Origin of the sequence: Corynebacterium sp. UMB6689 (assembly GCF_030215295.1) — a bacterium.
GTDB classification, from domain to species: domain Bacteria; phylum Actinomycetota; class Actinomycetes; order Mycobacteriales; family Mycobacteriaceae; genus Corynebacterium; species Corynebacterium aurimucosum.
Genome location: NZ_JASOLS010000001.1, coordinates 1 through 113,748, shown reverse-complemented (window position 1 = coordinate 113,748; position 113,748 = coordinate 1). Strand labels below are relative to the sequence as shown.

At 61.0% G+C, this 113,748-nt stretch carries 107 protein-coding genes and 1 riboswitch (1 of these 108 only partly in view); of the genes, 77 read left to right on the top strand and 30 right to left on the bottom strand.

Going from position 1 to position 113,748, the window contains the following annotated elements; all coding sequences use genetic code 11:
* From hisD to pyk, 14 genes are all read left to right on the top strand, one after another.
* Nucleotides 1–1,223, top strand: the 3' portion of a protein-coding gene (gene hisD, locus QP363_RS00535) for a histidinol dehydrogenase (RefSeq protein WP_284761943.1). 127 nt of this gene lie to the left of the window's left edge; the window shows 1,223 of its 1,350 coding nt (coding positions 128–1,350); its start codon lies beyond the left edge, outside the window; the stop codon is at nt 1,221–1,223.
* A gap of 3 nt (nt 1,224–1,226) precedes the next feature.
* On the top strand, nt 1,227–2,330 hold the full coding sequence (locus tag QP363_RS00530; RefSeq protein WP_284761942.1) for a histidinol-phosphate transaminase: 1,104 nt from the start codon (nt 1,227–1,229) through the stop codon (nt 2,328–2,330).
* Between the two features lie 60 nt (nt 2,331–2,390).
* Nucleotides 2,391–3,023: an imidazoleglycerol-phosphate dehydratase HisB gene (gene hisB, locus QP363_RS00525; protein ID WP_284761941.1), complete on the top strand. Its 633-nt coding sequence runs from the start codon at nt 2,391–2,393 to the stop codon at nt 3,021–3,023.
* Between the two features lie 5 nt (nt 3,024–3,028).
* Nucleotides 3,029–3,211, top strand: coding sequence for a hypothetical protein (locus QP363_RS00520; RefSeq protein ID WP_070445412.1), 183 nt, complete (start codon nt 3,029–3,031; stop codon nt 3,209–3,211).
* Between the two features lie 50 nt (nt 3,212–3,261).
* Nucleotides 3,262–4,482, top strand: a complete 1,221-nt coding sequence (locus QP363_RS00515; RefSeq protein WP_070445416.1) for an MFS transporter — start codon at nt 3,262–3,264, stop codon at nt 4,480–4,482.
* The gene (gene hisH / locus QP363_RS00510; RefSeq protein WP_070711442.1) at nt 4,479–5,114 is read left to right on the top strand and encodes an imidazole glycerol phosphate synthase subunit HisH; all 636 of its coding nucleotides are present in this window, start codon (nt 4,479–4,481) and stop codon (nt 5,112–5,114) included. The genes QP363_RS00515 and hisH overlap by 4 nt, the downstream gene beginning before the upstream one ends.
* 30 nt (nt 5,115–5,144) lie before the next feature.
* On the top strand, nt 5,145–5,927 hold the full coding sequence (priA, locus tag QP363_RS00505; RefSeq protein ID WP_070445422.1) for a bifunctional 1-(5-phosphoribosyl)-5-((5-phosphoribosylamino)methylideneamino)imidazole-4-carboxamide isomerase/phosphoribosylanthranilate isomerase PriA: 783 nt from the start codon (nt 5,145–5,147) through the stop codon (nt 5,925–5,927).
* A gap of 4 nt (nt 5,928–5,931) precedes the next feature.
* Nucleotides 5,932–6,735: an inositol monophosphatase gene (locus QP363_RS00500; protein ID WP_284761940.1), complete on the top strand. Its 804-nt coding sequence runs from the start codon at nt 5,932–5,934 to the stop codon at nt 6,733–6,735.
* Nucleotides 6,736–6,856: 121 nt separating this feature from the next.
* Nucleotides 6,857–7,621 (top strand): imidazole glycerol phosphate synthase subunit HisF, encoded by a 765-nt coding sequence (gene hisF, locus QP363_RS00495; protein ID WP_284761939.1) that lies wholly within the window; start codon nt 6,857–6,859, stop codon nt 7,619–7,621.
* 62 nt (nt 7,622–7,683) lie between these two features.
* On the top strand, nt 7,684–8,028 hold the full coding sequence (hisI, locus tag QP363_RS00490; RefSeq protein ID WP_201829543.1) for a phosphoribosyl-AMP cyclohydrolase: 345 nt from the start codon (nt 7,684–7,686) through the stop codon (nt 8,026–8,028).
* A complete protein-coding gene (locus QP363_RS00485) occupies nt 8,021–8,680 on the top strand; it encodes a TIGR02234 family membrane protein (protein WP_284761938.1) in 660 nt (219 codons plus the stop codon). The genes hisI and QP363_RS00485 overlap by 8 nt, the downstream gene beginning before the upstream one ends.
* Nucleotides 8,681–8,850: 170 nt before the next feature.
* Nucleotides 8,851–9,678: an indole-3-glycerol-phosphate synthase gene (locus QP363_RS00480; RefSeq protein WP_070445431.1), complete on the top strand. Its 828-nt coding sequence runs from the start codon at nt 8,851–8,853 to the stop codon at nt 9,676–9,678.
* Between the two features lie 41 nt (nt 9,679–9,719).
* Nucleotides 9,720–10,628 (top strand): prolipoprotein diacylglyceryl transferase, encoded by a 909-nt coding sequence (lgt, locus tag QP363_RS00475; RefSeq protein WP_144656963.1) that lies wholly within the window; start codon nt 9,720–9,722, stop codon nt 10,626–10,628.
* Nucleotides 10,629–10,928: 300 nt separating this feature from the next.
* A complete protein-coding gene (pyk, locus tag QP363_RS00470; protein ID WP_070445728.1) occupies nt 10,929–12,350 on the top strand; it encodes a pyruvate kinase in 1,422 nt (473 codons plus the stop codon).
* A gap of 151 nt (nt 12,351–12,501) precedes the next feature.
* On the opposite strand, the gene QP363_RS00465 is transcribed toward pyk, so the two are convergent.
* Nucleotides 12,502–14,892, bottom strand: coding sequence for a glycogen/starch/alpha-glucan phosphorylase (locus QP363_RS00465; protein WP_284761937.1), 2,391 nt, complete (start codon nt 14,890–14,892; stop codon nt 12,502–12,504).
* 144 nt (nt 14,893–15,036) lie between these two features.
* The gene (locus QP363_RS00460; protein WP_284761936.1) at nt 15,037–16,245 is read right to left on the bottom strand and encodes an amidohydrolase; all 1,209 of its coding nucleotides are present in this window, start codon (nt 16,243–16,245) and stop codon (nt 15,037–15,039) included.
* Between the two features lie 36 nt (nt 16,246–16,281).
* Between QP363_RS00460 and QP363_RS00455 the strand changes: the two genes are divergently transcribed.
* A complete protein-coding gene (locus QP363_RS00455; protein ID WP_070445443.1) occupies nt 16,282–16,680 on the top strand; it encodes a hypothetical protein in 399 nt (132 codons plus the stop codon).
* Nucleotides 16,681–16,726: 46 nt separating this feature from the next.
* Here the strand turns inward: QP363_RS00455 and QP363_RS00450 are convergent, their stop codons facing one another.
* On the bottom strand, nt 16,727–17,845 hold the full coding sequence (locus QP363_RS00450) for a glycerate kinase (RefSeq protein WP_284761935.1): 1,119 nt from the start codon (nt 17,843–17,845) through the stop codon (nt 16,727–16,729).
* Between the two features lie 171 nt (nt 17,846–18,016).
* Here QP363_RS00450 and gdhA point away from each other — a divergent pair, with 171 nt between their 5' ends.
* The 18 genes from gdhA (at nt 18,017) to ffh (ending at nt 40,483) form a co-directional block, all read left to right on the top strand.
* A complete protein-coding gene (gene gdhA / locus QP363_RS00445; RefSeq protein ID WP_070562742.1) occupies nt 18,017–19,363 on the top strand; it encodes an NADP-specific glutamate dehydrogenase in 1,347 nt (448 codons plus the stop codon).
* A gap of 124 nt (nt 19,364–19,487) precedes the next feature.
* A complete protein-coding gene (locus QP363_RS00440; protein WP_284761934.1) occupies nt 19,488–20,234 on the top strand; it encodes a DivIVA domain-containing protein in 747 nt (248 codons plus the stop codon).
* Nucleotides 20,235–20,408: 174 nt separating this feature from the next.
* Nucleotides 20,409–20,948 carry a DUF177 domain-containing protein gene (locus QP363_RS00435; protein ID WP_070445452.1) on the top strand — a complete coding sequence of 180 codons (540 nt, stop codon included), beginning with the start codon at nt 20,409–20,411 and terminating at the stop codon, nt 20,946–20,948.
* Entirely contained in the window at nt 20,945–21,715 is a 771-nt protein-coding gene (gene rnc / locus QP363_RS00430; RefSeq protein ID WP_070445456.1) for a ribonuclease III, read from the top strand. Before QP363_RS00435 ends, rnc begins: the two co-directional genes overlap by 4 nt.
* Before the next feature lie 14 nt (nt 21,716–21,729).
* Nucleotides 21,730–22,578: a bifunctional DNA-formamidopyrimidine glycosylase/DNA-(apurinic or apyrimidinic site) lyase gene (mutM, locus tag QP363_RS00425; protein WP_284761933.1), complete on the top strand. Its 849-nt coding sequence runs from the start codon at nt 21,730–21,732 to the stop codon at nt 22,576–22,578.
* Nucleotides 22,579–22,612: 34 nt separating this feature from the next.
* Nucleotides 22,613–24,139 (top strand): sodium:alanine symporter family protein, encoded by a 1,527-nt coding sequence (locus QP363_RS00420; protein ID WP_284761932.1) that lies wholly within the window; start codon nt 22,613–22,615, stop codon nt 24,137–24,139.
* Nucleotides 24,140–24,448, top strand: a complete 309-nt coding sequence (locus tag QP363_RS00415; protein ID WP_070445466.1) for an acylphosphatase — start codon at nt 24,140–24,142, stop codon at nt 24,446–24,448.
* Nucleotides 24,449–24,458: 10 nt separating this feature from the next.
* Nucleotides 24,459–27,962, top strand: a complete 3,504-nt coding sequence (gene smc, locus QP363_RS00410) for a chromosome segregation protein SMC (RefSeq protein ID WP_284761931.1) — start codon at nt 24,459–24,461, stop codon at nt 27,960–27,962.
* A 74-nt stretch (nt 27,963–28,036) separates the two neighbouring features.
* Nucleotides 28,037–29,899, top strand: coding sequence for a signal recognition particle-docking protein FtsY (ftsY, locus tag QP363_RS00405; RefSeq protein ID WP_284761930.1), 1,863 nt, complete (start codon nt 28,037–28,039; stop codon nt 29,897–29,899).
* Between the two features lie 188 nt (nt 29,900–30,087).
* The gene (locus QP363_RS00400) at nt 30,088–33,069 is read left to right on the top strand and encodes a DUF4040 family protein (RefSeq protein ID WP_216379767.1); all 2,982 of its coding nucleotides are present in this window, start codon (nt 30,088–30,090) and stop codon (nt 33,067–33,069) included.
* Nucleotides 33,066–33,503, top strand: a complete 438-nt coding sequence (locus QP363_RS00395; protein ID WP_010190439.1) for a cation:proton antiporter subunit C — start codon at nt 33,066–33,068, stop codon at nt 33,501–33,503. Before QP363_RS00400 ends, QP363_RS00395 begins: the two co-directional genes overlap by 4 nt.
* The gene (locus QP363_RS00390; protein WP_070711433.1) at nt 33,504–35,045 is read left to right on the top strand and encodes a monovalent cation/H+ antiporter subunit D family protein; all 1,542 of its coding nucleotides are present in this window, start codon (nt 33,504–33,506) and stop codon (nt 35,043–35,045) included.
* Nucleotides 35,046–35,600 (top strand): monovalent cation/H+ antiporter subunit E, encoded by a 555-nt coding sequence (locus QP363_RS00385; protein WP_284761929.1) that lies wholly within the window; start codon nt 35,046–35,048, stop codon nt 35,598–35,600.
* Nucleotides 35,597–35,887: a cation:proton antiporter gene (locus QP363_RS00380; protein ID WP_070445483.1), complete on the top strand. Its 291-nt coding sequence runs from the start codon at nt 35,597–35,599 to the stop codon at nt 35,885–35,887. Before QP363_RS00385 ends, QP363_RS00380 begins: the two co-directional genes overlap by 4 nt.
* A gap of 4 nt (nt 35,888–35,891) precedes the next feature.
* Nucleotides 35,892–36,260 (top strand): Na+/H+ antiporter subunit G, encoded by a 369-nt coding sequence (locus QP363_RS00375; RefSeq protein WP_070445486.1) that lies wholly within the window; start codon nt 35,892–35,894, stop codon nt 36,258–36,260.
* A 127-nt stretch (nt 36,261–36,387) separates the two neighbouring features.
* Entirely contained in the window at nt 36,388–36,726 is a 339-nt protein-coding gene (locus QP363_RS00370; protein WP_284761928.1) for a P-II family nitrogen regulator, read from the top strand.
* A 2-nt stretch (nt 36,727–36,728) separates the two neighbouring features.
* The gene (locus QP363_RS00365) at nt 36,729–38,828 is read left to right on the top strand and encodes a [protein-PII] uridylyltransferase (RefSeq protein WP_284761927.1); all 2,100 of its coding nucleotides are present in this window, start codon (nt 36,729–36,731) and stop codon (nt 38,826–38,828) included.
* Nucleotides 38,829–38,878: 50 nt separating this feature from the next.
* Nucleotides 38,879–40,483: a signal recognition particle protein gene (ffh, locus tag QP363_RS00360; protein ID WP_070445495.1), complete on the top strand. Its 1,605-nt coding sequence runs from the start codon at nt 38,879–38,881 to the stop codon at nt 40,481–40,483.
* Nucleotides 40,484–40,546: 63 nt separating this feature from the next.
* Here ffh and QP363_RS00355 read toward each other — a convergent pair whose 3' ends face one another.
* Nucleotides 40,547–42,799, bottom strand: coding sequence for an acyltransferase family protein (locus tag QP363_RS00355; protein ID WP_284761926.1), 2,253 nt, complete (start codon nt 42,797–42,799; stop codon nt 40,547–40,549).
* Nucleotides 42,800–43,093: 294 nt separating this feature from the next.
* Between QP363_RS00355 and rpsP the strand changes: the two genes are divergently transcribed.
* Nucleotides 43,094–43,618, top strand: a complete 525-nt coding sequence (gene rpsP, locus QP363_RS00350; protein ID WP_070445501.1) for a 30S ribosomal protein S16 — start codon at nt 43,094–43,096, stop codon at nt 43,616–43,618.
* A 59-nt stretch (nt 43,619–43,677) separates the two neighbouring features.
* Here rpsP and QP363_RS00345 read toward each other — a convergent pair whose 3' ends face one another.
* Both QP363_RS00345 and QP363_RS00340 read right to left on the bottom strand, forming a co-directional pair.
* A complete protein-coding gene (locus QP363_RS00345; protein WP_070719432.1) occupies nt 43,678–44,343 on the bottom strand; it encodes a TetR/AcrR family transcriptional regulator in 666 nt (221 codons plus the stop codon).
* A 23-nt stretch (nt 44,344–44,366) separates the two neighbouring features.
* Nucleotides 44,367–44,765 carry a cupin domain-containing protein gene (locus QP363_RS00340; RefSeq protein WP_216379754.1) on the bottom strand — a complete coding sequence of 133 codons (399 nt, stop codon included), beginning with the start codon at nt 44,763–44,765 and terminating at the stop codon, nt 44,367–44,369.
* A gap of 33 nt (nt 44,766–44,798) precedes the next feature.
* Between QP363_RS00340 and rimM the strand changes: the two genes are divergently transcribed.
* Genes rimM through QP363_RS00320 form a run of 4 tightly spaced genes read left to right on the top strand, consistent with a single transcriptional unit; the run spans nt 44,799 to nt 48,840 of the window.
* Nucleotides 44,799–45,299, top strand: coding sequence for a ribosome maturation factor RimM (rimM, locus tag QP363_RS00335; RefSeq protein WP_284761925.1), 501 nt, complete (start codon nt 44,799–44,801; stop codon nt 45,297–45,299).
* Nucleotides 45,296–46,138: a tRNA (guanosine(37)-N1)-methyltransferase TrmD gene (trmD, locus tag QP363_RS00330; protein ID WP_284761924.1), complete on the top strand. Its 843-nt coding sequence runs from the start codon at nt 45,296–45,298 to the stop codon at nt 46,136–46,138. The genes rimM and trmD overlap by 4 nt, the downstream gene beginning before the upstream one ends.
* A gap of 1 nt (nt 46,139) precedes the next feature.
* Nucleotides 46,140–46,508, top strand: coding sequence for a hypothetical protein (locus tag QP363_RS00325; protein ID WP_070445512.1), 369 nt, complete (start codon nt 46,140–46,142; stop codon nt 46,506–46,508).
* A gap of 40 nt (nt 46,509–46,548) precedes the next feature.
* Nucleotides 46,549–48,840, top strand: coding sequence for a Tex family protein (locus QP363_RS00320; protein ID WP_070719428.1), 2,292 nt, complete (start codon nt 46,549–46,551; stop codon nt 48,838–48,840).
* A gap of 258 nt (nt 48,841–49,098) precedes the next feature.
* Here the strand turns inward: QP363_RS00320 and QP363_RS00315 are convergent, their stop codons facing one another.
* Entirely contained in the window at nt 49,099–50,238 is a 1,140-nt protein-coding gene (locus QP363_RS00315) for an HNH endonuclease signature motif containing protein (RefSeq protein ID WP_284761923.1), read from the bottom strand.
* Between the two features lie 327 nt (nt 50,239–50,565).
* On the opposite strand from QP363_RS00315, the gene QP363_RS00310 reads away from it, so the two are divergent.
* Nucleotides 50,566–52,731, top strand: a complete 2,166-nt coding sequence (locus QP363_RS00310; RefSeq protein ID WP_284761922.1) for a YhgE/Pip domain-containing protein — start codon at nt 50,566–50,568, stop codon at nt 52,729–52,731.
* Here QP363_RS00310 and QP363_RS00305 read toward each other — a convergent pair.
* The 6 genes from QP363_RS00305 to thiC form a co-directional block, all read right to left on the bottom strand.
* The gene (locus tag QP363_RS00305; RefSeq protein ID WP_284761921.1) at nt 52,728–53,786 is read right to left on the bottom strand and encodes a ThiF family adenylyltransferase; all 1,059 of its coding nucleotides are present in this window, start codon (nt 53,784–53,786) and stop codon (nt 52,728–52,730) included. The two genes, QP363_RS00310 and QP363_RS00305, sit on opposite strands and share 4 nt — an antisense overlap.
* Nucleotides 53,787–53,821: 35 nt before the next feature.
* Complete coding sequence (locus QP363_RS00300; protein WP_284761920.1) at nt 53,822–54,601, bottom strand: thiazole synthase; 780 nt, start codon at nt 54,599–54,601, stop codon at nt 53,822–53,824.
* Entirely contained in the window at nt 54,602–54,799 is a 198-nt protein-coding gene (gene thiS, locus QP363_RS00295) for a sulfur carrier protein ThiS (RefSeq protein ID WP_070711422.1), read from the bottom strand.
* Complete coding sequence (gene thiO / locus QP363_RS00290) at nt 54,796–55,941, bottom strand: glycine oxidase ThiO (RefSeq protein WP_070643820.1); 1,146 nt, start codon at nt 55,939–55,941, stop codon at nt 54,796–54,798. The genes thiS and thiO overlap by 4 nt, the downstream gene beginning before the upstream one ends.
* Complete coding sequence (locus QP363_RS00285) at nt 55,938–56,588, bottom strand: thiamine phosphate synthase (protein WP_070445538.1); 651 nt, start codon at nt 56,586–56,588, stop codon at nt 55,938–55,940. The genes thiO and QP363_RS00285 overlap by 4 nt, the downstream gene beginning before the upstream one ends.
* Nucleotides 56,581–58,383 (bottom strand): phosphomethylpyrimidine synthase ThiC, encoded by a 1,803-nt coding sequence (thiC, locus tag QP363_RS00280; protein ID WP_070445541.1) that lies wholly within the window; start codon nt 58,381–58,383, stop codon nt 56,581–56,583. The genes QP363_RS00285 and thiC overlap by 8 nt, the downstream gene beginning before the upstream one ends.
* Nucleotides 58,379–58,493: riboswitch (TPP riboswitch) on the bottom strand. (Overlaps the previous gene by 5 nt.)
* A 173-nt stretch (nt 58,494–58,666) precedes the next feature.
* On the opposite strand from thiC, the gene rplS reads away from it, so the two are divergent.
* The 9 genes from rplS to QP363_RS00235 all read left to right on the top strand — a co-directional run bounded on the left by rplS (nt 58,667) and on the right by QP363_RS00235 (nt 65,919).
* On the top strand, nt 58,667–59,011 hold the full coding sequence (gene rplS, locus QP363_RS00275) for a 50S ribosomal protein L19 (RefSeq protein WP_010190405.1): 345 nt from the start codon (nt 58,667–58,669) through the stop codon (nt 59,009–59,011).
* 234 nt (nt 59,012–59,245) lie between these two features.
* Nucleotides 59,246–59,941 carry a signal peptidase I gene (gene lepB, locus QP363_RS00270; RefSeq protein ID WP_236659254.1) on the top strand — a complete coding sequence of 232 codons (696 nt, stop codon included), beginning with the start codon at nt 59,246–59,248 and terminating at the stop codon, nt 59,939–59,941.
* Nucleotides 59,919–60,620, top strand: coding sequence for a signal peptidase I (gene lepB / locus QP363_RS00265; RefSeq protein WP_070520044.1), 702 nt, complete (start codon nt 59,919–59,921; stop codon nt 60,618–60,620). The genes lepB (QP363_RS00270) and lepB (QP363_RS00265) overlap by 23 nt, the downstream gene beginning before the upstream one ends.
* Before the next feature lie 5 nt (nt 60,621–60,625).
* Nucleotides 60,626–61,267, top strand: coding sequence for a ribonuclease HII (locus tag QP363_RS00260; protein WP_070643822.1), 642 nt, complete (start codon nt 60,626–60,628; stop codon nt 61,265–61,267).
* An 87-nt stretch (nt 61,268–61,354) separates the two neighbouring features.
* Nucleotides 61,355–61,660 (top strand): DUF2469 domain-containing protein, encoded by a 306-nt coding sequence (locus QP363_RS00255; RefSeq protein WP_005528899.1) that lies wholly within the window; start codon nt 61,355–61,357, stop codon nt 61,658–61,660.
* Between the two features lie 209 nt (nt 61,661–61,869).
* Nucleotides 61,870–62,307, top strand: coding sequence for a YraN family protein (locus QP363_RS00250; protein WP_284761919.1), 438 nt, complete (start codon nt 61,870–61,872; stop codon nt 62,305–62,307).
* Entirely contained in the window at nt 62,294–63,817 is a 1,524-nt protein-coding gene (locus tag QP363_RS00245) for a YifB family Mg chelatase-like AAA ATPase (protein ID WP_284761918.1), read from the top strand. Before QP363_RS00250 ends, QP363_RS00245 begins: the two co-directional genes overlap by 14 nt.
* Nucleotides 63,814–64,992 carry a DNA-processing protein DprA gene (dprA, locus tag QP363_RS00240; protein WP_284761917.1) on the top strand — a complete coding sequence of 393 codons (1,179 nt, stop codon included), beginning with the start codon at nt 63,814–63,816 and terminating at the stop codon, nt 64,990–64,992. Before QP363_RS00245 ends, dprA begins: the two co-directional genes overlap by 4 nt.
* Before the next feature lie 15 nt (nt 64,993–65,007).
* Entirely contained in the window at nt 65,008–65,919 is a 912-nt protein-coding gene (locus tag QP363_RS00235) for a tyrosine recombinase XerC (RefSeq protein ID WP_070445561.1), read from the top strand.
* On the opposite strand, the gene QP363_RS00230 is transcribed toward QP363_RS00235, so the two are convergent.
* Nucleotides 65,882–66,388 carry a M23 family metallopeptidase gene (locus tag QP363_RS00230; protein WP_070520053.1) on the bottom strand — a complete coding sequence of 169 codons (507 nt, stop codon included), beginning with the start codon at nt 66,386–66,388 and terminating at the stop codon, nt 65,882–65,884. The genes QP363_RS00235 and QP363_RS00230 overlap by 38 nt on opposite strands.
* A gap of 394 nt (nt 66,389–66,782) precedes the next feature.
* Here QP363_RS00230 and rpsB point away from each other — a divergent pair, with 394 nt between their 5' ends.
* The 5 genes from rpsB to QP363_RS00205 all read left to right on the top strand — a co-directional run bounded on the left by rpsB (nt 66,783) and on the right by QP363_RS00205 (nt 71,267).
* On the top strand, nt 66,783–67,610 hold the full coding sequence (gene rpsB / locus QP363_RS00225) for a 30S ribosomal protein S2 (RefSeq protein ID WP_010190382.1): 828 nt from the start codon (nt 66,783–66,785) through the stop codon (nt 67,608–67,610).
* A 248-nt stretch (nt 67,611–67,858) separates the two neighbouring features.
* Complete coding sequence (gene tsf, locus QP363_RS00220) at nt 67,859–68,671, top strand: translation elongation factor Ts (RefSeq protein ID WP_070445567.1); 813 nt, start codon at nt 67,859–67,861, stop codon at nt 68,669–68,671.
* A 245-nt stretch (nt 68,672–68,916) separates the two neighbouring features.
* Nucleotides 68,917–69,654, top strand: a complete 738-nt coding sequence (gene pyrH / locus QP363_RS00215) for a UMP kinase (RefSeq protein WP_010190380.1) — start codon at nt 68,917–68,919, stop codon at nt 69,652–69,654.
* 70 nt (nt 69,655–69,724) lie between these two features.
* Entirely contained in the window at nt 69,725–70,282 is a 558-nt protein-coding gene (gene frr, locus QP363_RS00210) for a ribosome recycling factor (RefSeq protein WP_010190379.1), read from the top strand.
* A 130-nt stretch (nt 70,283–70,412) separates the two neighbouring features.
* Nucleotides 70,413–71,267 carry a phosphatidate cytidylyltransferase gene (locus QP363_RS00205; protein WP_174878629.1) on the top strand — a complete coding sequence of 285 codons (855 nt, stop codon included), beginning with the start codon at nt 70,413–70,415 and terminating at the stop codon, nt 71,265–71,267.
* Nucleotides 71,268–71,269: 2 nt separating this feature from the next.
* Here QP363_RS00205 and QP363_RS00200 read toward each other — a convergent pair whose 3' ends face one another.
* Complete coding sequence (locus tag QP363_RS00200) at nt 71,270–71,674, bottom strand: lipopolysaccharide assembly LapA domain-containing protein (RefSeq protein ID WP_070643833.1); 405 nt, start codon at nt 71,672–71,674, stop codon at nt 71,270–71,272.
* A gap of 93 nt (nt 71,675–71,767) precedes the next feature.
* Here QP363_RS00200 and rlmN point away from each other — a divergent pair, with 93 nt between their 5' ends.
* The 3 genes from rlmN to QP363_RS00185 all read left to right on the top strand — a co-directional run bounded on the left by rlmN (nt 71,768) and on the right by QP363_RS00185 (nt 75,353).
* Nucleotides 71,768–72,874 carry a 23S rRNA (adenine(2503)-C(2))-methyltransferase RlmN gene (rlmN, locus tag QP363_RS00195; RefSeq protein WP_253286934.1) on the top strand — a complete coding sequence of 369 codons (1,107 nt, stop codon included), beginning with the start codon at nt 71,768–71,770 and terminating at the stop codon, nt 72,872–72,874.
* A 71-nt stretch (nt 72,875–72,945) separates the two neighbouring features.
* Complete coding sequence (locus QP363_RS00190) at nt 72,946–73,767, top strand: ABC transporter ATP-binding protein (protein ID WP_284761916.1); 822 nt, start codon at nt 72,946–72,948, stop codon at nt 73,765–73,767.
* Nucleotides 73,764–75,353: an ABC transporter permease gene (locus QP363_RS00185; protein ID WP_284761915.1), complete on the top strand. Its 1,590-nt coding sequence runs from the start codon at nt 73,764–73,766 to the stop codon at nt 75,351–75,353. The genes QP363_RS00190 and QP363_RS00185 overlap by 4 nt, the downstream gene beginning before the upstream one ends.
* Before the next feature lie 89 nt (nt 75,354–75,442).
* Here QP363_RS00185 and QP363_RS00180 read toward each other — a convergent pair whose 3' ends face one another.
* Nucleotides 75,443–75,892, bottom strand: a complete 450-nt coding sequence (locus QP363_RS00180) for a DUF2631 domain-containing protein (RefSeq protein ID WP_070520063.1) — start codon at nt 75,890–75,892, stop codon at nt 75,443–75,445.
* A gap of 192 nt (nt 75,893–76,084) precedes the next feature.
* Between QP363_RS00180 and dxr the strand changes: the two genes are divergently transcribed.
* The 5 genes from dxr (at nt 76,085) to map (ending at nt 82,563) form a co-directional block, all read left to right on the top strand.
* Nucleotides 76,085–77,251, top strand: a complete 1,167-nt coding sequence (dxr, locus tag QP363_RS00175; RefSeq protein ID WP_284761914.1) for a 1-deoxy-D-xylulose-5-phosphate reductoisomerase — start codon at nt 76,085–76,087, stop codon at nt 77,249–77,251.
* 15 nt (nt 77,252–77,266) lie between these two features.
* Entirely contained in the window at nt 77,267–78,475 is a 1,209-nt protein-coding gene (locus tag QP363_RS00170) for an RIP metalloprotease (protein ID WP_284761913.1), read from the top strand.
* A 77-nt stretch (nt 78,476–78,552) separates the two neighbouring features.
* Complete coding sequence (gene ispG / locus QP363_RS00165; protein WP_070445607.1) at nt 78,553–79,716, top strand: flavodoxin-dependent (E)-4-hydroxy-3-methylbut-2-enyl-diphosphate synthase; 1,164 nt, start codon at nt 78,553–78,555, stop codon at nt 79,714–79,716.
* Nucleotides 79,717–79,773: 57 nt separating this feature from the next.
* Complete coding sequence (locus tag QP363_RS00160) at nt 79,774–81,624, top strand: penicillin-binding transpeptidase domain-containing protein (RefSeq protein WP_284761912.1); 1,851 nt, start codon at nt 79,774–79,776, stop codon at nt 81,622–81,624.
* A gap of 69 nt (nt 81,625–81,693) precedes the next feature.
* Nucleotides 81,694–82,563 carry a type I methionyl aminopeptidase gene (gene map / locus QP363_RS00155; RefSeq protein ID WP_070527034.1) on the top strand — a complete coding sequence of 290 codons (870 nt, stop codon included), beginning with the start codon at nt 81,694–81,696 and terminating at the stop codon, nt 82,561–82,563.
* 109 nt (nt 82,564–82,672) lie between these two features.
* Here the strand turns inward: map and QP363_RS00150 are convergent, their stop codons facing one another.
* From QP363_RS00150 to QP363_RS00125, 6 genes are all read right to left on the bottom strand, one after another.
* Nucleotides 82,673–83,107, bottom strand: coding sequence for a hypothetical protein (locus QP363_RS00150; protein ID WP_284761911.1), 435 nt, complete (start codon nt 83,105–83,107; stop codon nt 82,673–82,675).
* A gap of 51 nt (nt 83,108–83,158) precedes the next feature.
* Complete coding sequence (locus tag QP363_RS00145) at nt 83,159–83,512, bottom strand: hypothetical protein (protein WP_284761910.1); 354 nt, start codon at nt 83,510–83,512, stop codon at nt 83,159–83,161.
* Nucleotides 83,513–83,816: 304 nt separating this feature from the next.
* Nucleotides 83,817–84,215, bottom strand: coding sequence for a hypothetical protein (locus QP363_RS00140; protein ID WP_070445619.1), 399 nt, complete (start codon nt 84,213–84,215; stop codon nt 83,817–83,819).
* A 41-nt stretch (nt 84,216–84,256) separates the two neighbouring features.
* On the bottom strand, nt 84,257–84,694 hold the full coding sequence (locus QP363_RS00135) for a hypothetical protein (protein ID WP_070445621.1): 438 nt from the start codon (nt 84,692–84,694) through the stop codon (nt 84,257–84,259).
* 341 nt (nt 84,695–85,035) lie between these two features.
* A complete protein-coding gene (gene mtr / locus QP363_RS00130; protein ID WP_284761909.1) occupies nt 85,036–86,421 on the bottom strand; it encodes a mycothione reductase in 1,386 nt (461 codons plus the stop codon).
* Nucleotides 86,422–86,477: 56 nt separating this feature from the next.
* Entirely contained in the window at nt 86,478–87,479 is a 1,002-nt protein-coding gene (locus QP363_RS00125; protein WP_070718057.1) for an alpha/beta hydrolase, read from the bottom strand.
* A 299-nt stretch (nt 87,480–87,778) separates the two neighbouring features.
* On the opposite strand from QP363_RS00125, the gene mqo reads away from it, so the two are divergent.
* Entirely contained in the window at nt 87,779–89,281 is a 1,503-nt protein-coding gene (mqo, locus tag QP363_RS00120; RefSeq protein WP_070718059.1) for a malate dehydrogenase (quinone), read from the top strand.
* Nucleotides 89,282–89,580: 299 nt separating this feature from the next.
* On the opposite strand, the gene QP363_RS00115 is transcribed toward mqo, so the two are convergent.
* Both QP363_RS00115 and QP363_RS00110 read right to left on the bottom strand, forming a co-directional pair.
* Nucleotides 89,581–90,969, bottom strand: coding sequence for a protein adenylyltransferase SelO family protein (locus tag QP363_RS00115; protein WP_284761908.1), 1,389 nt, complete (start codon nt 90,967–90,969; stop codon nt 89,581–89,583).
* Nucleotides 90,962–91,777, bottom strand: a complete 816-nt coding sequence (locus QP363_RS00110) for a PhzF family phenazine biosynthesis protein (protein ID WP_284761907.1) — start codon at nt 91,775–91,777, stop codon at nt 90,962–90,964. The genes QP363_RS00115 and QP363_RS00110 overlap by 8 nt, the downstream gene beginning before the upstream one ends.
* Nucleotides 91,778–91,828: 51 nt before the next feature.
* Here QP363_RS00110 and QP363_RS00105 point away from each other — a divergent pair, with 51 nt between their 5' ends.
* Entirely contained in the window at nt 91,829–93,142 is a 1,314-nt protein-coding gene (locus QP363_RS00105; protein ID WP_210399732.1) for a DUF4921 family protein, read from the top strand.
* Nucleotides 93,143–93,221: 79 nt separating this feature from the next.
* Here the strand turns inward: QP363_RS00105 and yaaA are convergent, their stop codons facing one another.
* Nucleotides 93,222–93,944, bottom strand: a complete 723-nt coding sequence (gene yaaA, locus QP363_RS00100) for a peroxide stress protein YaaA (protein WP_284761906.1) — start codon at nt 93,942–93,944, stop codon at nt 93,222–93,224.
* Nucleotides 93,945–93,976: 32 nt separating this feature from the next.
* Between yaaA and QP363_RS00095 the strand changes: the two genes are divergently transcribed.
* The gene (locus QP363_RS00095) at nt 93,977–95,746 is read left to right on the top strand and encodes a proline--tRNA ligase (RefSeq protein ID WP_070711405.1); all 1,770 of its coding nucleotides are present in this window, start codon (nt 93,977–93,979) and stop codon (nt 95,744–95,746) included.
* Here the strand turns inward: QP363_RS00095 and QP363_RS00090 are convergent.
* Complete coding sequence (locus QP363_RS00090; RefSeq protein ID WP_070643869.1) at nt 95,743–96,582, bottom strand: hypothetical protein; 840 nt, start codon at nt 96,580–96,582, stop codon at nt 95,743–95,745. The two genes, QP363_RS00095 and QP363_RS00090, sit on opposite strands and share 4 nt — an antisense overlap.
* A gap of 37 nt (nt 96,583–96,619) precedes the next feature.
* Here QP363_RS00090 and rimP point away from each other — a divergent pair, with 37 nt between their 5' ends.
* The 9 genes from rimP (at nt 96,620) to QP363_RS00045 (ending at nt 105,858) form a co-directional block, all read left to right on the top strand.
* Nucleotides 96,620–97,186 (top strand): ribosome maturation factor RimP, encoded by a 567-nt coding sequence (gene rimP, locus QP363_RS00085; RefSeq protein ID WP_284761905.1) that lies wholly within the window; start codon nt 96,620–96,622, stop codon nt 97,184–97,186.
* A 3-nt stretch (nt 97,187–97,189) separates the two neighbouring features.
* Nucleotides 97,190–98,206 carry a transcription termination factor NusA gene (gene nusA, locus QP363_RS00080; RefSeq protein WP_070445649.1) on the top strand — a complete coding sequence of 339 codons (1,017 nt, stop codon included), beginning with the start codon at nt 97,190–97,192 and terminating at the stop codon, nt 98,204–98,206.
* A gap of 120 nt (nt 98,207–98,326) precedes the next feature.
* Nucleotides 98,327–98,662 carry a YlxR family protein gene (locus tag QP363_RS00075; RefSeq protein ID WP_083276446.1) on the top strand — a complete coding sequence of 112 codons (336 nt, stop codon included), beginning with the start codon at nt 98,327–98,329 and terminating at the stop codon, nt 98,660–98,662.
* Between the two features lie 109 nt (nt 98,663–98,771).
* Nucleotides 98,772–101,489, top strand: coding sequence for a translation initiation factor IF-2 (gene infB / locus QP363_RS00070; protein WP_284761904.1), 2,718 nt, complete (start codon nt 98,772–98,774; stop codon nt 101,487–101,489).
* Between the two features lie 130 nt (nt 101,490–101,619).
* Entirely contained in the window at nt 101,620–102,063 is a 444-nt protein-coding gene (gene rbfA, locus QP363_RS00065) for a 30S ribosome-binding factor RbfA (protein ID WP_070527081.1), read from the top strand.
* Nucleotides 102,064–103,026 carry a bifunctional oligoribonuclease/PAP phosphatase NrnA gene (locus QP363_RS00060; protein WP_284761903.1) on the top strand — a complete coding sequence of 321 codons (963 nt, stop codon included), beginning with the start codon at nt 102,064–102,066 and terminating at the stop codon, nt 103,024–103,026. It abuts the gene before it with no gap.
* A complete protein-coding gene (locus QP363_RS00055; RefSeq protein WP_284761902.1) occupies nt 103,027–104,325 on the top strand; it encodes an MATE family efflux transporter in 1,299 nt (432 codons plus the stop codon). It begins immediately after the preceding gene.
* 44 nt (nt 104,326–104,369) lie between these two features.
* Nucleotides 104,370–105,191 carry a metallophosphoesterase gene (locus tag QP363_RS00050; RefSeq protein ID WP_284761901.1) on the top strand — a complete coding sequence of 274 codons (822 nt, stop codon included), beginning with the start codon at nt 104,370–104,372 and terminating at the stop codon, nt 105,189–105,191.
* Nucleotides 105,184–105,858, top strand: coding sequence for a 4'-phosphopantetheinyl transferase (locus tag QP363_RS00045; RefSeq protein WP_070718082.1), 675 nt, complete (start codon nt 105,184–105,186; stop codon nt 105,856–105,858). The genes QP363_RS00050 and QP363_RS00045 overlap by 8 nt, the downstream gene beginning before the upstream one ends.
* Nucleotides 105,859–105,867: 9 nt before the next feature.
* Here QP363_RS00045 and truB read toward each other — a convergent pair whose 3' ends face one another.
* Nucleotides 105,868–106,761 (bottom strand): tRNA pseudouridine(55) synthase TruB, encoded by an 894-nt coding sequence (gene truB / locus QP363_RS00040; RefSeq protein WP_284761900.1) that lies wholly within the window; start codon nt 106,759–106,761, stop codon nt 105,868–105,870.
* A gap of 37 nt (nt 106,762–106,798) precedes the next feature.
* Here truB and QP363_RS00035 point away from each other — a divergent pair, with 37 nt between their 5' ends.
* From QP363_RS00035 to QP363_RS00020, 4 genes are all read left to right on the top strand, one after another.
* Nucleotides 106,799–107,779, top strand: a complete 981-nt coding sequence (locus tag QP363_RS00035) for a bifunctional riboflavin kinase/FAD synthetase (protein ID WP_070711396.1) — start codon at nt 106,799–106,801, stop codon at nt 107,777–107,779.
* Complete coding sequence (locus tag QP363_RS00030; RefSeq protein ID WP_284761899.1) at nt 107,780–108,697, top strand: nucleoside hydrolase; 918 nt, start codon at nt 107,780–107,782, stop codon at nt 108,695–108,697.
* A 79-nt stretch (nt 108,698–108,776) separates the two neighbouring features.
* Complete coding sequence (rpsO, locus tag QP363_RS00025; protein ID WP_010190317.1) at nt 108,777–109,046, top strand: 30S ribosomal protein S15; 270 nt, start codon at nt 108,777–108,779, stop codon at nt 109,044–109,046.
* A 140-nt stretch (nt 109,047–109,186) separates the two neighbouring features.
* The gene (locus QP363_RS00020; RefSeq protein WP_284761898.1) at nt 109,187–111,457 is read left to right on the top strand and encodes a polyribonucleotide nucleotidyltransferase; all 2,271 of its coding nucleotides are present in this window, start codon (nt 109,187–109,189) and stop codon (nt 111,455–111,457) included.
* Between the two features lie 96 nt (nt 111,458–111,553).
* On the opposite strand, the gene QP363_RS00015 is transcribed toward QP363_RS00020, so the two are convergent.
* The 3 genes from QP363_RS00015 to QP363_RS00005 all read right to left on the bottom strand — a co-directional run.
* Nucleotides 111,554–112,156, bottom strand: a complete 603-nt coding sequence (locus QP363_RS00015) for a hypothetical protein (protein ID WP_284761897.1) — start codon at nt 112,154–112,156, stop codon at nt 111,554–111,556.
* Between the two features lie 102 nt (nt 112,157–112,258).
* A complete protein-coding gene (locus tag QP363_RS00010) occupies nt 112,259–112,615 on the bottom strand; it encodes a VOC family protein (RefSeq protein WP_284761896.1) in 357 nt (118 codons plus the stop codon).
* A gap of 179 nt (nt 112,616–112,794) precedes the next feature.
* The coding region (locus tag QP363_RS00005) for an HNH endonuclease signature motif containing protein (RefSeq protein WP_284761895.1) at nt 112,795–113,748 on the bottom strand (954 nt) is incomplete at its 5' end.

The following is a 113,748-nucleotide window of genomic DNA, read 5'->3' as shown; positions in this document are numbered from 1 at the left end:
GCGAGGGTGGTGCGGCGGCGGCCCTCGATTTCGGCGAAAAATTCGACGGAGTCCGCCCCGCCGCAGTGCGAGTATCTAAGGAGGAGATGAAGAAGGCTGCCGAGGAACTGGACCCGAGTGTGCGAGCAGCCATCGAAGAATCTATCGCGCGCGTGCGCGCCGTTCACGCTGATCAGAAGCCGGCTTCGCACACGACGACACTGGCGCCAGGCGCGACGGTCACCGAGGTCTTCCAGCCCATCGAGCGGGTAGGGCTCTACGTCCCGGGCGGCAAGGCAGTGTATCCGTCTTCAGTCATTATGAATGCCGTCCCCGCCCAAGAAGCGGGCGCTGCGGCGATGGTCGTGGCTTCTCCGCCGCAGAAGGAATTCGGTGGGCTGCCACACCCGACGGTGCTCGCCACGTGCCACATGCTGGGCGTGGATGATGTCTGGGCCGTCGGCGGCGGGCAAGCCATCGCGCTTCTGGCCTACGGCGATGATGAACCCGCCACGGGTGAAGAAGCTCTGGAGCCTGTCGATATCATCACCGGCCCCGGCAACGTCTTTGTTGCTGCCGCTAAGCGCGCGGTGCAGGGAGTGGTGGGCATTGATGCAGAAGCTGGTCCTACCGAGATCGCCATCCTGGCCGATGAGACCGCTAACCCCGTCTACGTGGCCTATGACCTCATTTCCCAGGCGGAGCACGATCCCATGGCTGCCTCCGTGCTCATCACCGATTCTGAGGACTTTGCCGCTGCGGTGAATGCGGAGGTAGCTCAGCGCTATACCGCCACAGCCAACGCCGAGCGCGCAGCTGAGGCATTGCGCGGAGAACAGTCCGGCATCGTCCTGGTCGACGACCTCGAGACAGGTATCGCTGTCGCGGACGCCTATGCCGCTGAGCACTTGGAGGTACACACAAAGAATGCCCGGGCAGTTGCGGAGCGTATCCGCCACGCCGGCGCGATCTTCGTTGGTGAATACTCGCCCGTACCGCTCGGTGATTACTCCGCCGGCTCCAACCACGTTTTGCCTACCTCGGGAACCGCGCGGTTTAGCGCCGGGCTGTCGACGCACACCTTCCTACGGCCGGTCAACCTCATCGAGTACGACCGCGCGGCACTCGGCGAGGTAGCTCAGAATGTCATTGCCTTCGCCACTGCAGAAGACTTGCCCGCCCATGGTGAAGCAATTGCGGCACGATTCGCTGATGACACCGATACCCAGAAAGAAGAGGCTTAAGCAATGGCTGAGTTGAAGGATCTTCCCCTTCGCGAAGAATTGCGCGGCTCCAGCGCCTATGGAGCCCCGCAGCTGACGGTGACCAACCAGCTCAACACCAACGAGAACCCCTATCCGCCCTCGGAGGCGCTGGTGAAGGACATGGTGGCGGCCGTCGAGAAGCACGCGCGTCAGCTCAACCGTTACCCAGAGCGCGATGCCGTGGAGCTGCGCACGGCACTGGCGGAGTACGTCAGTGAGCAGACCGGGGTGGCTGTCAGCGTGGAGAACGTCTGGGCAGCTAACGGCTCCAATGAGGTTCTGCAGCAGCTGCTGCAGGCCTTTGGCGGGCCGGGGCGAAGCGCGCTAGGATTTACACCGAGCTATTCGATGCACCCCATCCTATGCGCGGGCACCCAAACCGAATTCATCTCCTGCCCACGCGATGCGGATTTCTGTATTGATGAGGAGGAGGCGTTGGAGGCCGTTGCCAAGCACCGCCCCGACGTCGTTTTCATCACCACCCCGAACAATCCCACCGGTGATGTCACCCCGATCGATGTAGTGGAGAAAATCGTGCAGGCCGCGCCGGGCATCGTCATCGTGGACGAGGCCTACATGGAATTCTCGCCTTCGCCTTCTGCGACCACGCTGCTGGAGAAATATCCGACCAAGCTCGTGGTCTCGCGCACGATGTCCAAGGCCTTCGACTTCGCCGGCGGACGTTTGGGCTATTTCGTGGCAGATCCGGTGTTCGTGGAAGCCGTCATGCTCGTTCGTTTGCCCTATCACCTGTCGGTTCTCTCCCAGATCGCGGCCACCGTTGCCCTTGCGCATAAGGAAGAGACCTTGGGAACTGTGGCCAAACTATCGGCGGAGCGGGACCGGGTTGTCGCACGGCTTAAGGAGCTCGGATACTACGTCGTACCCAGCGAATCCAACTTCGTCTCCTTCGGACGCTTTGCCGATCAGCACGCGGTGTGGCAAGGATTCCTGGACCGCGATGTCCTGATTCGTGATAACGGTGTACCGGGTCTCTTGCGCGCCACGATTGGTCTGCCTGAAGAGAATGATGCCTTCCTTTCGGCCGCGGCGGACTTGGCAGATACAGTAGAGATGACTAACTAAAAACGATGATGAAATGAGCCCACATTGTGGGCCCATGACTTGAAGAAGGAGCGTGGGGCAATGAGTGCTGGCGACGCTGTACGTCACGACCATGGCGACCGCATTGGCCGCGCAGAGCGCGTCACCGGGGAGACAAAGATCTCTGTAGAAATAAACCTCGATGGCACCGGCCAGGCGGATATTTCGACGGGGCTGCCGTTCTTTGACCACATGCTTAACGCTGTGTGCACCCACGGCTCCTTCGATCTTCGCGTTCACGCTGAGGGCGATATTGACATCGATGCTCACCACACGGTCGAAGACACTGCTATCGTGCTGGGCCGTGCCTTTCTGGAGGCGGTGGGGGATAAGTCCGGGATCCGCCGTTTCGGCTCCCAGCTCCTCCCCATGGATGAAACGCTGGTGGAGGCCGTCGTCGATATCTCAGGGCGTCCCTACTTTGTGATGAATGGTGAGCCGGAGAATATGGAGTGGCAGATTATCGGTGGGCATTACGCCACGGTTATCAACCGACACTTCTTCGAAACCTTTGCCACGCACTCGGCGACGACCTTGCACGTCAACGTGCGTTACGGCCGCGATCCGCATCACATCACGGAGGCCGAGTATAAGGCAGTGGCCCGTGCTCTGCGCCAGGCTACTGAGCGGGATCCGCGCGTGAACGGAGTTCCTTCGACGAAGGGAGCGCTCTAAGACTTATGAATGTAATGGTTCTCGTTCTCTTTCTGGTCGCCGGGTTGCTCGTCGGTGGTGCGTGGGCGGCATACCAGAACGGGTCGGTGCTGATGACTGTGGTCGCGGGTGCGCTCGCGGCGATCTCCGTGACTGCCGCCTTGGTCTGGTTCCTTGACATCTTCTCAGCAGGATTGGCGGCGAAGTGATAGAAAAGACCCCTCAGAGCGTATGGAAGGTTGCTGGCTTTAAGGAAACCATGATCGCGGTGGTTTCCGCTTTTGGTGCTTGGTCGGTCTTGCTGCCCGTGGTGCCGCTGGCCGTGCTGGATGCCGGCGGTTCCGCGACATTGGCTGGTGCCACGACCGGCGTGTTCATGCTGGCCACAGTGCTTACCCAAATGGCAACACCGATGCTGCTGCGCATCTTTGGCTACCGCCCGATTATGGCGGCCGCGGCGCTGTTGCTGGGGCTGCCGGCGTTGGGGCACATGCTGGGCGATGCAGCCCCGATCGCCCTAGGCTTTTCCGCTCTGCGCGGTATAGGCTTCGGTGCGCTCACAGTGGCGGAGAACGCACTCATCGCGGAAATCACGCCACGGCGCCTGCTGGGTAAGGCCACGGGAATTTTCGGCCTATTCATCGGTGCAGCCCAAATGGCCTTCTTGCCTGTGGGCCTCGCGGTGGCTTCAGCCTTTAACTACAACACGGTGTATCTTCTGGCCGCTGGTCTTGGCTTACTAGGATTCTTCACGTGCATTCTGGTGCCGCAAATCAAAGCCGCTCCAGTGGGGTCGCCGGACCCCTCAGACACCACCCCGCGCGCCCCGATGTGGAAGCTCGTGCTCGTCCCAGCACTGGCGCTGATGAGTTTTTCCGTGAGCTATGGCGTGGCATCTAACTTCATTTCTCCGGCGGTGCGTGAGTTGGATCCTGAGCGCGGCGCTGTCTTGGGCGGCCTCATGCTATCGGTGATTGGTGGTTCGGCCATGATCGCGCGCTATGTGGCCGGTGTGGTGGCGGACCGAGTAGGCCAGCCAGGCACGCTGATGATTCCCGCTCAGGCTTTTTCAGTCTTAGGCGTGGGGCTTATCGCCGCCGTGCTGTGGCAAGAATGGTCAGTATGGCTGCTTGTGTTTGGCACGGTCATCTACGGTGCGGGTTTCGGCATCGTGCAAAATGAGGCGCTGTTGTCGATGTTCGACCGTCTCCCGCGCGAGCGCCTCTCGGAGGGCTCTGCGGTGTGGAATATTTTCTACGACGGCGGCACGGGCCTTGGCTCGACGGTGCTCGGCGCCGTCGTGGCTATGTCTGGTTATTATGGCGCGTTCGCCGCTGGCGCCGCCATCATCGCGGTGGGCCTGCTCATGTCTGCGGCTGACCTCGCCTTGGGCAAGACCCGCGTGAGCGAGCTGAATGACATCCAAACCCGCCTGCGCATGATTAGAAGGCCGAGGAGACCCGGAAAGGAAGCACGATGAGCTCACACGACGTAGTAGTCCTGGATTATGGCGCTGGCAATGTCCGGTCGGCAGTGCGCGCGCTGGAGAGGGTCGGTGCCACCGTCGCGGTGACCGCGGACCCGAAACAGGCGGTAGAGGCCGATGGCCTTTTGGTCCCCGGAGTGGGGGCCTTCGCTGCCTGCATGGAGGGTCTGCGCGCCGCACAGGGGCCGCGAATCATTGGTCAGCGATTGGCTGGTGGTCGCCCCGTTTTGGGGATTTGCGTAGGCATGCAGATTCTTTTTGAGTCAGGCACTGAACACGGCGTGCACACCGAAGGTTGCGGCGAGTGGCCCGGGGAGGTTACCCGTTTGCAGGCTCCCGTCCTCCCGCACATGGGATGGAACACCGTGGAGCTTCCTAGCGGAAGCCGCATGTTTGAAGGCGTGAGCCCGGAGGATCGCTTTTATTTCGTGCATTCCTATGCCGCGCGGAACTGGGAGCTGGAGACCGAGATTACGGAGCCGCCGAAGGTGGCGTGGTCGGAGTATGGCGGTGACCGTTTTGTCGCTGCGGTAGACAATGGCGCATTGTGGGCCACCCAATTTCACCCGGAGAAATCTGGTGACGTTGGTTCGCAGCTGCTGAAGAACTGGATAGGAACGCTTTAAAGAGTCCGCGTGAAAGGTAGACTACCCACCATGAGTTTTACACTGTTGCCCGCGGTTGATGTCGTTGATGGTCAGGCAGTTCGCCTTGATCAAGGAGAGGCCGGAACCGAGAAATCCTATGGCTCGCCGCGTGAGGCTGCCCTGAAGTGGCAGGCTCAGGGTGCGCAGTGGCTGCATGCAGTCGATTTGGACGCGGCTTTTGGCCGCGGATCCAACCATGAACTGCTCGCCGAAATCACCACAAGCGTGGACCTGAACGTGGAGCTGACCGGCGGGATTCGAGATGATGAATCTCTGGCCCGAGCTCTCGCCACCGGTGCGCGCCGCGTCAATATTGGTACCGCGGCTTTGGAGAACCCTGACTGGATTGCCAAGGCTCTGGCAGAACACGGTGACCGCATCGCAGTGGACTTGGCGGTCCGCCTGGTGGATGGCGAGTGGCGGACGCGAGGTAACGGCTGGGTATCTGACGGCGGCGACCTCTGGGAGGTCCTCGAACGCCTCGATGCGGCTGGTTGTACTCGCTTCGTAGTAACGGACGTGTCCAAGGACGGTACGCTGCAGGGCCCCAACATTGAGTTGTTGCGTGAGGTCGCGGCCGCTACAGAAGCCAAGGTCACTGCTTCCGGAGGAATTTCCACCCTGGATGATCTGCGTGAATTGGCCCTCTACGAAAATGAGGGAATTGATTCCGCCATCATCGGTAAGGCTCTCTATGAGGAGCGCTTCACGCTGGAGGAAGCTCTCGCTGCCGTTGCAGAGGTTACCCCGCTGCCGGGAGAGGAATACATCGACCCGATCGAGGAGAGGTAGGCCGATGGCCCCGATGACAGGAACTTCGGAGTCGGACCCACGCGAGCTTGTTGCCTTTGCGGAGGCAGCGGTGGATCACGTTGATGATCTCTTCCGCAGTGGCCTCGGCGCAGCGCCCGCGCGTTTCAAGGGCGAGGGAGACTTTGCCACCGAGGTAGATCTGGTCATTGAGCAGCAGTTGCGTCAAACGCTGAGTCAGCTCACCGGAATCCCGGTGCTCGGCGAGGAATACGGGGGAGACCTCCAAGAGACGATCTGGGTCGTGGACCCAGTGGACGGAACCGCGAACTATTCTGCGGGAAATCCGTGCTGCGGAATTCTTGTCACGCTTTTGCACGAAGCGAAGCCCGTCGTCGCAGTCGCAGATTTTCCTTTGCTAAACCGTCGCGTCGTCGCGGCACAAGGCATGCCACTGCGCACCAGCGGCGGCCCCTCGACCGGTTTCGGGGGCGGCGAGGAGGCTCAGGGCTTCGACGAGGCCCGCGGTCATGTGGGCTGTTCCTCACATCTGCCAACCGATCTGTTCAAGGACCTCCGAGAGACCGGGCTGCGTCCCCGCATGACTGGGTCGGTGGGGCTGGACAATGCCTTCGTGGCCCAAGGCGTGTTTGATGGGGCGGTGAATTTCTCGCCGCACCCATGGGATAACGCGGCGGGTGCGCTCATGATCAAGGCCGCCGGTGGCCGCGTGAGCGATCCAGAAGGAAATGAGTGGACCGCCAACTCGAAGGGCTTTGTGGGAGGAACCCCGCAGGTTCATGCCACAATTCTGGATGCCATCGCCCGAAATCCTCGTGGGGAGCGCTAGGCTCCGGCACTAAACCCCAGCGTGGGAATTGGGCGCTGAAGCCGGACGTAGTTTTTAGTATTCGGCAGTTTCCATACGGACTGCCTCTCATCTGACCTTTAGTTTTAGGAGGATGGTCACCATGGCACTTGCCGTGCGCGTGATCCCGTGTCTTGACGTTGATAATGGCCGTGTGGTCAAAGGCGTGAACTTCGAAAACCTGCGTGATGCCGGTGACCCAGTGGAGTTGGCTGCCCGCTATGGCCACATGGGCGCTGATGAGCTGACCTTCCTCGACGTCTCCGCATCAAAGGATGGCCGCGGCACCATGCTCGATGTGGTGCGCCGTACGGCCGATCAAGTCTTCATCCCGTTGACCGTTGGCGGTGGCGTCAGGTCGGTGGACGATGTCCGCGAGCTTCTTCGTGCCGGCGCGGATAAGGTCTCTGTAAACTCCTCTGCCATCGCGCGCCCGGAGTTGCTGCGCGAACTGGCGGATGTCTTTGGTTCCCAGTGCATTGTGCTTTCGGTGGATGCTCGCCGCGCGAAAGATTTTCCCAGCGGCTTTGAGGTCACCACACATGGTGGAACGCGCTCGGCAGGCCTCGACGCCGTGGAGTGGGCCAAGCGCGGTGAGGAACTAGAGGTTGGTGAGATTCTGCTGAACTCCATGGATGGAGACGGCACCAAGGCGGGCTTCGACATCGAATTGATCGAGGCGGTGCGTGCGGCGGTGTCCGTGCCGATCATCGCCTCCGGCGGAGCGGGTAGGGCCGAGCATTTCCCACCGGCTGTTGATGCCGGGGCAGATGCCGTGCTCGCGGCCAGCATCTTCCACTTCCGCGAGGTAGAGATCTCTGAGGTTAAAGAGGCACTTGCGGCAGCAGGGAAGGAGGTCCGCCAGTGAAGGTACACAATGAAAGCAGCGGGCACAGAAGCACCGATTCGGAGGCCGTAGGGGACTATGAGCTGAGTGAAGAGATTGCTCAGCAGCTTAAGCGCAACGAGGCGGGTTTGGTTCCGGCCATTGTGCAATCGGAGCGCGGAGAAGTGCTCATGCTGGCATGGATGGATGATCATGCCTTGGCCTATACGTTGGCGACGCGTCGTGGAACCTACTATTCACGCTCGCGCCGCGAGTATTGGATTAAGGGTCTGACGTCCGGCAATACCCAAGAGGTGGTGGGTGCGCGCTTAGATTGCGATGGAGACACCGTCTTACTGACCGTGCGTCAGCACGGCGGCGCGTGCCATACCGGGGACCGGACGTGCTTCGATGCACGCGATCTCTTTGGAGAGGAGAACAATGGCTAAGCGCACTGAAGCAAAGCACAGTGGAGCTAAACGCATCGGACCCGTGCTGATGTTCGTCGGCGCCATCCTGTTGTGGCTGTCTTCCCGCATGACGTGGGTGACGGCGGCGGTCGAAGACGATAAGGCCGGTTCGAGTGTTGTGGAATTATCTGGTTCCTTGTGGTCCCTCGAGCTCATTGCACTCAGCGTCGTGGTTCTCGCTGGCGGTGTGGCAGCCTTTGCGCTGCGGCGCACGGGCCGTCGAATTGTCTCTGTCCTCACCGCACTCGCCGCGGCGGCTGCCGGATGGCGCCCGGTTGCGCTGTTGACTGCCGGCCCCGAGGCGGAGCGTGCTCAAGAGCTGCTGCAGGGAGGAACGAACGATACCTCCGTGGATTCCGCAACCATTTCGGATTGGGCCACTGTCCTCACCGCTGATGCGTCGACCGCTGGCCCCGTGCTTGCTATCGCCGGTGCGGCGCTTGCCCTCTTCGGTGCGGTTATGGTGGCGAGCAATCCGGGGGCGGATAAGCCCCGCTCCGCCAAATATGAAACCCCGGCGGTACGCCAGGAACGCCTCCAGGAAGACCTCGAAACCACCCAGGACTCCGGCCGTGTGATGTGGGATGCCCTCGATGCCGATATTGACCCCACCGATCCCCGGTCGACCTAGGCATGGCAGCGGCGTGAGCCGTGGCTGCATGTCCCGCTTCATGTAGTGGTCCTAGCACGGAATCGGGTGCCCCGGATTTCTTGTTAGAGGCAAGGGCGCGCTAGCCTAAGTGTGATCTCAAACGCCCCTGTTTCTTTCTTTGAGTTTCCTTCGGGGAAGGGAGGTGCTCCATGCCTACCCCGATTGCCGTCGATCACCTTGTGGCCGGCGTACTAGCTGATGTAGCCGCACGGGAGGCGCGCGTCCCCTTCAAGGAAGTTAAAGCGCGGTCTCGAGACATGGACGCACCGCGCGATACCGCACAGGCCCTATTACGTTCAGGATGTTCTATCATCACCGAAATCAAGCGCGCCGTGCCTTATGGTGGAGAGATCGTCCACCTAGACGGACCGCACTCCGTCGCGGCCCTGGCACGAAAGCTGGAGGAAGCAGGCGTGCACGTCATGGCCTGCCAGACAGACAGGCGTCGCTTTCATGGTTCCCTGGAGGACATGCGTGTTGCCCGCGCTGCAATCGACATTCCTATGCTGTGCCGCGACACCATTGTTGATCCTTATCAGATTCATGAAGCGCGCTGTTATGGGGCGGATGCGATTCCTTTGCAGGTGGAGTTGCTTGATCAGGCTCGCCTCGAGTCGCTCCTCGACCGCGTGGAGTCCCTTGGAATGACAGCCATCCTTGAAGTGCGCACGTGCGCTGAGGTGGATCGCGTTATCAAAGCAGGGGGTACTGTCGTGGCCATCAATGCGTGGTCTTTGGCCTCCGATGCACTTAATCGGGAGGCCTTTTCTACTATTTCACCGGGTCTTCCTGAGAGCATCACACGTATTGCGGTGGGCGGCGTTAATAGTCCGCGTAACGTGTTGTCCTATGCCTCGCAGGGAGCCGATGCCATCCTCGTCGGTGAGTCCATTATGGCGGCCCAGGACCCGATGGCTTTGGCCCGCTCCTTAGTGGCCGCCGGCCAGCATCCGGCGTGCCCTTCGCGCAGAAGCTAAGCGCGTTGTAGTGGCCGTCTTTTTCAGGCACACTATTTCCCGTGCAGATTTACTACCTCGCCAACATTCCCTCTCCGCCACAAGGCGTGTGGCATCTCGGACCAGTCCCTATTCGTGCGTATGCCATGTGCATTATCGCCGGCATCCTCGTTGCGCTGTGGATGACTCTGCGCCGCTATACCGCCCGGGGTGGAAACCCGGATGTGGTCTGGGATGCTGCCTTGGTAGTGATCCCAGCCGGCATCATTGGCGGCCGCCTCTATCACGTGATTACGGATAATGATAAGTACTTCTGCTCCACGTGTGATCCTCTCGACGCGCTGAAAATCACCAACGGTGGACTAGGTATTTGGGGAGCGGTGGCCTTGGGCGCGGTCGCGGTGTGGCTCATGTTCAAAGTCAAGGGCATCCCTGTGGGGCCGTTTGCGGATGCCGTCGCGCCTGGACTCATATTGGCGCAGGCTATTGGCCGCCTAGGAAATTGGTTCAACCAGGAACTCTATGGTCGTGAGACCACCGTCCCGTGGGCTCTCGACATTTATTATCGTGTGAATGAAAGCGGTGAATACGCGCCGATCAGTGGGCGCTCGACCGGGGAAGTAATCGCCTCGGTGCATCCGACATTCCTCTATGAGCTGCTGTGGAACGTGGCGGTGTGCGTGTTCCTGCTGTGGGCCCACAAGGCATTCAAGCTCGGCCGTGGTCGTGTGTTTGCGCTGTACGTCGCCGGATACACAGCGGGGCGCTTCGTTGTAGAAAACATGCGTGCTGACGATGCCACGCTCATCTTTGGTCTGCGTGTCAACGTCATCGTGTCAGTGGTCTGCTTTGTTGTAGCGCTCATCGTGTACTTCCGGCTGCCGCGCGGCCAGGAAACACCAGAAGAGGTGGACCCGGCCCGTGCCGCCGACGTCGGTGACAGTGCAGGAGTCGCTGACTCACAAAGGTGACAGTCGCAGCGCCTAGCGACAGATTCACGCGCTGAGGCTTCGGGAAGTAGCCGGGATCACACAATGTTTTAAGACGCCTTGACCGAGAGTCTCGAGTTTCGGGAGCATGGACACAAAATGCCCAGATGTGCCCGGTTATTCCCGGTTGTTGCCGAATCGGAAGGGGCTGCAACAGCCACCGGGGAAGCCTGATTCGAGGGTCAAAACATGGTGTGAGCTTCATTCGTGGTGGCCGAGACCAGCAAAGCGGGGTAGTTTGGGAACCGTTAGAAACTCCCGATGTGAATAAGGCACTCCATGTTGGATAGAAGAACCAAAATTGTTTGTACGTTGGGTCCTGCTGTAGCAAGCAAGGAAGGAATCCTTGGCCTCGTTGAAGCAGGCATGAACGTGGCGCGTCTAAACATGTCCCACGGCGAGCATGCGGACCACGAGGCGAACTACCGCTGGGTCCGTGAGGCTACCGATGAGACCGGCCAGGCAGTCGGCGTCCTGGCGGACCTCCAGGGACCGAAGATTCGTCTGGGTCGCTTCGTCAACGGTGAAGAGATGTGGAAGGATGGCGAAATCGTCCGCATCACCGTTGATGACGTAGAAGGTACGCACGACCGCGTGTCCACCACCTACAAGAACCTGGCGCAGGACGCGAAGCCGGGTGACCGCCTGCTGATCGACGACGGTAAGGTCGCCGTCGTCTGCAAGGAAGTCGACGGCAATGACGTTGTTTGTGAGGTCACCGAGGGCGGACCGGTCTCCAATAACAAGGGCGTGTCCCTCCCAGGCATGGACATTTCTGTGCCGGCGCTGTCGGAGAAGGACATTGCTGACCTTCGCTTCGCATTGAAGCTCGGCGTGGACATGATCGCTCTGTCCTTTGTTCGTTCCCCAGCCGATGTGGACAAGGTCCACGAAATCATGGATGAGGAAGGCCGCCGCGTTCCGGTTATTGCGAAGCTCGAGAAGCCGGAGGCGGTCGATGCCCTTGAATCCATCGTCTTGGCTTTCGATGCCATCATGATTGCGCGCGGTGACCTTGGCGTCGAGGTCCCGCTGGAGCAGGTTCCGCTGTTCCAGAAGCGCGCTATCCAGATCGCGCGTGAGAATGCCAAGCCGGTGATCGTGGCAACGCAGATGCTCGATTCCATGATCTCCAACCTGCGCCCGACTCGCGCGGAGGCCTCCGACGTGGCTAACGCAGTGCTCGATGGTGCTGATGCCGTCATGCTCTCCGGTGAGACCTCCGTCGGCATCGACCCGCACAATGTTGTGCGCACGATGTCCCGCATCGTGACGAATGCTGAGCAGGGCGGCCAGGTTCCTCCGCTGTCGCACGTTCCGCGCACCAAGCGCGGTGTTGTGTCTTACTCCGCACGCGATATTGCTGAGCGCCTGAATGCGAAGGCCATCGTCGCCTTCACCACCTCCGGTGATACCGCGAAGCGCGTGGCTCGTTTGCACTCCGCGCTGCCGCTCCTTGCCTTCACCCCGTACCCGGCGGTGCGCTCGCAGCTGGCGTTGACCTGGGGTGCAGAGACCTTCTTGAGTGATTCGGTCGAGTCCACCGATGACATGATGGCCGCCATTGATGAGGCTCTGCTGGGAATGGATAAGTACAAGGAAGGCGACATGATCGTCGTCATCGCCGGTACCCCTCCTGGAATCTCTGGTAACACCAATATGATTCAGGTCCACGAGCTGGGCCAGACTCTGCGCGATAAGTAAAACCGTCGCAGACAAACAACGCCGCCTCACCCCGCTTGCTTCCTTACCCACTAAGTGGGAAGGAGGAACGGTGGTGGGGCGGCGCTTTGTCTTTCCGGAAAGCCCCGTCTAGGGGTTAATAGGCACTAGTGCGTCTATTAACCCTGTCTGTCTAGACGTGGGAAATGGGGGTCGGGGTCAGCTTCCACACTTCGTTGGCATAGTCAGCGATAGTGCGGTCAGAGGAGAAGCGCCCGGAGTAGCAGATGTTGAGCCAGGCCTTCTTGGCCCATGCCAGCTCGTCCGCTTCATAGTCAGCCGCCATGCGGTCACGGGTCTCGCGGTAGTCGGCGAAGTCCCCGAGGACGTAGTAGGTATCCTGAGCGTGCTCGCCGAAGCCATCGAGCAGCGAGGAGCGCAGATCACCAAACATGCCTGCATTCTCAGAACCCAGCGTGCCATCGGTGAAGGCATCGAGGACACGCGCCAGACCCGGAACCGTGTTATAGAGCTCGCCCGGGTTGTACTTGGCGCGCAGCTGCGGGATTTCTTCGTTGCGGGCGCCGAAGATGTAGGCGTTGTCTTCGCCCACTGCCTCGACGATCTCTACGTTGGCGCCGTCCATTGTGCCCAAGGTCAGGGCACCGTTCATCATGAACTTCATGTTGGAGGTACCGGAGGCTTCCTTGCCGGCGACGGAAATCTGCTCGGAGACATCAGCGGCTGGGATGATGTGCTCGGCGGGGGAGACGTTGTAATTCTCAACAAAGACTACGTTGAGCACGTCCTTGGTAGCCGGGTCGTTGTTGACCAGGTCACCGATGGTGTTGATGAGCTTGATGATGGCTTTCGCGCGGACATAGCCCGGCGCTGCCTTCGCGCCAAAGATGAAGGTGCGCTTCGGAACGGTTTCGCCGTCGACCTTGATGCGGAAGTACAGGTCCAAGATGTAAAGCGCATTCATCAGCTGGCGCTTGTACTCGTGCAGGCGCTTGATCTGGACATCGAAAACGGAATCCGGGTCCACGGTAGCGCCCTGGTGTGCGTCAATCCATGCGGCGAAATCCTGCTTGTTGGCGCGCTTGATGTTGATGAGTTGGCGCAGCACCTTCTCATCCTCAGCCACAGGAGCCAGCTTCGCCAGCTCGGTCAGATCGGTAACCCAGGCATCAGAACCAGCCTGCTCAGTGAGCAGGTCGGACAGGCGCGGGTTGCACATGCGCAGCCAACGACGAGGGGTCACGCCGTTGGTCTTGTTGTTGAACTTCTCCGGCCACAGCTCGTGCCACTCGGAAAGCGTGTCCGCCTTGATGATTTCGGTGTGCAGGGCGGCGACGCCATTGATGGAGTACGCGGCATAGCAAGCGATCCACGCCATGTGGACATGCCCGTCGGACACCGGAGCCATGTAGTCGATGCGGCCTTGATCCAAGCCGCGCTGGGCCATGTCCTCGCGGAAGCGGCGGTCGATCTCTTCCACCAGCTCCCAAATGCGCCAGAACAGCTTCTGGAAGATGGATACTTCCCAGCTCTCCAAAGCCTCAGCCAGCACGGTGTGGTTGGTGTAGGCAAAAGTCTCGGTGACGACCTTCCAGGCCTCGTCCCAGCCCATCCCGTGTTCGTCGAGAAGCAGGCGGAGCAATTCGGGGATGGCCAGCACCGGGTGGGTGTCGTTGAGCTGGATGCAGTTGTACTCGGCGAAGCCGGTGAGGTCCTCGCCGTGGTGCTCGATGTAGTTATCGATCATCTGCTGCAGCGAAGCCGATACGAAGAAGTACTGCTGGCGAACGCGCAGCACCTTGCCCTCGTAGGTCGTGTCGTTGGGGTAGAGCACGCGGCAGATGTCCATGACGCGCTCGCGCTCCACGATGGCTTCGGTGAAGCGCTGCGAGTTGAAGGCATCGTAATCGAATTCATCGATAGGCTCGGACTTCCACAGGCGCAGCGTACCTACGTTGTTGGTGCCGTATCCGGTAATCGGCATGTCATAGGGGATAGCGCGTACGTCCATGTCATCGAAGTGGACCAAGCGCTGTTCGGAGGCACGGCGAATGATGAAGTCGTAGCCATTTTCCATCCAGGCATCTGGTTCCTCGCGCTGGAAACCGTTGTCGAAGGACTGACGGAAGAGACCGTAGCGGTAGAGCAGGCCGTAGCCCGTGACCGGGTAGTTCTGGGTGACAGCAGAATCGAGGAAGCAGGCGGCGAGGCGGCCCAGGCCGCCGTTGCCTAGTGCAGCATCGTGCTCGGCTTCGAGAACATCGGAGAGTTCGTGACCGGCGGCCTTGGAGGCGGCGCGGGCTTCGTCGACGAGTCCGACGTTGGTGAGGTTGTTGAGCAGGGCGCGCCCCTGGAGGAACTCAGCAGAGAAATAGTGCTGCTGGCGGGTGGCGGAGTAGGCGGTGCGGGTGGCCTCCCAGTTGTCAGCAATCTGCTCCATTACTGAAGAAGACAAGCCGGACCAGAACTTGCGGTTAGTCGCGGCAGAGGGGGAGACACCAGCAGCGGCGCGGACGTGTCCGGGAACTGCGGTCTGAAAATCGGAGTGCTGGGGTTGACTCATGAGAATCCCTTCACCTTAGGCATAAAAATGCGGAAAAATACCAACACCCAAGCTTAACCAGTTCCGCATTCAGCTGCAGGAGAGAGCACTGCCAGCCAGCGTGCATTAATCATCACACACAGCGAAAGCGTTGTGCCGGGAAGGTTAGCGCCCCAGAAAAGACAGGACGGCTGCAGCCCCGGCGTGGGTGGCCGAGCGCATGGTGGGTTCATAATCCGGCAGGAAAGTGGATTGGTGGTTAACCGGCGGGTTGTCCAGGAGGTGCTCCGGCGTGGAGCCGATGAACCAGAAGTTATAAGGCACGCCCCAGGCTTGTGGGAGATAGCAGAAATCCTCGGAGACGGTGGATGGGGTGGCGCTCACGGAGAGATCAGCAAAGACTGCGTCGAAGGCCGAGCGAATGGTCTCATGAGTGGAAGCGTCATTATCGGTGACTTCGCCATGGGCAAAATACTCGAAGGTGGGCTCTGCTGGGCATCCCGAGGCTTCGCACTCGGCTCGCACCATACGCTCGAGGGAGGCATAGACGCGCTGCGCCAGCTCTGGCTTGTAATAGCGGGTGTTAAGTACGAGTTCGGCGCTGCCCGGAATGATGTTGTTTTTATCGCCCGAATGCAGCTCGCCCACCGAGATGACAAAGAAATCATGGGGAGGGACTTCGCGGCCGACGATGGCCTGCAGGCGGGTGACCACCATGGCGGCCACGTAGGAAGGATCGATGGCCTCGTGCGGCATGGAGGCGTGCGCGGAGCGCCCCGTGATGCGGATGCGGAGGGAATCACAGCCGGCCAGGATGGGGCCGGCGGTGGACTGCACCTGGCCGGCGGGGCCCGGCATGACGTGTTGACCAAAGCACACATCCGGTGCAGGAACGCGGTCGGTGAGCCCGTCCGCAATCATGTATTTGGCGCCCATGGATGATTCCTCCGCCGGTTGGAACAGTGCTAGGAAGGTGCCGTGCCAGGCGTCGCGGTGGGCGTCGAGAATCGCGCACGCGCCGAGCAATGCCGTGGTGTGTACATCGTGCCCGCAGGCATGCATTGCGCCATTGGTGGCGGCGAAGGGGACGCCGGTTTCCTCGGCCACCGGGAGGGCATCAAAATCAGCCCGCATCAGCGCGGTTGGGCCGTCCCCGTTGCGGAAGATAGCGACGATGCCATGGCCGCCGATTCCGGTGACGAGCTCGCACTCGTACTTATCTAGTTGTTCCAGAATCCGTCCGGCGGTGCGTTCCTCTTGGTGGGACAGCTCTGGGTGGGCATGCATGTCTTCATAGAAGGCGCGTTGCCAGCTGAGATCGACTGAATCTTCGAGGAGGAGCGAGCTCAGCCGAGAAAGTGTGGGATCTGCCATAGTTACTGTCCTTCAAGTTTGGGTAGGGTTACCTACATGCCATTGATTCACTTTGATGTTCTGGTGCCGGATGCTCAAGCCGAGCGCGTGGCCGAAATCTTTAGCACTGCTACCCACAAGTTGGTGGATAACGGCTCCTTAGCTTCTGCTGAGGTTACCCGTGTGCCCGATCCTGCACTCCCGGAGGGGCTGGAAGAACAGCTGCGCCAGACCTACCGCGATGAGCATGAAGAGCGTGATTTAGAGGACGCCAATGTCTACCGCTATGCCATCGATGTCGATGGCGTGAAGGGCTCCGTCAATCAGCTGACCATGGTCCTCGCACGCTTGTTGACACCCCATTCGGTTCTACCGAAGGACCACGTGTTGCTGGAGGACGAGCTCGCCCACGAGCGACCGGCAATTTTCCCGTGGGCGGTGCAGGTGACCCCGTAGTTCTGCTGAAAGCTATAGCCTCAGAGAGCTTTAGCCTCAGAGAGTTTTAGCTCTGCAGAACGCTGCGGACGAGGCGTTCGGCCGCGTTGCTTAAGCGCTGGGCGACGTCCCCCTCTTCCTCCCCGTCGAGTGCTTCCAGCAGTGTGCCCTGTGGCGCCGATGCGGTTGCGGAGCCGGCGATGATGCCCAGGGTTGGCGGGCTAGTCATGTCCGCCAGCGTGCCCACCACCTTTCCGGTAAGCGATTGTTCGTCGAAGCGCCCCTCGCCGGTAAGGACGAGATCCGCCTCGGCGATACGCGTGGGTAGATTGAGTGCTTGGGCTACATACTGGCCGCCCGGCACGATACGGCAGTGCTCCGAGGTGCCCCAGAGCGTGCGCGAAAGCCAGCTCAGGGCGATGGGAATGCCGCCTGCGGCGCCAAAGAATTCGGCCTGTGGGTCGGTCTCCGTGACTTCGCAGAGCCGTAGCATCGCGCCCGCCAGTAGTGCTACTTGTTCGCCCTCAGCGCCTTTTTGTGGGCCGTACGTCGTTGCGGCTTGGACGGGCACGGCGCGAGTATCGGTGACCAAGGTGTAGTCCAGCATGGCCGCCTTCATGTTGAGCTGCGCGGTGTCGATGTGGTCGAGGTTGACCAAAGGTGCGCCGCCCTTGGGCAGGGCGTATCCGCGGGCATCGTGGGCGGCGGCGCCGAGCGCGGCGAGGATGCCGAGACCGCCGTCGATGCTGGCGCTGCCGCCGAGGCCAAGAACGATGTGCTTGGCGCCGCGCGATTCGGCGTCGGCCACCAGCACGCCCGTTCCATAGGAATCCGCATGGAGTGGATCGAGGGCGTCGGAAACGGCAGGAAGGCCGGTGGCGGCGGCGACGTCGATGAAGGCTGTGTCACCAACGAGCTGGTAGCTGGCCTCGGTCAGGCGGCCAATGGCATCGGTGGTAGGCAGCGTAATCGTTTGCCCCGCCGTGCCGTGGCGATGAACAGCGGCGCTGGCGAGCACCTCCGCGGTGCCTTCGCCGCCATCGGCCATGGGCAGGGTCGTTACCTTCGCTGTGTCTGCGTGGGGCGAGGAGCTGAGAGCGCGCCGCGCGCCCAATGCAATGGCGGCGGCAGCTTCGGCTGCAGTAGCGGTGCCTTTAAAGGAATCGGGGGCAACAAGAATGCGCATGCCCATGAGTATATGGCAGAGATACGAGAAAAAATTTTCGCGCTCTGACCAGCCTTTAAGGCACGCCACAGTACGACCATCTTGCAATTTAGGTCGATTGATAGAAAACTATTGCTTGTTCAATGGATGACGCACCGACCGTGAGGAACGGTGCCCAATGAAAGGATTGCCATGTCCATCGACCAGCAAATCTCCGATTACTACAGCAAGCTTCTCAAGCGTAATGCTGGCGAACCGGAATTCCATCAGGCACTCGCTGAGGTACTCGACTCACTGAAGATCGTCCTCAATAAAGACCCTCACTACGCTGATTACGGCCTGGTCGAGCGACTGTGCGAGCCCGAGCGTCAGCTCATCTTCCGCGTGCCGTGGGTGGATGACAGCGGCCAGATTCAGGTCAACCGCGGTTTCCGCGTGCAATTTAACTCCGCGCTCGGCCCCTACAAGGGCGGCCTGCGTTTCCATCCGAGCGTCAATCTGGGCATCATCAAGTTCCTCGGCTTCGAGCAGATTTTCAAGAACTCCCTGACCGGCCTGCCTATCGGCGGCGGCAAGGGCGGTTCTGACTTCGACCCGAAGGGTAAGTCAGAAGCCGAGGTCATGCGTTTCTGCCAATCCTTCATGACGGAGCTGCACAACCACATTGGTGAATACCGCGACGTCCCGGCCGGTGATATTGGCGTGGGCGGACGCGAAATCGGTTTCCTGTTCGGTCAGTATCGCCGACTGGAGGGCAAGCACGAGTCTGGCGTTCTTACCGGCAAGGGTCTGAGCTGGGGTGGCTCCCTCGTGCGTACCGAGGCTACCGGTTACGGCCTGGTGTATCTGACCTCGGAAATGATGAAGGCCCATGGTGAGTCTTTCGACGGCGCCAAGGTGATTGTCTCCGGTTCCGGAAATGTTGCCATCTACGCCGCCGAAAAGGTGCAACAGCTCGGCGGTACCGTCGTCGCGATGTCTGACTCCTCCGGCTACATCACCACCCCGAACGGTGTGGACCTAGAGCTACTCAAGGAGATTAAGGAAGTTCGCCGCGAGCGCATTTCCACCTACGCCGGCGAAGCGGGTGCGGGCGTGGAGTATCACGAGGGTGGCAACGTATGGGAGGTCAGCGCCGACGTTGCCTTGCCGTGCGCTACCCAAAACGAGCTCGACGGCGAGGACGCCAAGCTCCTGGTCAAGAATCAGGTGCGCTATGTTGCCGAAGGCGCGAACATGCCCTGTACCCCGGATGCCGCCCACTACTTTGTGGAAAATGGCATTGCCTTCGCGCCGGGTAAGGCCGCAAATGCAGGTGGTGTAGCGACCTCTGCGCTGGAGATGCAGCAGAACGCCTCCCGTGACTCCTGGACCTTCGAGTACACCGACCAGCGCCTCCACGAGATCATGTCCAATATCTTCCGCAATATCGATAAGACTTCTAAGGAATATGGCTTGGAGGGTGACTATGTCGCGGGTGCTAACATCGCTGGCTTCAAGAAGGTGGCTGATGCCATGCTGGCGCAGGGCGTGATCTAGCCCCAGCCTTTCTCTATTCCTCTCTATGCCTTGGTTTAACCTCCCCACTGAGTGGGGAGGTTTTCGCCGTTTCTTCCCGCGTGGGATACGTCGCGGTGCGTATGTGCTTGGTTAGGCTGGTGCCATGTACCGCGTATTTGAGTCCCTCGATGAACTTGTTCGCAACCTGGAACAGGCCTATGCCGTTCCCATGACCTCTAATTGCATGGTCCCGCGCCACGAGATGCTGGCGCTTCTCGACGATCTTCGCAACGCTCTCCCGGTCGAAATGGATGATGCCCAGGACGTCTTGGACAAGCAGGATGAGATCCTGCAGGGTGCGGAAGAACGCGCGGAGCAGATTATTTCTGAAGCCAATGTCGAGGCTGATGACACCGTGACCCGTGCGCGTGAGGATTCGGACGCCATGCTGGCCGACGCCCAACATCGCGCCACCACCCTTGTCGCCCAGGCAGAGGACGAGGCCAGCAACCTGGTGGACAACGCACGCTCCGACGCCGAGCGCACCCGCGCCCAAGCAGATGAGGAATACCAGCGTGCCGTCGCTGCAGGCCAAGCTGAACAAGACCGCTTGGTCTCCGAATCCGAGGTCGTGCGCCGCGCCGATGATGAGGCGCACCGTATCGTGGAGACCGCGCACTCTGAGTCCAACCGTCTGCGCACCGAGTGCGATGAATTCGTTGACGCCAAGCTCGGGGAATTCGAGACCACCTTGTCTGACCTCCTGCGCACCGTGAATAACGATCGCTCCGCTCTGCGCCGAGGTGCCGGTGTGCGCTCTCGTGGGGAATCGCGCGGCGAGGGACGCGGCGCTGTGCGCGAGACTCGGGAACCGGTGCGCCGGGCGCCGCGTGCGCCCCGCGACTACTAGAGGGGACTAATGTGCGGCCGTTCCGCGCGCCAGGAGATGAGTGCAGCAAAAGCGAGAACAGCGCCGAGGACAGAATCGAGCTTTTAGGCCAAGTGCTTAAGCGCCTATGCCCCAGCTTCAGGTCTTTGCCAGTCTAGGGCGCGCGGGCCAGCACAGGGTAAGCTGGTGGGCGCTATGAAATCACCATTGAAGTTCGACGTGACGGAATTGCTCCGCAGCCAAGGAACCGACGCGCTGCCTGAGCACCGCGTGCAGACCGGACCCGCGCCAGAGCGCATCGGCGTGGAAATGATCGGCATCCCGGAAGGTACTGAGGTTAAGGTGGATGCCACCTTGACCCCGTTGGGCTCCGGTGTGTTGGTGGACGCTGATATCACCGGCACCCTCAGCGGCGAATGCGCCCGCTGCCTGGCAGAGCTGCACCCGGAACTGGATCTCCACGTATCCCAGGTGTTTTCCGCAGATGAGTCCTTCGTCAGCGGGGATGAAACCGAGGAGGAGGATCGCGGTTCCGGTGATGAGGTTCCCGAGATCAAGGATGGAATCCTCGACCTCCTCCAGACCGTGATCGATGAGGCAGGTTTATCCCTTCCCTTTGCGCCAACGTGCGAGGATGGTTGCGAGGTGGATGCTCCCGATGGAGTAACCACGGGGGTCTCTGGGGAAGAAGAGCGCGTGGATCCGCGTTGGTCTGGTCTGGAGAAGTTCCTATGAGCAAGAAGAAGAAACTCACTGGTGAACAGGCACTAGCCGCGGCCTTCGCGGAGGTAGATCACGCCCCGCTGCTAAAAGCACTCGGCGTGGAGATCAGCGATGAGCTACTGTGCTTGGCACTGACCCACCGCTCCTTCGCCAACGAGAACGGGCACCTGCCCAACAACGAGCGCCTCGAGTTCCTGGGGGATGCCGTCTTGGGCTTGTCTATCGCGGCCAAGCTCTACGACAAGTACCCCTCGCGCCCTGAGTCGGATATTTCTAAGATGCGTGCCTCCATCGTGTCGCGCTATGGCCTGTCCGATGTCGCCCGCGAAATCGGCGTGGGCGAGCACGTCCTGTTGGGCAAGGGCGAGCAATCCACCGGCGGCCGTGACAAGGACTCCATCTTGGCCGATACCACCGAGGCCATCCTGGGGGCTATCTACCGCCAGCATGGTTTTGAGGTTGCCCGCGGGGTGGTGCTGAAGCTGTTCGCCGCCAAGATTGACAACGCCGTGGTGTCCGGCCGTCATATGGACTGGAAGACCACCTTGCAGGAGCTGTGCGCGGAGCTGAAGGCCGCGATGCCGGTCTACTCAGCCACCTCGACGGGTCCTGAGCACGATCAAACCTTCAACGCCGTGGCCACCGTGGCCGGTTTGACCGTGGGTAGGGGAACAGGGCATAACAAGAAGCTCGCCGAGCAGCAGGCAGCGGAAGAAGCGTGCCAAGCATTGCGCGAGACACCCTTGCTGGTGCAGGGCACCGCCGGCAAAGAGAGCTAAGCCACGAGAATTCGATGCCAGAACTTCCCGAAGTCGAGTCTGTTCGCAGCGGACTCGAGCCCTATCTTGTGGGGCGCTCCTTTGCTGCAGTAGCTGTTCTCCACCCGCGCGCCAACCGGGGCCAGGAAGCCCCGCTGTCCGCGCTGCTGGTGGGCAGGAAGATTGCCGCGGTGGCGCGCCGCGGCAAGTTCATGTGGCTGGAGTTCGCCGACGAGGATCACACCGACCCAGCTCGCGATGTGCTCTTCATCCACCTCGGCATGTCGGGGCAGGTGCGGATCGGCGAGGTGGATTCGCCGCACGTGCGCATCGCCGCCGTGCTTGATGACGCCACCCGTCTCAGCTTCGTGGACCAGCGCACCTTCGGCTATTGGCGTCTCGGGCCGTGGCTGAGGATGGCACATATCGCTCCCGATCCTCTCGAAACAGACTTCGACCTGACCGCGGCAGGGCGGCGCCTGCGCGCGAAACGCACCGCGGTCAAGGTGGCTTTGCTCGACCAAACGGTGCTCAGCGGGGTGGGCAATATCTATGCTGATGAGGCGCTGTGGGCGGCCCAGATTTCTCCGCTGAAGAAGGCTAGTGCTCTGCGGCAGCGCGATGCCGTCGCTGTGATTTCTGCGGCCGCCGACGTCATGCGCTCCGCCCTCGCCGTTGGCGGAACCAGCTTTGATGCGTTGTACGTCAACGTTAACGGCGAATCCGGATATTTTGACCGTTCCTTGCACGTATATGGGAGGGGCGGTCAGCCCTGTGATCGCTGTGGCGAAGAAATCCTGAAAACCGTGCTAGGTGGGCGTGGTACTCACTATTGCCCGTATTGCCAGAGCCGCGCCGCGGGGAGGAAGTTGGCGGCCAACTAGGACGATTCTGGTGTGAGTTATTAATGTGTAACCCATGCAAGAAATCTTCAGCACCGTGATTGGTGTCATTAACGACAGCCTGTGGTCCTATGTCCTGCCATGGCTGCTTATCGCCGCGGGCCTCTTCTTCGGCATCCGCACCGCCGTGGTGCAGGTCCGCATGGTGCCGGACATGTTCAAGGCGGTCGTCGAGAAGCCCAAGGGCGTCGGCGTCGATGAGGATGCCGACTATGGCGGAATCTCTGCCTTCAAGGCATTTACCATTTCAGCGGCCTCTCGTGTGGGCACCGGCAACGTTGCAGGCGTGGCCGTGGCTATCTCCGTGGGTGGCCCCGGCGCGGTGTTTTGGATGTGGCTCATCGCCATCCTGGGTGGTGCGACAGCATTCGTGGAGTCGACCCTGGCGCAGCTGTGGAAGGTGCGTGAGGGGGACGCCTACCGCGGTGGCCCGGCCTATTACATGTCCCGTGGCCTGGGGTGGAAGCCTTTAGCAACCATCTTCTCCGTGGCCATCGCCATTACCTTTGGCTGGTTCTACAATGCGTTCCAGACCAACGCCATTTCCGATTCTTTGGCGGCCTCCTTCGGGCAGGATTCCGGTGCCTTCAAGGCAGGCGTGGGCATCGCAGTCGTCGCCGTGTCCGGGCTCATCATCATCGGTGGCGTGCAGCGCATCGCCTCGATGACCCAGTTTATCGTGCCGTTTATGGCGGGCGCCTATCTCATCTTGGGTCTCATCGTCGTTATTGTGAACTTTGACAAGGTGCCGGACATGGTCGTCTCGATCGTGGGCTCTGCCTTTGGCTTCCGGGAAGCTGCCGGTGCCACCGTGGGCATGGCGATGCTCAAAGGTATCCAGCGTGGTTTGTTCTCCAACGAAGCGGGCGAAGGTTCGGCGCCGAACGCTGCAGCAACGGCGACGGTATCCCACCCCGTGAAGCAGGGCCTCGTGCAGACCCTTGGCGTGTACTTCGACACCCTGGTGGTGTGTACGATTACCGCCTTCATCATTCTGCTGGGCACCGATTTCGAGCGTTTCGGCTCTGATGCGATTGAGGGCGTGACGCTGACCCAGAATGCGCTCTCCGGCGTGGTGGGTGAGTGGGGCATCCACTTCGTCACCTTCATCCTGTTCTTCCTGGCTTTCTCCTCGATTCTGGGCAACTACTACCTTGCCGAGTCCAACGTGGAGTACCTCTCCGGGAAGAAGTGGGTGCTGTGGACTTTCCGTCTTATCGTGTTGGCCTTCGTCTTCTACGGCGCGGTGGCCCCGCTGGGTACCGTGTTCGACCTGGCCGATACCGGCGCGGCCATTATGGTTCTACTCAACGTGTGCGCCATCGTGCCGCTGTCTGGCGTGGCCATCAAGCTGCTGAAGAACTACAACGAGCAGCGCCGCAAGGGCCTGGATCCCGTCTTCCACCGTGATATGCTGCCGGAACTGCACAACGTCGAGTGCTGGGATGGTACGGATCCGGTCACGCGCCGCAGCGCGGAGGACCGTCGCCGTCTCGATCACGAATTTGACTTGAGCGACCGCACAAACTTGAGGGAGTACTAGATGGCAGACACGGCAGCAGCCTCTGCAGGCCATGAACGCCTCACAGCTTTCGTTCTTGGACACGTCCAAGGCGTGGGCTTTCGCTGGTGGACGCGTTCCCGCGCCCTCGAACTAGGGCTGGCTGGGCACGCGACGAACCTCCAGGACGGACGCGTCCAGGTGGTTGCTGAAGGCCCGCGTGCTGACTGCGAGAAGTTGCTGGCCTTGCTGCGTGAAGAACCGTCGACCACCCACCGTCCAGGCGTGGTGAACGCCGTGGTGGAGCAGTGGGCCGCCCCGCGCGGTGAGTCGGGCTTCATCGAGCGCTAAACTTATTCGAATGCACCTCAAATCGCTCACGCTCAAAGGATTCAAGTCCTTCGCGTCCGCGACGAACCTGAAATTCGAGCCCGGTATCTGCGCCGTGGTGGGCCCGAATGGCTCGGGTAAATCAAACGTCGTCGATGCGCTCGCGTGGGTCATGGGTGAAGGCAGCGCCAAGACACTGCGCGGCGGCAAGATGCAGGACGTCATTTTTGCCGGTGCCGGGGACCGCAAGGCCCTCGGCCGCGCAGAGGTCACACTGACGATTGACAATTCCGATGGTGCCTTGCCCATCGAGTATTCAGAGGTTTCCGTCACCCGCCGCATGTTCCGGGATGGCGCGAGCGAATATGAGATCAATGGGGCGAAAGCGCGCCTCATGGATATCCAAGAGCTGCTGTCTGATTCCGGCATTGGCCGGGAGATGCACATTATCGTGGGCCAGGGAAAACTGGCGGAGATTCTGGAATCCCGCCCGGAAGATCGCCGCGCCTATATCGAAGAAGCCGCGGGCGTGCTCAAACACCGCCGCCGCAAAGAAAAAGCGCAGCGCAAGCTGACGGGCATGCAGGCCAATCTGGATCGCCTGCAGGACTTGACCGATGAGCTGGGCAAACAGCTCAAGCCGCTGGCGCGCCAAGCGGAGGCCGCCCAACGTGCAGCCACTGTGCAAGCGGATTTGCGCGATGCCCGACTGCGCCTTGCTGGTGACCGTGTGGTGCGGTTGCGCGCGACATTCGATGACGCTGAGAAACGCGCGGCGGTGCTCGCCGAGCAGGTCGAGGAAGTGACAGCCCAGCTGGAAGAGGCGACCGAGATCCAGCTTGAGGTAGAGGCCGAGTTGGGGGATGTCACGCCGCGCGCGGAGGCCGCGCAGAAGCTGTGGTTCGAGTTATCGACCCTCAGCGAGCGAATCTCTGCCACGCAGCGCATCGCGGCCGAGCGCGCCAGCAACGTCGGCTCACAGGTGGCCTACGCGGGCCAGGATCCGGAGGAGCTCGAGGCACGTGGCCAGCGAGCCGATGAGGAGCACGAAGAGTTGCTGGCCGTGGCCGAAGAGGCTGCAGAGCGCTTGGAATCTATCCGGGAGGAAGTGGCCGAGCGCCGGGAAGCCTTCGAGGCTGCTGATAAAGAACACATGGCGCAACTGCGCGCCATTGCGGATCGCCGTGAAGGCGTGGTTCGCCTCATCGCCGCCGAGGAGAACTTGGCGGGTCAGGTCAGCTCCGCGGAGTCTGAGTTAGCGCGTCAGGAAGAGACTTTAGCGAATACGAAGTCGCGCACTAGGGGAGCGCAGGCGGAAGCCGATGAGGTGGCGGACAAGCTGGAGCACTTGGCTGCCGAGCGTGAGCCGCTGGAGGAAGCGCATGTGCGCGCGGCCAGCGAATCTGCCGCGGCCGATAAACGCTTGGAGCAGCTGCGTGATGCCCAGCGGGAGCACGAGCGTACCGTCTATAGTTTGCGCGCTCGGATCGATACCCTTGGCCAGACCGTTCCGGAAGCACTCGAGCTGGGGGAGGGATTCAAACCTCTCGCAGAGTTCATTTCTACTCGCTATGAGACAGCCGTTGCGGCAGCACTCGGTTCCTTTGCGGAGGCCCAAGCCGGCGCGGTGAGCGGGGACATCGTGCGCGACTTGGCGCAGGCGAGCCGCACGCCGCTGATCGACGTCGCTGCGGAACCCACCGGTTCAGCCTGGCGCCTTGACGCGGACTTGCCTTCCGGGGCGAGCTGGCTGCTGGATCACATGGTCTTGGTCCCGGAAGTATCGGCGGCGGTGACGCGGTTGCTCTCCGACGTGGTCCTGGTTGATGACTATGGCGCGGCCCGTGAACTTATTGCGGAGGATCCGCGCTTGCGTGCTGTGACCTCTGAGGGCCTACTCGTCGGCGAAGGCTGGGTGGAGGCAGGAACAGGCGCCGTCTCCACCGTTGAGGTAAGCGGCCAGATTGCGGAGGCCGAGCAACAACTGGAATCAGCCACTCATGAGCTGGAGGAGCTATCCGGCACGCTCGAAGGCGCGAAGCTGGCGGCGGACGATGCACGCGTAGGTGCGGCGAGTGCCAAGGCCGCACTGCGGGAGCACGATCACGAACTCGAAGCGTGGAAGCGCGATCACCAGCGCTTGCTCAAGCAGTACGAGGCAAACAAGGCTGAGCATGAAAAAGCCGCCGCCCGAGCCACGGATATCGAGGTGCAGTTAGCCCGCCTGCGCGAAGAATTGGCGGAGGCGCGTGACCGCTTGTCGCGCGTGGACGCTGAAGAGCAGGCTGATGAACCCTCCTCGGTGGAACGCGATGCTGCCTCGACGGCCCTGGAACAGGTCAAGGCCATGGAGGTAGAGGCCCAGATGGCGGCCCGCAGTGCGGAGGAAAAGGTCGGCCAAGCAGCGGGCAGGGGAGAGGCCCTGCGGCGCCAAGCCCAGCACGAACGCCAGGCCAAAGCCCGCCACGACCAGGCGATGGCCCGCCGGCAAGCACAGGCGCGGTTGGCGGGGACTGTCGACAAGCATGCCCAAGATTTGGCTGCCCGGACCGCGCAGGCACTCGAGCGGGCCGCCGAGGAACGCGATGAGCTGGTCACCCAGCGCGGCGTGCTACAAGGGCGTGCACAATCGGCGAAGCAAGTGGTCTCCTCGACCCGCCAGCAGCTCGATCGCCTGACCGACTCCGCGCATAACTCTGAGATTGCCCGCAGCCAGGCCCAAGTGCGGGTGGATGAGGCCGAGGGCAAGATCGTGGAGCAACTCGGCATTGCTATCCCCGATCTGCTCAAGGAGTACACACCGGGTGAGGACTTCGATCGCTCCGCCGAAACCAAGCGGTTGAAGCAAGCCGAGAAGGACCTCAACTCCTTGGGCAAGGTCAACCCGTTGGCCTTGGAGGAGTACAAGGCTCTGGAGGAGCGCTATAGTTTCCTGTCCACGCAATTAGATGACGTGATTCAGGCCCGCAAGGATCTGACTGGCGTTATCGAAGATGTGGATGCGCAAATCTTGCAGCTGTTCACGGATGCCTGGCATGACGTGGAAGCGGAGTTTCCCAAGGTCTTCCAGACGCTGTTCCCGGGCGGCGAAGGTCGTCTCATCCTCACGGAGCCGGATGACATGCTGGCCACCGGCATCGAGGTGGAGGCCCGCCCGCCGGGTAAGAAGGTGAAGCGCTTGTCACTGCTCTCGGGCGGCGAGAAGTCCTTGACGGCCCTGGCTATGCTCGTGGCGATTTTCCGTGCGCGTCCCTCACCGTTCTACGTCATGGATGAGGTGGAAGCCGCACTTGACGACGTCAACCTGCGCCGCCTCATCGCACTTTTCGAGGAGCTGCGTAAGGATTCTCAGCTCATCGTCATTACCCACCAGAAGCCGACGATGGACGTGGCCAACGTGCTCTATGGAGTGACGATGCGCGGCGATGGCGTGACGCGCGTGATTTCGCAGCGCATGTCCCGTGCTGGTGAGGCGCCGGGCACAGCACAGGCGGCGGAGGACGCCACACGTCTCGGCGTGGATGCCCCGCGCTAGGGTGGGGCTTGCGCCCAGCACTTTTCACCCTCCTTATCGTGCCGGATGTGGACAACCCTGGCACTATGGAGGGCATGAATACTACTTTTATGTGGATTGCGATAGCAGTCATCGTCCTGATTCTGCTCGTGGTCTTGTTCGTTGTCTTGGGCAAGAAGCGCGGCGAGTCAAAGAAGGTTTCCTTCGAAAAGCCTGCGGAGGAGCCTAAGGAGCTGACCCAGCAACAGAAGTCCGGCAACTACCAAGCTAAGTCTGGTTTTAATTTTGCCCCGGCTGGCGGCGGCGCTACCAAGGAACCTGTGCCTGCGGCTAAGACTGAGGAGCCCACACCGGCCGAGCCCAAAGCTCAGCCGCAAGCGGAGAAGAAGTCTGAGCAGCGTGATGCCACCGAGTTAGCGAACGCTCAGCTCAAGGATGAAGAGGAGACACCGAAGGCAGCGAAGCCTGCGGCGGAACCGACGCCTGAGGCAGAGCCGAAGTCTCAGGCAGAGCCGAAGCCGGAACCCGTCGCAGACGCGAAGCCGGTGAGCGCGCCGGAACCGGCTGCACAGAAGGAGTCGGCAAAGGTAGAAGAAGAGAAAGATTCTTCCGCTGGCGTTGTCGCGGCAGGTGCCGCGGGCGCTGCAGCCGCTGGTGCTGCCGTATCCGGTGCCGCTGCTGTTGATAAGGATGAAGCGGACACGGAGGAAACTGTCCCGGCCAGCGAACCGGAGACTGCTGAACCGGAGCCGGTAGCCGAAGCCCCAAAGGTAGAGGAGGAGACTCCGGAGGCACCTGAGGTTCCGGCTGAGGAGGAGCCTTCCGTCCAGTCTGAGGCCGAAGAAGAAACAGCGGCAGAGGCAGAAGAAGTAGAAGCCGATGCCGATGCAGAGGCAGAGGAGGCTGCCGCGGCGGCGGGGGCCCAGGCGGCGTCGGCAAGCGCGGCACTTGAAGCTGAGCCGGAGGAGCTAGAGGTATCCGACGACGCTGAGGTGGTTGAGGCTCCGGCAGCCCAGCCGCAGGAGGATATTGCGCCGGCTGCCGGCCGCTTGGGCAAGCTGCGCGGGCGTCTGTCGCGCTCGCAAAACGCCATCGGCCAGGGCCTCATGGGTATTCTTTCCGCTGGTGACCTGGATGATGATGCCTGGGAGGACATCGAAGACACCCTCATCATGGCGGATTTGGGTACGAAGTCCACGATGCAGGTCACTGATTCTCTGCGTGAGAAGATTGCGGAGCGCGGAGTCAGTTCCGAGGCCGAAGCCCGCGCCATGCTGCGTGAAGCCCTCATCGAGGTAGGCCACCCGGAGATGGACCGCTCCATCAAGGCCATGCCGAACGATGGCAAGCCAGCCGTCATCATGGTCGTCGGCGTCAATGGCACCGGCAAGACCACCACGACCGGCAAGCTGGCCCGCGTGCTCGTGTCGATGGGCCACAACGTCTTGCTCGGCGCGGCGGATACCTTCCGTGCAGCGGCTGCTGACCAGCTGGAGACCTGGGGCCGCCGCGTGGGCGCTACCACCGTGCGCGGCAAGGAAGGCGCGGACCCGGCTTCCGTGGCCTTCGACGCAGTGGCCGCTGGCGTTGACCAAGGCGTGGACGTCGTTCTCGTTGACACCGCTGGCCGTTTGCACACCTCCGTGGACCTCATGGACCAGTTGGGCAAGGTCAAGCGCGTAGTAGAGAAGAAGACGGACGTCGATGAGGTCCTGCTCGTCTTGGACGCGACAGTGGGGCAGAACGGTCTGACCCAGGCCCGCATCTTCCGCGATGTCGTCGACATCACCGGCGTTGTCCTGACCAAGCTCGATGGCACAGCTAAGGGAGGCATCGTCTTCCAGGTACAGGAGGAACTCGGCGTGCCGGTCAAGCTCGTGGGCCTCGGCGAGGGCGCAGATGACCTCGCACCGTTTGAGGTTGAAGGCTTCGTTGATGCCTTGCTGGGGGAGAAGTAGGACCTTATAGATCCCTGGGCTAGACCTAAGTTCTTTCGAGACGCAGCGCCTCCTTTGCGGGGCGCTTTCGTCATCTTCGTCCCATTAAAAATGTGCTTTGGGGGAGGTCACAATGGTAGTCTAGGACAGTCCTGTCTATGTGAGGCTGATTAAACAGCCCTAACAACGGTTCGTGAGGCTACTCTTTCGTGACACTCTTGTATGTCGTCCTCCTCGCAGCTGTCGCAGTGGCGCTAGCACCAGTAGCCGTCAAGGTTGCTGATCGCGCAGCCGGCTACCCGCTAGCCGGCATTTTTATTATCGCCGCGGCACTGTTGGCTAAAGAATTTCCGGCACTGGCCCGTGGCGAAGAACTGTCCTATTCCGTGACGTGGGTGCGTGATGTCATCACGCCAGGCGTCGACGTTAATCTCGCCTTCCGGGGCGATGCGCTGGGCATCTTCTTTGCCATGTTGGCTCTCGTCATCGGCGCAGTGGTGTTCACCTACTCTGCGGCCTACCTGCCCAAAGGCAAAGGCAACGTCAGTTTTTATGTGCTGATGACAGCGTTTACACTGTCGATTCTCCTGCTCGTGCTGGCTAACGACGTCGTGGTGCTCTTCCTGGCTTGGGAGCTGGTATCGCTGGCGTCCTTCATGCTCATCGCGCGCAGCGGTAAGTCCGGCGAGGCCGGTTCGCAGCGCACGCTGATCCTCACCTTCATCGGCGGCCTTACCTTGCTCACGGGCGTGGCGATTGCCGCAACCGCAGCGGGGACGACGAACCTTGAGGGTATCTTGGCCTCTGATGTGTGGGCCGAGCGCCCGGGCTTAACCACCGGGGTTGCCATTCTCATAGCGGTCTCGGCGTTTACCAAGTCCGCGCAGTTCCCCTTCCACTTCTGGCTGCCGGAGGCCATGGCGGCTGCCACGCCGGTCTCGGCCTTCCTGCATGCGGCAGCAGTGGTTAAGGCCGGCGTTTACTTGTTGATTCGTTTCTCCACCATCTTCCATGATGTTGCGGCGTGGAACTGGCTGCTTATCGTCGCCGGTATGGGTACCGCCGTGATGTCGGCGGTCTTTGCCGTGCAGAAGACGGACCTGAAGAAGCTGACCGCTTATTCCACCGTGTCCCACCTGGGATGGATTGTGGCCACGATTGGCGTTGGCACCCCCTTCGCCATCGCGGCGGCGCTCGTGCACACGCTGGCGCACGCGCTGTTTAAGTCCTCCATCTTCATGCTCATTGGCGTCATCGACCACGAGGCCGGTTCCCGCGATATCCGCCGCCTCGGTGTGTTGTGGAACAAGATGCCGTGGACCTTTGGCTCCATGCTCATTGGTGCCGCCTCCATGGCGGCGGTTCCCCCGCTGTTTGGCTTCGTGTCGAAGGAAGGAATGCTCACCGCCTTCGAGGAAGCTCCAATCGGTTCAACTGGCCAGGTGCTGCTGCTCATCGTCGCCGGCGTGGGTGCGTTCTTCACGTTTACCTACTCCGCCAAAATTGTCTTCGGTGCCTTTTTCGATGGCCCGCGCAAGATGTCGCATGTTCATGAGGCCCCGGTGAGGCTGTGGCTGCCCGCGGCGCTGCCCGGTGTGATGTCGGTGCCAATTATCTTCGTCATGGGAGCGCTCGATAAGCCGCTCGATAACATCGTGGCGGCCATCGGCATGGAGGGCCATTCCCACCTCGCGCTGTGGCACGGCCTGAACGTCCCGCTGCTTATTTCTGTGGTGGTGCTGATCGCTGGCATCATCGCGTTGTTCTTCCGCGGTCCGCTGTGGACGGCGATGGAGGAGCGCCAGCTCTTACCGCGCACCGGTAACCAAATCCTGAAGTGGATTCAGGACGTGTGCGCAGCCTTCGGCCGTTTCGTTGGCCGCATGTCCGATACCCACAACCCGTCGAAGCTGATCCTGCCGATCATCCTCCTAGTCATCATCCTTGCGGGCTCCGCTCTGGTGTCCACGGGTGTCGATGGTGTGGCTCTCAACCCGCGTGTGGACGGCCTTGATAATCCGTGGGACCTGCTGCCGCTGGGAATCGTGGCGCTGTCCATGTTTGGTTTGGTGCGTACACGCAACCGCCTCACAGGTGCAGTAATGATTGGTACCGCGGGAACCGGCGTGACTTTACAGATGTTCCTTCTCGGCGCACCCGACGTGGCCCTGACCCAGTTCACGGTGGAGGCGCTGTCCGTCATCGTCATGATGATGGTCCTGCGCTACCTGCCGGAGAAGTTCCACCCCGTGCAGGACACCAACCGCAAGGTGGGCTCCATCGTCGTAGCCGTGCTCGCCGGGCTCACCGCATTCCTGGGCGTGTGGGCACTGATGGGGCGTCACGAGCGCTCGGACCTGGCCATGTGGTACCTCAACAACGCTCCGGATATTACTGGTGGCGACAACGTAGTGGCCACCATCATCGTGGAGTTCCGTGCACTCGATACCCTGGGCGAGCTGTCAGTGCTGGGCATGGCCGCTGTGGTTATCGCTGCGGTCACCTCGACGCTGCCGCGCTTCCCGTTCACCTCCGGCACACGCCCGGCTCCGTTCGGCCAGTCGCAGCTCAACTCGGTGCCGCTGCGCAAGGGTATTGCTGTGGCCATCCCGATCTTGGTGGTCATGTCCTTCATCGTCTTCTACCGCGGCCACCAGGCTTCCGGCGGCGGCTTCCCGGCGGCACTCATCATGGGTGCGGCCATCGGCTTGACCTACCTCTCGCGCGGTACCGATGAGATTGTCTTTGGTCGCATGACCCCGATTCACCTCACCGGCGTGGGCATCATTGTGGCGCTGGTGGCTGGCTTCATCGGCTACATCCCGACGTCGCATAGCTCCGGTGGTTTCCTCACTGCCATCCATGGCCACGCCCTGGGGCAGCACTGGACGACGTCGCTCATCTTCGACCTGGGCATCTACCTCGCGGTGCTGGGCATGCTCACCATGGCCATCAATGCTTTGGGCGGTTACCTGCGTCCAGGCACTGAGCGGGACTTCTTGCCGTGGGTTCACGATGATGATTCCGCGTTGCCGAATACCCCGCGCGTGGTGCTGGAGGATGTCGACGACCCGTACCCCGAATCCATCAACCCGTCTTCGGACCCACTGGCGCTGCTCAATGACTCCGAGGCGCGCCACCGTGCGTCCTCGCCTCACTACACTCCGGCTAAAGAGGAGAAGAACTCATGATCCTCGCACTGACCATTGCTTTGCTCATCGGTAGCGCCGTCTACCTCATCCAGCAGCGCGGCCTCGTGCACATCGTGCTGGGCATGATGGCCTTCGGCCACGGTGCCAACCTCATGCTCTTGGCCACCGGCGTGTACTCCTATCGCGGAGAGTCCTTTCCATCGCAGGTGGGCATGGACCAGATGGCGGACCCGCTGCCGCAGGCCTTTGTGCTGACCGCCGTGGTGATTTCCATGGCTACCTCGACCATTCTGCTGACCATGGCGGCGATGGGCGCGAACGACGACACGGACGTCGTTGAGCCGGTGGATGACAACACCATTGACCACGCTTTCTCCACGCTGGGACGAGACACCCAGAACCGGGAGATTCTGGAGCGCTCGGCCAACAAGATGGATCGTTTGAAAGAACTCGAACAAGAGGAGGACAACTAGATGTATGACACCGTAAGCGCCCTCCTCCCGCTCTTCCCGGCGGTTCCCCTCGTATCGGCGGCGCTGGCGCTTCTTGCGCCATGGCACCGCGTGCGCGATGCCATCATGCTCATCGTTCCGGGCGTGGGTATCTTCGCTTCCTTTGCACTGTTGCTTTACACCATGAACAACGGTGTGGTGGCGCACAGCGTGGGCAACTACGTGGGCAACGCAGGTATTGCCTTCGCGGCCGATACCTTCTCAGCACTGATGCTCATCACGACGATGATCGTGGCCTTCGGCGCCAACTGGTTCGCCATCGTGGGCGGTGAGACCAAGTCGCGCTACTACCCATCGCTGACGCTTATCTTGATCACCGGCGTGTGCGGCGCCCTGCTCACCGCTGATCTCTTTAACTTCTTCGTGTTCATCGAGGTCATGCTGCTGCCCTCCTATGGCCTCATCACCATGTCCGGTACCTGGTCACGCTTGGCTGCCGGCCGCGCCTTCGTGTTGGTGAACTTGTTCGCCTCCACGCTTTTGGTGGTTGGCGTGGGCTATATCTACTCGGTGGCTGGCGTAGTTAACCTCGCGGCGCTGACAGGTGCTGCCGCCGGTAACGGTCCGGTGACGGTAGCTTCCGGCATCATCGTTATCGCCATCGCCGCGAAGGCTGGCGTGTTCCCCGTGCAATCCTGGCTGCCGCGTACCTACCCGGGCACGTCGGCTGCGGTCATGGGACTCTTCTCGGGCCTGCACACCAAGGTCGCGGTGTACATGCTCTACCGCCTGTGGGTGCAGCTGTTCGATATGGACCAGCGCTGGGGAACGCTCATCATCGTCATCATGATCATCTCCATGGTGGTGGGCTCCTTCGGTGGTTTGGCTGAGAACTCCATCCGCCGCGTGCTGGGCTACCAGATGCTCAACGGTATGCCTTTCATCCTGGTGATGATGGCCTTCACCACCCACGATGCCCAGCGCGCGCTGGCCGCCGGAATCCTGTACACGATTCACCACATGCTCACGGTAGGCTCCCTCATTTTGGCCTCCGGCGCCATTGAGGAGACGTACGGCACAGGCAGGCTCAATAAGCTTTCTGGCTTGGCACGCCGCGATCCCATCATCGCGTGGATCTTCGCCGCAGGTGCCTTCTCCGTCGTGGGCTTCCCACCCTTCTCCGGCATGTGGGGCAAAGTCCTCATCGTCGCGGAAGTCGCGCGCACCGGCGGGGCATGGGCATGGACCGTCATCGCGGTGATTATCATCGCCTCCTTCGCCGCGTTCCTAGCCATGCTGCGCGTGTGGCGCCGCGTCTTCTGGGGCAAGGATTTGCCCAAGGAGAAGGTGCCCGATGAGCTGGTGATCCGTAAGAAGCTGATGGCGCCCTCGGCAGCGTTGATCCTGGGTTCGCTGACCATGTTCATTCTCTCCGGTCCGGTCATCAGCGTCACGATGGAAGCCTCAGCGGACTTGTTGGATACGGAGGCTTATGCAGACGCAGTGCTTGGCGACGACCCCGTAGCCTTACCCGACATCGATTCCCTTCAGGAGGGCCGTTAAATGAAGACTGGAGTGCATGCCGTTGTCTACGCGCTATGGCTGATCAAGGAAATCTTTGTCGCGGGTTTCTCGCTCGCCGCGGAATCCTTCAAGCCGCAGAATAGCTACCGCCCGGTAGTGGTGCGGTACCCCTTGCGCGTGACCAGCGCGTGGGAGATCTTCTGGTTCACCTCGTCCATTACCGCAACCCCAGGTACCTTGTCCTTGGGCTTGCGCGAGCCGATTGCAGAAGGCCTGCCGCGTATCGTGCTGGTTCAAGCGGTCATGGGGGATGACCCAGCCAGCATTATGGAAGATCTGGCGGATATGGAGGAGCGCCTCGCCCCGCAGGTGAAAGGGATTGACTATGGCGTTCCTGGGCAGGGTCCCACCAAGGAGCTCGCCTCTACGTTCTACGAGTATCCGCTGGATACACTGGGCCGCCATATGCGCGCACCCGATATCGCGAAGGCGGACGATACCCCGCTTGCCGCGCACGATGTGGAGAAGTATTCCGTGTGGCCCCTGCGCCAGGTTGCGCAGAACAAGGATGCCCGAAAGGATGATAAGAAATGATTGATTTTTCCTCGATGAGCGCCTTTCAATGGGTAGTCTTTGTCTGTATTTTCCTCATCGGCGCATCGGTGTGCGCGGCGTTGGTTTTGGCCTTGCGCTCCCGTGATGAGCTCACCCGCACCGTGATGAGTGACATGGTCTTCTACGGCATGTTGTGCATGTATATTTCGTGGTCCATGACTAATCACGCGTCCATCGTCTATGACATCGCCATGCTCGCGGCTATTGCGGCCGGCGTGCTGCCGACGTTGTCGATGGCCCGCATTATCTCGAAGGGCAGGAGGTAAGACCATGACTATCCCGGAGATTATCGCCTCGATTCTGTTGGTCGTGGCCACGGTCTTGGTCATTGCGACCGCTATCGCCTTGTGGCGTGCGCCTGATGCATTGACCCGCGTTAACCTGTTGGGGCCGACGGTCGGCTTGGCTGTCCCGCTGCTGCTTGTGGCGAAGGTAGTCGTGGATTTTGCCGAGAACGGGTTTTCCCTGTGGTCGCTGATCAAGGTCATGATCGCGTGTTTCGGCGTGTGGATCATCGCCTCGGTGGGCTCCTTCTACATGGGACGCTCCATCTACGGTGTGACCGTCACTGACGTGAAGTACGCCAAGCGTATGCGCAAGAGTGCACAGACCGTTGAGGCCTCTGAGGAGGAGGTTTAGCGCGAACTTTGGAAGTTCGTCTATGGCGCATGGGGCTTCGCACCGCCGCCACACCCACGACGCTAGGATGAATCCTGCACCAACCGTCCAGCCGCGGGTCGACACCGCCGGAGCTAAGGAGTAACAGATGAAGCTCATCACTGCCATCGTCAAACCGTTCACGCTGCCGGACATCCGTGAGGCCTTGGAGCAGCACGACGTGCACGGCCTGACCGTGACCGAGGCCCAGGGTTTCGGCCAGCAGCGCGGCCACAGCGAGGTCTACCGTGGCGCCGAGTATGCCACCGACTTCGTGCCCAAGGTCAAGCTGGAGGTAGTCACTTCCGACGAGCAGGTGGAGGATATCCTTTCTGCCATCGTTGACGCCGCCTATACCGGAAAGATCGGTGACGGCAAGATCTGGATTACTCCTGTTGAGGATGTCATCCGCGTGCGCACCGGCGAGCGCGGCGAGGCAGCCCTGTAGAAGTGTCTACGGCCGCTCAACTGCGTGAGGACGCCTATACCTCGGCGATAGAGCTCACGCAGTCTTTGCAGCTTCCGTCCGGCTGTGCGCTTGCCGCAACGGGTTCTTTCGCCCGCCGGGCGATGACCCCTTTTTCGGATCTTGACCTCATCCTCCTTCACCCGGATGATACGGAGCTGCCCGAAGATGTGGTCGCTGAAATCTGGTACCCCATCTGGGATGCCAAATACCGGCTCGATTATGCGGTGCGGACCCCCAGCGAATTTGGCGCTATCGCTGGTTCCGATCCCGCCGCCGGCTTCGCGCAGCTGGATCTGGCCTTCGTTGCCGGCGACAAGCAGCTCGTGGACTCCACCCGCGCCCAGGTCTATGCCTCGTGGCGACGCCTACTGCAGAGCAACTTCGACGCTTTCGTCGACCTCGCCATTACTCGCTGGCGCCGTTCTGGCACCCTGGCCACGATGACCCATCCGGATATTAAAAATGGGCGCGGCGGCCTGCGCGATATCCAATTCCTGCGGGCGCTCGCCCTTGGCAACCTCGCGGATGCCCCAGCACTTGAGGAGGAGCAGGCCTTGCTTCTCGACGTCCGCACGCTCCTTCACGTCACCGCCCGGCGGCACCGCGATGTTCTCGACCCTGAGTTCGCCGCGGAGATCGCCCACGAGCTTGGTTTCGCCGACCGCTATGACTTGTCCGCGGCCGTGGTCACCGCGGCTACCGCGGTAGATAGAGCCGTGGAGAGGGCATTGGCGACTGCCCGGGGAGTCGTATCCAAACGCAGCCACAACCGCACACGTAAGCCCCTCGATATTGGGGTGGTTGATGCCGGAGGCGAGATCCGCCTCGCTCGTACCGCGGACTTGGATGAGCCGTGGCTGCTCTTGCGCGTGGCCGCCGCCGCAGCACGCTCGGGCAGAAGCGTTCCGCCCCATGTCTGGGAGCAGCTGCGCGAGTTACCGGAGCTGCCCGAACGCTGGCCCGCCGCTGCGACGGATGCATTCTTTAGTTTATTGTCCTCGCCGCTCAATACCCCGCGCCTCATTCAGGAGATGGATGCTCACGGCTTGTGGGAGCGGCTCGTCCCAGAGTGGGAACACATCCGAGGGCTGCTGCCGCGCGAGCGCACGCACGCTCATACCGTGGACTACCATTCCATCCTTACCGTCGCGCGCTGTGCAGAAGCACGCACCTCCGTAGCGAGGCCCGATCTGCTGCTCTTGGTGGGGCTCTACCACGATATCGGGAAAGGATATGGTCGCCCGCACGAGCTGGTGGGGGCGGAGATGGTGGCGCGTGCCGCGGCCAAGCTTGGCCTCGACCTGGCGGATCGCTCCCGCGTGCAAACCGTGGTCGCTGAGCACACCACTCTGGCGCGCATCGTCTCCCGTACCGATCCTGTATCCGATGAAGCCCGTGACGAGCTCCTCGAAGCCGTGCGCTATGACTACCTGACTCTAGCGCTCCTCGTCGTACTCGCCCGCACCGATGCTGAATCCACCGGTCCCGGCGTGTGGAACCGCAGGCTGGAGAAAGGAATCGATGCGGTCAGCGGCCGCGCTTTTGCACAGCTAGAAGCTCTGCATCCAGTTCGTCCTCTGGTTGCCGCCGACCGCGACATTGGACTGCGCCACAACCCCGAGGATGACAGCTTTACCGTCCTGTGGCGCGGCAGCTATCAGAGGGAGGCCGTGCGTGCGTTGGCACTTATCGCCGCGTTGGGCTGGAACATCCTCTCCTCGCGCCTCGTGCGCACTGAGGAGGGCTATGCCGGTGAGTTTGATATTCGCGCTCTTCACGGTGCCATTGACCTCGCGACGGTAGAGGAGCGCCTCGTGCAGTCCTATAAATCAGGGACCTATACCGTGCTGCCTGATTTCGTACCGGGACCGGCGACGGCGATGTGGACTGGGGGAGTCTTCGAGGTTCGCATCGATGACTACCCAGGTACCCTCGGCCACGTGCTCGCGCTGCTTCCGGAGTGCGAGTGGCTATCCACCACCACGCCGGGTGCCACGATGGTGCTTCACGCCGTGCCGCTTGGCGACATCCCCCGCGCTACGCTAGTCCGGAATGTGACCCAAGCACTGGTCAACGGCTAAGCTGGGGAAGTTATAAATTTATCCACGATAGTTGAGGGAGCACTTTTAACGTGTTTGAGTCTTTGTCTGACCGCTTGCAATCAGCCCTGTCCGGCCTGCGCGGCAAGGGCAAGCTGACCGAGGCGGACATCAATGCCACAGCACGCGAAATCCGTCTGGCGTTGCTGGAGGCGGACGTCTCGCTCAACGTCGTGCGCGGCTTTATTAAGCGCATTAAGGAACGCGCGGCAGGCGCCGAGGTTTCCGAGGCACTGAACCCGGCGCAGCAGGTAGTCAAGATCGTCAACGAGGAGCTCATCGAGATTCTCGGCGGCGAGACCCGCCGCCTAAACCTGGCGAAGAACCCGCCGACGGTCATCATGCTCGCCGGCCTCCAGGGTGCTGGTAAGACCACCTTGGCGGGCAAGCTTTCTAAGCATCTGGCCTCCAAGGGACACACCCCGATGCTGGTGGCCTGTGACCTTCAGCGCCCGGGCGCGGTGCAGCAGCTGCAGATCGTTGGCGAGCGCGCGGGAGTCGATGTCTACGCTCCGGATCCGGGTACCTCCCTGGATTCCCACGAGCATGAGATGGGAACCTCCCATGGGGATCCGGTGGACGTCGCCAAGCGCGGTATCGAAGAGGCCAAGCGCACCCAGCACGATATCGTCATCATCGATACCGCCGGCCGTCTCGGCATCGATGAGACCCTGATGACGCAGGCGCGCAACATCCGCGATGCCGTCAATCCGGACGAAGTCCTCTTCGTCATTGACTCGATGATCGGTCAAGACGCCGTGCAGACCGCCGAGGCCTTCCGCGATGGCGTGGACTTCACCGGTGTCGTCCTGACCAAGCTGGACGGTGACGCCCGCGGTGGTGCGGCACTGTCCATTCGTGAGGTCACGGGCAAGCCCATCATGTTCGCCTCCACCGGTGAGAAACTCGAGGATTTCGATGTCTTCCACCCGGAGCGCATGTCCTCGCGCATTCTGGGCATGGGTGACCTGCTGACACTTATTGAGCAGGCGGAGTCCAAGCTGGATCAGTCTAAGGCGGAGGAAGCCGCCAAGAAGATGGGCTCCGGCGAGATGACGCTCAATGACTTCTTGGACATGATGCTCATGGTGCGCAACCTGGGCCCGATGGGCAACCTGCTCAAGATGATGCCCGGCGGCAACAAGATGAACCAGATCGCCGATATGGTCGACGAAAAGCAGCTTGACCGCATCCAGGCCATTATCCGCGGTATGACGCCGGAGGAGCGGGAAAACCCGAAAATTCTCAACGCTTCACGTCGTAAGCGCATTGCCCTCGGTTCTGGCGTGAGCGTGTCTGACGTCAACCAGCTCATTGAGCGCTTCACCGAAGCCAAGAAGATGATGTCGCAGATGGCCGGCCGTTTTGGCATGCCAGGCATGGGCGGTGGGCGTTCCGCTACCAAGAAGAAGCCGAAGGGCCGCAAGGGCAAGAACGGCAAGCGCAAGCCGCCGAAGCGTCGTGGTGGCGGCGGTATGCCGGGGATGGGCGGCGGAATGCCGTCGATGCAAGAACTGCAGAAGATGCAGGAACAGCTCGGCGGCGGCATGCCCGGGCTGGGAGATATCAAGATGCCGAAGGGCATGGAGAATATCGATCTCAACAACCTGGACTTTGGGCAGGGCAAAAAGAAATAACCGAAGAATGCTGCATTCTTCGCTAATAAGGGCCGGCGCTAAAAAGCGCCGGCCCTTGTCGTTTTAAATGGCTTTATCTGCCGGATATGCAGGATAGGGGATAGGCTCCGCCGGTGTGGTCGGAGGCGTCTCAGCGGACTGAGGCACTATGGGGCTGTCCGTCGGGATCTGCGGGGGCTGCTGCTGCACCGTCTCGCCCTTGAGGAAGGGGGTGATGGCTTCACGGATGAGCGGGATGGCCGAATCCGCGAAGGCCTTGGTGAAGTGGTGCATATCGCGGTACACCATGATATTGCCGATGATGACCGGGCAATCGCCGTTGGCATCGCAGAACCACGTCGAGGTGTCCACGGCCAGCATGTTCTTGTACTGGGAGAGGACTTCGGCGCCGGGGTCATAGGGAGCGTAGACCTCTTCGAAGCGCATGCCGCATCCGAGAGAATCCTGGGTGGCTACGTAGCACTCATCAAACTGGAGGCCATTGCCGTGCTCATCGAATCCCCACGGGTTATCACGGAAACCCAAGAAGGGAATATCGTGCTTGGCCAATTCGTCCCAGAAGGCCTTATAGCCGGGCGGGACGGCGTCTGGGCCGTGACCCAAGGGCTGGCCGGGTCGCGTTGAATTAGAGACCACGAGGGCCGGGTCCGCATCGATAATGCGCTTGACCACTTCCTTGCTCCACTCGGCACAGGAAGGCTTCACACTCAGCTCATCGCCGAGCTCGATGGGGCAACCCACGCGGGTGAGCGGAACCAGCTTGAAACCCATCTCGCGGCCCAAGTGATCCAAGGCCGAAGAATACTGCTCCGCGTGCGAACCGCCCACCAGGTAGACCTCGACATCGGAGTTGACATCACCGAAGATGCACGGCGTCACGCCGTCCTTCTGGGTCTCGATGAAGTAGTCCGTTGGCTCTTGCTCCGGGATGAAGCACCAGTTGTCGGCGACTGGCGGCTGAATGCCGCGCGCGAGAATCGGGTCAGGCTTGATCTCTACGTTCTCAGGCGGCGTGATGTTCTCGACGAAGGTCGTCGCTCCTGGGTAGAGCTTCGGGTCGAGCATTTCGTGGTTCGCTTCCTGCAGGCTGCGCAGCCACAGCGGTTGAACGGCCACGAGCGCAACGGTGCAGGCGGCAACGAGGACTCCGCCAACGCCCCGCAGAGCGCCGGTGCGAGTGCGAAGGTCGGCGAGGCCGCGGTGGACGGGGAGGTCGTCGGCAAGCGGGCGTTTGCGGTGCTGGCGCAGGGGCTTCTCGACGAAACGATGCGTCAGGTCCGCCAAGCCCAGCGACACCATGATGATGATGGCCCCGAGCCACCACGGAGGGGTGTCAAGGCCGAGGGCAGCGATGGAAATGATGAGCAGCGGCCAATGCCACAGGTAGAGCGGGTAGGCGATATCACCGAGCCAGCGAGAAACCCGGGTGGTGAGCACCCGTGAGAAAGACCCGCCGGAACCAATGATGATGAGTACTGCACCGCCGATGGGCAGAAGAGACAGCGGCCCAGGGAAGGCCAAGCTATCGGAAATAAGCAGGCCGGTACCAGCCAGAGCCGCCAAGCCGAGAGCCGTGGCGGGGTTGGACAGGCGCTGCGGCATGCGCAGGTGCGAACCATAGATAACGAGCACCGCGCCCAAAGTTAGCTCCCAGGCGCGCGACCATGTGGAATAGTAGTTTTCCGGGGTGCCAAAGAGGCCGTCGCGGGATGCATAGGCAAAAGAAACGACGGTGACTACGAGGAGGATCGGGCCCGCGATGGAATTAATGGAAGAGAAACGCTGTTCTCGTAGGCCCGTGTTCTTGGGGCGCAGGCGCATGAAAGCGGCCAGGCCGAGAGCGAAGAAGATACCCAGCAGGTAGAACTGGCCCTGCACAGCCATGGACCACATGTGCTGCAGTGGTGACGTAGTTGCTGAAGCGGCGGCGTAGTCAGCGTTCTGCCGTGCTAATTCCCAGTTCTGGTAGTAGAAGACCGTCGCAGTGATCTGCTTGGTGAGCTCCGTGTTTAAAAGCTTCGGGGCGAAGAGCCGGACAAGCACATAGCTCACGCCGATGACGAGCACGAGGGAAGGCACCAGCCGGCGGAGCGTGCGCCAGATGGGCCACCACGGGTTCAAGGAGGCATTCGGCCGTGCGGCATAGCGCAGCTGCGAGCCTAAGAAGAAGTATCCAGAAAGCAGGAGGAAGACATCGACGCCACCTGAGACACGGCCAACGAAGACGTGGTACAGAACAACCAAGGCGATCGCGATGCCGCGGAGGCCGTCAAGGTCGTAACGGTAGCGGAATGTAGAGGGGGCTTGTTTATTCATAAAAAGAGGAGTGTGTGGCGTCGAAATAACCGCATTACAGACTACCCCCTTCGCGGGGTAAGGCCTAACTCTGCAAGAGCTAAGGGGGATTTCCTATCTTGTGTGGGTTCCGCTAAAGTTGGTGGGGTTGTTCACGCACAGCGTGGAGGACACATAAAACTTCATCTCTGCGTAACGCCGGTACCGCCTACGGACGGCCGGCACGTCACGCGCAGGATAAATCCAAGGGTTGAACCGGCGCGCCACCAAGCGGCGCGTGTCTGAACTGCCCGGTGACTAGAAAAGGAGCCAATCATGGCCGTTAAGATCAAGCTGCAGCGTATGGGCAAGATCCGCAACGCTGAGTACCGCGTTATCGTCGCTGATGCACGCACCCGCCGCTCCGGCAAGGCTATCGAAAACATCGGTATCTACCAGCCGAAGCAGGAGCCGTCCCTGATCCAGATCGATTCCGAGCGCGCTCAGTACTGGCTGGGTGTCGGTGCACAGCCGACCGAGCCGGTTCTCGCACTGCTCAAGGTGACCGGTGACTGGCAGAAGTTCAAGGGTCTGCCGGGCGCAGAGGGCACCCTGAAGGTTGCTGAGGAGAAGCCGTCCAAGCTGGACCTCTTCAACGCTGCTCTGGCTGAGGCCAACAACGGCCCGACCATCGAGGCCATCACCGAGAAGAAGCGCAAGGCCAAGGAAGAGGCTGAGGCTAAGGCTGCCGCCGAGAAGGCTGCTGAGGAAGCCGCTGCCGCTGAGGCTGCTAAGGCCGAGGAAGAGGCCGCTAAGGCTGAAGAGGCCGACTCCGCTGAAGCTGAGGAGTCCGCAGAGTAATTTCTACTCGGCTAAAAGATTATCCCCGCTGACCTGTCGGTCGCGGGGATTTTTAGTGCTTAGGATCGCCCGGGGTGGTGCGCTTCCAGAGGATTGTCGAAGTCCAAGCCGCGGACAGCGGAGGCTATGACCGATTGCGCCAAGGTTTCCACCTTTTCCTCCGGTAGCGACCTCAAATGACCGCTGAGGCACAAGACTGTGAAACCGTGCACAGTGGACCAGCCGGCCAGGCAATTCTGCATCATGTGTTGCTTACTGGGTTCCTGTCCGATGGAGCGCGCATACTGCTCCATGTAGCCGTAGAAATTGAATGTGGCCTGCACGCGTAGGTCCTCGCCGGGGCCCTCGGCCGCGGCCGCGAGTCCAGCTGGAATATCAAAACCGCTCGTGGCCATCATGCACTCGAAGAAGTTCTGCTCCTCCAAGGCGTAGTGGTAGTAGGCAAAACCAGCCGCCATCATCTTGTCGACGATGGTGCCTTCCGTCTCTTCGAAGGCCTCGCTGAGCTTGGTAATGAGTTCGTAGGTGGCGACGTCCGCGACGGCATCGAGAAGCGCGGCTTGATCCTTGAAGTGGCGGTAGGCGGCGGTAGGGGAGACGCCAACCGCGCGCGTTGCGGCGCGAATCGTCACCGCCTCCGGTCCTCCCTCCCGGCCAAGCTTGATGGCCTCCTGGAGGATCTCTTCATGCAAATTTCCATGGTGATACGGCTTCGAACTACTCACACTATAAGAATAGTACTAAAAGTCTATACATTCGCGCCAGTGTGTGGCGTCAACATGGTGAGCAGCATGAGTGCAGGTTCCTCGCTACATGTCACCGCATGTGGCACGTACGCCGGAAGGTGCACTATGCGTCCGGGAGCGAGCACCTCATCTTGTTCCTCGCAACTAAAAATCACCGATCCCCGGAGCACCTGCACGGTGATGGGGTGTGCGGCCTTGTGATCAGGTAGGTCTTGTCCCGGCAGGAATGAAAAGAGGATGAGGTTTGCGCCGTCGGCACTGAGGACCCTCTTAACGGCTGGTCTGGGGCGTGTGGGGTGCGGCTCGGGGGCCTCATCGAGCAGATTCAGCGTTGCGAGGGCGGCGCTGTTGTGGGAGGCGTCGCCAAAGGTGGTTGCATCATTGATGGGAAGCTCAGTCATGCCGCCCCAGCGTAGCCCGTTAAGCTAGCAGGCATGGAACTACTCATTGGTCGCGTGGTGAAATCCCACGGCATTAAAGGCGAGGTCTCCGTCGAGGTGACCACCGATTCCCCTGAGACCCGATTCGCCGTCGGCGAGGTCCTTCACGGTAAGCAAGGTAAGAAGGAACATGAGCTCACCATTGCAGCGGTGCGCGCCCACAAGGGACGCCTGCTCATCACGTTTAAGGAAATCCCAGACCGCACGGCCGCGGATTCCCTGCGTGGCACCCAGTTCTTCGCCGAACCTCTGGATGACCCAGAAGACGACGGCTTCTATGACTACGAGTTGGAAGGCCTGCGCGTCCTCCTTGATGGCAAAGAGGTGGGTGAGGTGACCGGCGTGACGCACGGACCGACGCAGTCCCTCCTAGAAGTCACGCTCACCGAAGGCAAAGAAGCGCTCGTGCCCTTCGTGGAGGAGATCGTGCCGGAGATCGATCTGGAGGCAGGGACCTGCACCATCACCCCGCCGGAAGGGCTGCTCGACCTATGAGGATTGACGTTCTCACCATTTTTCCGGAGTATCTCGACCCGCTGCGCCACGCGCTGTTGGGTAAGGCCATCGAGCAGGGGAAGCTCGCGGTGGGCGTGCATGACCTGCGCCAGTGGGCCACCGACGTGCACAAATCCGTCGATGATTCTCCCTATGGCGGTGGCCCCGGGATGGTCATGAAGCCTGAGGTGTGGGGGCCGGCGCTTGACGACGTCTCCTCCGGCACCGCCTCCACCCAGGACCTCCAGAGCGCTCTGCCGCACCTGAGCAAGCCGCGCCACGATGACATCCATGGCGTCGAGGCGCGCTCTTATGGTGAAAGCGAGGATTCGGACAAACCGCTGCTCATCGTGCCGACCCCTGCGGGCACGCCCTTTACTCAGGCCGATGCGCAAGCTTGGTCCGCGGAGGAGCATATTGTGTTTGCGTGCGGGCGCTACGAGGGCATCGACCAGCGCGTCGTCGACGATGCGCAGCACCGTTATCGCGTACGTGAGGTCTCCATTGGCGACTACGTGCTCATCGGCGGCGAGGTAGCTGTTCTCGTCATTGCTGAAGCCGTCGTGCGCCTCATTCCTGGTGTGTTGGGGAACCGGCGCTCGCACGAAGAAGATTCCTTCTCCGATGGCCTGCTGGAGGGGCCCAGCTACACCAAGCCGCGCGAGTGGCGCGGCCTTCAGGTTCCGGACGTGCTGACCTCCGGTGACCACGCCCGTGTGGACCGGTGGCGCCGCGAGCAGTCGCTGGCGCGGACGTGGCAGCGCCGCCCAGAGTTGCTGGATGCAGCGGAGCTAAGTGACGCCGATCGCGCCTACCTGGAAACCTTAAAGGAGGATTGAGATGGACGTGAGCACTGACTTGTCAATACTTATGACCGAAGCTGAATGGAACAAGGTCCTCGAAGGTATGCCGCAGCGTTTGCGTGAAGGCGGAGTCGAGCCACAGGACATCAACGCCGAGGTCGTGTCATTTACCTGCGAACCCGACAACATTCTGGTCAACGAGTACATGGATAAGCACGGTCAGCCACCGGTGGGTGAGCACGTGTGGAGGGTCATCGTCAACGGCTCTTCAGATTTACCGCTGACGAAGGTCACCGCGGCCGTCGCGGACTGTTTGCCGCCGCACACATTGTGGTACGGGACCTCAGAGATTGGTCACACCGAGTTTGGGCTGGGCACTTCCTGCGCGTGGCAGGGCGGGGTATAGGGTGAGAAGGTCTTGAGTCCCCGACCCATAAAGAGGTTTTGTGAATATCGCAGCCACCATCGCTGGAGAGCTAGGCGTCAAAGAGCAGTTTGTCGAAGCCGCCCTCAAGCTCATGGCGGAGGGTAACACCGTTCCGTTCATCGCCCGTTACCGCAAGGAAGCCACCGGCGGGCTGGATGACTCGCAGCTGCGTATCATCGAGGAACGCTCGACCTACCTGCGGGAACTGGAGGAGCGCAAGGAAACGGTGCTCGCCGCGATTGAGGAGCAAGGCAAGCTGACCGATGAGCTGCGCGCACTGATCCAGGGCTGCGAGACCAAGGCGCGGCTGGAGGATCTGTACCTGCCGTATAAGAAGCGCCGCAAGACCAAGGCGGATATCGCGCGCGAGGCAGGACTTGAGCCGCTGACGGACAAACTCATTGAGAATCCTTCGGCGGATCCGGCCGAGCTGGCAGGGGAGTACCTCACTGAAGGCTTCGAGGAAGCGAAGAAAGCCCTCGAGGGTGCTCGCGCTATCTTGGTGGACCGTTTTGCACTGGACGCGGACCTCGTCGGCGAAGTGCGCGAGCGCATGTACACCAGCGGTTCCATGAATGCCGGTGTGGTGGAAGGCAAGGAAACCGAGGGCGCGAAGTTCAAGGACTACTTCGAGTTCTCTGAGCCTTTCGACAAGCTTCCCTCGCACCGCATCCTGGCGCTGTTGCGTGGTGAGAACGAAGGCGTGCTGCAGCTCAACCTCGATGCCGGCGATGACGCCATGTATGAGGGCATGATTGCGGAGCGCTTCGACTTGGACGTTGCCACCTCACGCTGGCTTGCCGACGCCGTCCACTGGGGCTGGCGCACCAAACTCTCCATCTCCTCGGGCCTCGACGTGCGCATGCGTCTCAAGGAGAAGGCCGAGGAAGGAGCGCTCAAGGTCTTCGCTACCAACTTGCGCGATGTTCTGCTGGCCGCCCCGGCGGGCCAGCGCGCGACGCTGGGCTTGGACCCGGGTTACCGTAATGGCGTCAAGTGCGCGGTCGTCGACCCGACGGGCAAGGTCCTTGCCACCACCATCGTCTACCCGCACCAGCCGCAGCAGAAGTGGGCTGAGGCGGTGAGGGAGTTGGCGTCGTTAAGCGCGGCTCATTCGGTGGACCTCATGGCGATTGGTAATGGCACCGCTTCGCGTGAGACGGAGAAGCTCGCCGGTGAAGTCGCGGACCTCATCGCGCAGGCGGGTGGGAAGCGGCCGAACCCGGTCGTGGTCTCGGAAGCCGGTGCATCGGTGTATTCGGCTTCGCAGCTGGCGGCCGATGAGTTCCCCGACATGGACGTCTCCCTGCGCGGCGCGGTGTCCATCGCGCGCCGCCTGCAGGACCCGCTGGCGGAGCTGGTGAAGATTGACCCGAAGGCCATCGGCGTGGGGCAGTACCAGCACGATGTCAACCAGGTCGCGCTCGCCCGCACCCTCGATGGTGTGGTGGAGGATGCCGTGAATGGCGTCGGCGTGGACCTTAATACCGCCTCGGCTCCGTTGCTGGAGCGCGTGGCCGGAGTGAACTCCACGATTGCGGCCAACATCGTGGCCTATCGCGATGAGAATGGCACGTTTGCTTCACGCAAGGAGCTGAAGAAGGTGCCGCGCTTGGGGCCGAAGGCCTTCGAACAGGCGGCTGGCTTCTTGCGCATCAATGGAGGTAAGGACCCGCTCGATGCCTCGGCCGTGCACCCGGAGGCCTACCCGGTGGTGGCGCGCATCGCGGAGAAGACCGGGCTGGGGGTTTCGGAGCTCATCGGCAATTCGCGCGTGTTGACGAAGCTGTCGCCGGCGGACTTTGCTGACGATACCTTCGGTGTGCCGACGGTGACGGATATCATTGCGGAGCTGGACAAACCTGGCCGCGACCCGCGCCCAGAATTCAAGACGGCTACCTTCAAGGAAGGCGTAGACAAGGTCTCGGACTTGAAACCGGGCATGATTCTGGAGGGCACCGTGACCAACGTTGCGGCCTTTGGTGCCTTCATCGACGTTGGCGTGCACCAGGACGGGCTTGTGCATGTGTCCGCGATGAGCCACAAGTTCGTCTCTGACCCGCATGATGTGGTCCGTTCGGGCCAAGTGGTGAAGGTCAAGGTCATGGAGGTCGACGTGGAGCGCCAGCGCATTGGTTTGTCGCTGCGGCTTGACGACGAACCCGGCCAGCCCGCCCCCAAGCGCCGCAACGGCGGCGGGCGTTCCGAGGGGCGAGGCGGCCGTTCCGACCGGCGCAACGGTGGGCGTGGCCGCGCGGACCGCGGCGGCGGTGGCTCGATGGCCGATGCCCTCAAGAAAGCCGGCTTTTAAAGCTCATCTAGTCACGCGCCACAAACCCCTGACCGTTCAAACGGTTGGGAGTTTGTGAGTTTTTCGGCGGGCTGTTCTGCACGGACGGTGCATTGGACACGCCCGTGGGATGGAGCGATCGCCAAAGACTCGGAAGGCCTCAAGAAAGCTGAGGTTTCCGCGTGGCGCAGGGCTGAGTCCGCCGTGTTAAGAGGACATTCCGTGCTGGTGGGGAGCCGGTTCGGGGTGTGGACGTGTGCGGCTAAGCTGCCGCGAAGACTATCCGGGCGGCGACACAGTGCTGGGTGGTGATGGGTGTGGGTCCGGCGGATCGGGTGGTTGGCCTGGAGGAGTGCGCGTCGGGCTCGTGGCCTGCCGGTTTATGGCTTCTTGGTAGGCCGGCTGCCCGGTAATCGGTGTTCCCCAGGGCGGGATATAGTCAACGGGTCCTCTCAGCCGAAAGACATAGCCTCGGCCGGTTGGGCTGGTGGGGTCATCGTCGTTAATACCGTTGTGATAAGCGCACAACATGGTCAGGTTGGGCGGGTTGGTTTCTCCGCCCGCCTGCCAAGGGATGATGTGGTGGACCTGGCAGTAGTCCGCCGGTTTATTGCAGTCTTCGATCGCGCAGGTGGGGTGCTCCGCGCTGGCCATGATGCGTTGCTCGACGCTGGCAAAGCGCGAAAGACGGTGCAGCCACACCGGGCCGATAGTGGGGTGGACCAGTGTGGCGTAGCCAGTTTCGGCGAACTTGTAGGTGAGAAACTCCGCGCCGCTCATGCGCCCACCGTTGGTGAGCTCGAGTTCGATGTCATCGCCGTCATGCCGGACGATTTTGTCGAGCTCATCGAGTGTAATCACGACGTTGGTTCCCACCGCCGGCCGCGAGCCCACGCCCTCCTTAAAGAAGACCTGACGGGTGGCTTCCAGGAGGTCGGTGGGGTTAATGGACTCCAAGGTGCTGCGCATGGTGGAGATGCTGAGCGCGGAATCAGTAACCGTGAGCGAGTACGGGCCGTTCTTGCGGTAGGTCAGCCGCACCCCTGGCGACGGCACGCGTTTCGGTTTGAGTTCTTTCAAACGTTCCGCCGCCACTGAAGGAATCCGTTCTGAAGGCGTGGATGCAAGTGTTACGCGCACATTCCAGACGTCGAGTTGCTTCTTCAGTTTGGCGGCGTAGGACTCAATGAGGCTTAGTGTGGCCAGGTCGTGGCCTTGGCGTCGGGCTGCTTGGCGGGCGGTGCGCTGCTTGCCGGTGAAGCGGGTATCGCCGAAATAGATGGCATGAAGTGACGCCAGCTCTGCCGCATCGCCGCGTGAGGCGCCCAGCGCGCGCAAGCTTTCGGGTGTGCTGGTTGCTGCTTCCACCAGCGCAATCCCCGAGTTACGAAGGCGGATGTAGGTCTCAATATCCCCCATGGGCACAGAGCCTAAAACAGGCCTTAAGGCCTCGCAACCGGAGGGGGAAACGCCCTGTTCATGTGCCTTGTAACTCGGAGCTCACACGGGAGTAACTAGCACCCACACGGCCAAACGCAGTCACCAGGTCGTGATTCGGAGCTCGCACGGGAGTAACGGCATGGGGTGCAATGACACGAATAGCGATAAGTTTACAGGGCCAACATATTAGGTGGTATGTTTGGTGAAACAAATGAACTAGTGGTCCCGCTTATCGTTGTACTTCCTCTGAAAGTCCTGGGCAGAAGGCTATAAGCGGGCCAGAGCTAAAACCATGAGGAGGCGGGAATGCGCCGTGAGACGGAAGAAAGCCGGAAGAATGCTTCTTCGCCTGGCAAGGCAGCTAAGGGGAGCGCAGCAGGCCACGACAGTGAGGCGATGGGGTGGCACCGCGTCCTCGATTGGCGCCCCACGAGTACCTTGTCGCGCGTGCTCATCGTTTTCCTTCTCGTAGCACCCATCGTCATCGCGGGCACCATGATGTGGGCCATGTGGGACCCCTCTAAGTACATGCGCAACATTGATTTGGCGGTGGTGAATGAGGACGCGGGCGTCGAGAAGCAGGGCACCTACACTAACTACGGCGATCAGGTTGTGGAAGGCCTAATGGAGACGCAGTACCTGAACTTTGCCGAAGTCAGCAAGGGCGACGGGGATGAGGGGCTGCTCAAGGGCACATACCTCATGGTCGTGACCATCCCGAAGAACTTCTCCGAGCAGGCCGTCACCATCATCAGCGATAAACCGGTCAAGCCGGAGATTCACTTCGCCACTAATGACTACTACGGCACGAATGGCTCGGTGATTTCTTCCAGCCTCATCCCGCAGGTGCAGACCAGCGTGGAGAATGCGATTTCCAAGAAATACGCCGACCAGGTTATTGAGGGGCTGAATAAACTCAGCGATGGTCTGGGAACCGCGGCCGAGGGCGCCGGCCGTCTCGATGAGGGTGCGGGCAAATTGCAGGAAGGCGGCGGGCGCGCGGTCGAGGGAATCGCCAAGTTGGACGCCGGCGCGGGCGATCTCAACAACGGTACGGGCCAGCTGCTGGACGGCACGAACCGCCTGAATGATGGAGTAGGGCGCCTCAGCGATGGTGCCGCGCAGCTCGATGATGGCGCCGCGCAGCTTGCCGACGGCTCCGCCAAACTGCTCGCCGGAACCGGCCGCCTAGCGGATGGCGCGGGCCAGATCGATGGCGGCGTCAACCAACTGACGGGCATGCTCATCCCGGTGCTCAAGCAGGCGCAGGCCGTAGCTCCAGCGCTGCTGCAACTTGTCGACGTCCTCCGTGGCCTCGGCATGCACCAGCAAGCCGACCAACTCTATTCCCTGGTCTCGAAGCTGGACCCGGCCGCCAGTGGAAACATGGTGGCGCAACTGGAAAAGCTCTCTGACGGCACCGGTCAGCTCTACTACAACCTGTCCGATCCCAACTCGGAGTACCTCGGCGGCATGATGGCCCTCAATGACGGTGCGCACCGCTTGTCCGATGGCTCGCAGCAGTTGCGCGCGGGTGTTGGCGAGCTGGGCGACGGTGCCGCCCAGCTGCAGGATGGTGCTTCCCGCTTGCATGAGGGCACCGGCACGTTGAAGGACGGCACGAGCCAGCTGGCAGCCGGTGGTACGGAGCTGAAGGATGGCATGGACCAGCTCAAGGCGGGCTCGAACGAATTGGCCACCAAACTTGCCGACGGTGCCGCCAAAGCCCCCTTCATTAGCCAGCCGGATACGTCCGCACAGAACATGGCCGTGCCCATCAACTTCACCTCCTCCAACCTTCACCCCGTACAGACGGTGGTCAGCCCGGTTGACCCGACCGAGAAGAACATCACGGGTGGCGCCTCGCTACTCTTCGTGCTGGTCTTCGGCTTCCTTGTGATGCTGCTCCTGGCGATGACGCTGCCGTACTACCTGGGCCGTCGCGGCGAGGCAGTTACGAGCCCGGTACGTGGCATCCTCGCGGCCTTCGGCGTGGTGGCGGGGCTGAACTTCTTGGTCTTGGCCTTCATGGGCTTGATGTCCTCCACGATGGGCTGGAGTCCTGCCAGCTGGCCGATGATGTTGTTAGTCATCGCCGCCATCGCGGCCGTGGGTGCGGCGACCTACCAGTTCTTCCTCGTAACCTTCGGCCGCAAGATTGGTGCCGTCTTCGCAGTCGGTGCTTTTGCCCTAGGCGTCATGGTCTTCGGCGGCGTGTGGCCGGTAGCGGCTATTCCGCGGCCGCTGAGCATGCTGCATCCTTTCCACCCGATGTCTTATGCGAAAAACGCCTTTACCCGCGCTACCGACGGCATCCACGATGGGACGTTCTGGGCCGGTATCGCGGTGCTGTTCATCGTGACCGCTCTGGCACTGGTGGCTTCCTGCGTGATTTTCCGGGCTCGTCACCACGGCACGGCGCGCATCCTCGACGAGCATCTCTTCCGCACGCCGGCGGTGGCTGGTGCCTAGAAATCTTGTGCTGCGAGCCCACCGGGCAGGTTGCGCAACTCGATGCCCATGTCCGCGGCGAGATCGGCGTAGCGCAGGACAAAGCCAGCGCTGCGCCCACCGGAGGGGCAGGCCACGTAGACCAGTTCGGATGCGCAGGCGGATAGTGCTCGGCGCACGGAATCATCATCGGTGACGGTATGCCAGGGCAGTGTCACCGCGGCATAAGGAAAGTTGGGCTCCTCGGAGATATCGAGGAGGGCAGCCTGGCCGGTGACAAGCTCCGGCGGCAGGGTGTTCCGGCCAGGTAGGGCAGTAACGAGGGGGCGGTCGGGATCGGCGCCCACCCGCAGTGTGCGGAAGCTACCGGGCAGCGCCTCATAGGAGGTGAGGCGGCCACGCAGCTCCTCGTAGTGCGGAAGCTTCCCCAACCAGCCCAGTGCCGCGGTGGCCATGAGCCCCGCGATGACCGATGTCGTAGCCCCCAGGACCCCCGCTGTGGAGCACTCGAGAGCCTCGCCACTAGGCGGGGCGGGGAAGAGATCGCGCAAGCCCACTCCGCGCCCGTCAGCACATGCATTCCCGGAGTGCCACAGCGCGGCCTGCCCGCCGTAGCGCAGCACGGTTCCCCAAGTCAGTGGGGTAGAGGTGAGCTCGCAGGCATCAGCGACGAGATACTTCGTATCGAAGGTATCGGAGCCGTCGAGGACGAGGTCGGCCTCGGAACACAGGTCGAGGACGGTGGAGGAGCCGAGGCGTTCCTTAAGCGCGGTGATGGTGAGCTCGGGGGCAAGCTCGCGGGCGCGCGCGGCGGCTACCTCGGCCTTGGGCTTGCCGACGTCCCCTACACCAAACAGCACCTGCCTGTGCAGGTTGCTGATATCGACGGTATCGGAATCAATAATTGTGATTCGCCCGATGCCAGCCGCCGCCAGCTGCTGGAGGGCCGGGCAGCCCAGTCCACCGGCGCCCACGACGAGCACGTGCGCGGCATTGAGACGCTCTTGGGCCGCGTCACCGAAGCCGGGGAGAAGGCGTTGGCGCGCGGTGCGGGCGAGTTCATCTTTGCTGAGCATAGGTCCCTTGTGCGGCGGCGATCAATGTCACAGGTCTAGAGAACGTGGTCGGCCCAGGAGGCTAGGCCCTCGAAGGTGGAGGATGCCTGGGCGTGTTCGCGCTGCGGAATGCGCCCTGCACGTCGGGCTAGGCGGCCGGCTTCGACGGCGTGGTGCATGGCGGTGGCCATGGCCTCGGGATCCTGGCAGCGGTTGACCGCGCTGGCGAGAAGCACGCCGGAGCAGCCGAGCTCCATGGCGAGGGTGGCATCAGAGGCGGTGCCGATGCCGGCGTCGACAAGCACGGGCACCGAGGCACGTGAGCAGATGAGCTCGAGGTTGTGGGGATTGAGGATTCCCAGACCAGTGCCGATGGGGGCTCCGAGAGGCATGACGGCTGCCGCTCCGGCGTCTTCGAGGCGCTGGGCGGCTACGGGATCGTCGCTGGTGTAGGCCAGGACGGTGAACCCTTCGGCGCTCAGCAGCTCGGTGGCGTCGAGGGTTTCCACGACATCGGGCAGCAGCGTATGTTCGTCGGCGATGACCTCGACCTTGACCCAGGAGGTCCCCAGTGCCTCGCGGGCCATGCGGGCGGTGAGCACGGCCTCGCGCGCGGTGCGACACCCGGCGGTGTTGGGGAGTGGGGCGATGTCCAACCGGCGCAGCAGATCGAAGACACTCTCACCATCACGGGTACCAGCGTGGCGGCGCATGGCCACGGTAGTCAGCTCGGTTCCGGAGGCGACGAGCGCGCGCTCAAGGGCGTCGTGGCTCGTGGCCCCACCGGTGCCCATGATGAGGTGGGAAGAAAAGGTGGTCTCGGCGATGGTGAGCATTTAACCTCCTTGGACTGCGGTGAGGATTTCCACGGCCGCGCCTTCGGTGAGTGAGGTGGACTCCCACTGCGAGCGAGGAACGACTTGTTCGGACACGGCCACGGCGGTGCCGTCGGCTGCGATGTTCTGCTCGTCCAACAATTCGGTGATGGTCGTCGCTGAGGTGTCAGTGGGCTGGCCGTTAAGGATGAGGATCATGGCTGCTCCTTGAGGTGACGTAGAGGATCACAAGCGGTGAGATCGATGCTGGATTCGGTGCCTTCGATGAGCTCGCGTGTACAGCGCGCGGCCAGGGCCGTGAGCAGAATGCCGTGGCGGAAATAGCCGGTGGAGATGACGAGCTTGTCGCTGACGCGGCCGAGGTACGGCAGGTCATCCGGGGTTCCGGGGCGGGCACCCGCGCTGGCCTCGAGGAATTCGCACTCTTCGACGGCGGGCAGCACACGGATGGCGTCGCGAAGCAGCGCGTAGACACCGCCGGCCTGGGCCGTAGCAAGAGTGTCCTCGCGGGTTGTAGCGCCAACCGCCAAGGTGCCGTCGCCGCGGGGGATGAGGTAGATGGGGCGGTCCTCCACGAAGCCGCGCACCACGCGGGTGAGCAGAGGCTGGAGCTCGTCCGGTACGCGCAGGCGCAGGATATCGCCGTATACCGGGCGCAGGTGTAGCGGAGATTCTTCGAGCCCGGCTGATGCAGCCCACTCGATGTCGCGTGCTCCCAGGCCTGCAGCGAGTACCACCTGTTCAGCTTCGAACTCGCCGACGGCCGTGGTGACCATGCCCGTGTCAGCATTGATCGACTGTGCTGCCGTACGGAAGAAACGCACACCGAGTGCTTGGGCTGCGCTGAGCAGTGCAGCTGTCCACTGGCGGGGGAAAACCTGCGTGTCACCCGGAATACTCACCGCAGCAGCCAGACGTGGCGAGAGCAAAGGTTCGGCGCGCCGGGCTTCGCGCACGGTGATGCGCTCGACCTCCATGCCGTGGAGGGATTGATAGTCAGCCAGCTCGGTGAGGTGCTGAGCATCCGCACGGTCAGCGGCGACGACGAGGGTACCTTCGGCGCGGTAGCCAGTTGGGACCTCGGTGTGCTGAGCCACGAGATCGATAAGCTTCGGGTACCACGCGCCGGAGGCACGCATCAGCGGGAAGAGTGGATCCTGTTGGTAGACCACCTCCGCGGCGGGGGCGAGCATGCCCCCGGCATAGTGCGAAGCCCCAGAGGCCGGTGCCGGGTCCAAGACAGTGACCTTAAAGCCCCGCGCGGCCAACTCCACGGCGGTGGCCAGACCGATGACGCCCGCGCCGACGACGATGACTGAAGAATCAGAGCTAGTACTCATCGCGCACCTTCGTCAAAACCGGACAGCAGCGCGCGGCAATAAGCTTCTGGGTCCTCGGCATTCATGATGCCGCGCACGACGGCTAGTCCGGCCACACCAGTTGCCGCAAGATCGGCTGCATCCTCAGCGGTGACATCCCCGATGGCTACGAGTGGCACGCGGGAGAGCTTCACCAATTCCGGGTAGGCGTGAAGTCCTAAAGGCGTGCGGCCGGAGTCCTTCGTCGGAGTCGCGCGGAACGGGCCGCAACCGATGTAGTCAATGACATCTGCGACGTCATTGGCGGCCTCGACCAATTCGCGGGTGCCGGTGGTCAGACCGATAATCGCGTCCGGACCCAACAACGCGCGGGCAGCGGCGACGGGTAGATCATCTTGGCCGACATGCACGCCATGCACCGGCTCGCCGGCGTGGCGTAGGGCGGCGGCGACGTCTACGCGGTCGTCGATAAGCACGCGTGTTTCTGGGTTAGCCTTCGCCACCGCGCGGGCCACGTCGCGGCCTAAATAGAAAAGGTCGCGGGCAGAAATTGGCTTGGAGCGCACCTGCACGACCCCGGCACCGCCTCGCGCTGCTGCCGCAGCGATGCGCACGATCTCCGCAGGCGTGCCCGCGCCCGTGACGAAGTAGCAGCGAAGATCAGGCATGCGCGGTTTCTTCCTCCTGATAGAGCTGCGAACCTTGGGCCTTGAACTCTTCCGACATCTGTTTCTCACCGGCACGGGCAGCTGCCACGACCTCTGGATCAACGGCGTCCTTACCCGGAAAACTTGGCATACCAAGGGAGTCGGAGAAGGTATCCCGGATGTCCTGGCTGATGCGCATAGAGCAGAACTTCGGGCCGCACATGGAACAGAAGTGGGCGGTCTTCGCCGGCTCCGCAGGCAGGGTCTCATCGTGGTAGGCCTGCGCGGTGTCTGGGTCGAGGGAGAGCGCGAACTGGTCGTGCCAGCGGAATTCGAAGCGGGCCTTACTCATCGCATCATCCCAAGCGCGCGCACCTGGGTGGCCCTTGGCCACGTCGGCTGCATGGGCCGCAAGCTTGTAGGTAATCACGCCGGTCTTCACATCATCGCGGTTGGGAAGCCCCAAGTGTTCCTTCGGCGTGACGTAGCACAGCATGGCCGTACCACCCATGGCGATGTGTGCCGCACCAATGGCGGAGGTGATGTGGTCATAGCCCGGTGCGATATCCGTAACCAGCGGGCCCAGCGTGTAGAAGGGAGCATCCGAGGCCCAGTCCTGCTCGAGCTCGTTGTTTTCCTGAATCATGTTGAGCGGGACGTGTCCTGGGCCTTCCACCATGACCTGGACGTCATACTCCCAGGCGCGCCGGGTGAGCTCACCGATGGTTTTGAGTTCAGCGAATTGGGCGGTGTCGTTAGCATCCGCCAAGGAGCCGGGGCGCAGACCATCGCCGAGGGAGAAAGCGACGTCGTAGCGCGCGAAAATCTCACAGAGTTCGTCGAAGTTCTCGTAGAGGAAGGACTCCTTGTGGTGCGCCAGGCACCAGCCTGCCATGATGGAGCCGCCGCGGGAAACAATGCCGGTGACGCGGTTCGTGGTCAGCGGCACGTAGGGCAAAAGCACGCCGGCGTGCACGGTCATGTAGTCCACGCCCTGCTCGCACTGTTCGATGACGGTATCGCGGAAAATCTCCCATGTCAGGTCTTCCGCGACACCATTGACCTTCTCCAGCGCCTGGTAGATGGGCACGGTGCCGATAGGAACCGGAGAGTTGCGCAGGATCCACTCGCGGGTGGTGTGGATGTCGTCACCGGTGGAGAGGTCCATGACGGTATCCGCGCCCCAGCGGGTGGCCCAGCGTAGCTTGGATACCTCCTCGGCGATGGAGGAGGTCACCGCGGAGTTGCCAATATTGGCGTTGATTTTGGTGAGGAACTTCCGACCGATGATCATCGGCTCCGACTCGGGGTGGTTGACGTTATTAGGCAGGATGGCGCGGCCACGGGCGATTTCGGAGCGCACGAACTCTGGGTCGCAGTGCTCGCGTAGGGCCACGAACTCCATCTCCTTGGTGATGATGCCCTGGCGTGCATAGTGCATCTGGGTAACGCGCTTGCCTTCCTTAGAACGCAGCGGTTGGCGACGCTCCCCCTTCCACTCCTGGGAAGCCGCACCGCGGCGCTCGGCCGAGCGGCCATCGTCAGCGAGGTTGCGTGCGCGGCCCTCATATTCCTCAACGTCCCCGCGCTCCGCAATCCATTCGGCGCGCAGTGCCGGCAGACCGACTTCGGGCTCACACTCCGGGCCACGTGTGCGGTAGATACGGAAGGGCTCATTGGGGCCGGTAGGGGAATCATCCAGCTGGATCTCGGTCTCCGGTACCTCCAGGCCATTCTCCCGGATGGGGGAGTAGGAGTGCTTGGGGTGGATCTCGCCGGAGTTGGTGGACTGGATGGGGTTATGGGTAGCCGTCATGGCTGCTCCTCTCTTCCTTCGCTGGTGCTAACCAGACAGGTTCGAACGGTGCAGGCGCGGTATCAGCGCCACTCTCAGCCCACTTCCCGTGGGCACCCGTGGGGTATCAGTGCGCCACCCACCTTAGAGCCAGCAATGAGGAGATGTCAGGCGTTTGACGGAATTTGTTCTTCCGGGGTGGGGTGTGGAAAGATAACGATGTTCTGTGTAATAGGCACGAACCGGTCAGCTGCCGCGAGGCGGCGCTAGGGTCCTCTGTCTTAAACTGAAAAGGAAAACACCAATGGCAAACCTCATTGACAAGGTTGATGCAGCTTCGCTGCGCGACGATATCCCGTCCTTCCGCCCGGGCGATACCCTTGACGTCAACGTCAAGGTCATCGAGGGCACCACCGAGCGTACCCAGCTCTTCAAGGGTGTCTGCATCCGTCGTCAGGGCGACGGCATCCGCGAAACCTTCACCGTGCGTAAGGTCTCCTTCGGTATCGGCGTTGAGCGTACCTTCCCGGTTCACTCCCCGAACATTGCCTCCATCGAGGTAGTCCGCCGCGGCCGTGTCCGCCGCGCCAAGCTGTACTACCTGCGCGACCTGCGCGGCAAGAAGGCCCGCATCAAGGAGCGCCGCTAATTTACAGCGCATCACAGCCCTTCGCCTTTATCCTCACCGCGAGGAAAGGCGAAGGGCTTTCCTTTTGCCTTCTCCTTTTAGCGTGCGCCGCGCGGGGCCACAAGGCCCGTGAGGGCAAGACACATTGCTAGGATTTAGCCCGTGGAAAAAGAAAACGACATTACTGAAAGTTCCCAGGGGGTTGGGAGAGAGGCGTCGGAAAGCGCGGCGCCCCCAGCTGAAGAAAAGAAGCAGATGCCCTGGTTGCTGGAGACTGCCCTCGTAGTGGTCTCCGTGCTCGCAGTCGTCGGCATTTTCCAGAACTTTGTAGGCCGGCAGTACGTGATCCCCTCCGGCTCCATGGAGCCGACATTGCATGGTTGCGAAGGCTGCAATAACGACCGGATCTTTACCGAAAAGGTTTCCTACTACGGCGATAAGAGCCCGGAACCCGGTGATGTCGTGGTATTCAAGGGCACCCCGGACTGGGATAGCAACTGGGTGTCCCCGCGTTCCGATAACCCAGTGATCCACCGCATTCAGGATGCCCTGAGCTATGTGTCGCTCACCCCGCCCGATGAGAACACTCTGGTCAAGCGCGTTGTTGCCACCGGTGGCCAGACGGTGTCCTGCCAAGAAGGGGATCCGGCAGTCATGGTGGACGGCAAGCCCATTGAACAGGATTATGTGCAGGATCCACCGACCTATCGCGTTGATGAAACCACCGGTTCCTATGCCTGCGGCGGCGCGTACTTTGGCCCCGTGACCGTGCCGGAGGGCAATATCTGGGTGATGGGAGATAATCGCACGGCCTCCGCGGACTCGCGCTATCACATGCAGGATGAGTACCAAGGAACAATCCCCCTGGAGAATGTTCGCGGCAAGGTCATGTTCATCTTCTTCCCCTTCAACCGTATTGGTGGAGTCGATGACCCGGACATCCAGTCCTAGAGTTCGCGATGTTCTTTCGGCGCTGGCTGTCACCTTCGTGGCGCTGGCGTTGATTCAGGCCTTCGTGGGAAGGCTGTATCTCATCCCGTCTTCTTCCATGGAGCCCACCCTGCATGGCTGCCCGGGGTGTACGAATGACCGCATTGCGGTGCAGAAGGTGAGCTATTACTTCAGCGATCCGCGCCCGGGAGAGGTTGTGGTCTTTGCCGGTCCGGAATCGTGGAACACGTCTTTTGAGGTCAAGCGTTCCCACAATGTGTTTCTCCGCGGCATCCAAAATATGGCGGCTGTTGTGGGGCTGGCTCCCAACGGCGATAACATTCTGGTCAAACGGGTCATTGCCACCGGGGGTCAGACCGTGTCGTGCCAGGAGGGCGATCCGGCCGTCATGGTGGACGGCCAACCCACCAACCAGGACTTTGTCCTCGATCCGCCGGAGATACCCGTCGATGAGCGGGTGGGATCGCAGGCCTGTGGCGGCGCGTACTTTGGGCCCGTCACCGTTCCCGAGGGGCACCTGTGGGTGATGGGGGACAACCGCACAAACTCTTTGGATTCGCGCGCGCACCTAGGCGATAAGCTCCAGGGCACCGTTCCAGTGGAGAACGTGCGCGGGAAGGTCGCTGCCGTGGTGGTTCCGATTAGCCGTGCGCACACTATCGAGGACATGCCCCTCTAACCGCTATGCGCCGTCTAAAACAGAAGAGAACCTATGAGGTCGCGCTCTCCAAAGCAGGGTTGGGGCCTGTTGCCGGGGTGGATGAAGCTGGGCGCGGAGCTTGCTGCGGGCCAATAACCATCGCCGCGTGTATTTTGCCGGATCGCATCCTGCCCGGCTTGGAGCGGCTTGATGATTCGAAGAAGCTCACGCCGGCGGCCCGGGAAAAGTTGGAGCCGGTGATCAAACGCCGTGCGCTGGCCTGGTCAGTGGTGCACATAGGCGCGAAGGATATCGATGCCTTTGGCATTCAGCATGCCAACCTGTCAGGAATGCGCCGTGCGGTGGCGCAGCTGGGGATCCGCCCGGGCTATGTGCTGAGCGACGCCCTCTTCGTCCCCGGCCTGCCCACCCCGCAGCTGCCGATCATCGCCGGCGATACCGCCGCACGTTGCATCGCTGCGGCTAGTGTTTTGGCCAAAGTTTCCCGGGACCGTCTCATGGTGGATGTGGCGAAGCACTACCCAGGCTATGCTCTGGAAACCCATAAGGGCTATGGCACAGCTGTGCATCAGGAGGCCATCGCCCAGCTGGGGGCGACGCCTGAGCACCGTATGAGCTATCGCAATGTTGCTGAAGCTCATGCACGATTCCTCGCGCGCGCCTGAAGGCTTAGGCAGCAAGTGCGAACTAAGCTTGTGCTCAATCTGTGACACCGTGACCCCGGGTAATTGTGAGCGAAGGAGAAGCACACCGTGAGCGCTGAGGAACTCGATAACTACGAGGCTGAAGTCGAGCTGTCGCTGTACCGCGAATATCGCGATGTGGTCAGCCAATTCTCCTATGTGGTCGAAACCGAACGCAGGTTTTACCTGGCCAATGCGGTGGAGCTTATCCCGCATACCTCCGGCCCGGATGTCTACTACGAGGTCCGCATGTCGGATGCCTGGGTGTGGGACATGTACCGCTCGGCGCGCTTTGTGCGCTATGTCCGTGTGATCACTTACAAGGACGTCAATATTGAGGAGCTGGACAAGCCGGACTTTGTTCTCCCTGAATAGAGCTCTAGGTAAAGGAGTGCGGGGAAACGCTATCGAGGTGACCCCGGACTAGTTATCCACAGATTTGCGGTGGCGAGGGAAGAAGCCCTCGCCACCGGACTGTTGTGTGGGGTGTTCTGGAAGTGCCGTAAGGGGTGTGCGGCACGGGGATTTTCTTGTGTCGTGCTTACGGCGTGTTGTGTACACGTTCAATTCCAAGGAGCACCATAGTGACAAGAAATCTAGCAGCCTCTCTGCATTCACCGACCGTGGGGCAGACCATTCGCCCCGCGGATGCACTAGGAAAAGCAGGGGAGAAATTCGCTGCTGACTTTTACCGCGCACGCGGGGCGCAGGTTATCGCCGCAAACGTTCACTACCGCGTGGGCGAGCTCGATCTCGTTGTGCGCGAGAGCGATGGGACCATTGTCTTTTGCGAAGTTAAGACTCGGGCTACCCGCAACTTTGGAGTCGCAGAGGCGGTAACCCCACGCAAGCTAAAGCGCCTGCGCAAAGCAGCCGCGCAGTGGCTGAGTACTGTGCGGAGCGAAAACCAGACATTAAGCAAGGTTCGTTTTGATGTGCTTGGACTCGTGGCCACCGGGGCACACTCTGGGGAAGCCTTCGAAGTGGAATATTTCCAGGGAGTTGATCATGGCTCTCGGTAGATGCGACACGATAGCGCTAGATGGAGTCCTGGCCCGGGTGGTCACAGTGGAGGCCAACGTTGGCCCCGGACTTCCCGGAGTTCACGTTGTGGGCCTGGGGGATGCAGCGATCTCCGAGTCGCGAGACCGCATCCGCACCGCGGTGAGCAATTCGCATTTGCCATGGCCTAAGACGAAGGTTGTGGTGTCCATGTCACCGGCGTCGCTTCCTAAAGCCGGGGCGCACTTTGACCTCCCGATGGCCTTGGCAATCTTAGCGGCCGGGCAGAGTGAGAAGTGTCGGCTCAGCGGGGCGCTCGTTCTCGGCGAGCTGGGATTGGACGGGCAAGTGCGCCCAGTTTCTGGCATCATCCCGGCGATCCTGGCCGCGCGCTCGCAAGGCTATGACACCCTCATCATTCCTGTGGGCAATGCGACCGAGGCGGCATTGGTGCCCGGAATGACAGTCCTCGTGGCCGAAACCCTGTGGGATGCTTTTGCCTGGGCGTGCGGGAGCGATTGTCTGCCGGATGCACATCTCATCGCACACGCGGCAGCGCCTGCCCGCGAACAGGTCGCAGACTTCAGCGAAGTCGCCGGCCAGAAAGAAGCCAAGTGGGCGGCGGAAGTCGCTGCCGCCGGCGGTCACCACGTGATGATGGTGGGACCGCCCGGCTCTGGAAAGTCGATGATTGCCTCGCGCTTGCCGGGCATTCTGCCGCGCTTGAGCACGGAGCAGGCGGTCGAAGCCACAGCCATCCACTCGGTGGCCGGGGCCGTTGGTACCGCAGTTTCTCGCGCTCCCTTCATCGCACCGCATGCTTCGGTAACAAGGGCCGCGCTGATCGGTGGCGGCTCAGGGCGCCCACGGCCAGGCGCGGTGAGCCTAGCGCACCATGGCGTGCTCTTCCTCGATGAAGTCAGTGAGGTGCCAGCGCAGGTTCTCGATAGCCTGCGCGCCCCTTTAGAAGAAGGACAGGTGCGCCTGACGCGAGCGAGCAGAGAAGTCATCTTCCCCGCACAATTCCAACTGGTACTAGCCGCGAACCCCTGCCGGTGTGGTGCCGAAGAACCAGCGCGCTGCGAGTGCCGTGCGGCAGACAGAATGAATTATCTGTCGAACCTTTCAGGGCCGCTGCGGGACCGCCTCGACATCATCGTGTCGCTATCGGGGCAATCCGCAGTGCTTCATGCCGAAGGGGAGGAAAGCTCAGCGGATATAGCGCAGCGCGTGGCTGCCGCCCGGGAACGGATGAAAGCGCGCTGGGAGGCTGACGGGTTGGGGAGCGTGGTCAATGGTGCCGTGTCCGCTTCCTATTTGAGGCGCCACCGCCCGGCGGCGGAGTCTGCGATGATTATGCTTGCTGCCTATCTAGCGGAAGGTGAGCTGAGCCAACGCGGAGTAGATCGGGTACTGCGTCTGGCATGGACCTTGGCAGACCTCGACGGCTCCGCACGCCCCGAGCTGGACCATGTCAGTCGGGCGTTGGATCTCCGCGGCGCCGGAACCATCGAAAGGCTGGCAGCATGAGCGAGCTCAATGTATCGAGTACCTGGCACACGTGGGCCTACCTTAACCGCGTTGTGGAGGGTCCCTCACCAACCCTCCACGGGCTGCTGAGTCAGTACCCGGCTGAGGAGATCGCCCGGGGAATCTACAAGGGCGAGGAATGGATCGGCCCCTTGCGGCAGGCGACGGCTTCGCGGCGCGATTGGCTGCGGCAAGAAGAAGACCTCGCCGCCGCGGAAGCGGTGGGGGCTCGACTGATCACACCCGCGGATGCGGAGTGGCCGGGAGAAGAGTTATCGCGAGCCTTTGGCTTCTACCACCAAGGAATGGTGGAAGCCCCAGCAACATTTGATGACCAAGCGTTTCCTCCTCACAGCCTGTGGGTCCGTGGAGGCAACCTGCGTGAAACGGTATCCCAATCGGTGGCGCTGGTGGGGACGCGTGCGGTGAGCCGATATGGCTGGGAAGCCGGCTCACTTCTGGCTAGCGGCCTTGCCTCCCACCAATGGACTGTGGTTTCCGGCGGGGCGGTGGGCGTCGATACAGCAGTCCACGAAGCCGCGCTGGATGCAGGAGGCCTAACGGTAGCAGTAGCGGCCTGCGGCATCGACATTTCTTACCCAGCGCGCAATGCAAGGCTCTTTGACAGAATCGCTGAGAAGGGATGCATCGTGTCAGAGTTCGCGCCAGGCACGCGGCCGCAGCGTTTTCGCTTTCTATCCCGCAACCGTCTTGTGGCGGGGATGACGAGCGGTACCGTGGTGGTCGAAGCCGGATTCCGCTCTGGTGCGCTCAACACGTTGAACTGGGCGGAAGCACTGGGCAGGGTTGCCATGGCAGTGCCAGGACCCATCACCACATCTGGGTCCTTGGGTTGCCATCAACGTATCCAGGATGGGCGGGCGCAGTTGGTGGCCTCTGCGGATGAAGTACGGGGTTTGGTTGGCAAGGCGGGCGAGGTGGACGTGGCCGGCCAATATGAACTGGAGTTTCAGCCGACTGCGGTGCAGCGTCTGTCCCGCAATGAGCTTCGGGTATATGACTCCACTCCGCCGGAAAGCGCGGAGGAAGGCGCGAGCGCAGAAGATATTGCGGCGGCCGCAGGAATGCGGGTAGCGCTGACTATTCACTTGCTCGTGGCCATGCAAAAGATGGGGGTGATCACCCGCTCGGGCGCGATGTGGCAGCGCACCTGAGTACACTCGTGGGACATGAGTGGTGAAAGTGGCAGTAGCGAGCGGCACGTGGGGGGACAGCTGGAGGAAGCGATCGAGGATTTCGCAGAATACCAGCGCATCGTTCGCGGCCGCTCCGAAGCGACCGTCCGCGGCTATTGCTCTGACTTGCGCCTGTTGGCAACGGACGTCCCGGAATTCGCAGCATTTACTCTGAACTCACTGCGCGAATGGTTGGCCCACGCCGTTGCTGAAGGCAAGTCCCGCTCCACCCTGGCGCGCCGCACCGCCGCGGTGCGCGCTTTTTCCACGTGGGCCGCGCGCGAAGGCTATTTACAATCGGATGTGGCGCAGCGCCTCGCCACGCCCAAGGTGGGCAAGCACCTGCCCACCGTGATGTCACCCACCGCAGCGGGGGAGTTGATGGGCAATGCCGTCTCCACCGATGAGGTCCACTTCTTACGCGATAGCGCCATGCTTGAATTTCTCTACGCCACCGGTGTGCGTGTGGCTGAGCTCGTCGGCCTCGACGTCGGCGATATCGACCTGTCCCGCCGCACTGCCCGCGTGACCGGTAAGGGCAATAAACAGCGCGTTGTCCCTTTCGGGGATGCAGCTCATGATGCGCTCTGCGCTTGGCTGAAGACAGGGCGCCCCGAGCTTGCTGGCGATACGGAAGCGGTGTTTGTGGGCACGCGCGGCGGGCGCATCGACGCGCGTCAGGTCCGCCGCGTCGTCGAACGCGCCGCCCAAGTGACGGGGACACCGGGGTTAACCCCGCACGGTTTGCGCCACTCGGCGGCTACGCATTTGCTCGAGGGTGGAGCGGATCTGCGCATCGTGCAAGAGCTGCTTGGTCACTCGTCGCTGCAGACCACGCAGGTCTACACTCACGTCTCCGCCCAGCGCCTTAAGGACGTCTACGCTCGCTCCCACCCGCGGGCTTGAGGCGAATGACAGGTTCGCCGAGGAGATCCAGTGGGTCGATGTAGTCCTCGCGGCCCTCAATCGCTCCCCAGTGCAGCCCCGGATAGCCATCCACGGACGGCGCGAGCGTTCCGATGATGTCTCCTTCCTGCACCTGGTCACCTTTCTTAACCCGCGCAAACACCGGTTGATAGGTGGTGCGCAGACCGTTGCCATGAGCAATCGAAAGGGCCGGTTTGCCCGCTATGGCGCCGGCGAAATACACAACGCCGTCGCCAGCGGCACGCACCTTACCGCCGACGGGTAGGTCCAGATCCACACCGCGATGCCCGGCCATCCACCGCTTCTCAGGAGGTTCGAAGCCGCGCAAGACACGCGAAGCAACCGGTTCCCCAGTGGTGGGGTCGACGAAGGCGGCGGCAAGGGGGACGTCGCCAAGCGCAGCCCAGAGGCATAGCAGGGCAGATAAACAAAGTAGACGGTGACGCATGACCTCAAGCCTGCGCGTGAGCGCGGCCCGAGGGAAGAGCGTGCGGTCGACCTGTGGATAACGCGTTAAAGAAGTAACCCATGGTGCGCCAGGGGAAAGTCTCGTGTGGCTGTCAACAAATCGGCGGCGATTAAACAGTCGCGCCGTTTGGAATCAGCGCGTGTGCAGTACTAAGCTAGCCCACAGCAGTCTGTGTTTAATGCCCGGAAGGGTTCCGCATGGATTGACTACGCGCGGCGAAGTAGTCGCTTCCTGGGTTAAGGAAGGGACAGTCCGTGGTTGACGTGGTCCCCAGGATAATGGGGTGTTAGCCAGGGCCTTCGTTGCTAGGGTGCGGAATAAAACACCGCACAATCTTGCAAAACCGAAACAATATATAGAAAGCGAGCGAAACATGGCAGTCGTAACCATGCGCGAGCTCCTCGACGCTGGCGTCCACTTCGGTCACCAGACCCGTCGCTGGAACCCGAAGATGAAGCGCTTCATCTTCACCGACCGTAACGGCATCTACATCATCGACCTGCAGCAGACGCTGACCTACATCGATGAGGCCTTCGAGTTCGTCAAGGAAACCGTCGCACACGGCGGCACCATTCTCTTCGTTGGTACTAAGAAGCAGGCTCAGGAAGCCGTTGCTGAAGAGGCTTCCCGCGTTGGTATGCCGTACGTGAACCACCGCTGGCTCGGCGGTATGCTCACCAACTTCCAGACTGTCTCCAAGCGCCTGAAGCGCATGAAGGAGCTGCAGGCTATGGATGCAGCTGAGGACGGCTACAAGGGCCGCACCAAGAAGGAAGTTCTGATGCTGACCCGTGAGCGCACCAAGCTGGAGCGCGTCCTGGGCGGTATCTCCGATATGACCAAGGCTCCGTCCGCACTGTGGATTGTTGACACCAACAAGGAGCACATCGCGGTCAAGGAAGCTCAGAAGCTTAACATCCCGGTCGTTGCCATCCTGGACACCAACTGTGATCCGGATGAGGTTGACTTCCCGATTCCGGGCAACGACGACGCTATCCGCGCCACCAAGCTGCTCTCCGGCATCATCGCCACCGCTGTGGACGAGGGCAAGAAGGCCCGCGAGGAGCGCCAGCTTGCTCAGGCCAAGGAAGCTGCCGGCGACACCGCTGAGAAGGACGCCCGCGACGCTGCTGAGGCTGCCGCTGCGTCTGACCCGGCTTCCGCAGAGAAGTCTGAGGACGCCGAGAAGTCCGCAGAGTAATCTGCATACCTTAAGCCCCCGTACCGCACGGCCCACAGTGTCCGCGGCGATGGGGGCTTTTTCTCACGTGTTTTTCTTAGCTCGTTAAGGCACGTGACACACTAGAGGGTTGAAACACCACGCAGAGGTTTCCCTCCGCTGGGGGAGTGGGCGAAAAACTACCACCCCCTCAACGCGACGTGGTGGTAGTGATTCGGCTACGCTGTTTCAACGAATACCGTTTAATTCCAAGGAGGATCGCTCCAACTATGGCGAACTACACTGCTGCAGACGTAAAGGCATTGCGTGAGGCCACCGGCGCCGGCATGCTCGATTGCAAGAAGGCTCTCGACGAGTCCCAGGGTGACTACGACAAGGCCGTTGAGTACCTGCGCATCAAGGGCGCAAAGAACGTGTCCAAGCGCGCTGAGCGTGAGGCTACCGAGGGCCTGATCGCCGTGTCCGGCAACACGATGGTGGAAATCAACTGCGAGACCGACTTCGTGGCCAAGAACGAGGCTTTCAAGTCCTTCGCTACCAAGATCGCTGAGGCTGCCGGTGAGGCCAAGGTCAACTCCGGTGAGGAGCTCAACAACCTGGAGATCGACGGCAAGAAGGTTTCCGAGGTCGTTGACGAAGAGTCCGCAAAGACCGGCGAGAAGCTGCAGGCTCGTCGCGCTGTCACCATCGAGGGTGACAACGTAGCTGTGTACCTGCACCAGCGTTCCGCTGACCTGCCGCCGGCAGTGGGTGTCCTGGTGTCCTACGAGGGCAACGCAGAGGGCGCTCACGCAGTCGCACTGCAGATTGCAGCAATGAACGCTGAGTACCTCACCCGCGAGGACGTTCCGGCTGAGATCGTGGAGAAGGAGCGCGAGATCGCTGAGGCCACCACCCGCGAGGAGGGCAAGCCAGAGGCAGCCCTGCCGAAGATCGTGGAAGGCCGCCTCAACGGCTTCTACAAGTCCGTGGTTCTGCTTGAGCAGGCTTCTCTGTCTGACTCCAAGAAGACCGTTAAGCAGGTCGCAGACGAGGCCGGCACCACCATCACCGGTTTCGTCCGCTACGAGGTTGGCGCCTAAGCCTTCCTGAGACTCGTGCAGTCCGGGTTTAGAGGCCCGTGACTGCGAGTGCTCCCTCCTCCTCTTTCTCCCCAGGGCTGCGTGCTCGGTGGAAGAAACTTGGGGGAGGGAGTTCGCCGTTTTGTCCCCGCCCCTGAGGGTGGGGGCCGCACGCAGCTGAATATATGACAGCGCCTTCCTATGGTTAAGATGGAACAGAATCATTCAAGCGCTTAACTGAAGCGTCGCCATGCGTGAAGGAGACGATGAAGACCGTGACTACCCCTGAACCGAAGCGAACCGGATACAAGCGAGTCATGCTCAAACTGGGCGGTGAGATGTTCGGCGGTGGAAAGGTCGGCATCGATCCTGATGTTGTAGAAAATGTTGCCCGCCAAATCGCCGAGGTGGCGAAGCAGGGGACTGAAATCGCCGTCGTTATCGGTGGCGGTAACTTCTTCCGCGGTGCCGAGCTTTCGCAGCGTGGCATGGACCGCGCCCGCTCTGACTACATGGGCATGCTGGGCACCGTCATGAACTCCCTGGCGCTGCAGGACTTCCTCAAGCAGCAAGGCATTGACTGCCGCGTGCAGACTTCCATCAACATGGCGCAGATTGCGGAGCCTTACCTGCCGCTGCGCGCCGACCGCCACCTGGAGAAGGGCCGCGTAGTTATCTTCGGTGCCGGTATGGGCATGCCGTATTTCTCCACCGACACCACCGCCGCGCAGCGCGCCCTGGAGATCGGTGCGGAGGTCCTCTTCCTGGCCAAGGCTGTCGACGGCGTCTACTCCGCCGACCCGCGCACCAACCCGGACGCGGAGCTGTACTCGGAAATCACCCCGCGCGAAGTCATTGAGAAGAACCTCAAGGTGGCTGATGCCACGGCATTTAGCCTGTGCATGGACAACAATATGCCGATTTTGGTCTTCAACCTGCTTACGGAAGGCAATATCAAGCGCGCTGTCAACGGCGAGCAGATCGGCACGCTGGTCCAGTCCTAGTACAAATAGGCCGCGACCTGCTAAATTCTTTCCCAGTATTTTTGACTATTTCAAGGGAGTTGTAACCCTCATGATCGACGAGATCCAGCTCGAAGCTGAAGAGCACATGACCGCTTCGGTTGAGCACACCCGCGAGCAGCTGCTTACCATCCGCACTGGCCGTGCCAACCCGGCTATGTTTAACGGCCTGGTTGCTGAGTACTACGGTGTGCCGACCCCGATTACCCAGATGGCCACCATCTCGGTCCCAGAGCCGCGCATGCTGCTTATCAAGCCTTATGAGCAGTCCGTGATGAACGAGATTGAGAACGCAATCCGTAACTCAGATCTGGGCGTGAACCCGACCAATGACGGACAGGTGCTGCGCGTGACCATCCCGCAGCTCACTGAAGAACGCCGCCGCGACATGGTCAAGATGGCCAAGAGCAAGGGCGAGGACGGCAAGATTGCTATCCGTAATATCCGCCGCCGTGCGATGGAACAGCTCAAGAAGCTGCAGAAGGATGGTGACGCCGGCGAGGACGAGGTTATCGCTGCCGAGAAGGAGATGGAAAAGATTACCTCCGGCTACATCGAGCAGGTGGACAAGCTCGTCGCCAATAAGGAAGAGGAGCTCATGGAGGTCTAGCCTCCGCACTTTTAGAGCTTTGATTTGCCGCCGCGCCAGGCACCGGCCAGCACGGCGGTCTTTTCTGTGTAGAGCCAGATCACCCACGATGAGATGAGGAGCATGCGTGAGCACTGAGCACTCGAGTCGGATGCCCAAACCCAAGAATTCTGCGGGGCGAGATATGCCCGCGGCAATTGCCGTCGGCGTCGGCCTAGGCGCGCTCGTCGTCTTCGCGGTGTGGGCTGGGCCTCTTGTGTGGTACCTCGTCGTCGCCGCCGCGGTGGGCTTGGGCATGTGGGAAGTGCTGACTCGGCTGCGGGAGCACTCCTACTATGTCCCACGCACCCTGCTGATCGTTCTCGGCCAGGCAATGCTCTGGGTCTCGTGGTTTCTTAATGCCCCGGGCCTTGTTGCGGTGTATGTGGTCGCGGTCCTAGCCCTCATGTTTGGGCGCCTCTTCCATAACGGCAGGCACCGCCCGCCGATTAACTATCTTCGCGATATGTCGATGGGCATCTTCGTGCTGACGTGGATCCCCTTGTTCGGCACGTTTGCCGCGATGCTCTCACGGGTGGAAACGCCGTTTGCTTCGGGGGCGGCGTCGATTGTCGTGTTTATGCTCTGCGTGGTCGCCTCAGACACCGGTGGTTTCATCGCCGGCGTGATGTTTGGCTCGCACCCCATGGCACCGGCGGTGAGCCCTAAAAAATCATGGGAAGGCTTTGCCGGCTCCGTAGTCTTCGGCACCCTGACCGGTGCGCTTTCTTTCGCATTCCTTCTTCACCACAAGCCGTGGGTAGGCGCGCTGATGGGCTTGGGGCTGGTTTTCTGCGCCACTCTCGGTGACTTAGTGGAATCCCAGTTCAAGCGCGAACTGGGAATCAAAGATATGTCCGCCTTGCTGCCGGGGCACGGCGGCATCATGGACCGTTTGGACGGCATGCTGCCCTCCGCGATGGTGACCTGGGTGGCGATGAGTTTCCTCACCACCCTTGCACCTTAGGTTTAGCGGCGAGCCTGCTTGCGTACCTGGCGGCGCAGCTCGAACATGCGCCAGCCGCCGACGAGGGCCATGATAAGGGCACCGGCGATGGCGCAGATGAGGTAGGTGACGCCCGCCGGGAACTGGACGGACCAGTTAAGGAAGTTCAGCGGTACCTGGTGTTGGTTCTGCAGGATGAAGATGATGAGGACGATGAGCAGCAGGAAGCCCACGATCAGGGCAATCCACGTGCTGGCAGCGAAGGAGCCCTTCACCTTGCCTTCATTCTTGTTCTCATAATCCGGCGTGGTTGGAACTGGCTCTACTGAGCCTTCGGTGGCGGGGGCTTCCGCGGTGTAATCAGTCAGCGGCTCCTCAGCCGGGGTGGTGGTACGGAATTCCTCAGGGGAGTTTTCTGGATTCGTCATGTATCTATTAAATAGGGTGAGATGTCACTTTCGCCACTCCAGCAGAGCTTAGATTGGATAATGTGGCCGAAAACGTGGAAAATGGGCTCTACCATGGCTGAACCACTGAAACTGAATTTCTCCGCTCCGCGCCGCGGGTTACCCCCGAAGCACTTCGCGGACTTGACCCAGGCCGAGCGCATTGAGGTGCTCGCGGAACTTGGCCTGCCCAAGTTCCGGGCAAAGCAGCTGGCCAAGCACTACTACGTCCACCACACCGCCGATGTTTCCGAGATGACGGATATCCCGGCCGCCGCCCGCGAGGCGGTCCAGGAGCGTTTGTTCCCCACGCTCATGGAGCCCATTCGGCAAACCTCCACCGACGATGGGGAAACCACCAAGTCCCTGTGGCGTTTGCACGATGGCACCCTGTTGGAGTCCGTGCTCATGCGCTACCCAGGTCGCGCCACCCTGTGTATCTCCTCCCAGGCTGGCTGCGGCATGGCCTGCCCATTCTGTGCCACCGGCCAGGGAGGTTTGGATCGCAACCTGTCCACCGCGGAAATCGTGGAGCAGTTTAGGCACGCTGCTCGCCTCATGGAAGAAGAAGGCGGGCGCCTCAGCAACGTTGTCTTCATGGGTATGGGCGAGCCGCTGGCCAACTACAAACGCGTGGTCCATGCGGTGCGCCAGATTACTGGCTCTGACCTCACCGGTTTCGGCCTTTCCCAGCGCAATGTCACGGTGTCCACGGTCGGCTTGGCACCGGCCATCCGTAAGCTCGCGGATGAGGAGTTATCCTGCACCCTCGCAGTCTCCCTGCACACCCCGGACGACGAACTGCGCGATACCCTCGTGCCGGTTAACAACCGCTGGCCGGTTGAAGAAGTGCTCGATGCCGCTAAGTACTACGCCGATAAGTCGGGCCGCCGCGTGTCTATCGAGTATGCGTTGATCCGCGATAAGAACGATCAGGATTTCCGCGCCGACATGTTGGGCAGGAAGCTCCATGCGGCACTGGGCTCTAAGGTCCACGTCAACGTCATTCCGCTCAACCCCACACCAGGCTCGGAGTGGGACGCTGCCCCGAAGGCGCGCCAGGACGAGTTCGTTCGCCGCGTCATCGCGCAGGGCGTGCCCTGCACCGTGCGTGATACCAAGGGTGATGAAATCGCTGCGGCTTGTGGCCAGCTCGCCGCTGATGAGCGCGAGACCGCGTAAGGGCCCTGCTTACAGTTTCCTAACAATAGTTTTTCCGGAGAACAAAGCATTAATGGTTCTTGATACCGTTAATGCTTATGACTCATCCTTATCGTGAGGACTTAGCCGCTGATCCGCGCACCCAGGCTCTGGCTGTGCGCGATTTGCGTAAGTCCTTTGGTTCTCAGATCGCCGTTAACCACCTCAACCTGGACGTCCCGCGCGGTTCCATTTACGGGATAGTGGGGCCGAATGGCGCGGGTAAAACCACGATGTTGACCATGGCCTGTGGTCTCCAGCGCCCCGATTCGGGCCAGAGCTTCATCGCTGGCCACAATGTGTGGGAGGAGCCCATTCCCGCCAAGCAGGCCATGGGCTTGCTCATGGATGGGGCACCGGTCTTTGATCGCCTCACGGGCGCGGAGTATTTGCACTACCTCGGTGCTTTGCACAAACTGGAGCGCACCGAGTCGCTGCGCCGTGCGCAGGAGCTTCTCGACGCCCTCTCCCTCTCCGATGCCGCCGATAAGCGCATCGCGGATTATTCCGCCGGCATGACCAAGAAGATCCTCTTAGCAGGAGCCGTCCTGCACAACCCAGAGGTGCTCATCTTGGATGAGCCGCTGGAAGCAGTGGATCCGGTCTCTGGACGCCTTATCCAGCAGATGCTGCGCGCCTATGCCTCGCGTGGCGGAACAGTCATTTTGTCTTCACACGTCATGGAGCTCGTCGAGGGGCTGTGTGATCACGTCGCCATCATCAACGGCGGCCAAGTCATCACTGCGGGACACGTTGACGATGTCCGCCAGGGCCAAAGCCTGAGCGATCTATTTATCGCTGCCGTCGGCGGACGGGATCTGGATGCCTCGAAGTTTGGGTGGCTGCGCTCCCCGTCGGCAGGTGAGCGCGAATGACATCCACTCTGTTCAGCCTTCATCGCACTCTGTGGTGGCGAAGCGTTTCCTCCAATCCGGCGACGCTCATGATGGGGCTCATGATGCTGATTTACGGGGCGATCGGCCTCTTGTCGCTCGCATTCATGGTGTATTCCGATATCACCACCCCGGGCCACGGTTACCAAGCGCTGACCGTCGGGGTGGCAGGCGGCATGCTCATCTACGTTCTCCTCGCTCTCTTCATGCCGGCGGGGGAGAACCAATTGAGTCCGACAACTCTGGGCGCACTTCCGTTGACTCCCCGCGAGGTCCTTCCGGGCTTGTTCTTTGCCGGCCTGCTGACCACCCGTGCCATCATGTCGGTCGTCTTTTCCCTGGTGTATGCGATCATCGGCAGCATTTTCCTCATCCTGACGGGGCCCGGGTGGGCTGCAGCGCCCTTCGCCGTGGGCATGGTTTTATCGTGCGTGACGACCATCATCTTCGGCGAATGCCTTGGTCAAGTGGCTTCTGCCATCGCGGATTCCCAGAAATCCCGCACCCAAATTGCGGCAATGGTGGTTATGGGTCTCCTGGTCTTTGGCATGCTGCAGGCGCAGAGCGTTCTGGAGTCCTTGCCGCCGCTTCACACCGTGGGCGCGATCAGCGCCTGGACACCGTTTGGTGCAGGGGTGGGGTGGGCGCTCGCGCTTGCCGACGGCCACTTCCTCACCGCCCTAGCCCAACTGCTCATCGCGGCGGCCAGCCTTGGCCTACTGGGTTGGATGTGGTCGCGTCAGATATCCGGCCTCATGCGCAATCCGGGAGCAGGTGGTGACGTAGCCAGCGAGGTGACAGGAAAGGGGGTATCCAAGTTGGAGCTGGGCGCGTGGTCTTATTCCAGCCCTGCGGCGATGGAATATACCCGCGCGTTGCGTTATCTCACCCGTGATAAGCGGCAAACGGGCATGCTGTATATGATGCCTCTGTTTGGTGTGCTGACGCTCTATCAGTTGTGGCGGGGCGATGATTTCACCGCCTATTTTATGCTCTGTTTCAGCGCCATCGTGCTCTCTTCGCTCTTGGCTAATGATTATGGCTTCGATGGGCCATCGAATTGGGTCCACATGGTGGCGCCGGTTGCCCCACGCACCATCCTTCATGCGCGCCACCTCGCACACGTGACTATTCCTTTTCTTGGGTTCGTTCTGCTTGCCGTAGTGGTTCTTGTCTTTAGTGAGAACTTCACCTTGGGCTTGTTGTGCACAGCTGTGGCCGTAGGTGTGTTTATCTCTACGGCGGCGGTGGGCTTGGGCCTGACCGTGCTGAACCCTTATCCCTTGTCCGCTCCTGGGCAGAACCGGTGGAACGATAAGTCTGGCTATTCTGCTGGTGCTTTCCTCACTGCGTTTGTCGGCATGCTGTTGGTGTGGGTGCCCGCGCTTCCCGGCATTGTGATCTCTGTCCTCGCTTACGAGCGAGGTGGGTCGCTGTTGTTTGTCGCAATGATAGTTTCGCTGCTGGTTCCGGCTCTTGTCTACGCCGGTGTCTGGCGGTTCGCCGGAAACAGGGCACAAGAGCGGACGCCGGAAATCTATGCCACGGTGAATCGCTATGTGAGTTAGGGGGCAGGACAGATAGAAAAAGCTCCCTCTCCTACCAGTTCAAACCTTGAACTGGTAGGAGAGGGAGCTTCGTTTAAAGCGAAGAAGCTTTAGTTGGTCACCGGCTTGGCAGCGTGGCGGCCTTCGGAAACACCGCGGAGGTGAGCAACGCGGGAGGGCTCAATGTTGAGGGCGCGCAGCTCATCATCGGTCAGGGAGGCGTAGACGTTGTGAACAGTCTTCTGCTCATATGCCCAGTCCGGCTCCTCGTGGCCTACCGGCTTGTTACGGGCGGTCAGGGTGCGTACCTGGGAGAGCTTTGGCTGCAGAGCGTAAATGACCAAACCAAGGGCAATCAGGATTGCCAGGGCGAAGAGCCAAATCGTCTCCACGTGGCCCTTGTGGTTACCAAAGTTATAAGCAAGCAGGAACACGACGGACGTCCAACCAGCGATCTGTACGCCCGAGCGGCTGATCCGGGACCAACCAAAACCTGCGGACGGGACGTCATCGGTGGATACGCCGTCGAAAACCTGCGATGCCGGCTTGTGGGAAGACACTTGCTCTCCTTTGCGTGTACATGCAGCTCGCCCTGCTTAGAACTCATTGATTCGAGCGAGCGCACGAAAAATGCCAGTTATTCTGTGTAGTAGTTTAAATGATCCTGCCGATAACCGCGATTAAACACCCCCGACTATCGCTAGTGCAGCGCTCACGACTCTTGCTTGGGTTGACCAGCTAGGGTTGAAAGGGTGAGTACCCAACGCATTCTTATTCTCGGCTCTACAGGCTCGATTGGCACCCAGGCTCTGGACGTTATCGCGGATAACCCAGATAAGTTCACAGTCGTGGGTATCGCCGCCGGCGGTTCCAACCCGCAGCTCGTCATTGAGCAGGCTCGTGCCCTCAACCTTTCGTTTGACCACGTGGCCGTCGCCAAGCCCGATGCGGCACGCACCGTTTCCGACGCCCTCGGTGGCACCGTGCTCTCGGGCCCAGACTCTGCTGAGGAGCTGGTCAAGGCGGTGGACGCCGATAAGGTCCTCAACGCGCTTGTGGGCTCCATGGGCTTGGCCTCCACCATCGCCACCTTGGAGAAGGGCGAACTATTGGCGTTGGCGAACAAAGAATCCCTCGTTGCCGGTGGTTCCATCGTGACCCGCTTGGCGGGGGAGGGCCAGATCATCCCGGTGGATTCCGAGCATTCCGCCATGGCGCAGTGCCTGCGCGCAGGCAGCGGCGTGGAGCTTGAGCGCCTCGTACTCACCGCCTCCGGTGGTCCTTTCCGCGGGTGGACCCGCGAGGAGATGTGGGATGTCACCCCACAGCAGGCAGCACAGCACCCGACGTGGTCGATGGGGCAGATGAACACCCTGAATTCGGCGACTTTGGTGAATAAGGGGCTGGAGCTCATCGAGGCGACGCTGCTTTTCGACGTCCACCCGGACCTCATTGACGTCACCGTCCACCCCCAATCCATCGTGCATTCCATGGCCACCTTCACCGATGGCTGCACGATTGCACAATGCTCCCCGCCGTCGATGAAGCTCCCGATCTCCTTGGCACTGGACTGGCCGCACCGCGTGCCAGGCGCGCAGCCGGCGCTGGACTTTTCCACCGCGCATGAGTGGCGCTTCGAGCCGCTCGATGACGAAGCCTTCCCGGCCGTCCGCCTTGCCCGTGAGGTGGCCGCTGCCGGAGGCACCCACGCTGCCGTATATAACGCCGCGAACGAGGAGGCAGCAGCTGCTTTCCTGGCGGGCCGTATTCACTTCCCGGAAATTGTGGACGTGGTTAGCCACGTCGTGGGGCAGGCCTCAGAGTTTGCTGGTGTACCCTCTAGCGTCGATGATGTCCTCGCCGTGGAAGGTGAGGCCCGCCGTCGCGCTAATGCGATGGTGGATTCGCTCGCTCGTTAGAAAGCCCCGTAGTTTATGGCACATGTCCTCGGTATTATCCTCTTCGCTGTGGGGATCGGCATCACCGTTGCCTTACACGAGGCAGGCCACATGTTTACTGCCCGTGCCTTCGGGATGCGGGTGCGGCGTTACTTCATCGGTTTTGGGCCGCGCGTCGCCTCTTTTACACGTGGCCACACCGAGTATGGCCTTGCGGCATTTCCGGTAGGTGGCTTTTGTGATATCGCGGGCATGACGGCGCAGGATGAGTTCCTCACGGAGGAAGAAGCGCCCTATGCCATGTACAAGAAGCCGGCGTGGCAGCGGATCATCGTGCTGGCCGGTGGTATCACAGTCAACCTGCTGTTGGGATTCATTATCCTGTTGATGATCGCAATGACCACGGGCTTGCCCAACCCAGACGCGGATGTTCGCCCGCGTGTAGGGGAGGTCTCCTGTGCCGCGAATCAGAATGCCGAGGGCGAATTAGAACCCTGCCAGGGGCTGGGCCCAGCCGGCGAAGCGGGTGTGGAACCAGGGGATATCGTTGTCGCGCTCAACGGCGAAACGATGGACTCCTTCGCGCAGCTTCGTGATACCGTCATGAACTACCCCGGTGACATCGTCACCCTTACCGTCGAGCGGGATGGTGCACCGCGTGATTTCGATATCACGCTTGCAACAGTGACCCGGCTCAACGCGGAGGGGCAGCTGGTGAAGGTCGGTGCCATCGGCATGACCAACCAGATTATCGATATCAGGGAGACCTACTCCTTTGTCGACGCTATCCCGGCCACCGCTCGTTATTCGGGAGATGCCTTGAACGCCACCGTCCAGGGCATCGCCCAATTCCCGGCAAAGATTCCGGGTGTGGTGGCTTCTATCTTCGGGCAGGAGCGTGATGTCAACGGGCCCATGTCTGTGGTGGGTGCCTCCCGCGTGGGCGGCGAGCTGGTGGAGCGCAGTCTGTGGTCCTCCTTCTTTATGATGCTGGCCACCCTCAATTTCTTCCTCGCGCTGTTCAACCTCATTCCGCTTCCGCCTTTTGACGGCGGTCACATCGCCGTCATTTTCTACGAGAAGATTCGTGATGCCCTGCGCCGTCTTATGGGCAAGGAACCGAAGGGGCCGGCGGATTACACCAAGCTCATGCCGGTGACCTATGCGCTGGCTTTTGTTCTGATGGCGGTGGGTGCGCTCATCATGATTGCGGACGTGGTCAACCCAATTCGGCTGTTTGGCTAGTGATCTAGCTGCCTGCTCCCGCTGTCGTGCGCGGTGCTAGAGTAGGGGCGTTAAAACCCAATTAGCAAGGAGCACACATGTCGACCCCTATTGGTCTTGGTATTCCCGACGGCCCACCTCCCACCTTGGCGCCGCGCCGCAAGACGCGTCAGCTCATGGTTGGCCAGGTTGGCGTGGGCTCTGACCACCCCATCTCCGTGCAGTCGATGACCACAACGAAGACGCACGACGTCAACGCTACCCTTCAGCAGATTGCACAGCTGACCGCCAGCGGCTGCGATATCGTTCGCGTTGCCTGCCCAAAGACGGTTGATGCGGAGGCTTTGCCAGCGATTGCGCAGAAGTCCCCGATCCCGGTGATTGCAGATATCCACTTCCAGCCCAAGTACATCTTTGCCGCCATCGATGCCGGCTGTGCTGCGGTACGCGTCAACCCGGGCAACATCAAGGAATTCGATGGCCGCGTCAAGGAGGTTGCGAAGGCCGCCGGCGATGCTGGCATTCCGATTCGCATTGGTGTCAACGCCGGTTCTTTGGACAAGCGCATCATGGAAAAGTACGGCAAGGCTACCCCGGAGGCTCTCGTTGAGTCTGCACTGTGGGAGGCTGGTCTCTTCGAGGAGCACGGCTATGGCGATATCGCCATTTCTGTGAAGCACAATGACCCGGTCGTCATGGTGGAGGCCTACCGCCAGCTCGCCGCTCAGTGTGACTACCCGCTGCACCTCGGTGTTACCGAGGCCGGCCCCGCATTCCAGGGCACCATCAAGTCTTCGGTCGCTTTCGGTGCCCTGCTTGCCGAAGGCATCGGTGACACCATCCGCGTGTCCTTGTCCGCGGACCCGGTCGAGGAGATCAAGGTCGGCGACCAGATTCTGCAGTCCCTCAACTTGCGCCCGCGCAAGCTGGAGATTGTCTCCTGCCCGTCCTGTGGTCGCGCACAGGTGGACGTCTACAAGCTGGCTAACGAGGTCACCGAGGGCCTCGACGGTATGGAGTTCCCGCTGCGCGTGGCCGTCATGGGCTGCGTGGTGAACGGTCCGGGCGAGGCCCGCGACGCTGACCTTGGCGTAGCTTCCGGTAACGGCAAGGGCCAGATCTTCGTTAAGGGTGAGGTCATCAAGACCGTTCCTGAATCCAAGATTGTGGAAACGCTCATCGAAGAGGCAATGCGTCTGGCAGAAGAGCAGGGCTTGGAAGCCGTGGAAGGCGCCAAGGCTGAGGTTCGCGTTACCAAGTAGTCCACCTGCGGTGTGGGGCGGCCGTCAGGCCGCCCTTGGCTGCTACGCTGCCCAATCATGAAGAAGTTCGTGGCGCTGCTCGGTGCGGCAAGCATCGCGGCGTCGTCCTTGGTGGGATGTACCCCCAAGCCGGTGTCCGCACGCCCAGTTGCTGAGCAATTCCTAGAAGACATGGAAACCCGCAACAATGAGGACTTGGCGCAGCTCGTTGATGACAGCACCACCGCCACGAACACTCTCGACGCAACCTTCGCGGGCCTGCAAGCAGAGGGCCTCGACGTTGAATTGACCGACGTTGAACAGGAGGAAGCCAAGGCGACTGCGCACTATTCAGTGACGTGGGCCCTGCCGCGCAATCGTTCCTTGCGCTATGACACGTCCATGGCCTTGACGCGCAAGGATAAGGATTGGACCGTGCGCTGGCAGCCCAGCATCATCCATCCTGATCTCGGCGCGCACCAGCATCTTGAGCTGCGTTCGATCGCGCCGAAGCGCGCAGGCGTTGTCTCCTCCGATGGGGTGGAACTCATGTCTCCGGGCTTGCAATACCGGCTCGTCGTCGACACCGACGCGGTAGACGACGCACGCCCCGTCGCCGCGAAAGTATCCGGCGCGCTGAGCCAGGCGCATCGGGAGGATGATTCCTTCCCCGAAATTGATTCTGGTGAGCTGGCCAAGAATCTCGAAGATGTCGATGGTGCTTATTCGGTCGCCATGCTCAACGAGGCGCAGGCAGCACGACTGCGCCCGGTTCTGGAGAACCAGAGGGGGATTCGCTTCAACGAGGAGCCAGCGCTCATCACTCGCGATACCGGTTTAGCCCCAGACATTCTCGCCCGAGTGCGGTCTCTGGTCTCCGAGGAAGTCGACGGAACAAATGGCTGGTCCGTCTCGGTAGTCAACGAACATGGCGCCGCGCTTTCCGACGTCGAGTATCACGAGCCCGAGGCGGCCCCTTCCGTCAAAGTTTCGTTGGACTATGACGTCCAGCGTGCCGCGCAAGAGGCCGTTAACCTGCGCCCCGAGTATGAGGCCATGATCGTGGCCATGCGCCCCTCGACGGGCGAGATACTTGCCGTAGCCCAAACCCCGGAGGCGGATAAGAAGGGTGACATCGCCCTCCAAGGTCAGTTCCCTCCCGGCTCGGTGTTTAAGATCATTACGGCTTCGGCGGGCGTCGATAAGCAAGGCCTTTCCCCCGACTCCATCGTGCCCTGCCCCGGCACCATGGACCTGTACGGGCGCACCGTGACCAACTACAACGGTTTCTCCCTGGGCTCGGTGCCGCTGCGCCAAGCCTTCGCGCAATCCTGTAACACCACTTTCGCGCAGATCTCGACGGAGCTTCCGAAAGGTGAGTTGCGTGATGTGGGCAAGCAATATGGCCTGGGCATCGACTATGAGGTGCCGGGGCTGTCGACACTTACCGGCTCCGTCCCGGAGGGCGAAACGCCTCTGGAGCGCACGGAAGCTGGCTATGGCCAGGGTCTGGACCTAGTGTCGCCCTTTGGCATGGCGCTTGTCTCTTCGACGGTCGCGGCAGGCAAGACTCCGACGCCGACGCTCATCGAGTCACGCGAAACCAAGGTTTCCGAGCAGGTCCCTGCACCCAGCGAGGAAACTCTGGCACAAGTTCGCGACATGATGCGCCAGGTGGTGGCGAGCGGTACCGCCGCAGGAATGCAGGCCCAGGGCACTGTCTATGGCAAGACCGGTGAGGCGGAAATCAATGGCGGCTCGCATGCCTGGTTCACCGGATTCCGGGATGATGACATTGCTTTTGCGACACTCGTCGTTTTGGGCGGCGGCTCGACGATTTCGGTCAACATCACTGATAACTTCCTGCAGCGTCTGGACGCCCTCCGCGCGGAAGGCCACGGCGAGGTTCCTCCCGCACAAGAACAGTAGGGCGCGCTCGTTAGGGCGCCGTTGGTGCTCTTTGTCGGGCGCTGGGCAAGAGGGCTACCATGAGTAGTTATGACTAAGCGCGCGATGCTGAAACAAGAAAAAGATACCCCAATCCGCAAGGTACCGAAGGATATTGAGCGCCCGGAGTACGTGTGGAAGGACACGGTCCAGGAAGCCCAGGGCGAGCCATTCGTGCAGACCCCGGAGGTTATTGAGGCCATGCGTGAAGCCTCCCGGATTGCCGCCAACGCCCTTCAGGAGGCGGGAAAGGCTGTGGCTCCCGGTGTGACCACGGATGAGATTGACCGCGTCGCGCACGAGTACATGTGTGACCACGGCGCATACCCGTCGACGCTGGGATACCTGGGTTTCCCGAAATCCTGCTGTGTTTCCCTCAATGAGATTGTCTGCCACGGCATCCCGGATACCACGGTGATTGAGGACGGTGACATTGTCAATATCGATGTCACTGCGTTCAAGAATGGTGTCCACGGCGATACCAACGCTACTTTCCTTGCCGGCAACGTCACCGAGGAACACAAGTTGCTGGTAGAGCGCACCAAGGAAGCGATGATGCGCGGCATTAAGGCCGCTAAGCCGGGCCGTGAGATTAACGTCATCGGACGCGTCATCGAGTCTTATGCTCACCGTTTCGGCTACAACGTGGTCACTGACTTTACCGGGCACGGCGTAGGCCCTACTTTCCACAACGGGTTGGTTGTGCTGCACTACGATTCCATGACCTACCGAGACATCCTCGAGCCCGGAATGACCTTGACCATCGAGCCGATGATTAACCTGGGCTCGCTGGATTATGAGATTTGGGATAACGGCTGGACCGTCCAGAACACGGATGGAAAGTTCACCGCTCAGTTCGAGCACACCATCGTGATCACCGATGACGGCAACGAGATCCTCACCCTGCCGGATGAGGCCTAGCGTTTAAGCGCCGAGCGCTTAAACACTTCCCAAGCAGAAACAAAGCCCTCCGCCTCACCGTGAATCGCACGGGAGGCGGAGGGCTTTGTGCTGCCAGCAATGAACGTGACTAGAAGGAGACGTTCTTGATGGCCTGGCCAACGTAGTCCGGGATAACGCCGGAGTACACAGCGTAGTTGTAGGCGGCAACAGCGGAGGAAACAGCAGCAGCGGCAACCATAGCGATGGTGCCACCACGCCAGAGGTCCAGCCACTGCGGAACCTGGGACGGGTTCTTGGTGGAGCCGAAGGCGTCAGCACCCTTTCCGGTGATGTTGCCGTCGGTCACGCCACCCAGCTTGGAGGAGAGAGAGCCCTCGCCCTCAGAGGAGAGTGCGGAGGACATTTCGGAGGAGGTCGCGTCTTCCTGGAGTTCCTTCTGGACCTGCTCCTCGGTCAGGCCGGAGCCCTCAACAGCTTCAGCAGCGGAAGCAACGGTGGTGCCAGCGAAGGCGACGGTGACGGCGGTTGCAGCAGCAACGGCGGCGGTGCGGAATTTACGCATCTTGTGTGGAGCCTTTCAAAAAGTAGTGGGGTAGAAGAGTAGGGAGGAGAACTACATGCCGAACTTGAGGTAGTTCAGCGCCGGGCCAACCAGACCACCGGCGATGGTGATGATGGTGGCGACGATGCCGATGCCAGCGAGGGCCTGTGCCCACTTCGGCTCGCTGGAGATGGAAGAGTTCTGACCGAAGATGTTCTGGCCGTTGGCTTCCTTGTCAGCCTCGAGCGCCTTGCCCAGTGCGGAGGAGCCGCCTGCCTTCTGGGTGCCCTGCTGCTCACCAGCGGTTGCGGAAGAGTTGGTAGCGGAATCGTTGCTGCTACCCTCTGCAGCGGAAGCAACGGTGGTGCTGCCGAATGCAACAGCGAGAGCGGTAGCACCGGCAATGGTGGCCTTGCGAATGCGCATAGTGTGAATCCTTTTAAACCTCGTAGGAACTGGAGTAACTATAGGGTGCCCCAAGTCACTTGAGCGATTCTAGCGTAAACATTGACAGGATTCACTGGAACGGCACCACTCTTAGATGTTTACTTGAGGCCGCCAAATCCCCCTGTCGGGCACACCACTGTAGCAATTCACTCAGCAATTATTAAGAGAGTTAGAGTATCTCCACAGTTCATCGGTGCCTAGGCATGCAAAAGCGCCCACCCCCACGATGCGAGGATGGGCGCTAATGAAGTGCGCTGAGTCAGTCAGCGTACCCGCAACTTAATTAGCGGCGGAAAATCGGGTCCAGCACGTGTGCCGGAACGATGTTGTTGTACACAGCGAAGTTGTAGGCAGCGAACAGGGCGCCTGCAATTGCGGTGCCGAGGGCAGCGTAGGTGCCGCCACGCCAGATCTCAGCCCACTGCGGGTTATCCTCGGCGCGCTTCTTGCCGAAGAGGTCCTCGCCGGTGACCTTCCTGTCCTTCTCGGTAGCGGTGCCCCACTTGGAGGACAGGGTCTCGTCGGAGTCGTCTTCCTTGACCTTGTCGTATGCGGAGGACAGGTTGGAAGAGGAGGTGTTCTCGGTCTCGTTGTCCTCTGCAGCGAAGGCAACGGAGGTGCCGGCGAAAGCAACGGAAGCGGCGGTTGCAGCGGCAACGGCAGCGGTGCGGAAGTTACGCATGAAATTTAAACCTTTCGGAAAAAGTGTGTAAGGGAGACGTCTTAGAAGGACGGGCCGTGGACGAAGAAGTTGTACACAACGCCGATGAAGCCAGCTACGGAAGCGATGGCGCTAGCGATGCCCAGGCCGTAGAAAGCCTTGGCCCAAGCCGGCTGGTCGCCGAGAGTGGTGCACTCTTCCTCGGTCTCGTCAGCATCGCAGTTCTCGTGCTTGGAGGAGCCGAAGATGGCGCGGCCGTCAGCCGCAGTGCCCTTGTTGTCGTTCTCATTAACGTAGAACCAGTCACCAATCTTGGAGGACAGGGAAGCCTCGGAGTTGGTGTTGTCCTCAGCGGAGGAGGAGCCGTTGTCGGTGGAAGCGGAAGAGTTGGTGTTCTCCTGAGCGGAGCCGTTGGCGTCCTCAGCGAAAGCGACGGTGGAGCCGCCGAAAGCAACAGCGAGAGCAGTAGCGCCGGCGATGGCTGCATTGCGGATACGCATATCAAAAGTCCTTAGAGTCGTACGTGCAAAGCCTCCAGAGTAGGAGGCTTTGATTTACAGGGATAGGGATTATTTTGGTATCCCCAAAACACACTGAGCCGGTAGAGAGTATCGGCTCGTTCCGGTGTCTGTAATTAACCTAGCCAACGGTCAGGCAAAATGCACGTCAGTTTGAGTCTTCTTTTAAGCCCTCACGGCTATCACCCCCAAAATGGGTGAAATTCTGAAAGGGTGCTGACAGATGTTGTTGGTGTTAAAAAGTGCTTGTAGTGCGGTTCAGGGCTTTTGGTGAAATTAGTTTAATCGCAATGTGAAAAAGATCACTCAATCCGATGTAACTTTCACTCCTGCCACTCTAGTCCCAAAACTGCGTTTTCCACTACTTCTGGCAGTGCCGGGTGGATCCAGTATTGCGAGCGAGCGAACTCGCGTATATCAAGGTCGTAGACCATGGCAGTGATCAACTGCTGTATAAGAGTGGACGCTTGTGGGCCCATGATGTGGCCGCCGAGGAGCTTGCCGGTGGCACGATCGGCCACGAGCTTGCAGATGCCTGTTGAGTCTTCCATAGCCCATCCATAGGCAACGTCGCCAAAGTTCTGCACCTTCACCGTGACGTCATAGCCCTCTTCGCGGGCTTGTGCCTCAGTAAGTCCCACCGTCGCAATTTGCGGGTGGGTGAAAATGGCAGCGGGGATGTGCTCGTGCGGCATGGGACGGAGGTCTTCAGGATGCAACAGATTGTGCTGTACCGCTCGTTGCTCCGCATTGGCTACGTGCTTGAGCATGTAAGGAGAGGAGACATCGCCGAGCGCCCACACGCCCTCGCAGGTCGTGCGACCAAACTCGTCGACCTTGATGCGCCCGTCCTCGTGCATTTCAATACCGCTGGTAGAAAGATCCATCTGATCGCCGTTGGGCTGGCGGCCGGTGGCCACGAGGATGGCTTCCGCCTCCACGACATCACCGTTATCCAAGGTGAGGCGTACACCGTCTGCGGTTTCCTCTAGTGCTGTGGCGGTGCCAATGCGTACGTCGAAACGTTCGCGTGCGATGTCGTTGAACCGGGAGCTTAAGTCTTCGTCAAGGAACCGGAGGAACTTCTCCGAGCGGTTGACCACGGTCACTTCCGTCCCCAGGCCGTCGAAGACGTGGGCAAATTCCATGGCGATGTAGCCGCCACCGACCACGATGAGGCTACGCGGCTGCTTCTCAAGCCGCATGATGTCCTCGTTGGTGTGGACCGGCACGGAAGAGCTGGCATAGGGTTCGGGCAGTACAGGGCGTGAGCCGGTAGCAATAACAATATTGTCACCGGTGATGATGTCATCGCCCGCTTGCAGGGTTTTCGGTCCGATGAACCGAGCATGTTGATCAAAGACTGTAATATTGGGCGTTTCCTCGCCACGGCGGTACTCTTCGCCGCCGCGGGCGATCTGATCGATGCGGTTGTGGAATACGCGCTCGACAATGCCGTCCCAATCCACAGCATCCACGTGGGCGCTGAGCCCAAGACGGGTTGCCTCGCGCGCGGCGAGTGCCACGTCGGCAGCGTAGACGTACATCTTCGTTGGGATGCAGCCCACGTTGAGACAGGTTCCGCCGAAGGTTCCCTTTTCGATGACGGCGATGGATTTATCGTCGAACTCAGGGGAGGGGATTGAATTTCCCGACCCAGTGCCGATGATGACGAGGTCAAAGTGCTGTGCGGAAGTCATGCCGACCATTCTAGAGGCTGCCTAGCCGCAACCCGTGCAGGCCGAAAAGTGCGAGGCGGGCGAGTCTAATCCGTCTCAAGAGGGGCCACGGCGCGCAACCATTCCGCGGCGGTGGAGAATGCTTCCTGCAGCGGCTCGGGGCGGGAAAGAAAGAGATCGTGGCGCCCATTATTTACAACGTGGAGCGTGTAACGGGCGCTGAGCTCCTTGGCCCATCGCTGGCTCTGGCGCACATCGACGACAACATCGGCGGTGTTAGAGGATTCGCTATAAGGCTGATTGAGCTCGGAACGCCCTGAAGTCATGGTCAGCAGAGGGAGTCCCATGTTGATGCGGCCGGAATGGATCGCGTCGAAGCCATGGAAGACCGCTGCTACCCAGCCCAGGTATTTCGGGTGCCCGCCCAGTGGCTTGAGGCGACGGTCGAATTCCCAGTCGCCCTGCTCTTCGGAATGGATAGATTCCCCGTAGGCAGTGAGATCGCCTCCGGGAATCGGGAATTTTGGGGCGATGGCAGCGCCGGCATAGATGACGTGCTTGAGCACCTCATAAGTCTTATCCGCCATTCCCATCATGGCCAACCAGGGGCTGTTGAAGACGACACCGGAGATGCGGGTGAAGTGTTCGCGGTCCTGGCGGCGAAGGCGATCAAGCCAGAGTGCGATGATGGTGCCGGCGGTGGAGTGGCCCATGATGACGACACGCGGGTTGGGGAGGGCGTCGAGAGCCGCGTTGAGGTCGGCATCGTAATACTTCATATCGCTGATGTAATGCCAGGTTTGTCCGTCCCTCCGGGAGCGCCCGCACTTGCGCAAGTCGAGAGCATAAAAGGCATAGCCGAGCTCATAGAAATAGCGCGCTACGTGATCGTGGAAGAAGTAATCCGTCATGCCATGGACCCACACCAAGGCGGGGCGGTCATCGTGGGCATCCGTGTCGGGACAGTAGCGCACGAGCGTCGCGCACACATCGCCCTCGCCATCAGGGTCGGCGCCGAGTTCAAGGGTGGCGGCTTGGAAATCGGGCCCGAGGAGATCTGTTGACCATTCGAGTTCGTCATATGTCATGGAGCTCATGATAGGCCGTACAGTCAGGTGCGTCCGGCGGGGCGGAGCGCTAGCCACAGTTGTCCTGCACCACAAAAGGGGTAGTGGTTTCATATTCGGGCATTTATTTTCCCAGGAATGCCTATTTCTCATTTAGGGGCGTAAAGTGGAATTAATGCTTGACGGACCTCTCGTAGGGGGTCTGTATGCCGGTTTGCTTCCTAGCATCGTCGAGCGCTTTCTCACCGCGCCCTGTGTACCCACATGCGCAGGGCACTTGACCACAACGAATACATCGACTCAAAGAGGTAATAAGTACAGTGTCCTCCGATAAGAAGACAGCACAAGTAGTAGACGAGGTTGAGGTCGCACTCATTGGTGCAGGTATTATGAGCGCCACCCTCGGCGCCATGCTGCGTGAGCTCGAGCCCAGCTGGACGCAGATGGTCTTCGAGCGTTTGGACGGCCCTGCGCTTGAGTCCTCTTCCCCGTGGAACAATGCCGGTACCGGCCACTCCGCGCTGTGCGAGCTGAACTACACCCCAGAAAAGAACGGCCGCATTGATGTTTCCAAGGCTATGAATATCAATGAGAAGTTCCAGGTTTCTCGCCAGTTCTGGTCCCACCAGCTCAACAACGGCATCCTGACGGACCCGAAGGCCTTCATCAACCCGGTTCCGCATGTGTCCTTTGCACAGGGCTCCATCCAGGTGGATTACCTGAAGCGCCGCTTCGACGCGCTGAAGGATAACCACATGTTCCCGAACATGCAGTTCAGCGACGATGACGCCACCTTCCAGGAGAAGCTGCCCCTGATGTCCCAGGGCCGTGACTTCAACTCCCAGAAGGTTGCCATCTCGTGGACCGATGCGGGCACCGACGTCAACTTTGGCGCCCTGGCTAAGCAGTTCTTCACTGCCGCTAAGGCTGCCGGCACCGAGATCCGTTATGGCCACGAGGTCGTTGATATCAAGCGTGAGGGTTCCAAGTGGCGCGTGGTGGCAAAGAACCTCCACACCGGTGACTACCAGGCTGTCCACGCCAAGTTTGTGTTCGTCGGTGCCGGCGGCTACGCACTCGACCTGTTGCGTAAGGCTGGTGTCCGTGAGGTTTCTGGTTTCGCCGGTTTCCCGGTTTCGGGCCTGTGGCTGCGCTCCAAGAACCCGGAGCTGGTCAAGCAGCACCACGCAAAGGTTTATGGCAAGGCTGCTGTGGGCGCTCCGCCGATGTCCGTGCCGCACCTGGACACCCGTGTCATCGACGGTGAAGAAGGCCTGCTGTTTGGTCCCTACGGCGGCTGGTCCCCGAAGTTCCTGAAGAAGGGCTCCTACCTGGACCTGTTCAAGTCCATCCGTCCGGACAACATCACCTCTTACCTGGGCGTGGCAGCACAGGAGTTTGGTCTGACCAAGTACCTGGTCACTGAGGTTCTCAAGGACTTCGATAAGCGCGTTGAAACCCTGAAGGAATACGTCCCGAGCGCTGACCCGGCTGATTGGGAGACTGTTATCGCCGGCCAGCGTGTCCAGGTGATTAAGCCAGCGGGTGCACCGCAGTTCGGCTCCTTGGAGTTCGGCACCACCCTCATCAACAACCCAGAAGGCAGCATCGCTGGTCTGCTTGGCGCTTCCCCGGGTGCTTCCATCACCCCAGCCATCATGATTGAGCTACTGGAGCGCTGCTTCGGTGAGAACATGATTCAGTGGGGCGACAAGATCCAGGAGATGATTCCTTCCTACGGAACTAAGCTGTCCAAGGACAAGAAGCTCTACAACGAGATGTGGGAGTACACGCAGAAGACTCTGCAGCTGGACACCAAGTAATCTCGCTCTTCGCCCCGTCGGCGATTCCCTCGCAGGTAATTCTCAGTAATTGGCAGGAAGCGTTCAGTGCACCGGAACGCTTCACCAAGGACAGCGCCCCATAATGATGGTGTGCGTTTGAGAGAGCGCATGCGAGAGAGATAGAGAGAACCCCAGCCACGCGGGGCGGTCGGCCTGAGAAACCGACCGGGAGCGTGGCAGTGAAAGATAGAGACGCACCGCCGCCCCGAGACTCCGTTTCCTTTCCTACGGAGACCTCGGGGCGGTGGTGTGTTTGCTTCTGTTTGTGCTCGTGGTTCTTAGGTTCCGCAGTAGGTGAGATAGCCTTCGGTGCCGCCGGGCTGCTCATACTCCGGCGCAGCATCAAAAGGATGCGTGGTGGCGTGCAGAAGACGGGCGAACTCTTCGGCATCGCCCAGAGCGCTTTCGACCAGCCGCGGCCGAGGAATCACGCGCGGCACGGTTCGCTCGAGCAGCACAGCGTCGGGGCTACTTGCGCAGTAGGCATCAACGAAACTTCTATCCTTGAGGAGTTCATAGGCCGCCGCAGGCTCGCCCGCCGCGGCACTGACAAGGCTGCGGTTGGCTTGTGTGAGGTCCGGGGCGGCCTGCACGAGGGCAGCGTTGTAATCCTGGAAAAGCTCTTCGGGCAGCTGCAAGTGCTGCAGGGCTTCGACTCGCCGTGCTTTCTCGAAGCGGTCCGCAAAGGTATCGATGGCCTCTTGAGCCCAGGTGAGGGCGGTGTCAGGGGAGTCGTCGATAAGCGGAAGCAGTGACTCCGCCAATCGCGCAAGGTTCCAGCCCAACATGTCGGGCTGGCACCCAAAGCGGTAGCGTCCCTGCGTATCGATAGAGCTAAACCAGGTATTGGGGTCATAGCTTTCCATGAACGCGCAGGGGCCATAGTCAATGGTTTCGCCCGATAACGTGGTGTTATCAGTGTTCATTACGCCGTGAATGAAGCCCAGCTGCATCCACCCGGCGACCGTCGCGGCTTGTGTCTCCATGACGTGCGTGAATAGCTCCCGGAAGTCGGCGCCGGGGTAGTGGCGTTCACTGGTGTAGGCGGCAAGGCTCTCTAGTAGCCCAGGCACCTGCGAGTGCGCGGCGAAGTGGAAGGAGCCGACACGAATGTGGCTCGCGGCCACCCGCACGAGAACCCCTGCCTCTTCCGCCATCTGGCGCTGGATGGGGCGACCGGTGGCGAGCACCGCCAGCGACCGAGTGGTGGGCACACCTAGGGCATGCATCGACTCGGAGAAGAGATACTCACGCAGCATTGAGCGCAGCGTGCCGCGCCCATCAGAGCCATAACGCGAGTAGGGAGCCAGCCCCGTGCCCTTGGCATGCAGATCCCACAGACCCGTGGGGTTGTGAGCGGTGGTGGGGCCGGTGAGTTCGCCCAAGAGGAGGGCGCGGCCGTCACCCATTGACGGGTTATACTGCCCGAACTGAAAGCCCGCATAGGCCATTGCGTGCGGAGCGACTGCTCCACGGCCAAGGAGGAACTCTATTCCGTCCTCGCTGCGCAGCCAGTCTGGGTCGAGGCCGAGCTCGGCGGCTAGGTGCTCATTGAGCGCCACGATTCGTGGAGCTGGCTGTTCTTCCCCGCGGCTTGCCGTGACCATCTGTGGCAGGCGTTGGGCAAAATCATTGTGCAGCTCAAAAGGCAGGGGCTTTTTAGTCATCGCGGGACCCCAGGGTTCCGCGCACGCGAATGTGGACGTTGCCGCCTACCCAGAGCTCGTCCCCGTCATCGTCGATAAAGACGCGGCCATCGCGTCCTATTTGGCTGCCTTGTGCCGCGGTATAGCGGGCAGGAACGGCGCCCTTGGCACGGAGGAACTGGGCGGCTCCGCCATTGAAGGAACCGGTGACGGGGTCCTCGAATTGCCCGGTGATAGCGCGAACCTCGTAGGCCGGCTCCGTATCCCCGGTGAGGCCGACCACGCCGACCTTGACGCCGGGGGTGGGCGTGGGGCGAAGCTTCCGCACGGTTTCAGCAGATTCGAGCTGGACCAAGCGCCAGCCAGGCCCGTTGTCCACCCAGCCGGAGTCAACGATGCTCTCTTCATCGATTCCGAGTACGGCGGCTGCTTCGGAGCGCTCGGCCTCACTGAGCTCCCCGTGGCGCAGTAAGGGCGGGGTAGCGAAGGCGAAACGGCCCTCTTCCTGGCGCACGGTGACTAACCCGACACCGCATTCCTGAATCAGGGTCCCGCTCTTTCCTAATAGCTCCGCCGCGACGCGCGCACTGCCCAGCGTGGGGTGACCGGCGAAGGGGAACTCTTCGTGCGGGGTGAAGATTCGTACGCGGTAGTCCGCGCCAGGATCTGTAGGTGAGCACAGGAAGGTCGTCTCAGAGAAATTGGTCCAGTGTGCGATACGCTGCATTTCTTCGGTGCTCAAACCATCGGCATCCGCAACCACGGCGAGGGGATTACCGGTAAACGGCCCAGTGGCGAAGACATCTATTTCAAAGAATCGGTGCTGCATGAGGCCTAAGTCTAGTCGCACCGGCGGGTGGGGAGGTCTACGCTGGGCAGCATGAGCGAAGCACTTTTTAGCCGCGTCGAACCTATCCAGACCATGGCGGATGGGACCGTCAAACAGGTCAACCCTTTCTCCGGAACAGAGGTGTGGACCGTGCCAGGACGCGGCAACCGTCCGCTTGCGCATGTGGCAAAGGAACCGCATCCGCTGGGCCCTGATGCCTTGACGCACAGCTGTGCTTTTTGCTCCGGGCGCATGCTGGACACCCCGCCGGAAAAGTCCCGCATCTTGGCTTCGGGGGAGATTCAGCGCGGCCTTTTTCCCCACGAGCTGGATAACTCCCAGCCGCTGTTTCGCCGCGTTCCGAACCTTTTTGAAATCGTGTCTTATGACTATTGGCACGAGAACTATGGCTTCACCATGGATCCAGACCTGGCTCAGCACAAGGAGAAGTACGAAGGCGACGAGGCTGGGCGCCTGCACGTACTTAACGTGGTGCGCACCAAGCTCAAGGCAGCGGGCAAGGATACCGCGCTGGACGACGATTCTCTGCTCGCCCTCGCCGATGGTTTCTTCGGCGGCGGACATGATGTCATTATCTCCTCACGGCACTTCGTGGATGGGGCCGTCGATGATAGTCAGCTAGCCTCCTCCGGCACGCTGAGCCCCGATGAGCACTTCCTGCTGACAACGTTCACTGCGGAATCGACGCGCGAGCTCTACCAGCGCAACCGCTATGCCTCCTATGTCGCTGTATTTCAGAACTGGCTGGCACCGGCGGGCGCGTCCTTCGATCACTTGCATAAGCAGCTCGTCGCGATTGACGCCCTGGGCATGGCCGCTCACCAGGAAAATGCGATTCTGCGTGCGCACCCCAACATGTACAACGACTGGGCTGTGGGCTATGCGGCAAAGCGCAACCTCGTCATCGCAGAAAATGATTATGCGGTGCTCTTCGCCGGATTTGGCCACCGCTATCCCACACTGGAGATCTTCTCCAAGTCACCGCGCTGTGAACCGTGGGAACAGAACCCGGAGGAAGTACGTGGAATGTCGGATCTGATTCACGCGGCCCACGCCGCGGTGGGGCCGGACGTGGCCTGCAATGAAGAATGGCACCACCGTCCGCCCAGCGTGGACCTGCCTCAGCCGTGGCGCGTCATGCTCAAGCTCAGGGTATCGACCTTGGCTGGCTTTGAGGGCGGCACGAAGGTCTACATCAACACCATTGATCCGTGGGGTTTGCGTGATCGCGTCGTGGACGCCATGTTCCGCCTTCGCGAGCGTGGAAAAATTGCTTCCGGCATCTCTATCGCCACTGAGTGCGAGCTCAAGCGCAATAGTTTGCGCTATAACCCATTGGTTTGAATGGCCCCGCTTTGCCTGAGCCAGATAAATAGATAAATAGATAAATCGGCGGGCGTAGATAAATTGATAAATAGATAAATCAGACCACGAGCACCAGCTCGGTGCCGCGCAGTTCGGTGCTCATGCCCGACTCTTGGGCTACGCGGGCGGCATCCTCGAGAGTGGAGACGCTCTCGCCCTTGAGAGCGAGTACGCGAGCGAGCTCCCCCTTGTAGTGCTTGTTGAAGTGAGAGACCACCTTGCGGGAGCCATCCTCTTGCACTGACTCCACGCGCACGGTGGCGGCGTCCTTGAGCTTGCCCAGCTGCTGATAGGTGCCCGAGCGCATGTCGATGAGGAACTCGCCAGCGTCGACAAGCGCGCGTAGCTCATCCGTGATCGCCGTACCCCACTGAGACTTCAGCGTCCGCCCGCCCAGTTTCGTACTACCGGAGAGCCGGTAGTGCGGGATGAGGTCATCGGCGCGCAGCAACCCGAAGAGCGCATCGCCCACGGCTAGGTACTTCCGTGCTTCTGGAGGGAGGGTGGGGGCGTCGAGGGCGTCGTAGAGCACGCCGGTGAAACGCTCCAGCGCGGGCATGGTGGGGGAGGAAGCCAACTCGCGGTTGGACTCGGCTTCCCCACGCAACTTCTCAGAGAGCTTGAGCACCTCCAGCGCTTCATCGACGTCGAGGGACGACAACTCTGCAGCGATTTCTTGGCGGATCGGGTTCAGCGCGGGAAAAGAAAGCTCATCCCAGTTCAGGGCCGCGCCGCTGCCGCCGTGTGCTTTGGTCTCAGAAGGAGGGAGGATGATCAGCATGGCTACATGCTAGCGATGTAGACTGAGCAACCATGATTACACGTCTTTCTGAGCTTTTCCTCCGCACTCTTCGTGAGGATCCGGCTGATGCCGAAGTCCCCAGCCACAAGCTTCTCGTCCGCGCAGGTTATGTGCGCCGCGTTGCGCCGGGTGTGTACACCTGGTTGCCATTGGGACTGCGCGCCATGCGCAAGATCGAAGACGTTATCCGCCAGGAGATGAACGCCATCGGTGGCCAGGAGATGCTCTTCCCGGCGCTGCTGCCGCGCGAGCCTTATGAGGAGTCGAACCGCTGGACGGAATACGGCGATAATCTGTTCCGTCTGAAGGACCGCAAGGGTGCGGACATGTTGCTGGGCCCGACCCACGAGGAGATGTTCACCACTGCGGTGAAGGATATGTACTCCTCGTACAAGGATTTCCCGGTCACGCTGTACCAGATCCAGACGAAGTACCGCGATGAGGAGCGCCCGCGTGCGGGCGTGCTGCGCGGCCGCGAGTTCACCATGAAGGATTCCTATTCCTTCGACATGACGGATGAGGGGCTCGATGAGTCCTATGCCCGCCACCGCAAGGCCTACCAGAACATCTTTGACCGCCTGGAGATCGATTACGCGATTTGCAAGGCCACTTCTGGTGCGATGGGCGGTTCGGCCTCTGAGGAATTCCTTGCCGTGTCTGAGGTAGGCGAAGATACCTTCGTGCGCGCCACCGAGGGCGATTACGCTGCCAACGTGGAGGCCGTGGTCACTCAGGCTCCGGAGGAAATCCCCTTCGACGGCCTGCCGGAGGCACAGGAGCATGAGACTCCGAAATCCGAGACCATTGAGTCTCTGGTGGAGTGGGCTAAGGGTGCCGGCATTACTGTCGACGGCCGCGAAGTCACCGCCGCGGACACCCTCAAGTGCATGATGATCAAGGTGGCCGCCCCCGCAGCCACGGAAGAAGAGAAGGAATGGGAGCTGGCCGCCGTTCTCATTCCGGGTGACCGCGAGTTGGATGAAAAGCGCTTGGAGGCGTCTCTTGAACCGGCTGAGTTTGAGCTCGCCGGTGAGGGGGACTTCAAGAAGAACTCCTTCCTGGTCAAGGGTTATGTCGGACCGCGTGTCCTGAATGCCCACGACGTGAAGGTTTATGCTGACCCGCGCGTGGTTTCTGGTACCTCCTGGATTACCGGCGCCGATGCCCCGCAGCGCCACGTCATCGGACTGGTGGCCGGCCGTGACTTCACTGTGGATGAGTTCATCGAGGCCGCCGAGGTTAAGGAAGGGGACCCGGCACCGAATGGTCAGGGCACTCTGACTCTGGAGCGCGGCATTGAGCTTGGCCACATTTTCCAGCTGGGCCGCAAGTACACCGAGGCTTTCGACGTACAGATTCTCGATGAGAACGGCAAGCGCGCCGTGCCGACCATGGGGTCCTACGGCATTGGTGTTACGCGCATGCTCGCCGTGCTGGCAGAGCAGCGCCACGATGAGAAGGGCCTCAACTGGCCGGTGGCCGTGGCCCCGTACCAGGTGCACGTGGCCGTAGCGAACAAGGACGCCGCTGCCCTGGAGGCAGGTCAGAAGCTGGTGGAGGATCTGGATCGCGCAGGCATCGAGGTGCTTTACGACGACCGCCCCAAAGTCTCCCCGGGCGTGAAGTTCAAGGATGCTGAGCTTTTGGGTATGCCGTTCATCGCCATCCTGGGCCGCGCTTTCGCTGATGGCATCATTGAGCTGCGCATCCGCGGCGGCGAGACTCGTGAAGTTCCCGCCGATCAGATCGTGGAGACCCTCACGGAACTCATCCGCGGCTAGGCAGCATGAAAGCGGTGCGATTGCGCCGCAACCGTGATAAGCCAATGCTGCCACGGGGTTGCCGGGGCCGCCGTGATGGCCGCATTGGTCCACTTCAGCGTGTCGTTGTGTGCGACCTCGTCGATGAATGCGCGCGCTGAGTCGGCGTCCTTTGGCAGGCTACCTGCCGGTGAATCGTATGCGGGCGCGGGCTGCGGCACGGGACCGAGCTTTTCCAGTTGCAGCTGAAGTTGCAGGATTCTGTCCTCGTGAATGCGCAGAAGCTCATCGACATGATCTTCTTGGTCGGGGGACACATAGGAGCGCGCGAAATCGAGGGCATAGACCTGCTGGTATTCCCATTTTAGGAGCTCGACTCCGAGTTCACGGTCCTGTTCTGTGAGTTCGGGAGCGTCTGCCAGCTCCTCGTTCTTCCACGCGTTAAGCGCAATAGCTTGTGTCAGAACAAGGGCGCGGGATTCTTCAGGAACGTTGCTGATGTTCTCTTCGGAGAATGAGGAGGCGGCGTCAAACACGGCGGAGACGTCCGCGGAATCCTGCGGGGCAACGTCACGGTCGACCGCACAGGAGCGTGGAGTCTCTCCTTCCTCATCGCGTCCGCATAGTCGCTCGATTTCTTCATAGAGCTGCTCAGCTTGCTCTGCGCGCAAGGCAGCGGCATCCGCATCAAGTTCTTCCAAGGCGAGAGCATCCGCACTGGCGGTTTGAGCAAGCGAGGTGAGGGAGGGGTCCGCGTGGGGGCCAAAATAATCCACGATCGCGTCGGTGGCTTGGCAGCCGCCCATCCAGGGGGCAGCGCACACAAGCAGGGTGGGGACAACTACTCGGCGGTTCACGCGATAGACCCTACCCGGGTGACCTAGTCTAGAGCGCATGGCATTCCCAACACCCGCGCAACTAACCGAAATTCTGCAGCCTGTCGCCGCCGCACGCGGCCTCGACATCGAAGACGTGAAGACCACGCGAGCTGGTAAGAAGTCTCAGGTCATCATTCGCATCGATGGCGATGAGCGCCCGAGCTCCGATCTCATTGAAGAACTATCGCAGGAGATTTCCGAGCTTTTCGATGCCCAAGAGGAAGCGGGCATCCTCAACTTTGGCGCGGGCTACACCTTGGAGGTGTCGACGCCAGGTGTGGACTTCCCGCTGAGCGCCCCGCGCCATTGGCGCCGCAACCAAGGAAGGCTGGTCGGATATGCGCTTGTCGAGGAACCTGGAACCACTCGCGTCGCGCGCATCGGCGCCCTGTCTGAGGACGAAGAATCCGTGGCGCTTATCACGACGGTGAAGAAGGAGGTGCGTTACCAGATCGAGCGATTGGAAAACTTGAGCCGTGCAGTGGTAGAAATTGAATTTGCTCAGCCTTCAGCCATGGAGCTGGAGGCGGCTATGCAGACGTTCGACTTCGCCGAGCAGAACTCGGCAACCCGAGAGGACTAACAAGTGAATATTGACCTAGAGGCACTCCGCACGATTCAGCGCGAGCGCGGCGTCCCTGTGAAGGACCTGCTCGAAGCTATCGCGGGTGCCCTTTTGTATTCCTACCTGGACCACCGTGCAGAATCCGCTGAGACAAAGGCGGAAGGTACGAAGTCGCGCGTAGACATCGACGCCGACAGCGGCGCCGTCACTGTAATCGTGACCGAAAGTGATCCGGAGACCGGAGAGGTCATCAGCGAATACGACGACACCCCGGACAACTTTGGGCGCATCGGCGCGCAGGCGGTCCGCGATGCCATTCTGCGCAAGTTGCGCGAGAACGAGGCTGAGCGAACCTATGATTCCTATTCTGAGCTGACCGGAACGGTAGTGTCGGGCGTCGTCCAGCGCGATATCCACGCCAACAAGCGCGGCGTCGTTGTGGTGCAGTTGGGCACCGAACACGATTCCCAGGATGCTTTCCTGTTGCCTGCTGAGCAGCTGCCAGGGGAGAAGCTCGAGCACGGTGACCGCGTCAAGGCCTATGTCGTGGGCGTGAACCGCAACGGCGCTAAGGTGCAGATCACGCTGTCGCGTACTCACCCCGAGCTGGTTCGCGGTCTCTTTGAGCTGGAGGTCCCGGAGGTTGCCGACGGTGCGGTCGAGATTATCGCCATTGCCCGCGAGGCTGGCCACCGCTCCAAGATCTCCGTTCGCGGCCACGCCAAGGGCCTCAACGCCAAGGGTGCGTGTATCGGCCCGAAGGGCTCTCGCGTCAGCAACGTTATGCGTGAACTCGGGGGTGAGAAGATTGACATCATCGACTTCAACGAAGACCCAGCCGTTTACGTGGGCAATGCTCTCGCCCCGTCGAAGGTCGTGCGCGTAGAAATCCTCGACGAGGAAGCGCAGGTGGCCAAGGTAACCGTGCCGGATTACCAGCTTTCGCTCGCTATCGGCAAGGAAGGCCAGAACGCACGCCTCGCAGCACGCCTGACCGGATGGAAGATTGATATTCACTCCGACGCCGCTCGGGACTAGCTTTCCGAGCAGCCTGCGGTGGAATTAAAGGTTTGGCCTATTTTCGCGTAGACTAGACAACGGCCCACATGCAGGAATGCTGTGGCGAAGCAGCAATAGCGATATGACCTAAGGAGTTGGATGTCTCGAGGACAGCGTCTCCGCACCTGTATCGCTACGCGTCAAAAGCATCCCGACACGGAACTGCTGAGGGTTGTCGCCGATAAGGGTGATCCCACAGGATGCCGTGTTGTTCCGGATCCCGGCCGACGCCTTCCCGGAAGGGGAGCGTGGATAAGGCCTGATCTGGAAGCAGTAGAGCTGGCGGAGCGGACCCGTGCCTTCAGGCGCGCCCTCCGATTGTCCACAGACGTGGACACAGGTCACGTACGTGAGTACCTCGCTGCCACGCAGCAGGTGCAGTCGGCGGGCAACAGCCCGTGCGACCCAGAGTTAAAAAGGAAGACCGAACACTGATGAGCGCACAACCATGAAGCAGCATCAGCGATGAAAGTCCATAGCCATTAACTAGGGGTCAGGCCGTATTCCGCGGCCTTGGCTCCTAGAAAGATTAAAGAGGAGACAAGTGCCCGGAAAGCTACGTGTACACGAGTTGGCAAAGCAGCTCGGCGTAACCAGCAAGGAACTACTCGCCACGCTGAAGGAACAAGGCGAGTTCGTCAAGACCGCATCCTCGACCATCGAACCCCCGGTGATCAAGAAGATGCGCGCTCACTACGAAGCTAAGGGTGGCGAGGACAAGGCAGCGGAGAAGAACGCGCCAGCAGCCACCCCAGCTTCTGCTGCCAAGAAACCGGCAGAAAAGAAGCCTGCCGCCGCGGCAAAGCCAGGCCCGAAGCCAAGCGCTGCCCCCAAGCCGGGTGCCGCCCCCAAGCCGGGTGCCGCCCCCAAGCCGGGCGGTGCACCGAAGCCGGGTGCCGCTCCGAAGCCGGGTGGCGCACCGAAGCCTGGAGCACAGCGCAAGAACACCGAGAAGGGTGGCGAGCGCGCTGTCACTCCGCGCAGCATGCCGAAGCCTGGCGGCACCCGCCGCGTGGCTAATAACCCGTTCTCCACGGGTAGCTCCAGCGATCGTCCGAGCCCCGGACCTCGCCCAGGCGGCACTAAGGGACAGCGCTCCGCTGGCAAGCCCGGTGATAACCGTGGCGGCAAGGGCGGCGCACGCCCGCAGGGCGATGGCAACCGTAGCGGTGGACGTCGTCCTTCGCCGGCAATGATGCCTTCGCACCCGAACCCGGCCAGCATGCCGTCGAAGGCCGCTGGTAGTGGCGGCGGTGGTCGTGGTCGCGGCGGCCGCGGCGGCGGCCCCGGCCGCGGTGGTCCTGGCCACGGTGGTTTCCGTGGACGCGGCGGTCGTCGCGGTGGCACCGCTGGTGCATTCGGCCGTCCGGGTGGTGCACCGCGTCGCGGTAAGAAGTCGAAGCGTCAGAAGCGCCATGAGTTTGAAGAGCAGCAGAAGCATGAGGTAGGCGGCGTACGTCTGCCTGACGGCGGCGGTAAGGTCGTGCGCCTGCGTCGCGGTGCTTCCCTGGCTGACTTCGCTGAGAAGATTGGTGCAGATCCTGCAGCATTGGTGCAGGCGCTGTTCAACCTCGGTGAGATGGTGACTGCTACGGCTTCTGTCTCCGAAGACACCCTGCAGCTGCTGGGTTCGGAGATTAATTACGAGGTCCAGGTCGTCTCCCCAGAGGATGAGGACCGCGAACTGCTCGAGTCCTTCGACCTGCAGTTCGGCGAGGACGAGGGTGGCGAAGAGGCACTTGAGAAGCGCCCGCCAGTGGTTACTGTGATGGGTCACGTCGACCACGGTAAGACTCGCCTTCTGGACACCATTCGTAAGACCAACGAGGGTGCCGGCGAGGCCGGTGGCATTACCCAGGGCATCGGCGCTTACCAAACCACGGTGGACCTGGAGGATGGTCCTCGCACCATCACCTTCCTGGATACCCCGGGTCACGAGGCCTTCACCGCCATGCGTGCCCGCGGTGCTAAGTCCACCGACTTGGCCATCCTGGTCGTTGCCGCCGATGACGGCGTGATGCCGCAGACCATCGAGGCAATCAACCACGCGAAGGCAGCAGACATCCCTGTGGTTGTCGCAGTCAACAAGATTGATAAGCCGGAGGCTTCCCCGGACAAGATCCGTGGTCAGCTCACTGAATACGGACTGGTTCCGGAAGAGTACGGTGGCGACACGATGTTCGTGGATATCTCCGCGAAGAACAACATCAACATTGATGATCTGCTTGAAGCCGTCATCCTGACGGCGGACGCTGCCTTGGAGCTCACCGCTAACCCGGATATGGATGCACAGGGCTCTGCCATCGAGGCCCACCTCGACCGCGGCCGCGGGCCGGTGGCTACGGTCATCATCCAGCGCGGTACGCTGCGCATTGGTGATTCCATCGTGGTTGGTGATGCACACGGACGTGTGCGCCGCATGCTCGATGAATTCGGTCACGATGTGGAAGAGGCCGGCCCGTCCCGCCCGGTCCAGGTGCAGGGTCTCAATGGTGTGCCAGGCGCCGGCGACAACCTCCTAGTTGTTGAGGATGACCGCGTGGCACGCCAGATTGCTGCACAGCGCGATGCCCGCAAGCGTTCTGCTCTGCAGGCGAAGGCTCGCAAGCGCGTCTCCCTCGAGGACCTGGATGCAGTGCTCAAGGAAACCTCGACGCTCAACCTCATCCTCAAGGGCGACAACGCAGGTTCCGTGGAGGCCCTCGAAGATGCCCTGTTGGACATTGAGATCGACGACGAGGTACAGCTCAACATCATCGACCGTGGTGTGGGTGCGGTGACGCAGACCAACGTCTCCCTGGCTGCGGCTTCGGACGCCATCATCATCGCTTTCAACGTCCGCGCTGAGGGCAAGGCCACCGAGGAGGCCAACGCTGAGGGCGTCGATATCCGCTACTACACGGTGATCTACCGCGCCATCGAAGAGGTTGAGGCAGCTCTGAAGGGCATGCTCAAGCCCATCTACGAGGAGCGAGACACCGGTGCGGCAGAAATCCGCGCGCTGTTCAAGTCCTCCGCCGTTGGCACCATCGCCGGTTGTATGGTCACGGAGGGCAAGGTCAAGCGCAATGGCAAGGTGCGCCTGGTCCGCGACGGAAACGTCATTACCTCCGATGCCAAGATCGAGTCCCTGCGTCACGAGAAGGATGACGCAAACGAGATCAACGCCGGCTACGAGTGCGGTATGGTTCTGTCCTACCCGGATATTCAGGTAGGCGATATCATCCAGGCCTACGAAGAGGTCGAGGTCCCGCGCGACTAAGCGCAGGAAACCTCAGGTAGTGAAGCCCAGCCAGGAAAGATTCTGGCTGGGCTTTCCTCATTTCAGCCGAAAGGTGCAGAATCGGTATCCTAGACTAGTTGCCAGTAACCGTACGTAAAGGAGCTTCACTATGGTTGATCACGCACGCGCCGCACGCATGGCAAAGCGCATTCAGACAATCGTTGCCAGCGCAATTGAGCGCCAAATCAAGGATCGCCGCCTTGAGCTGGTGACAATCACGGATGCCCGGGTCACGGGTGATCTCCACGATGCCACCGTGTTCTACACGGTGCGTGGTACGGATATCGAGACCGAGCCAGATTACGATCAAGCGGCCGAAGCCCTCACCAGGGCCAAGGGGCAATTGCGCAAGATTGTGGGTGATGAGCTCTCCGTTCGCTTTACACCGACGCTGTCTTTTGAGCTTGATACCGTCCCCGAGGCTTCCGCGCACATGGAGGAGCTGCTCGCCCGCGCCCGTGCACGCGATGCGGAGTTAGCGAAGCTGAAGGAAGGTGCACAGCCCGCAGGCGACGCGAACCCGTACAAGACCTCGGATGAGGAAGAGGACTAAGTGTCGCGAACCAATTACGAAGCCGCAGTGGATGCGCTGGTGCAAGCCAGCAGCATTTGCATCATCACGCACTTGCGCCCAGACGCCGACGCGGTCGGCTCGGCAGCCGCCCTTACCCTGGCGCTCCGCCAGCGCGGGAAACAAACCCGCACCGTGATTGGCCAACGCCGTGACATTTCAGCCAACCTGTTTTCCATCCCCACGGTGAATGAGATTGAGTTGGTGGATGAGCTTCCACAAGGATATGACCTCTATGTCACTGTGGACTGCGGCTCGATAGATCGGACGGGTTCGGTGGCCCGGGAGATCGAAGACATGGCCGCCGTGGGCCGCGTCCTGTGCATCGACCACCACGCCTCCAACGATGGTTTTGGAGCCATCAATGTGGTGGATCCGGTATGTGAGTCCACCACGGTGGTGCTGCTGGACATTCTGGACAGGCTGTCCATCCAGATCGATCGCGTCATCGCGCATTGCCTGTACGCGGGCCTAGTCACCGATACCGGTAGTTTCCGGTGGGGGCGCCCAGCCATGCATGATATCGCTGCGCGCCTGATGCTCTATGGTCTCGACACCAAGCAGATTGCGCTGGAACTCATGGATTCCAGCACCGCCGATGACCTGCAGATGATTGGACGCGTGCTCTCAGGCCTCAGGATTGAGGAAGCAGGGGAGCACCGCCTCGCTGTTCTCTTCGTCCCGCATGAGGAGGTCAGCTCCCACGCCGATTCCGCGATTGAATCTTTCGTCGATTATGTTCGGGCCTTGAAAGGCACTGACATCGGAGTGGTCTTCAAGGAACAGGCGCCCGAAATGTGGGCGGTGTCCTTGCGTTCCTCCGCCGTCAACTGTGCGGAAGTGGCCCTCACCTTCGGCGGCGGCGGGCATATTCCAGCCGCAGGTTATACCGCGCACGGAAGGCCCGAAGAGGTTATAGCACAGCTGGTAGGTGCGTTGTCCTAGATGGCTTCCGAGCAACCAGTGAAGGTTTCTGCCGCTGAGGTCTTCCGCCTCGCCGTCCCCGCTCTGGGCGTTCTGGCGGCCATGCCGCTGTATTTATTGCTGGATACCGCGGTCGTAGGCCGTTTAGGGGCGGAGGATCTGGCCTCGCTTGGCGCAGCGGCCACACTCCATTCGGTGGTTACCACCCAATTAACCTTTCTGTCTTATGGCACGACCGCGCGTGCGTCACGGCTGTTCGGCGCGGGGAAGCGCGAGGAGGCCGTCGCCGAGGGCGTCCAGGCAACGTGGGTTGCCGTGGGTGTTGGAATGGTGCTCGCCGTCATCATGTGGCTCTTTGCCGGCGTCTTTGCCACCTGGTTGACAGGTAACCCGGATACAGCGCGAGGGACTGCACAGTGGTTGCGGATTGCCGCTGTCGCTATTCCTTTTACCCTCATCAACATGGCCGGCAACGGCTGGATGCGCGGTGTTCACAACACCCGCAAGCCCCTTTACTTCACCCTTGCAGGTATGGTTCCCGGCGCCATCGCGGTGCCTATTTTCGTGCACTTCTGGGGTCTACCGGGCTCCGCTCTGGCCACGGTGCTGGGCATGGGGATCATCGCGGCGTTCTTCGTGGCGGAGCTGCGCCGCGAGCATACCGGCTCGTGGGAGATTCGCTGGAGCGTGGTTCGTCGGCAGCTCGTGCTGGGGCGTGACCTCATCGTGCGTTCGCTGAGCTTCCAAGTGGCGTTTCTGTCAGCGGCGGCCGTGGCCTCACGTATCGGCACTGCGCAGCTCGCCGCGCATCAAATCATGATGCAGATGTGGAACTTCCTATCCCTCGTTCTGGATTCCCTCGCGATCGCTGCCCAAGCCTTGACCGGCGCAGCATTGGGAGCGGGCTCAGCGCGCTATGCCCGCACGGTAGGAACCAAGGTGACGCTCTACTCGACGTCCTTCTCCCTCGCACTGGCAACGGTACTGGGCCTTGGCTCCGCCTTTATCCCACGGATATTCACCACGAGCCCGGAGGTCCTAGAGGTCATCTCCGGCCCCTGGTGGGTTATGACTTTCCTCGTCATTATCGGCGGCGTTGTCTTCGCTTTGGACGGCGTCCTCCTGGGTGCTGGGGACGCAGCCTTTCTCCGCACGCTGACCCTCGCGTCAGTGCTTCTCGGCTTCCTGCCCGGGGTCTGGTTGGCCTTTGTTTTCGGCACCGGCCTGACCGGGGTATGGGGCGGTATTGCCGCATTCATCCTCATCCGCATGGTGGGCGTGGTTGGGCGCTTTTACTCCATGCGGTGGGCACGGGTCTAAGCCTGTGGTAGAAGTAGAGGGACTGTTCGTGCGAAGGAGGCGCTATGACCACTCTGTGGGCCGTCTCTGATCTCCATGCAGCGGTACGCGTGAACGGGGACCGCATTGATGAACTTGTCCCGCCGAATCCCAACGATTGGTTGATTGTTGCGGGAGACGTCGCCGAACGCATTGATCTGGTGATTAACACCCTGGCGCGCCTAAAGAACCGCTACGCTACGGTCATTTGGGCACCTGGCAACCATGAGCTTTTTTCTCGGTCACAGGACGTTTACCAGGGACGCTCGAAATACGATCGCCTCGTTGAAGGCTGCCGGGAAATCGGCGTGATTACCCCAGAGGATCCGTTTCCGGTATTCGGAGGCGTCACCGTGGTCCCGCTGTTTACGCTCTACGATTACAGCTTCCGTCCACCAGGCACCACGGTGAAACAGGCGCTTGCGAGTGCGAAGGAGAAGCAGATCGTCATGACCGATGAATTTGCCATCGCCCCCTTCGTCGATGTGCGCGCGTGGTGCTGGGACCGCCTGGCTTATTCGATCAAGCGGCTGTCACGGGTCGAGGGCGAAACGGTTCTTATCAACCACTGGCCGCTGGTACAGGAGCCGACTCTCTACTTGCGTTGGCCCGAAGTGGCCTTGTGGTGCGGCACCCGCCACACGCGCTCCTGGCCGCGGCGCTATAACGCTAAGGCTGTGATCTATGGTCACCTCCACATGCCTAATCGCGCCAACATCGATGGGGTAGACCACATCGAGGTGTCCCTGGGCTATCCGCGTGAGTGGCAGGCGCACGGTGGTCTTCAGCCGTGGCCGTACCCAGTGCTTACCATCGACGAGAAGACAGGGAGGGCCGAGCATGCTTGAACCTTCTCTCTTCCCGGAATCAGCTCGTTTTTGCTATGTGCGCACGGATGAGTCGATGACCAATCTTCTCAATTATCATCATCTCTCCCCGGAAGAGCGCTCCGTGGTCTCCCAAGCCGTGGACGTGCGCAAATCCGAGTTTGGGGATGCGCGCTGGTGCGCCCACCAGGCCTTGAAGGAGCTCAACTACACGGGAGACGAGCCGATTCTGCGCGGCGAGCGCGGCATGCCGCTGTGGCCGGAGGGCTATACCGGATCGATGACGCACACCGAAGGTTTGCGCGCAGCCGTGGCAGCTCCTGCCACGCACGTGCGCTCCATGGGGCTCGACGCCGAACCAGCGGAGCCCCTGCCGGAACACGTGCTGACGATGATCGCGCGGCCGGGGGAGATGCCGCAGTTGGCTCAGTTGCAAGCGGCGGGTATTTCCTGTCCGGACCGCCTGTTGTTCTGTGCCAAGGAGGCCACCTACAAGACGTGGTTCCCCATGACCCGGCGCTGGCTGGATTTTGACCAAGCCGAAATCGATTTACGCCTCGATGGCACTCTGGTGTCCTACCTCTTGGCGCGGCCGACCCCAGTGCCTTTCATCACTGGGCACTGGATCATCCGAGATGGCTATGTCATCGTCGCCACCGCTGTCCCTGCGCTCAACTTTGACCGCTAAATCAGGCAGTTATAGCGTCGAGGGGCGCGCGACGAAAACCGTGGCTAAGCGCTTTCCTTTTTCCTTGATCAAGGCAATCGACCGTCCCTGCGGGTCGACGGCCGCGTACGTGCCTTTCAACCCACGCGGCTCCAGCCACTTACCCATGGCCAAAGCTTGGGCCTCATCATCGGTGACGTCCACAACCGGATAGCTGCGAGCGAGCGCCTCGTCGAGGCTTAAGGACAACTCCGGGGAGTCTTCGAGGGCGTCGAGAGGGAGGGCGTCGTCAAGCGTGAAAGGGCCCACTTCCGTGCGGCGCAGCGCGGTAAGGTGTCCGCCGACGCCGAGGGCCTCGCCCAAATCCCGAGCCAACGAGCGGATATAGGTTCCCGAAGAACACGCCACTGAGACGTCGAGGTCGATGAACTCACCCTCGCGGCGCGTAGCGAGAATATCGAAGCGGCTGACCGTTACTGGCCGAGCCGGAAGCTCGACCTCTTCACCTGACCGCACCCTTTCATACGCGCGCTTGCCATCCACTTTGATGGCGGAGACCGCTGCTGGGCGCTGCATAATATCGCCGGTCAAGGCAGCAATTTCTCGCGCAATGGCGGAATCCTCCACTGCGGTTGCCGGTTTGCCCCACGTTGCTTCCCCCTCCGCGTCGTCGGTGTGGGTTGCCATGCCAAGACGAATCGTTGCGTCATAGGCCTTGGTGGAGGCCACCATGTGGGCAAGAAACTTGGTGCCGCGCTCGATGCCTACGACGAGCACTCCAGTAGCCATCGGATCAAGCGTGCCTGCGTGCCCCACCTTGCGGGTGCGGAAGAAGCGGCGCAGTTTTCCCACGACGTCGTGCGAGGTCATGCCGGCGGGTTTGTCGACGACCACGAGGCCGGAACGTTCGAGCGGATCAGTCATGCCCTGCAGTCTAGGGCACCGGCCGCAGTGGGATAGCATGGTGCCCGTGGATATTTGGTACGGAATCGATAGCATCCCCACTGACCTTGGCCCGACTTCGGTGACAATTGGTGTCTTCGACGGCCTGCACCGCGGGCACCAACAGCTCGTGAGGAAGGCCGTTGAGCACGCACACAGACATGGACAGCGCGCGGTCATGGTGACCTTCGATCCGCACCCAGTCTCCGTATTCTTGCCGGAGCGCGCTCCTCTCTCCGTGATTACTTTCGAGCGTCGCATGCAGCTGGCGGAAGAAATGGGCATCGAGGCCGTGCTCGTCATCGACTTCACCGAAGAACTCCGGGGCGTCGAGCCGCGCGACTATGTGACGGAGCTCCTGGTGGAGCGTTTGCACACAGAGCACGTCGTGGTGGGGGAGAACTTCACCTTTGGCGCGGGCGCGTCCGGCACCGCGGAGGCGCTGGCGGAATTCGGCGCTGAGTTCGGCTTCGGCGTTGACATCGTGCCCTTGCTTGACGACGACGGCGAGCGCATCTGCTCCACCAACATTCGCGCCGCCCTTGCCAAGGGCGATATTGCGCGCGCCAATTGGGCGCTGGGGCGTCATTTCACGGTGACTGGGCCCGTTGTGCGTGGTGCAGGACGTGGTGGAAAGGAGCTTGGTTTCCCAACCGCTAACCAGTATTTCCCGGAATCCGTCGCCATTCCAGCCGATGGCGTCTACGCGGGCTGGTTCGTGGTTGAGCCCACCGGCGCCCCTCTGGAAGGTGACATGGAGCCCGGCATTCCTTATCCCGCAGCCATTTCGGTAGGCACCAACCCTACCTTTGGTGACGAGGAGCGTTCGGTGGAGTCCTTCGTGCTGGACCGCGACGCTGACCTCTACGGCCACGAAGCCACCGTGCATTTCGTCGACCACGTGCGTGACATGGAAAAATTCAATTCCGTGGAGGAACTCCTGACAGCTATGGAACGTGACGTTGCCCGAGTTCGTGAAATTCTTGCCCGCGAGGTTTAAATGAAGATCATCCTCGACCTTGATACCGGAATTGATGACGCCCTTGCGCTCGCCTATGCCTTAGCGCACCCCGATCTCGAGCTGATCGGGGTTACGGGTACCTATGGAAACGTTCCGGTGGCGTTGGGCGTGCGTAACTCGCTGGCGTTGCTCGAGCTTCTCGACGCCGAGGATGTCCCCGTCTTCATCGGTCCGACGCGGCCGGGCTTTAGCGTTGCTCCCATTTCTGCTTTCATCCATGGCCGCAATGGCCTTGGGGAAGTACTTCTGCCTCCGCCGCGCCGCAAGGCATACGAGGACGCAGTGGGCTTTCTTATCCGTTCGGTCCGTGAGCATGGCGAGGATCTGGTTATCGTGCCGACGGGGCCGTCGACAAGCATTGCAGCCGCCATGCGCAAAGACCCGGACTTTGCCCGCAACGCCCGCATCGTGATGATGGGTGGGGCGCTGACCGTGCCCGGGAACGTCACTCCTTATGCCGAGGCTAACGTTTTCCAAGATCCCCAAGCCACGGACTATGTATTCCGCCATGCTCAGGACCTCACGATGGTGGGGCTCGATGTCACGCTGCGCACGTTGCTCACCAGGGAGCACACGAAGCAATGGCGCGGTACACCCACTGGTCGTATCTACGCAGACATCGTGGACTACTACATTCGCGCCTACAAGACGACCTCTCCGCACCTTGGCGGTTGCGGGCTCCACGACCCTTTAGCGGTAGCTGTGGCTGCCGATCCCTCGCTGGTCACCTCCCTCGACCTCAATCTGCGGTGTGAGGATACTGGCCGCACAATCGGTGACCCGGAACGCTTGGATAACCCCACCACCCGTGTGGCCGTTGCGGTAGATGACGCGCGCTTTGTTGATGATTTGATGTCGAAGCTCGGCAGCCTCTATACTTCTACTTCGGCTTGCTGACTGCGGTCCACAGTAGTCACGGGCAGCGCCTCATGGCGCAACATTTCATGTGGACTGAAATACAATAGGAGATTTTTTCATGGCTTTGAGCACCGAGAAGAAGGCTGAAATCCTCAAGGAGTACGGCCTGCACGAGACCGATACCGGTTCCCCGGAGGCACAGGTTGCGCTGCTGACTTCCCGCATCAACAACCTGACCGAGCACCTCAAGGATCACAAGCACGATCACCACTCCCGTCGTGGTCTGCTGCTCATGGTTGGTCGCCGTCGTGGCCTGCTGAAGTACCTGGCTGCTAACGACGTTGACCGTTACCGCGACCTGATTTCTCGCCTGGGTCTGCGCCGCTAAGCGCTTAACTTTTGGCCCCCGCACCTTGTGTGCGGGGGTTTTCTGATCTCATCTGCTAAAATTCTTGGGCGTTGTCAGAAAACATCGAAGAAGAGGCGGCACCGAAGATCGCCATGACAGCTCCAAGGAGAGTTATATCCATGAGCGCTAAGAACGCTAAAAAGCAACCGAAAAATTCCGTCGAGTTTCTTATCGACGACGATTACGGCATCACCGAGGCCATCGCCACCCTGGACAACGGCGATTTCGGCACTCGCACCATCCGTTTTGAGACGGGCCAGCTAGCTCGCCAAGCTGGTGGCTCTGTCACCACTTACCTGGACGAGGACACCATGCTGCTGTCCACGACCACCGCTTCTAACCAGCCGCGCGAAGGCTTCGACTTCTTCCCGCTGACTGTGGACGTCGAGGAGCGCATGTATGCCGCGGGTAAAATCCCGGGTTCCTTCTTCCGCCGCGAGGGGCGCCCTTCCACCGAAGCTATCCTGGCCTGCCGCCTCATCGACCGCCCGCTGCGCCCAACCTTCGTGAAGGGCTTGCGCAACGAGGTTCAGGTCGTTGTCACGGTCCTCTCCATGGACCCGGAGGAGTACTACGATGTCGTTGCCATCAACGGCGCTTCCGCCTCCACCCAGCTCTCTGGCCTGCCGGTATCCGGCCCGGTGGGCGGCGTGCGCATGGCACTGATTGCTGATGATAAGCACCCGAAGGGCCAGTGGGTGGCCTTCCCGAATAACGAGCAGCACGAGCGTGCCCTCTTCGAGATGGTCGTTGCCGGCCGCATCGTGAAGAAGGGCCGCAAGGACGACGTAGCCATCATGATGGTCGAGGCCGGCGCTGGTGTGAACGTAGCCGAGCGCATCAAGGAAGGCGCACCGGCTCCGCAGGAATCCACCGTGGCTGAGGGCTTGGAGGCTGCGAAGCCTTTCATCAAGTCCCTGTGTGAAGCGCAGGCAGGTCTGGCGGAGCGTGCAGCTAAGGAGACAGAGGAGTTCCCGCTCTTCCCGCCCTACGGTGATGATGTTTACGCGGCCGTCGAAAAGGCAGCCTCCAAGAAGCTGGAGAAGCTGCTTACCATCCCGGGTAAGCAGGACCGCGACGACGCCACTAATGAGTACATGGAGCAGGTCGAGGCTAAGCTCATCGAAGACTTTGATGACCTCGACGAGACCGATGCATCCAAACAGATCCGCAACGCCTTCAACGCCGTGATGAAGGACATCGTGCGCACCAAGATCCTCACCGAGGGCTTCCGGATCGATGGCCGTGGTGTGACCGATATCCGTGACCTCGGCGTGGAGGTTGATCTGATCCCACGTGCACACGGCTCCTCTCTCTTCGAGCGTGGCGAGACCCAGATCCTGGGTGTGACCACCCTGGACATGCTGAAGATGGAGCAGCAGATCGATTCTTTGACCCCAGTGGAGTCCAAGCGCTACATGCACCACTACAACTTCCCGCCGTACTCCACCGGCGAGACCGGCCGCGTAGGTTCCCCGAAGCGCCGCGAGATTGGTCACGGTGCGCTGGCTGAGCGCGCGTTGCTGCCGGTGATCCCGTCCCGTGAGGACTTCCCCTACGCCATTCGCCAGGTGTCTGAGGCCCTTGGTTCCAACGGTTCTACCTCCATGGGCTCCGTCTGTGCGTCCACCCTGTCCCTCTACAACGCGGGCGTTCCGCTGAAGGCTCCGGTGGCGGGTATCGCCATGGGTTTGGTCTCGGGCGAAGTCAACGGCAAGGAAAAGTTCGTGGCGCTGACCGATATTCTCGGCGCTGAGGATGCCTTCGGCGATATGGACTTCAAGGTTGCCGGTACATCCGAGTTCATCACCGCCCTGCAGCTGGATACCAAGCTGGATGGCATTCCTTCGCACGTGCTTGCCGACGCCCTCGAACAGGCCCGCGACGCCCGTGCCGCCATCCTCGACACGATGTCTGAGGTCATCGAGGGTCCAGACGAGATGTCTGGCCTGGCTCCGCGCATTACCTCGGTGACTATCCCGGTGAACAAGATTGGTGAGCTCATTGGCCCGAAGGGCAAGACTATCAACGCCATTACTGAGGAAACTGGCGCCGATGTCTCCATCGAGGAAGACGGCACTGTGTATATCTCTGCCGCTACCGGTGAAGCAGCTGACGCTGCGATCGACCGCGTGAATAGCATCGCTAACCCGCAGCTGCCGAAGGTGGGTGAGCGTTTCCTTGGCACCGTGGTGAAGACCGTGGCTTTTGGTGCCTTCGTTTCCCTGACTCCGGGTCGTGACGGCCTCGTACACATCTCGAAGCTCGGTGGCGACGAGCGCATTGAGAAGGTCGAGGACGTCGTCAATGTTGGCGATAAGATTCAGGTCGAAATTGCCGACATTGATAATCGCGGCAAAATCTCCCTGGTTCCGGTTGAGGAGGACTAATCCTCGGACTAGCTAGGACCACTAGGACCTCCTAGATCAAGGGCCCTGTAACCCAGAAATTAGCTGGGGACAGGGCCCTTATCGTTTCACCACACGTCAAACCTGGAAGTCGAGAACTAGGCGTTTAGGGTCCTCCAGGAAAGTCACTGAGTACGGTGTCTTCTTCTGTAGTCCAATGATCAATTGGGTTTGTGCCTCGAATGAGGTCGTGTATACGACTTCGCTCACCACACCAGTACCGGGAGTAGTTCCTGGCTTCATATACCTTTCTTCGAGATCGGGTGTGGAAGGCCACGGAGTTCCTTCGATCCCCAGATTGAGAAAAGTGTTTCCCTTTACTTCGACTGGATGACCTGATGCCTGCTGACGAGGATCGTCGGTATAGGCGGTGAACCAGCCGGGCTCACCTTCTCCCTCGAGGTCAACCACCACCCGCGTGAAACCGTCGTGAGCGCCTACGCGCACGCCCGTCGGAATGAGGCCGCCCAACCGATCTGGCATGTGGTGTTGGTCATCAATCGCAGCCGTCCCCATACCCGCAAAGGCAGCAACATTGGCATCCTGTTGTGAGGGAGCATTCTGCGTGTCACTGGACGGCGGCTCCGGCCCATCGATAGCAGCGGAGCTAGACGGAATTGCACTGAACTGCGGTGCCGGAGTCGTGTCTGACCCACGCTCCGCGCATGCAGTTAGAGGCATTACGCATAGGGCGCTAACGGCTGCGATGATAGCGACGGAAGAAGGTAAGTGTGACATTCTTTATTCTCTATTTCTTGAGCTGTACCAGTTGGATGAGGATGCCTACGGTGTCATCGAAGACGGCGATGATGGAGGGGCCGACGTCGGTCGGCACGATAGTGAAATGCACTCCCACTTTTCAGTGAGCTCGCTATATTCTCGCTCCACGTCTGCGGATAGGAACTGGGTGACAGGGACACCGTCAGCCTTGAGTGCTGCTGCGTAGTCCTTGGCCGCGGAATGGGCCTTGGGCTCGAGCAGGAGCTCCATATCCCCTTGGCCTTCCGCATTGGTGACCGTGAGCCACCGAAAGTCTCCGTGGGTTACATCGTCCTTGACTCGAAAGCCGAGCGTATTGACATAGAAGTCGTGAGCGAGGGCAACATCACCGACGGGTACTGAGGCAATGTAGATCTGCATTCACTCCATCCTAACCGGCATGACTAAGTCCAGCCGGTCCCAATGGCAACAGTTGGGGCGAGCCTGACTGGGCTTCGGCAGTGCAGTCGTCGTCTGTGACGACGGTGGTTGTGTTCCTGGTTTCTTGGGTTCTTTCCTTTCTGCTGGATTGGTGTCGTCGTTTTATTCGACGGTGAGGTTTAGAAGGGGATGTCGTCGGTGCTGGCATCTGTGTCGGTGTTGTCCGCGTCCTCGGCGTCGGCTTGGGCCTTGGCTTGTTGTTGTGCGTAGTCGTCGAGTTCTTGTTTTAAATGTTGGGCTTCCTCGCGGATGCGTTTCCTGGTGGCGGTGATGTGTTGGGCGACTGTTTGTGCCCAGCGTTTCTGCTTTGGTGCTAGCGGCCCGTCGGCTTCGGTAATAGTCCAGGTGCCGTCTTCATATAGCCAGATGACATCCCCGCTGTAGGGGTCGAGCAGGTATTTAAGGGTGCCATCGGTTTTCATGTTGTGATGACCTTGGCATAAACACGCTAGGTTCTTCGGGTGGGTTGGCCCGCCTTCGGCCCAGTTGTGTCGGTGATCCAACTGGCTGAGAAAAGCAGGCTCGCCACAGCCGCCGACCCGGCAGGTACCGTCGCGGCCTTCGACAAGTTTGCGCATGATGATTCCTGGTTGGTAGCCGTCGGCTTCTTTTATCTCTTCGGTTAAATCTCGCGTCTTGTCATGTGGCATGGGTTCAGCTCGCCAGCCGAAGCCTTCGATAAAGGTCGGTGCATCCTCAATATCGCAGGCCTGGTAGGTGTGGAGCACCACCGTAGCTGGTGGCTGTATTTCACCGGAAAGCAGTTTGATGACTGCCTCAGCGACAGTGATGTCTTCCTTGGCGGCGGTCTGGTGGATGAAGGCATCGAGTTTCATGCCGGTGTCTTCTTCAACCCGCAGTTCCAACCACGCTGAGGTGCCGTTAGAGGAAAACCGGTAGGTATCTTTAGGGCGGGTATCCCGATAGGCGATGGAATCATCCAGTGTTTTACATATATCGCGGACTTTGCGCCTGATTTGACTACGCGTGGGAAAAGCTTGGTTCGGCTTAGAAGGGGTAAAGAAGTCAGCCAGGAGGGTGTCGATAAAATCCAGGGTTTCTTTTGTTAGGGC

What these genes read in the sequence shown, in the direction of transcription:
- frr (WP_010190379.1), top strand. Translation starts at nt 69,725, where the DNA reads ATGATCGACGAGATCCAGCTCGAAGCTGAAGAGCACATGACCGCTTCG.
- QP363_RS00260 (WP_070643822.1), top strand. Translation starts at nt 60,626, where the DNA reads ATGCGCCGTCTAAAACAGAAGAGAACCTATGAGGTCGCGCTCTCCAAA.
- QP363_RS00245 (WP_284761918.1), top strand. Translation starts at nt 62,294, where the DNA reads ATGGCTCTCGGTAGATGCGACACGATAGCGCTAGATGGAGTCCTGGCC.
- QP363_RS00355 (WP_284761926.1), bottom strand. Translation starts at nt 42,799, where the DNA reads ATGAATAAACAAGCCCCCTCTACATTCCGCTACCGTTACGACCTTGAC.
- QP363_RS00015 (WP_284761897.1), bottom strand. Translation starts at nt 112,156, where the DNA reads ATGCCTCTAACTGCATGCGCGGAGCGTGGGTCAGACACGACTCCGGCA.
- mtr (WP_284761909.1), bottom strand. Translation starts at nt 86,421, where the DNA reads ATGGTCGGCATGACTTCCGCACAGCACTTTGACCTCGTCATCATCGGC.
- thiO (WP_070643820.1), bottom strand. Translation starts at nt 55,941, where the DNA reads ATGAGTACTAGCTCTGATTCTTCAGTCATCGTCGTCGGCGCGGGCGTC.
- rpsP (WP_070445501.1), top strand. Translation starts at nt 43,094, where the DNA reads ATGGCCGTTAAGATCAAGCTGCAGCGTATGGGCAAGATCCGCAACGCT.
- QP363_RS00190 (WP_284761916.1), top strand. Translation starts at nt 72,946, where the DNA reads ATGCTTATGACTCATCCTTATCGTGAGGACTTAGCCGCTGATCCGCGC.
- lepB (WP_070520044.1), top strand. Translation starts at nt 59,919, where the DNA reads ATGACCCGGACATCCAGTCCTAGAGTTCGCGATGTTCTTTCGGCGCTG.
- QP363_RS00485 (WP_284761938.1), top strand. Translation starts at nt 8,021, where the DNA reads ATGGCTAAGCGCACTGAAGCAAAGCACAGTGGAGCTAAACGCATCGGA.
- tsf (WP_070445567.1), top strand. Translation starts at nt 67,859, where the DNA reads ATGGCGAACTACACTGCTGCAGACGTAAAGGCATTGCGTGAGGCCACC.
- dprA (WP_284761917.1), top strand. Translation starts at nt 63,814, where the DNA reads ATGAGCGAGCTCAATGTATCGAGTACCTGGCACACGTGGGCCTACCTT.
- hisH (WP_070711442.1), top strand. Translation starts at nt 4,479, where the DNA reads ATGAGCTCACACGACGTAGTAGTCCTGGATTATGGCGCTGGCAATGTC.
- rpsO (WP_010190317.1), top strand. Translation starts at nt 108,777, where the DNA reads ATGGCTTTGAGCACCGAGAAGAAGGCTGAAATCCTCAAGGAGTACGGC.
- QP363_RS00385 (WP_284761929.1), top strand. Translation starts at nt 35,046, where the DNA reads ATGAAGACTGGAGTGCATGCCGTTGTCTACGCGCTATGGCTGATCAAG.
- QP363_RS00030 (WP_284761899.1), top strand. Translation starts at nt 107,780, where the DNA reads ATGAAGATCATCCTCGACCTTGATACCGGAATTGATGACGCCCTTGCG.
- QP363_RS00125 (WP_070718057.1), bottom strand. Translation starts at nt 87,479, where the DNA reads ATGACATATGACGAACTCGAATGGTCAACAGATCTCCTCGGGCCCGAT.
- QP363_RS00420 (WP_284761932.1), top strand. Translation starts at nt 22,613, where the DNA reads ATGCAAGAAATCTTCAGCACCGTGATTGGTGTCATTAACGACAGCCTG.
- map (WP_070527034.1), top strand. Translation starts at nt 81,694, where the DNA reads ATGACTAAGCGCGCGATGCTGAAACAAGAAAAAGATACCCCAATCCGC.
- ispG (WP_070445607.1), top strand. Translation starts at nt 78,553, where the DNA reads ATGTCGACCCCTATTGGTCTTGGTATTCCCGACGGCCCACCTCCCACC.
- QP363_RS00110 (WP_284761907.1), bottom strand. Translation starts at nt 91,777, where the DNA reads ATGCAGCACCGATTCTTTGAAATAGATGTCTTCGCCACTGGGCCGTTT.
- lepB (WP_236659254.1), top strand. Translation starts at nt 59,246, where the DNA reads ATGCCCTGGTTGCTGGAGACTGCCCTCGTAGTGGTCTCCGTGCTCGCA.
- QP363_RS00285 (WP_070445538.1), bottom strand. Translation starts at nt 56,588, where the DNA reads ATGCCTGATCTTCGCTGCTACTTCGTCACGGGCGCGGGCACGCCTGCG.
- QP363_RS00390 (WP_070711433.1), top strand. Translation starts at nt 33,504, where the DNA reads ATGTATGACACCGTAAGCGCCCTCCTCCCGCTCTTCCCGGCGGTTCCC.
- QP363_RS00205 (WP_174878629.1), top strand. Translation starts at nt 70,413, where the DNA reads ATGCCCAAACCCAAGAATTCTGCGGGGCGAGATATGCCCGCGGCAATT.
- QP363_RS00105 (WP_210399732.1), top strand. Translation starts at nt 91,829, where the DNA reads ATGAGCGAAGCACTTTTTAGCCGCGTCGAACCTATCCAGACCATGGCG.
- QP363_RS00395 (WP_010190439.1), top strand. Translation starts at nt 33,066, where the DNA reads ATGATCCTCGCACTGACCATTGCTTTGCTCATCGGTAGCGCCGTCTAC.
- QP363_RS00340 (WP_216379754.1), bottom strand. Translation starts at nt 44,765, where the DNA reads ATGACTGAGCTTCCCATCAATGATGCAACCACCTTTGGCGACGCCTCC.
- QP363_RS00135 (WP_070445621.1), bottom strand. Translation starts at nt 84,694, where the DNA reads ATGCGTATCCGCAATGCAGCCATCGCCGGCGCTACTGCTCTCGCTGTT.
- QP363_RS00230 (WP_070520053.1), bottom strand. Translation starts at nt 66,388, where the DNA reads ATGCGTCACCGTCTACTTTGTTTATCTGCCCTGCTATGCCTCTGGGCT.
- rplS (WP_010190405.1), top strand. Translation starts at nt 58,667, where the DNA reads ATGGCAAACCTCATTGACAAGGTTGATGCAGCTTCGCTGCGCGACGAT.
- QP363_RS00170 (WP_284761913.1), top strand. Translation starts at nt 77,267, where the DNA reads ATGGCACATGTCCTCGGTATTATCCTCTTCGCTGTGGGGATCGGCATC.
- QP363_RS00160 (WP_284761912.1), top strand. Translation starts at nt 79,774, where the DNA reads ATGAAGAAGTTCGTGGCGCTGCTCGGTGCGGCAAGCATCGCGGCGTCG.
- QP363_RS00075 (WP_083276446.1), top strand. Translation starts at nt 98,327, where the DNA reads ATGTCTCGAGGACAGCGTCTCCGCACCTGTATCGCTACGCGTCAAAAG.
- QP363_RS00185 (WP_284761915.1), top strand. Translation starts at nt 73,764, where the DNA reads ATGACATCCACTCTGTTCAGCCTTCATCGCACTCTGTGGTGGCGAAGC.
- QP363_RS00315 (WP_284761923.1), bottom strand. Translation starts at nt 50,238, where the DNA reads ATGGGGGATATTGAGACCTACATCCGCCTTCGTAACTCGGGGATTGCG.
- QP363_RS00370 (WP_284761928.1), top strand. Translation starts at nt 36,388, where the DNA reads ATGAAGCTCATCACTGCCATCGTCAAACCGTTCACGCTGCCGGACATC.
- ftsY (WP_284761930.1), top strand. Translation starts at nt 28,037, where the DNA reads ATGAATACTACTTTTATGTGGATTGCGATAGCAGTCATCGTCCTGATT.
- QP363_RS00235 (WP_070445561.1), top strand. Translation starts at nt 65,008, where the DNA reads ATGAGTGGTGAAAGTGGCAGTAGCGAGCGGCACGTGGGGGGACAGCTG.
- QP363_RS00380 (WP_070445483.1), top strand. Translation starts at nt 35,597, where the DNA reads ATGATTGATTTTTCCTCGATGAGCGCCTTTCAATGGGTAGTCTTTGTC.
- QP363_RS00045 (WP_070718082.1), top strand. Translation starts at nt 105,184, where the DNA reads ATGCTTGAACCTTCTCTCTTCCCGGAATCAGCTCGTTTTTGCTATGTG.
- thiS (WP_070711422.1), bottom strand. Translation starts at nt 54,799, where the DNA reads ATGATCCTCATCCTTAACGGCCAGCCCACTGACACCTCAGCGACGACC.
- rlmN (WP_253286934.1), top strand. Translation starts at nt 71,768, where the DNA reads ATGGCTGAACCACTGAAACTGAATTTCTCCGCTCCGCGCCGCGGGTTA.
- rbfA (WP_070527081.1), top strand. Translation starts at nt 101,620, where the DNA reads ATGGTTGATCACGCACGCGCCGCACGCATGGCAAAGCGCATTCAGACA.
- rimP (WP_284761905.1), top strand. Translation starts at nt 96,620, where the DNA reads ATGGCATTCCCAACACCCGCGCAACTAACCGAAATTCTGCAGCCTGTC.
- QP363_RS00140 (WP_070445619.1), bottom strand. Translation starts at nt 84,215, where the DNA reads ATGCGTAACTTCCGCACCGCTGCCGTTGCCGCTGCAACCGCCGCTTCC.
- QP363_RS00515 (WP_070445416.1), top strand. Translation starts at nt 3,262, where the DNA reads ATGATCGCGGTGGTTTCCGCTTTTGGTGCTTGGTCGGTCTTGCTGCCC.
- rimM (WP_284761925.1), top strand. Translation starts at nt 44,799, where the DNA reads ATGGAACTACTCATTGGTCGCGTGGTGAAATCCCACGGCATTAAAGGC.
- QP363_RS00145 (WP_284761910.1), bottom strand. Translation starts at nt 83,512, where the DNA reads ATGCGCATTCGCAAGGCCACCATTGCCGGTGCTACCGCTCTCGCTGTT.
- QP363_RS00530 (WP_284761942.1), top strand. Translation starts at nt 1,227, where the DNA reads ATGGCTGAGTTGAAGGATCTTCCCCTTCGCGAAGAATTGCGCGGCTCC.
- QP363_RS00200 (WP_070643833.1), bottom strand. Translation starts at nt 71,674, where the DNA reads ATGACGAATCCAGAAAACTCCCCTGAGGAATTCCGTACCACCACCCCG.
- mutM (WP_284761933.1), top strand. Translation starts at nt 21,730, where the DNA reads ATGCCAGAACTTCCCGAAGTCGAGTCTGTTCGCAGCGGACTCGAGCCC.
- QP363_RS00095 (WP_070711405.1), top strand. Translation starts at nt 93,977, where the DNA reads ATGATTACACGTCTTTCTGAGCTTTTCCTCCGCACTCTTCGTGAGGAT.
- QP363_RS00305 (WP_284761921.1), bottom strand. Translation starts at nt 53,786, where the DNA reads ATGCTCAGCAAAGATGAACTCGCCCGCACCGCGCGCCAACGCCTTCTC.
- QP363_RS00010 (WP_284761896.1), bottom strand. Translation starts at nt 112,615, where the DNA reads ATGCAGATCTACATTGCCTCAGTACCCGTCGGTGATGTTGCCCTCGCT.
- QP363_RS00115 (WP_284761908.1), bottom strand. Translation starts at nt 90,969, where the DNA reads ATGACTAAAAAGCCCCTGCCTTTTGAGCTGCACAATGATTTTGCCCAA.
- rpsB (WP_010190382.1), top strand. Translation starts at nt 66,783, where the DNA reads ATGGCAGTCGTAACCATGCGCGAGCTCCTCGACGCTGGCGTCCACTTC.
- QP363_RS00440 (WP_284761934.1), top strand. Translation starts at nt 19,488, where the DNA reads ATGTACCGCGTATTTGAGTCCCTCGATGAACTTGTTCGCAACCTGGAA.
- QP363_RS00465 (WP_284761937.1), bottom strand. Translation starts at nt 14,892, where the DNA reads ATGAGTCAACCCCAGCACTCCGATTTTCAGACCGCAGTTCCCGGACAC.
- trmD (WP_284761924.1), top strand. Translation starts at nt 45,296, where the DNA reads ATGAGGATTGACGTTCTCACCATTTTTCCGGAGTATCTCGACCCGCTG.
- pyrH (WP_010190380.1), top strand. Translation starts at nt 68,917, where the DNA reads ATGAAGACCGTGACTACCCCTGAACCGAAGCGAACCGGATACAAGCGA.
- hisB (WP_284761941.1), top strand. Translation starts at nt 2,391, where the DNA reads ATGAGTGCTGGCGACGCTGTACGTCACGACCATGGCGACCGCATTGGC.
- QP363_RS00150 (WP_284761911.1), bottom strand. Translation starts at nt 83,107, where the DNA reads ATGCGTAAATTCCGCACCGCCGCCGTTGCTGCTGCAACCGCCGTCACC.
- QP363_RS00050 (WP_284761901.1), top strand. Translation starts at nt 104,370, where the DNA reads ATGACCACTCTGTGGGCCGTCTCTGATCTCCATGCAGCGGTACGCGTG.
- QP363_RS00310 (WP_284761922.1), top strand. Translation starts at nt 50,566, where the DNA reads ATGCGCCGTGAGACGGAAGAAAGCCGGAAGAATGCTTCTTCGCCTGGC.
- yaaA (WP_284761906.1), bottom strand. Translation starts at nt 93,944, where the DNA reads ATGCTGATCATCCTCCCTCCTTCTGAGACCAAAGCACACGGCGGCAGC.
- thiC (WP_070445541.1), bottom strand. Translation starts at nt 58,383, where the DNA reads ATGACGGCTACCCATAACCCCATCCAGTCCACCAACTCCGGCGAGATC.
- priA (WP_070445422.1), top strand. Translation starts at nt 5,145, where the DNA reads ATGAGTTTTACACTGTTGCCCGCGGTTGATGTCGTTGATGGTCAGGCA.
- rnc (WP_070445456.1), top strand. Translation starts at nt 20,945, where the DNA reads ATGAGCAAGAAGAAGAAACTCACTGGTGAACAGGCACTAGCCGCGGCC.
- QP363_RS00455 (WP_070445443.1), top strand. Translation starts at nt 16,282, where the DNA reads ATGCCATTGATTCACTTTGATGTTCTGGTGCCGGATGCTCAAGCCGAG.
- smc (WP_284761931.1), top strand. Translation starts at nt 24,459, where the DNA reads ATGCACCTCAAATCGCTCACGCTCAAAGGATTCAAGTCCTTCGCGTCC.
- QP363_RS00450 (WP_284761935.1), bottom strand. Translation starts at nt 17,845, where the DNA reads ATGCGCATTCTTGTTGCCCCCGATTCCTTTAAAGGCACCGCTACTGCA.
- QP363_RS00055 (WP_284761902.1), top strand. Translation starts at nt 103,027, where the DNA reads ATGGCTTCCGAGCAACCAGTGAAGGTTTCTGCCGCTGAGGTCTTCCGC.
- QP363_RS00480 (WP_070445431.1), top strand. Translation starts at nt 8,851, where the DNA reads ATGCCTACCCCGATTGCCGTCGATCACCTTGTGGCCGGCGTACTAGCT.
- QP363_RS00460 (WP_284761936.1), bottom strand. Translation starts at nt 16,245, where the DNA reads ATGGCAGATCCCACACTTTCTCGGCTGAGCTCGCTCCTCCTCGAAGAT.
- QP363_RS00325 (WP_070445512.1), top strand. Translation starts at nt 46,140, where the DNA reads ATGGACGTGAGCACTGACTTGTCAATACTTATGACCGAAGCTGAATGG.
- QP363_RS00300 (WP_284761920.1), bottom strand. Translation starts at nt 54,601, where the DNA reads ATGCTCACCATCGCCGAGACCACCTTTTCTTCCCACCTCATCATGGGC.
- truB (WP_284761900.1), bottom strand. Translation starts at nt 106,761, where the DNA reads ATGACTGATCCGCTCGAACGTTCCGGCCTCGTGGTCGTCGACAAACCC.
- hisF (WP_284761939.1), top strand. Translation starts at nt 6,857, where the DNA reads ATGGCACTTGCCGTGCGCGTGATCCCGTGTCTTGACGTTGATAATGGC.
- QP363_RS00415 (WP_070445466.1), top strand. Translation starts at nt 24,140, where the DNA reads ATGGCAGACACGGCAGCAGCCTCTGCAGGCCATGAACGCCTCACAGCT.
- QP363_RS00520 (WP_070445412.1), top strand. Translation starts at nt 3,029, where the DNA reads ATGAATGTAATGGTTCTCGTTCTCTTTCTGGTCGCCGGGTTGCTCGTC.
- QP363_RS00375 (WP_070445486.1), top strand. Translation starts at nt 35,892, where the DNA reads ATGACTATCCCGGAGATTATCGCCTCGATTCTGTTGGTCGTGGCCACG.
- QP363_RS00500 (WP_284761940.1), top strand. Translation starts at nt 5,932, where the DNA reads ATGGCCCCGATGACAGGAACTTCGGAGTCGGACCCACGCGAGCTTGTT.
- QP363_RS00035 (WP_070711396.1), top strand. Translation starts at nt 106,799, where the DNA reads ATGGTGCCCGTGGATATTTGGTACGGAATCGATAGCATCCCCACTGAC.
- QP363_RS00020 (WP_284761898.1), top strand. Translation starts at nt 109,187, where the DNA reads ATGAGCGCTAAGAACGCTAAAAAGCAACCGAAAAATTCCGTCGAGTTT.
- QP363_RS00435 (WP_070445452.1), top strand. Translation starts at nt 20,409, where the DNA reads ATGAAATCACCATTGAAGTTCGACGTGACGGAATTGCTCCGCAGCCAA.
- gdhA (WP_070562742.1), top strand. Translation starts at nt 18,017, where the DNA reads ATGTCCATCGACCAGCAAATCTCCGATTACTACAGCAAGCTTCTCAAG.